This window comes from Citricoccus sp. K5, from assembly GCF_902506195.1.
Classification (GTDB): Bacteria; Actinomycetota; Actinomycetes; order Actinomycetales; family Micrococcaceae; genus Citricoccus.
On the sequence record NZ_LR732817.1, the window covers coordinates 1,464,144 to 1,579,486 of the forward strand.

A 115,343-nucleotide genomic window follows, 5' to 3' on the forward strand; every position below is an offset into this window, starting at 1 on the left:
GACCAATCCGGTCAGGGCGGTGCCGGATCCAAGGGCCAGCGAACTGTCCAGTCCCAGGTCCTCATGGCCGACGGAGACCAGCCCAAGAGTGGTGGCCGCACCGACGAGGAAGCAGGCCAGCGCCACGGTCCCGACTGCCGCAGTGGCCGGAGCAAAACGGCCGACTGGAAGGGCTCGGATCATCTCCAAACGTCCGGATTCCTCCTCCGCGCGGGTGTGGCGGACTGCCAGGAGGATGCCCATGATGGCGGCAGTGAGGAACACGTAGAGGCTGAGCTCGTTGGCCACCATGGCACCGAAGGTGTAGTCGTCCGTAGCGAAGGCCGGCCCGGTCATCATGATGGTGGCCGGGTTGGTCAGCAGGGCACCGCGCGCCTGGATGGCCTCTTCGGTGGTGAAGGCCTGGTCCAGCGAGTACACCGATCCGTAGACGCCCAGCCCCACCGCGACCGTCCAGAGGAGGATACGGACCCGGTCGAGTCGGAGGTTGAGCCTCAGCAACGCGCCGGTCCCGGTGAACGGGGAACCGGCCTTCGGCGCCGCATGGGCCGGGCCAGCCCCCAGAGGACGACGCCGGCCGAGCGCCGTCATCGCGATCCCTCCCGCTGGCCCTGCTCAGGTTGGCGGTCTCGGTCCTCGTCGCCATCGCCGTAGTGACGCAGGAAGAGATCCTCCAGGGACGGCGGCGCGATCGTCAGGTTCTGCACCCCGGTATCGGCCAGTACGCCGAGCACCCGGGTCAGGTGGTGATGGTCGACGTCGAAGCGGACGCGCCCGTGATCGACGGCCAGGTCGTGGACGCCCTCAAGCCCATCCAGCCCATGCATCCCGGACGGTCCTGCGGTAGCGGGCGGGCCGGCGTCGAGGGTGGCATTCACCGTGGACCTGGTCAGGTGACGCAGGTCGTCCAAGGTGCCGCTTTCCACAGCCTTTCCCGCACGGATGATCGTGACCGTGTCACAGAGCTTCTCCACCTCAGCCAGGATGTGGCTGGACAGCAGCACGGTCCTGCCTTCGTCCCGGAGGGCGCGAACCTCGGCCTGGAAGATGGCCTCCATCAGGGGGTCCAGACCGGACGTGGGCTCGTCGAAGACGAACAGATCTGCATCCGAGGCGAGGGCGGCCACGAGGGCCACCTTCTGACGATTGCCCTTGGAGTACGTGCGGGCCTTCTTGGTCGGATCCAACTCGAAGCGTTCGAGCAGTTGCTCGCGGCGGACGCTGTTCGCGCGCTTGCCCTCCCGGCGGTGTTCCTGACCACCCAGACGGGCCAGCACGTCGATGGCCTCACCACCGGTCAGGTTGGGCCACAAACTTGCGTCGCCGGGAACATAGGCGAGCCGACGGTGGATGGCGACCTGGTCCGCCCAGGCATCCTGACCCAGGACTCGGACCGTGCCCGAATCGGCTCGGAGCAGGCCCAGCAGAATGCGGATCGCGGTCGACTTACCGGCACCGTTCGGTCCGAGGAAACCCGTGACCTGGCCGGTGGGCACGTCCAGATCGAAGCCGTCGAGGGCACGGGTGGTGCCGAAGGTCTTGACCAGGCCCTTTGCGTCGACGGCGATCGCCGGCGTGGCTGGTTGGGAGGTCATGATGTGGTCCTTTCGGTGCTCTGGGCAGAGCCCTGTCCCTCAAGGTAGGCATCCAACAGGGTGGAATCCGTGAGGAGCGGTTCGGTGAAGATCTCCAGGGTGGGCTGGAGGATACGGTCCACGTACGCGGCAAACCAGGCCGGCAACTCGGTCAGGTTCAGGGGGTCCTTCCCTGCGGGAAGGTTCAGCAGCAGGGATCCGAGTGCGAAGTCGGTGAGGAGGCGTGCCCTGGCAGTTTCGTCCCGGCTGGGGGAGACGGTGCCCGCGCGCACGCCCTCCCTGAGGTAGTCGACCGTGTCTGCCACCATTCCTTCGACAAGCCGACTCGTGAGTTCACCACCGCTTTGCAAGCAGCGCAGGATGTAGCCGACGAGAGGGGCATAGCCCTCAATCTGGGCCAATTGGGCCAACATCGCCGCGGGTGCGCCGGCGGGCAGCATCAGTTCGGCCTTGTTGACCCGGATCGAGGCCTGAACATAATCGTCACAGGCGCTGCGCAGCCCGGCGCGGGAACCGAAGTGGTGCATGATCAGCCCCGCGCTGACGCCGGCGTCAGAGGCGATGGAGCGCAGTGGGGCTTCCAGACCGTCCTGGGCGAACCGCAGGATGGCAGCGTCCCGGATCCGGGCCTTGGTGGTCTGATCATCGGATCCTGAACGCATGTTCAATACACTAAACGTCTGTTCAAAACGGCGTCAAGGGTTGAGAGTGACCGGGGGAGAAGGAGCCCGTCGCCTGGTCAATAAATCATTCATCCACCCGAGGTAGTCACCGGAAGGGGCAGGCTGGCATCGAGCATGTAGAAGGAGTCCGGATTGAAGTCGATGACGACCTCATCGCCGACGACCGCGTCTGGGACATTGGACAAGTCCAGCGTGATCACGTTGCGATGGTTGAGCAGGACCGGAACCTCCTGGCCGCCGACACTGAAGACCACCTGGGTCTCCCTGGCCGGGACATGGGTGATCACCCCGACTTTCTTCGGGGCGCGGGTGGGCTCGGTGCAGCCGTAATCGATGCACCAGCCCGCAGGGAGGGTCTTGACCTGCTGGAGTTCCATGGTCCATGAGTAGACGCGGTTCTCGGCGCTGCCACCGAAGAACATCCCGCCGATCCGCAAGAGGTCGTAGTACAACGGATCGAGTTCGTTCAGCAGCACGTCGCTCGCGCCGGCATGGATGAGGGCATCCTGCCCCAATCCCGCGTCCCTGATCTGCGCTACGGCACCGTCAAAACGGGTCTTCTGGGCCACGGTGGTGTTGGTGGTGTCGCCAACCTGGATGGCGGCTGCATCGTGTTCCGTGACGCTGGAGAAGTGGGTGGCGATTCCGGTGAGTTCCAGGTGCTTGGCCTCCTCCACCGCACGGGCCAGCGGAAGCGCCTGGTCGGGGGTGACACCCTCCCGGCCCATCCCGGTGTCGACCCAGAGGTGGACCCGCAGCGTGCCACCCGTTCCCGCCACGATCTCTTCCGCCGCCGCGACCCAGGCCGGATCCGTGGCTGCGACCTCGATGTCGTAGTGCAGCATCAACGGGATGTCTTCGATCTGAGAGACATACAGGATGGCAATCTTCGACTCGATGCCGGCTTCCCGGAGAGCGATGGCGTCGTCCAGCTTTGGGACGAAGAAGTAGTCGGGCTGGGCGGCCTCGTTGATGACCTTGCCGAACACGTCCACCGGTTCGCCGTTCTTCAGAACGGCGCCCAGCTGGACATCCTCAGGGAAGCCGGCGCGGATCTCCTCGGCATGCTTGCGCACGGTCTGCGTTTCCACCGTCAGGATCGGCATGTCCTGCGTGCCGTTCGTCGTGTAGGTATAGGACGCCGTCTCCGCGATGCGGTTCCCGTCGGCACTGAGGGCTACATCTACCGTCCCCGGCACGTCGTGTTCCGGGGCGAGGCAGGCGTGCCGGAACGAGGCCTCGTCGAAGGCGCACTCGACGGCGGCCGCGTCGCCGAAGGCTGCCGTGACGGGTCCATCGGGGGAGACGCCGGTGTCCACGAGGACGAGGTTGCCACCCTGCACCCCGCCGTGCGAAGGGGTCAGGGCGACGGAGCCGGTCGGGCGACCCACGGCTTCCGCCTGCAGATTCGTGTTGCCGGCCTGCACACATCCGGCCAAGGCCAGCGCCGAGAGCCCCAGGACCGGGGTCACCAGCTTCCACGTCCGGCCGGACTGCGTGCCCACCTTGTTCTGTCGACCCATGAGAATCTTTTTCCCTCCGTGTTGATGCGATGGTGCGTTTCGGACCCAACGTCGAGAGAACTCTCGTGGGATGCACGATGGTGTCCACGATTGGACGCTATCCGGAGCCGTGGGCGGACTAACGAGTACCGTCCACCCGAATGCCACGTAGGCGACGACGAACCTGTCCGTAGGCCACGGCCGCCTGCCTTCACCCACCCGGATCAAACGCCGATAATCTACATTATGTCAACTTAAAGCTCCGCAACACTCTCCTGCCGTGAGGCGATGACCTCCCATCTGCTGCGCTTGACCCCGACGCAACGTCACGGTTTGGACTATCCGTATGTCTCTCGTACCCATCGCGTATCTCACGTCCTACGTCCTCTCCTTGCTGGGTAACTCGATCGCTGCGATCGCTTTGCCACTCATCGTGTTGCAGACCACCGGCAGCGCCCTCGGCGCGGGGACGGTGGCCGCGGCGACGGCAATCCCGGCGGTTCTCGCCGGCATCCTTGCCGGCGTCTTGATCGACCGCATCAACCGTCGTACGGCGTCGGTGGTCGCCGACCTCATTTCGGCCGCGTCGATCGCGGCGCTACCGCTCGTCGACATGATCAGTGGTTTGACCCTGGGCTGGTTCGTGATCCTCGGCATCGTCGGCTCGTTGGGCGACGTCCCGGGCATGACGGCACGTGAGGCGCTGATTCCCTCGATCCTGCGGCACAGCCGGGTCAGTGCCGAGCGTCTCCTCGGACTGCGCGAGAGCCTCGGTGCAGTGGCCATATTGTTGGGGCCCGCAGCAGCTGGCATGCTCATGGTGATGTTCGACGGCTCCACGGTGCTGTGGATCACGGCCGCGACATCGCTCGCGGCAGCGCTCACCACGATGCTCCTGCCGCGAGCCGTAGGCTCGTACTCCGGCGACGCGTCGCCGACATCGTCGCGCACGGCATGGTCGCAGCTGCGCGACGGTTGGAGTGTACTGTTCCGGACGCCGTTCCTCATCGCGATCACCCTGTTGAGCATGGCCTCGGCTCTGGTGATCGCGGCAATGCAGGGACTCGTGCTGCCCGTGTTCTTCACCGCTGAGGGACAGCCGGCCCTGTTGGGCTTCGTGCTCAGCGCACTTGCGGCCGGAACCCTGCTGGGCAGCGGTGCGTACGCGATCTTTGGCACGCGCGGGCGGCGGCGCGTCTGGTTCGTCACGGGACTTGTGGGCACGACGGTAGGCATCGCGACGATTGCGACACTCGGGTCGGTGTGGGTCGTGCTCGTGGGTGCGTTCATCATTGGTCTCGCGAGCGGATTGTTCAGCGCGCTCACCGGCGTGCTCCAGGTTGAGCGGATCCCGGAGGCAATGCGTGGCCGCATTATGGGGACGCAGAACGCGATGATGACCCTGGCGCCGTCGTTGGGCATCATGCTCGTGGGCGTGGTCACGGAGTTCGCGGGCCTGCAAGTGGCTGGGCTGACGCTACTCGGCGTGTGGGTCGTCGCGTTCGTGTATGCCCTCGCCACACGGTCACTCCGTAGACTCGAGCGATCAGAGATGGAAAGCGGCGGGTCCTCCCCCGTCGGTCCGAAGGCGGAGGCGGTGAACGCAGGTGCAGAGCGCTGAGTTGGCGTCGCTCGCCGGGGTGACAGTGCGCACCCTGCGGCACTACCACCAGATCGGCATCCTGCCGGAGCCGGAGAGGGCTGCGAACGGGTACCGTCGCTACGGCGTCCATGACCTCATCCGAGTGCTGCGGATCCGCCGGCTCGTCGCGGTGGGTGTGCCTCTCGAGGAGACGCCGAGGCTGCTCGATGAGCCCGTCGCCGGCGGTTCGTTGGAGGCGAATGCACTGCTGGATCGTCTCGAAGCGGAGCTGATGTCGCAGGAGGTACGCATCGCGGCGCAGCGTGCGGTGATCCGGAGGCTGCGCGGCGAGTCCGGCGCCCTCGACATACCGCCCGAACTCGGCCGGTTCCTCCGCGCAATGTCCGGCATCGCACCATCAAGAGAGGTGGAACGGATCGACCGCGACCAGACAGTGCTGCTGGCGCATCTGGTGGGAGAGTCGGGCTTGCCGCAGCTCGTTGGCTTCCTGGAGCGACTGAGTGCCCCGGAAGTCCTGCCGACTCTGACAGACGTCGCGTCCCGGTTCTATCATTTGGATCAGCACACGAGCGAGTCCCAGCTCGACGGGTTCGTCGAAGATTTCGTCACGTCACTCGATCCGGTGCTGCGTTCCCTCGCTGAGGAGGATTTCGCTCTCGATCTGACGAACGCCACCAGCCTCCTCGCCGAGTATTCTGAGACGACGCTCACGCCGATGCAGCAGCACGCGCTGGCCAGGATCGGCGAACGCCTCGATACGCCCTCGCAGATTTGAGCATCCCTTCCGCCGGTGAAGCTACGAGCGGCCATCGCTGCCTCGAGCTGGTACTTCTTCCTCGATTCGGTCGGATCGGTGTTGCGGGACACGAATGTCGTACGTCCCCTGGCGCCGTAGCGAGCAAGGCGACAATGTCGGTCGGTCGTCAACTCCGGGTCTCGTACCTGGTCAGGAGCACACCATCGGGAAACGTCCGGGTCTCCACCAGGCTCAGGTTCACCCAGTGGTCCAGGGCCGTGAAGAACGGCGTGCCGCCCCCCACCAGGACCGGGTGCGTGACGATCGCGTACTCGTCGATCAGCCCGGCCCGCATGGCCGCCGCGGCGAGGGCTGCGCCGCCGATGTCCATCGGGCCACCCTCCTCGGTCTTGAGCCGGGTGATCTCGGTGACAGCGTCGCCGGCGACCAGGCGGGCGTTCCAGTCGACCGTGCGGGTCGTCGAGGAGAACACCACCTTCGGCATGTCCCGCCAGCGGCGGGCGAACTCGATGTGCGCCGGTGTGGCCCCAGGCTGCTGGTCGGCGGTCGGCCAGTGGGAACTCATCGCCTCCCACAGCTTGCGCCCGTACAGCGCCAGTCCCGTCACACCCACCCGGTCGGACCACCACTGGAACAGCTCGTCGCTCGGCACGCTCCAACCGAGATCGTCGCCGGGCGCGGCAATGTAGCCGTCCAGACTCACGTTCATCCCCCAGGTCAGTTTCCGCATGGCGTCAGTGTCCCGTGAGTCGGTATCCGGCGTACAGTCCAGCATTGCGCGGAAAATTCATCAGGCAGACGCGCCGGGCAGGCCGGCCTGGTCCGCGGTCAGGCCCGCGGTCAGGCGAAGGGCTGAGATGCGGTGTTCAGCGCCCGAAGTTCGGCATCGGTCAGGGTCAGGGAGCCGGAGGCGACCAGTGCGGGAAGCTGTTCGGGAGTGGATGCCGAGGCGATCGGAGCGGTGACCCCCTGGGTTAGCTGCCAGGCCAGGGCCACCGTTGCGGGCTCGACGCCGCGGGATTCGGCCACCCGCACCAACTCCTCCACTACGGCGAATCCGTCCTCGTTGGCATATCCCTCGACCATGTTCTGGCGGGACCTGCCCTCGAGATCGGCGGCTGACCGGTACTTGCCCGTGAGGAAACCGGACGCCAGGGCGAAGTACGGGAAGGTCGCAGCGCCGAACTCACGCGCCACCGGAAGGTAGGCGGATTCGAAATCCTGGCGGTGCACCAGGTTGTACTGCGGCTGGATGGCCACCGGTACCGCGAGACCGTTCGCGGTGGCGTACTCGAACCACTGGCGCATGCGCTGAGGCGAGTAGTTGGACAGCGCGATGTGGCGAACCTTGCCGGAGGCGACCAGCCCGTCGTAGGTGGTGGCCTGATCTTCGATCGAGACGTTCTCGTCGTCATAGTGCGCGTAGTACACGTCGATGTAGTCGGTCTGCAGTCGATCCAGTGACGCCTCCAGGGCCGCCACGACGGAATCATGCTGTTGGTTGTCATAGGGCGCCAGGCCGCCCATCTTCGTCGCCAGGACAACCGTGTCCCGAGTGCCACGGGCGGCGAACCACTCCCCCAGGACCTTTTCCGAATCGCCGCCGGTATGGTCGCCGGCCCAGACCGCATACAGGTCTGCCGTGTCGATCAGGGTGCCGCCGGCCTCGACGAAGGCGTCCAGCACGGCGAAGGAGGCTTCCTGATCCGAGGTCCACCCGAAGGTGTTGCCGCCCAGAACGAGTGGCAGGGTCGTGTACTCGGTGTCCTGGAGAGTGATCGTGGTGGTCTGCAGCATGTTCGAGGAAGTCATCCGATCACCCTATCGGCCGCCCGGACTGCGGTGCCCAACTCTCCACCGCAACGCCTCTGTCCACTAATGTGTCCATCACCGCCTTCAAGGAGCATTGCCATGTTGCTGGAACGGATCTATGACCACGACCTGTCCCAGGCCAGTTACCTGATCGGCTGTCAGAAGACCGGGGAAGCCATCGTGGTGGACCCCCGTCGAGACATCCAGGAGTACCTAGATCTCGCTGCCCGGAACGGGATGCAGATCATCGCCGTGACAGAGACCCACATCCATGCCGACTATCTCTCAGGGTCCCGAGAACTCGCCCACGCGACCGGCGCCACGCTCTGGGTCTCGGCGGAGGGCGGTCCGGACTGGCATTACGGTTTCGAAGCCGAGCGATTGCATGACCGCGACACGGTCGCCCTGGGCAACATCGTCCTCCAGGCGCTGCACACCCCCGGGCACACCCCGGAGCACCTGTCCTTCCTCGTCACCGATGGCGCCGTCACCACCGAGCCGGGGTATCTTCTCTCGGGAGATTTCGTGTTCGCGGGAGATCTCGGTCGTCCCGATCTCCTCGACGAGGCGGCCGGTGACGTGGACACCCGTTTCGAGGGCGCCCGGCAGCTGTTCGCCTCCCTCCGGGACGTCTTCCTCACGCTTCCTGACCACGTGCAGGTCTTTCCGGGCCACGGAGCCGGATCGCCGTGTGGCAAGGCGCTCGGTGCGTTGCCGTCCACCTCCGTGGGCTATGAGCGGCTGTACTCGTGGTGGGGCAAACATCTGGCGGCCGGGGACGAGGACGGTTTCATCCACGAGCTGCTCGATGGTCAACCGGACGCCCACGCCTACTTCGCGCGCATGAAACGCCAGAACCGCCAGGGACCAGCAGTCGTGGGTCCCAGGGCGGCGCTGGTCGAACAGGACATCTCCACGGTCGCCGCCGGACTGGACAACGGAACCCTCGTGCTCGTGGACACCCGCCCGGTAGAGGCGGTCCACCGCGGGACAGTGCGGGATGCGCTGTCCCTGCCCAACCCAGGCAAGGTGGCCAGCCACGGAGCGTGGGCCTACGACCCTGAGCTGGACTCGACCCCGATCGTCCTCCTGGCCGAGGACGGCGAGCAGGCTCACCGGCTCTGGAACCACCTGGTCCGTGTTGGCATCGACCGAGTGGTGGGATACGTCAGGAGCATCGAGGGCCTACCGAGCAGCACACCCCTTCGCGTCTCCCCCGCCGACCTCGATTCCGCTGACCACGCCGTGCTGCTGGATGTACGCAGCAAGGGCGAGTATGCCGATGGGCACATCCCCGGCGCCCGGCAACTCAATGCCGGCAAGGTCCTGTGGAATCTGGATGCGCTCCCCCGCCAACGAGTCATCGTGACCTATTGCCAGACCGGCATCCGCAACTCCGTGGCGGCCTCTGCCCTGCGCCGGGCCGGCTTCACCATCGCCGAACTGGAGGGGTCATATGCCGGCTGGCAGGCCTGGAAGGCTCGGTCTCCGGAACCCTCAGGGACACCCATGCACGACGCCGGCCGCGCACCCACCGCAGAGCCCGTCGCCTGAGTCTGTTCCGACGGCCGCTTCGCTCCTAGGCTGTGGGGATGACCACCGACCTGCCGCAGGTTCCTGCGGGGCCCGCCTATGGACTCCAGCTCTGCGTTGACTGTGCACGCCCGCACGAGCTCGCGGATTGGTGGGCCGAAGCTCTCCGCTGGGAGATCGAGACCCAGGATGAGGACTTCATCCGCCGCATGGTGGCCGAGGGCCACGCCAGCGATGCCGAGACCAACACCCACCGTGGCCGGTTGGTGTGGGCCAGCGGCGCCGCCATCAATCCGCCCGTGAACGCTGAGGGAGCGGGTGATCGGCCGCGCATCCTCTTCCAGGCCGTTCCCGAATCCAAGTCCGTCAAGAACAGGGTCCACTGGGACCTGCGCGAACCCGGCGCCGATGATGAGCGCCGCGCCGGTGAACTGCTCCGCTTGGTCGACCTGGGCGCCACGCAGGTCGGCACTGGACGCCAGGGCCCGTGGACCTGGACCATTCTGCAGGACCCGGAGGGCAATGAATTCTGTCTCTAGGTGCTGAGCGCCAGGGACCGACCCAGTGCCAGTTCCCCTACCGTGCGCCCAGCGGGCTCTCAGTGCATCAAGCCAGCAGAACGGCCACGCCAACACAGGCGCACGCCCACAATTGGCTCGCGAAGGTCCCGAGGATGAACCGTTCGGCCGCGCCGGATTTGCCCAGTTCCGAATACCGGCCCAGAGCCTTGACCGCCAGAATGATCGCCAGTCCTTCGGGCCAGCCCATGATCAGCGTTGAAGCCACGGCCAATCGCTCGAGGACGCCGATCCATGCTCCGCCTCGCAAAACCGGCTGTGCGTTGATCTCCTCGTTGAAGACCTTCTCGCCCTTCGGTCCCGTCAGGATCCGTTGGTGCTCCGGGTGGGACGCGTTGAAGGACAGCCGCAGGACCGCCAGCGTGGGAGAACCGCCGCCCACCGTCGCCGCCAGTACAGCCAAAGGTCCGGAGACAGCCCACCCCGCTCCCCCGCCCGAGAGCAGCGCCACCACGGCGGCCGCGCCCAACAGGAGGATCTGGACCAGCGCGGAGCAGTACAACCAGATCTGTGGACGGCCAGGCCTTCCACGCCATCGCTCTTGGTACTGGGGCACACCGACCAGGCCGGACACCACCAGCAGGACCACTGACATCTCGGCCAAGCCTGTCATCCCTGACCTCCTGATCCACCTTCGCCATCGACCAGCCGGTCAACGCGCTCCAGCATGCCAGAGACCACGGACGCCAGACGCCTGGACTCACCCCACATTCCCGTGCGCAGCCGCGAACTCACCGCCTGCTGGGTGACACCCAACTCACGAGCAGCCTCACGTTGTGTCTTGCCGGCGTCCACCAGTCGGCCGGCATCCTGGCCTTCCTCGCTGCGCCGATGCTCAAGTTCCGCCAGCAACTGCAGGCCCGACTCGATCGCCTCCAGCAGCTCGGACACCTCATCCCCCACCGGACCGGCCACGGCCACACGGCCGGGCGAATGCTTGGCCCGCTCGACGGCGATGCGGGCGTATTCGAAGGCGGGCCCGGCACCGGCACGGGTCTCCGCAGGCAGTGGCTGGCGTACCTGACCGACCCCGATTCCCACGCTCCAATGGCCGGACCGCGCCGCCGAGAGGGCGATGCCCACCACGATCTCGGCCCGATCCACCACGCCCTGCACCTCGTCGCCCGCCGTCCGCTGGAACGGGCGGACGATGCCACGGCCGGCCTCGTTCTCCTCCTGCTCCACGAGTCCCTCGATGAGGGCGGCCACCCGATCCGGTCCCCGGCTGGAAGCACGCTGGTCCATCGTCATCACGAACATTCCACAAACCTAGTGTTTAGTAGAAGCAGACACAAGGGCAAGATCTTGTTTCAAGCGGGGCCTCTAGAGTGGAGGGATGCCCGCTTCTTCGGAGACCTCGCCCCCGGCCGATCCACGGACGACGCAGCACCCGCCCACTCGAGCCTCGCGCTGGATGTGGATTGGACTGACGCTGGACGCGGTGTTAATCGTCCTCTTTGCCGCGCAGGGGCGCACGACGCACGAGTCCGGCATGGACCTCGGCGGCCTTCTCTTCACCGCGCTCCCCTTCCTGTTGGCCTGGGCGATCGCCACCGCCGTCACACGCCCGCACCGCACCTGGGCGCAGATCTGGCCGGCCGGCGTCGTGGTGTGGCTGGTGACCGTGGCGGGCGGCCTCGCGCTGCGGGTGGCCTTCGGCGGCACGGCCGCCCTGGCGTTCCAGTGGGTGACGGCAGGCGCCCTGGCCGTGCTCCTCCTGGGCCGCCGCGCCGTCACCGCGCTTATCCTGCGATCGCGACGTCGACGCCGGTCCTAGGATGGCTTCGAGACCAGACGAACCCAACAGAAGCACCCAGGAGGAACCACGATGGTGACAGCCTTCGTCATGATCAAGACCGACCCGGACCGCATCCCGGAGTGTGCAGAGCAGTTGGCCGACCTGAACGGCGTCACGTCCGTCTACTCGGTGACGGGGAACTGGGACCTCGTGGCCATGGTCCGCCTGCGCCAGTACGACGACCTCGCTGACGTCATCGCAGACCAGATGTCCAAGGTGGAGGGCATCCGGGACACCGAGACCATGCTCGCCTTCCGCGCCTACTCACGCCATGATCTGGAAGAGGGATTCGCCCTCGGCTTCGAGAACATCGAGCAGTAGCAGCCCTCGGCCGAACGGGACGGCCCTGAAGGGCGCCCAGCGAGCCCGGCAACCCCGGTGCCTCCGCGGTGACAATGGCGACTGAGGTGACCGTGACGACCGGGATCAGGAGTGCGAGACCTGCACCCAGGAATCCAGAGCGCCCCGGGCGGCGCCGGAATCGATCGATTCCGCCGCCCGCACCATGTTCGCCTTGATCCTGTCGAAGAGATGCCCCTCCGCCGAGGTGTCGAAGGCGGTGAGGCCAGCGGCCGCGTTGAGCAGCACCGCATCGCGGACCGGGCCCACCTGGCCTGCCAAAAGGTCGCGGACGATCCCGGCGTTGTGCTGGCCATCCCCACCGGCCAAGGCCTCGACGGCCGCCAGATCGATCCCGAAGTCCTGTGGATTGAGTTCATGTTCGGTCACCACACCGTTGCGGATCTCGAAGATGGTCGACGGGCCGGACGTGGTGATCTTGTCGCGGCCATCGCTGCCGCGGAAGACGAGACCGCGCAGTCCGCGGTCAGCCAGCACACCAGCCAGCAACGGGGCCATGCGGGCACTGGCACATCCCAGCGCCTGGGCACGCACGCCCGACGGGTTGGTCAGCGGTCCGAGGTAGTTGAAGACGGTCGGCACGCCCAGCTGCTTGCGCGCCGGGGCCACGTACTTCATGGACGGATGGTACCCCTGCGCGAACAGGAAGGTGATTCCAGCCGTCGTGGCACACTCAAGCACCTTGTCCACTGACATGGACAGGTCCACCCCGAGGGCCTCGATCACGTCGGCCGCGCCGGCCGTGGAGGACGCGCCACGGTTGCCGTGCTTGACGACGGTCGCACCCGCACCCACGGCCACCAATGAGGACATGGTGGAGATGTTGACCGTTCCGAGCTTGTCCCCGCCGGTGCCGACGATGTCCAGGGTCTCCCCCGGGACCTCAAGATGCACCGCGTTGTCCAGCATGACCTGGGTCAGGCCCAGCAGTTCCCCGACAGTCTCCCCCTTGGCGGCGAGGGCCACCAGGAACCCGGCGATCTGCGCGTCCGTGGCGTTGCCGGACATGATCTCCCGCATCGCCCACATGGCCTCGTCGGTGGTGAGGTCCTGGCGGGACACCAACCGACCGAAGACGAAAGGCCAGGACAGGGATGCAGTCGACGAAGTACTCACGCGATTCATGCTATCCCCGCACCGGCAGGCCCCCGAAGCGTGAGACCGTCTGTTGCAGACGACGTGGTGCGGGTCATACTCTCAGTCTCGGGCGACCAGCATGGAGACCGAAGTCGAGTAGGTGCAGTCAATTCTCCCGTCCCTCTTCCCAGACGGGCTGCATTAGGACATACTCATGACTCGTAACCTCATGGCCAGCCCGGTCGGAAACATCGACTGACCTGCAATCCTGCGAGATTGCTGGACATTCCTGGCCAACTGGGTGGGAAATCGGTCAACACGGGAAGAACGTGAAACGCCGAAACGTTCGTCGCATTGGAGCCATTGGGTGTTTTAGGGCCATAATGGCTGGGTGACGACTGCAACCCATGCCCTCCCCCGGCCCGCAACAGGGCTCCCCAGCCGACCCAATATGGTGCAAGTGGGCACCATGGTCTGGCTTTCCAGCGAGCTGATGTTCTTCGGCGGCCTCTTCGCCATGTACTTCACTTTGAAGTCCACCTCCCCTGAATTGTGGGCCGAGAGCACCGCGACGCTGAATGTTCCCCTCGCGTTCGTGAACACCCTGATCCTCGTGGCCAGCTCCTTCACGGCCCAGGCCGGCGTGTTCGCTGCCGAGCGCCTCCAGCCGCGCCGCACCGGAGGCCTGCTCGCCCTCAAGAGCTGGGGCATGGTCGAGTGGTTCATCCTCACCTTCATCATGGGCGCGATCTTCGTCTCCGTGCAGTGCTACGAGTACGCGGTGCTCGTCTCCCACGGCATCACGATCGACGCCAATGCCTATGGTTCCGCCTTCTACATCACGACGGGCTTCCACGCCATCCACGTGACCGGCGGACTCATCGCCTTCCTCTTCATCATCGGACGCGCCTACCTGGCCAAGCGCTTCGGTCACCACGAGGCCACCTCGGCCATCGTCGTCTCCTACTACTGGCACTTCGTCGATGTCGTCTGGATCGCCCTCTTCGCCATCGTCTACTTCCTGAAATAGGCGCAGCCGTCCTCCCGGCACACCCGCACCACACCGAGGTAGACCGGATTCGGAACGTCACCCTCCTCCGGTCACAAAAGAAACGTTAGGAACCAACCGTGAAGGCACTTTCACAGAAACGGCGCCACCCCATCGCCGGGCTCGCGCTGCTGCTTCTGGGACTTCTCATCACCGGCGGCCTGTACTCCGTCGCCAGCACCATGAACCAGGCACAGGCCTCCAACACCGGTTCTAGCTACAGCGCAGAGGACATCACCGAGGGCGAGAAGCTGTTCAACGCCAACTGTGCCACCTGCCACGGCGTCGAAGCCGTCGGCACCGAGGACGGACCGACCCTGGTCGGAGTCGGCGCCGCCTCCGTCAACTTCCAGGTCGGCACCGGACGCATGCCGATGCAGATGCAGGGACCTCAGGCCCAGGCCAAGCCGAATCAGTTCAGTGAAGAACAGACCGCTCAACTGGCCGCCTACGTCGCCTCCCTCGGTGCCGGTCCGGCCATCCCGGACGAGCAGTACCTGGACACGGATCACGAAGACGTGGACCTGGGCAACGGCGGCACGCTGTTCCGCGTGAACTGCGCCATGTGCCACAACGCCGCTGCTGCCGGCGGTGCCCTCACGCGCGGCAAGTTCGCCCCCGAGTTGGCCGGCGTCTCCGAGCAGCACATCTACGAGGCCATGATCACCGGCCCGCAGAACATGCCCGTCTTCAGTGACGCCAACATCAAGCCGGAGGACAAGCGGGACATCATCGCCTTCCTCAAGCAGATCGAGAGCCAGGGCTCCCCGGGCGGCGCCTCCCTCGGCTCGCTGGGTCCGGTGTCCGAAGGCCTCCTGGTCTGGACCGGAGGACTGGCAGTCCTCATCGGCTTCATGGTCTGGCTGACCACGCGGTCCTCCTGACCTGACGGCGCCGTGGGGGCGCCGGCCACACACAACGTCACATCACTCAAGCAAAGGATTCAGATCTATGTCTGAGCAAAGCCACGGAGGCCCGGACCACACGGGCGCCGTTGAGCACGCCGGTGTGGAGGAGTCGGGCAAGTACGCCATCGACAACCCCGGCCTCCCGCCGCACCGGCCGCGACTGGCAGACGAGGACCCGAGGGCCGCCAAGCGCGCGGAGCGCCAGGTCGCCTTCCTGTTCGGCATCTCCATCGTGGGCACCCTCCTGTTCTTCGTGGGCTACTTCGTGGTCGGCCAGATCGGCCCTGACACGACGATCGCCACGGTCCGTCTCCAGAACATGCTCCTCGGACTCGGCACTGCCTTCGCCATGCTGGGCATCGGCGTCGGTATCGTTCACTGGGCCAAGACTCTGATGCCGGACCACGAGACCACCGAGCTGCGTCACGAGGTCCGCACCGAAGCCGATCGCCAGATTGCCGTCGGCATGATCGAGGACATCGTTGACGAGACCCAGGTGAAGCGCCGCCCCCTGCTGCGCAACACCCTCATCGGCGCCGGCGTCCTCGCCGTCCTGCCCGCGATCGCCATCTTCCGTGACCTCGATGACACAGACAACCGCAGCGAACTGGCTGCCGAGAACTTCGGCCCGGAGCGCCTGCGGCACACCATGTGGGCACCCGACGTCCGTCTGGTGCGCGACCCCACCGGGACCCCGATCAAGGCCTCCGACGTCACCATCGGCTCCGCCTTCCACGTGATCCCGGAAGGCCTCAACGAGCTCGACCCGCACGAGATGCTCAACCAGAAGGCCAAGGCCGTCGTGCTGCTCATGCGCATGAACCCCGAGGACATGTACGTCTCCCCCGAGCGTGAGGACTGGAATGTCGACGGCATCGTCGCGTACTCCAAGGTCTGCACGCACGTCGGCTGCCCCGTCGCGTTGTACGAACAGCACACCCATCACCTGCTGTGCCCCTGCCACCAGTCGACCTTCGACCTGGCGCGGGAGTGCAAGGTGATCTTCGGCCCGGCCGGCCACGCGCTGCCGCAGCTGCCGATCAGAGTTAATGAAGAGGGCTTCCTGGTCGCTCAGAGCGATTTCCATGAGCCCGTTGGACCGGCATATTGGGAGCGTGGCTGATACTCATGAGCACCTCAACCACCACCGAGTACCAGGCCTCGACCCCCACGGGGAAGATCGCGAACTTCATGGACACCCGTGCCGGACTGTCCCCCATGGTCAAGGAGTTCGGCCGCAAGATCTTCCCGGACCACTGGTCCTTCATGTTCGGCGAAGTCGCCCTCTACACTTTCATCATCCTGTTGATGTCGGGCACCTTCTTGACGCTCTTCTTCGACCCCTCCATGGCTCACACCACGTATGAGGGCTCCTACAAGCCGCTCTACGGCGTGGAGATGTCCGTGGCCTATGCCTCGGCACTGGACATCTCGTTCGACATCCGCGGCGGCCTCTTCATGCGCCAGGTCCACCACTGGGCGGCTCTGCTGTTCGTGGCGGCCATGTCGGTGCACATGCTCCGCGTGTTCTTCACCGGTGCCTTCCGTCGCCCACGCGAGCTGAACTGGGTCGTCGGCTGCACACTGCTCATCCTGGGCCTGGCCGCCGGCTTTACCGGCTACTCCCTTCCCGATGAGATGCTCTCCGGCAACGGCCTGCGCATCATCGACGGCGTCGTGAAGGCCATCCCCCTCATCGGCACCTACATCTCGTTCTTCCTCTTCGGCGGCGAGTTCCCCGGTGACGACATCATCGGGCGTCTGTACATCCTGCACGTGCTCGTGGTGCCGGCTCTGATCCTGCTGATGATCGTCATCCACCTGTTCATGGTTGTGGTGCACAAGCACACTCAGTACCCCGGCCCGGGCCGCACGGAGAACAACGTGGTCGGCTACCCGGTCGGCCCGGTATACGCGGCCAAGGCCGGTGGCTTCTTCTTCATCGTGTTCGGTGTGGTGGCCCTGCTCGGTGGCTTCTTCACCATCAACGCGATCTGGAACTACGGCCCCTACGATCCCTCGCCCGTCCAGGCAGGTACCCAGCCGGACTGGTACATCGGCTTCGTTGACGGCGCGCTGCGCCTGATGCCGGGCTGGCTGGGAGAGTTCTCGTTCAAGTGGGACATTCCCTTCCCGTGGGGTACCAATACCCTCGCGCTGGGCGTCTTGCTGCCGGCCCTGGTTCCTGCAGGCATCCTCTTCTCCGTCATGTTCGGTTGGCCGTGGATCGAACGGTGGATCACCAAGGACAACCGCGAGCACCACATCCTGGACCGTCCGCGCAATGCTCCGACCCGCACCGGCGTCGGTGTGGCCGGCATCATCTGGTACTGCGTCATGTGGGCTGCGGCCTCTTCTGACCTGATCGCCACGCACTTCTCCGTCTCACTGAACGACGTGACGTATTGGTTGCGCGCGCTCTTCGTATTCGGTCCGTTCATCGGCTTCATTATCACGAAGCGCGTGTGCCTGGCCCTGCAGCGCAAGGATCGTGAGATCGTGTTGCATGGTCGCGAGGCCGGTGTCATCGAGATGACGCCGGAGGGAGAATTCCGTGAGCGCCATGAGCGCCTGGACGACTTCCGCCTCTACAAGCTCGTCAGCTTCGAGAACAAGAAGCCCATTCCGGCTCAGCCTGGCCGTGACGGAAAGATCAAGGCCGCGGAGAAGCAGCGGGCCAAGTTCAACCGCTGGTTCTACGAGGAGCGCGTTGAGCCGGTGACCCGTGAGGAGCTGGCCGAGGCCAAGTCCCATGACCACTCGGACGTTCCGAGTGCCGTGGAAGGCCAGAGCGGCCAGTCGTCCATCGGTCACTAACCGAAGATCTTCACAGCAGAAGGGCCCCACTACGGTGGGGCCCTTCTGCTGTTCCAGAGTGCATCCGCGTCATCGTGACAACGTCCTTCGGTAGCACTCTCGGTACTTCTCGGTGGCCTCTGGTCACCACTGGAACGCTGTTCTGGCGAGTGGAGCTCAGCCATGATCACCAAGCACAGGGACGTGGAAATCGTCCTCGAGGTCCATGTGGGCACGGGCCAACACCACGCCCGCCCACGGAGGCCAACCTGCGCGCCCAGTACGCCTCGATCGTCGAGCTTGAGGCCGCCTGTGAGGCGTTCACGGCCAAGCCAAGGTCAACACCCGCCGGCACCGGGAGACCGCCAGGGTGCCAGCGGAGGCACTGGCTGAGGAGCGGGCTCGGTTGCACGTGCTGCCGGCCGCCCCGCACACCATGGCGCTGGGCACGACACGGATCGTGAACACCGACCAGACCATCCGCTTCGGCTCGGTGCGGTATTCCACCCCGCCAGGACTCGTGGGATCAGAAGTGTGGGTGCGGGCGGCTGGCTCCGAGCTGGTGGGCGCGGCCGATCTCGACGCCCTGCCGGTGGCCCCGGCGTGGGCCGGAGACCGACGGGGACTCACCGGGGTCGCCCGCCACCGGCTGGCGACCCCGGGCAATCCGAGGATCGATTTGTGCCACTATCCCAACCACCCGCAGGACCCCGACGGGGCACCCCGGCCGCCACGGCCGGCCGATTCGCCGAAGACGACCTCGCCGCCATCGTGGACCACCAGGCCACCGGGGCCAGCCCGCAGAGCTCGTCGCCGCAGAGACCCATTCCGCGCAGCCTGGCACCGGCGCCTGGGCCGGCTTCACCACGACCAGCAAGGAACCCACCACGTGAACTCAACCATCACAACCTCCACTGCCTCGGCGGTGAGGCCGTCCCCGCCATTGCCCGAGGAACTCACCGAGGTCCTCAAGCGGGTGCGGCTGCCCCACCTGCGGGCCGTAGCTCCGGACGTGCTGGCCACCGCCACAGCCCAGCGGTGGGACCCCACCGAGGTGCTGCGCGTGCTGTTAGCCGAGGAGATCCGCGGCCGGGACGAGGCCCCCAAGGCCGCCCGCCGTAAGGCCGCCGCGCTGCCGTCCGGCAAACGTTCGACTCGTGGCGCGAGGCTGACTCCTCGATCCCGGCACAGACCCAGTCCGCACTGGCCACCTTGGAATGGGTCCACCGCATCAACCGAGCCGAACTCGACCTCGTTGACGACATCGGCATGCTGCCCACCGGGCAGGCCGCCGCCGAAGCGTTCTACCGACTCGTCGAGGCCACCGCCGGACGAGGAGTCAAACCCCTGACCTGACTGACAGGGAGATCAACTGACCGCGGGCAGGGAGACCCAATGTCCGCCCACGGGGAAATCCCGGTGTCCCTTGACAGCCGCATAGGATTCTATGCCAGCAGCATCCTCCGAGCTCTGCAAGAGTATCCTCTGGCCGTCGCCAGCCCAGCGTCTGATCCACCGGAGATGGCGCCGGTGAGCGGCTTCTATGGCCTCGTGGACGCTGTTGAGTTGTGATGGTGCCCGTGCGCCGGCGGCTCGGGAGAGACTCGGTCACGCTCGCTCCCCCGCACTCGCACCATCAGGCCGGTCGACACGTGGAGACGGTGAAACGGCTGAGGCCGGGAAACCCACGTGGGGTTTCCCGGCCTCAGCCGTTGCTACTGCCGCGCCTGCGGAGCGGATCAGATCAGTGGGCGTGATCACCCTTCGAGTACTCGAAGACCCAGCCGACCAGGAAGTAGATGCCCACACCGACGCCGATGAAGGCGATCCAGGCATCGATGGCGAGACCGAGCACCAGTGCAGCGCAGGCCAGGCCGAGGCCCAACGGCCACCAGCTCCACGGAGCGAAGCTTCCGTAGGTGCCGGCGTACTGCGAGATCTCTCCGTGCTCGTCGTCATCCGGGCCCTGGCCGAACTTGCGCTCGGTGAGCCAGAGGAAGACGGCGACCATCAGGGAGAGGCCAGCCACGGCGTAGAGGGCGGGGATCCCGGCCCATTCGGTCCACCGGACCCAGAAGCCGTAGACCGTGGCCACAACGATCAGGAAGACACCGAGGATCGTGAACAGCTTGACATTGGTTCTCACTTGGCAGCCGCCTTTTCTCCGAAGACCTCGGGCTCATGCTGCGGGGACGTCGGCAACAGTTCGGGGTGGTGCAGGTCCAGTGCCGGACGCTCCGAACGGATCCGCGGCAAGGAGTGGAAGTTGTGGCGCGGGGGCGGGCAGGAGGTCGCCCACTCCAGGGAACCACCGAAGCCCCAGGGATCGTCCACGGTGATCTTCTTGCCCTTGCGCGCCGTGGTGTACACGTTCCAGAAGAACGGGATCAGCGAGGCGCCCAGGACGAAGGAGAAGATTGTGGAGAACTGGTTCATCAGGGTGAAACCGTCCTCGACCATGTAGTCGGCGTAGCGGCGCGGCATGCCCATGACACCCAGCCAGTGCTGGATGAGGAAGGTGCCATGGAAGCCGATGAACAGCATCCAGAACTGGATCTTGCCCAGACGTTCGTTGAGCATCTTGCCCGTGAACTTGGGCCACCAGAAGAAGAAGCCCGCGAACATGGCGAACACCACGGTGCCGAAGACCACGTAGTGGAAGTGCGCCACCACGAAGTAGGTGTCGGAGACGTGGAAGTCCAGCGGCGGCGAGGCCAGGATGACACCGGTCAGGCCACCGAAGAGGAAGGTGACCATGAAGCCGAGGCTCCAGAGCATCGGGGTCTCGAAGGTGATCGAACCACGCCACATGGTGCCGATCCAGTTGACGAACTTCACGCCCGTCGGGACGGCGATCAGCATGGTCATCAGCGAGAAGAACGGCAGCAGCACGGAGCCGGTGACATACATGTGGTGCGCCCACACGGTCACGGACAGTGCGGCAATGGCCGTGGTCGCGAAGACCAGGGTCTTGTATCCGAAGATCGGCTTGCGGCTGAAGACCGGGATGATCTCCGAGACGATGCCGAAGAACGGCAGCGCGATGATGTAGACCTCGGGGTGCCCGAAGAACCAGAAGAGGTGTTGCCACAGGATGGCGCCACCATTCTCCGGATCAAAGATGTGGCCCCCGAAACGACGGTCCATGCCCAACGCACCCAGTGCCGAAGCCAGCGGGGGGAAGGCCATGATCACGAGAATGGCGGTGATCAAGGTGTTCCAGGTGAAGATCGGCATGCGCCACATCGTCATGCCCGGGGCGCGCATCGTCAGGATGGTGGTGATGAAGTTGACGCCACCCATGATCGTGCCGAAGCCCTGCAGGAAGAGGCCGAAGACCCAGAGGTCACCGCCCACTCCCGGCGAATAGGTGGTGTTGGACAGCGGCGCATAGGCGAACCAGCCGAAGGACGCGGCACCCTGCGGGGTGAGGAAGCCGGCCACGGCGATGATGGAGCCGAACAGGAAGAACCAGAACGCCAGGGCGTTCAGACGGGGGAACGACACATCCGGTGCACCGATCTGCAACGGCATGATGACGTTGGCGAAACCGATGAACAGCGGGGTGGCGAACATCAGCAGCATGATCGTGCCGTGCATGGTGAACAGCTGGTTGTACTGCTCCTTGGTCTGCAGCAACTGCATGCCCGGCTCGAAGAGCTCGGCGCGGATCAGCAGCGCCATGACGCCGCCGATGCAGAAGAACAGGAAGGAGACGATCAGGTACATGTACCCGATGGTCTTGTGGTCGGTACTGGTGATCCAGTTGACGATGATCTTGCCCTTGGACTCGGGCACCACCCGCGGCTGAGCCGCAGCCGCGTCATCCGTGGCGTATTCGTAAGTGGTCATCAGTTCTCTCCCTCGACCGTCGAGTCTTCGCCACCGGTCGGGCCGCCGGCGTCCTCGCGGGTGGTTCCGTCACCCTGAAGGGGCACTTCCTGGTTCTGGGCGCCATCCGGATGCTCATTCGGATTGCGGTTGTACTCGTCGCCCACGTGGCCGTCTTCCATCTGGGACAGCTGCGAGGTGAACTCCTGCTCCGAGACGACCTCGACGTTGAAGAGCATCTCCGAGTGGTACTCGCCGCAGAGCTCCGCGCACTTGCCCTGGAAGGTGCCCTCCTCGGTGGGCGTCAGGTACATGAAGTTCGACTTGCCGGGGACCATGTCCAGCTTGCGCAGGAACGCGGGAACCCAGAACGAGTGGATGACATCGCGCGACTTCAGCTCGAACTCGACCGGAACATCGACCGGCAGGTACAGGGTCGGCAGGGTCTCTTCGACACCCTCGGTGCCGTCGAGCTGCGCCTGGACGCCCTGGTAGTGCTTCTCTTCGCCCTCGTAGCTGTAGTTGAAGTCCCAGGCCCACTGCTTGCCGTAGACCTCCACGGTCAGCGGAGAGTCCTCCACGGGGGTGTCGATCTCACGCTGGACACGGTCGGTGAAGCCCCACAGGGTCAGCACCATGATGACCGGCACGACGGTGAACAGCGTCTCCATCGGGACGTTGTACGCCATCTGACGCGGGTAGCCCTTGTCATGCTTCCGCCGACGGTAGGCGACCATGCACCACAGCATCATGCCCCAGGCCGCCAGGCCCACGATCAGGGCTGCGATCCAGGAGTTGACCCACAAATCAGTGATCTGGGCGGACTGGTTGGTGGTCTCCCGTGTGCCGGGCAGGAATCCTCGTTGAACCTGCTCCGAACAACCGGACAGGACCATGGCTGCCATGACGGCAAGCGCTCCCCCCTTCAGGAGACGCCTGCCACGGCTGCCGGCTTGATTCTGCGATCTCACAGACGGCCCTTCCTCTTCAATCTCGAGTGCGAATGCCTCCCGTGGCCGCGCTCTCCCCAGACAATGTCTGGGCGGGAACGAAAATGCCACAGGGGGACCCCTAGGTTTACTACCTACTGTAGAGCTTACCGCCCTGGTCGTCTGCCCTATGACACGCAAAAACGTCGGGCATCCGAACCATTTCCTGGCTCGGATGCCCGACGTCGCGTGGTACAGAAGACCTAGTGGAAGGAATCACCGCAGGCACAGGAGCCACCGGCGTTCGGGTTGTCGATGGTGAAGCCCTGCTTGGAGATGGTGTCCTCGAAATCGATCGAGGCGCCACTGAGGTACGGCACGCTCATCTTGTCCACGATGACCTCGACGCCGTCGAAGTCTCGCAAGGCGTCGCCGTCCAGCACACGCTCATCGAAGTAGAGCTGGTAGATCAGGCCGGAGCAACCGCCCGGCTGCACGGCGACGCGCAGACGGAGATCGGTGCGGCCCTCCTGCTCCAGCAGGGTGCGCACCTTGGCGGCGGCCACATCGCTCAGCTGGACCTCGTGGGCGTCCAGGCCTTCTGCCGGCTGGGCAGTCGGGATCTCGGTCTCGGTGGATTCTGCGGAAACGCTCATGCTCGCTCCTTCGTCTGCGTGCGTGCTCCCCCGGTTCGGCGACGGGCCGATCGGTGGGGCGGCCCGGAGGCCACTCTCCCCGGTCCCAACACCCGGTCCGGACGGTTCATTCCCGACGACCGGATCGAGACCTTCGGTGTCTGTCGAGTCTAGGTCAGTGACCGACGGCGGCCAACAGCAGGGCTTCTGCCAGCACGGCGTGTCGGAAGTCGCCCAGGTGCAGGGACTCATTGGCCGAATGGGCCCGGGAATCCGGATCCTCGACGCCGGTGATCAGCAGGGTTGCCTCCGGGAACAGCTCCACCAGGTCGGCCGTGAACGGAATGGACCCACCCATGCCAGCTTCGACCGGCTCGGCCCCGAAGGCCTCCCGGAGGGCCGCCATCATCGACCGGGCGGCGGGAGCGGAGGTGTCCGTGGCGAAAGGCTGGCCGGTCTCCCCCGGCTCGAAGATGACCTCCGCGCCCAACAGCGCGGTGGATCGAACCGACTCCACGTGATCACGCACGGCGGCCATCGCCGTGACCGGGTCCATGCCCGGACCCAGGCGCAGGCTGAACTTCGCGCGCGCCTCGGGCAGCAGGGTGTTGGACGCGACGTCGAGCCGGGTCACGTCCGTGCCGATGATGCTCAGGGCCGGCTTGTTCCACAGGCGGTCCGCCAACGGCCCCGTGCCGGCCAGCCGCACGGAGTCCAGCACGGAGGAGTCGGCGCGGTAGTCCGCCTCCGGGTACTCGATCGACGAGTGGTGCTGCTGCTCGAGGCCGGCGATGGCCACATTCCCCTCCTCGTCATGCAGGGTCGCTATCAGGCGCGCCAGCAAGGTCGGAGCGTCGAGCACCGGGCCTCCGAACATGCCCGAGTGGACGGCGTGGTCCAGGACCCGGACGCCGATGGTGCCATCCACGAGTCCCCGCAATGACGTGGTCAGAGCCGGGACGCCGATTCTCCAGTTGGCGGAGTCGGCCACCACGATGACGTCGGCCGCCAACTTCTCACGGTGCCGTTCGAGGAAGGTCCGGAAGGTCGGAGAGCCGGCTTCCTCTTCCCCCTCGATGAAGAAGGTGACCCCCACGCCCGAGTCGGCGCCGGCGTCGAGCATGGCTTGCAGGGCGGCGAGGTGCACCATGATCCCCGCCTTGTCGTCCGCCGCCCCACGGCCATAGAGCCGGCCGTCCTTCTCCACGGCGGTGAACGGCTCGGTCTCCCAGAGCGCCAGCTCCCCCACCGGCTGGACATCGTGGTGCGCGTAGAGCAGCACGGTCGGCTTCCCCGGCTGCGCCGGACGGCGCGCGACGACGGCCGGTCCCCCCGGGCGTTCCGTGCCGTCGGTCTCCACCAGCGTCTCCGTCAGGATCTCCACGTCCTCCAGCCCCAGCGACCGGATCAGTTCGGCGACGGCCTGGGCGGATCGTTCGAGCGGAGCGCGGTCGAAGGAGTCCCAGGCGATGCCGGGGATGGCCACGAGCTCCTTGAGCGTGGCCACCGTCTGCGGCAACCGCTCCTCCACGGCAGCGGTGACCCGCGCGATCGTCTCGGGGTCGAGGTCAAGGGCGGGCGGGGTCTGGGGCGTCTCAGGCATGAGGCCCAGCCTAGCGAGATGGCAGCCGTCACAGCATTGACTCCCGGAGGCTCCGGCTCCGCCTAGAATGGATGGGTGTTTGGACGCAAGAAGACCGAGACCCCCGCCCCTGAGTCGGCGCCCGTGATCGAGACCCCCGAGCAGACGGCCGCGCGCCATCAGGCCAAGAAGGGGCCGACGCCGACGCGCGCGGAGCGGGAGGCCGCCCGCCGCCGTCCGCTGGTGCCGGAAGATCGCAAGGCGGCCCGCAAGGCCGCTCGCGATGCGGAGATGGTCGAGCGCCAGAAGATGCGCGTGGCCATGGAGACCGGCGATGAGCGGAACATGCCGCTGCGTGACCGCGGCCCGCAGAAGCGCTACGCCCGTGACTGGGTGGACGCCCGCACCGGTGTGGGCGAATGGCTCATGGTGATCGTGCTGGTCTACGTCTTCCTGGCGTTCCTGCCCCAGTCAGACCTGCAGATCTGGCTGACCTTCTCCCTCTGGGCCATCGTGCTGCTGGTGGTGCTGGAGGGCGTCCTCATCTCCTTCCAGCTGAAGAGACGTCTGGCGGAGAAGTTCGGTGAGGTCGAGCGCGGCGTGCGCTGGTACGGCGTCATGCGGGCCATGCAGCTGCGCAAACTGCGTCTGCCCAAGCCGCAGACCAAGCGCGGTCACTTCCCCGACTGATCCACGCGAGGTGGCCGCGACTACCGCGCCAGCTCGCGGTTGATCCGGGCCGCCCAGAACGGTCCCTCGTAGAGGAACGCCGTGTAGCCCTGCACCAGATCCGCCCCCAGCTCGAGCCGCTCACGGACATCCGCACCGGTGGTGACCCCGCCCACGGAGATCAGGGCCACCGTATGCGGCAGCGCGTCGCGCAGCCTGGTCAGGACCTCCAGCGACCGTTCCTTCAGCGGTGCCCCCGACAGGCCCCCGGCCCCCATGGTCTCGATCTCGGCAGCGGGCGTGGCCAGCCCCTCCCGGGCAATCGTCGTGTTGGTGGCGATGACCCCGTCCAAGCCCAGTTCCACGGCCATCGCGGCCACGGAGTCCACATCGTCGTCAGCCAGGTCCGGGGCGATCTTCACGGCCAGCGGCACGTGACGGCCCGTGGTCCGATCCGCCTCCTCGCGCACCGCGGCCAGCAGCGGTGCCAGAGCCTCGATGTCCTGCAGTTGGCGCAGTCCCGGCGTGTTGGGTGAGGACACGTTGACCACGAGATAGTCGGCGTGGACTGCCAGGGCCGCAGTGGAGGCCAGGTAGTCCTGCGTCGCCTCCTCAAGTGCCACCGTCTTGGTCTTGCCGATGTTCACCCCGAGTACCGGTCGACGCCGGCCGAAACGCCGGGTCAGCGTCTGCCGGGTGGCCTTCAGCCGCGGAGCCACCGCGCGGGCGCCGTCGTTGTTGAAACCCATCCGGTTGATGAGCGCCCTGTCCTCGACCAGGCGGAACAGGCGCGGAGCAGGATTGCCCGGTTGTGCCTCACCGGTGATGGTGCCGACCTCGATATGGCCGAAGCCGAGGTCCGCCAGGGCCGCCGTGCCCAGGCCCTGCTTGTCGAAGCCCGCCGCGAGTCCGAACGGCGAGGGGAAGTCCAGGCCCATCACCCGCGTCGTCAGTGTCTTCGCCGGCCGCGTGGCCCGACGAAGGCCCACTGAGGCACCGGTGGACTCCGCCGCACGGATCATCGAGAAGCCCACGTGATGCGCCTTCTCGGCGTCCATGCCCTTGAAGAACGTGTTGAAGAAGGCTGGATAGAGGCGGGCCTCGCGCGGCAGAGCAGTCATGCACTTATGGAACCACGATTCCGCTGCTGGCCCGGCCCACATTTCGGCTCTAGCATGGCGTTCATATGAGCGCCACCGACCAGCCGTCCGGGGACACCCCCTTCGCCCCCACCGCGGAGCCCACGCTCCTGACGGATTCCCCGCCCGGGGTGTGGGTCCCCGATCTGCTGGAGGGCTTCGAGCGGCTGACGATCCCCCTCGAGGTGGACGAGGAGGGCCCCAACGCGGCGACCTTGGTCCGTTCGGCTCGCACACGGGCTCGCACGCCGGCACGCGGGCCGGTGGGTGACGCCCCAGGCGAAGCGAACGCGATCGGTGCCCGGCCGGCGTCGCGCATTCCGGTGTTGTACGTCCACGGCTGGTCCGACTACTTCTACAACGCACCGCTCGCGGACCACTTCGAGGAGCGCGGCTACGCCTTCTACGCGCTGGACCTGCGTAAGTACGGCCGTTCGCTGCGTCCCGGGCAGACACCGGGGTGGGCGGACAGCCTCGAGGTGTACGACGACGAGATCGGCCAGGCGCTGCGGACCATTGGACGGGAACACCACCAGGCCCCCGTGCTGATGGGCCATTCCACCGGAGGGCTCATCCTGTCCCTGTGGGCATCCCGGCATCCCGGCCGGGCGCGGGCGCTCGTGCTGAACAGCCCGTGGCTGGAGATGCAGGGCTCGGCACTGGTCCGCCACATGGCCACCGCCGTCCTGGACCCGGTGGTGCGGCTGCAGCCGAAGAACTTCCTCAAGCTGCCCCGGGTGGACCACTACTGGCGCACGGTGTCCTCCGCCGCGGACGGCGATTGGGACCTTCACCCCTTGTGGCGTCCGCAGTACGCCTTCGAGGTGCCCGGCGGTTGGCTCAAGGCGGTGATGACGGGCCATGCCGCCGTGGCCGAGGGACTCGGCCTGTCGGAGCCGGTCTATGTGATGCTCTCGGACCGCACGGTCTTCTCAGCCGGGTGGCGCCAGGACATGACGGCGGCGGACATCGTGCTCGACGTGGAGATCCTGGCGCAGCGTGCCACCCGGCTCGGCCGGCACGTCACGGTCGTCCGGCACGCCGGTGCCCTGCATGACGTGATGGCCTCGCCACAGGCCATCCGGCGTGACGCCGTTCGCGAGATGTTCCGCTGGCTGGGGGCCTACGCCGGTCCTGCCTGATCCACCGCTCCCCCATACCGGCGGTCGCGGCGGGCATAGACCTCGACGGCGTCCCACAGGGTCGTGCGGTCCACGTCCGGCCACAGCGTGTCCAGGAACACGAGTTCGGCATAGGCCGACTGCCAGAGCAGGAAGTTGGACAGCCGCTGTTCTCCGGAGGTGCGCAGGAACAGGTCCACGTCCGGAACATCCGGTTCGTCCAGGTGCCGGGCGATCGTCTCCTCGCGGATCCCGGAGGGCGTCAGCCGCCCCGTCTCCACCTCACGGGCGATGGCCTTGACGGCATCAGTGATCTCGGCGCGGGATCCGTAGTTCACGCACATGGTCAGGTTGCACCGGGTATTGCCGCGGGTCTGCTCCTCCGCGATCTCCAACTCCTTGACCACGGAGGTCCACAACCGGGGGCGGCGGCCGTTCCACCGGATCCGCACCCCCCACGAATCGAGGGTGTCCCGCTGGCGGCGCAGCACGTCCCGGGAGAAGCCCATGAGAAAGCGGACCTCGTCCGGGGACCGCTTCCAATTCTCGGTGGAGAACGCGTAGACGGAGACGTGTTCGATGCCCAGCTGCACGGCACCGGCCATGACGTCCAGCAGCGCGGCCTCCCCGGCCCGGTGACCTTCGGTGCGGGGCAGTCCGCGCTGGTTGGCCCACCGCCCGTTGCCGTCCATGACGATGGCCACGTGGCGGGGGATGAACCGCGGATCCATCTGCGGCGGCCGGGCTCCCGACGGGTGCGGATACGGTTCGGCGAGGGCAGGCCGGTGGGCAGAGGGGCGGGAGGGCATGTGCTCGGTCCTCGGGTTCAGGGGCTCTGGTCCATGACGGTCAGGGACTTCAGGTGGCGTTCCAGGTGGAATTGGAGGTACCCGGACACGATACCGGCCGCCTCCCGGCGCGCCTGTTCCGGTGCGGCATCGGCGACCTCCCAGCGGCCTGTCTGCAGGGCCGCGAGCAGTTCCACAGTGGCCGGGGCCGGCGTCGCTGAGCCGGGCGGACGGCAGTCGTCGCAGACGCTGCCGCCGAGGGTGACGTTGACGGAGCGGTGGGGTCCGGGGACCCCGCACTTGGAGCAGGTGGTGAAGCTGGCTGCCCAGCCGGCGGTGGCCAGGGACCGCAGCAGGTAGGAGTGCAGCAACAATCGGGGAGCGTGGGTGCCACGGGCCAGGGCCGCCAGTGCCCCGTGGAGGAGCCGGTACTGGCTGGGCGCCTCAACCCTCCCGTCCGGCCGGGGCGGCTCCCCGCCCTCACCCACCTCCCCGATGTCGCTCACGGTCAGCCGCTCGGCGGTCTCGACCATGGCGGAGGCGGCGGAGTAGGCATCATAGTCCTGGGCGATCCACTGCCCGTAGGGCGTGACGGACTCGGCCTGCGTGATGATGTCCAGGTTCCGTCCGCGGACGAGTTGCAGCCGGGAGAGCATGAAGGGTTCCAGGGTGGCGCCGAACTTGGATGTCGTCCGGCGGACCCCCTTGGCCACGGCCCGGATCTGGCCGTGGCCGGGGGTCAGCAACACGATGATGCGATCGGCCTCACCGAGTTTGTAGGTGCGCAGGACCAGGGCGTTCGTGCGGTAGCTGTTCGCCGCGTAGCCTGCGCCTCCCCGCCCCGTCGAGCGTCCACCCGAACCGGACACTAGGCCCTGGCATCCATCCCGGCCCCCGGGCCGGCCACGGCCTGGGCGAGCTCCTCATCGTCCCGGAGGGCACGGTTGACGGCGGAGATGACCGCCTTCAACGAGGCCATGGTGGTGTTGTAGTCCAGGCCGGCGCCCCAGAGCACCCGATCCCCCACCGCGCACTCGACGTAGGCGGCGGCCATTGCAGATCCGCCCTCGGACAGCGCGTGCTCGGAGTAGTCCAGCACCCGGATGTCCAGGCCATCGTCGGCGAAGATCTTCACGAGGGCGGCGATGGGGCCGTTGGCGGTGACGGTGCGTTCCCGCTTCTCGCCGTCCACCTCTGCCTCGGCGGTCATGGTGAACCTGCCGTCCTCCTCGGTCGTCGAGTTGACGAGGCCCAGGCGGTAGCGGCCCCAGCGGGCGCTGTCATCAGCCGGGTCATCGGCCGGCAGGTACTCGTCCTGGAAGACCTGCCAGAGCTGGTCACCGGTGACCTCCCCGCCCTGGGAGTCGGCCATGTTCTGGATGACGTGGGAGAACTCGATCTGGGCGCGGCGCGGCAGGTCGAGGTTGTGCTCGCTTTTGAGCAGGTAGGCCACTCCGCCCTTGCCGGACTGCGAGTTCACCCGGATGACGGCCTCATAGGAGCGGCCGATGTCCTGCGGATCGATCGGCAGGTAGGGGACCCCCCACGGAATCCCGTCCCGGTCGGTGCCGGCCTCGGCGGCATCCGCGTCCATGAACTCGAAGCCCTTCTTAATGGCGTCCTGGTGGGAGCCGGAGAAGGCGGTGAAGACGAGGTCTCCCCCGTAGGGCACGCGCTCAGCGACCTGGAGCTGGTTGCAGTACTCCACGGTGCGGCGGATCTCATCCATGTTGGAGAAGTCGATCATCGGGTCGATCCCCTGGCTGTACAGGTTCATGCCCAGGGTCACCAGGTCCACATTGCCCGTGCGCTCCCCGTTGCCGAACAGGCAGCCCTCGATGCGGTCCGCGCCGGCCATGTAGCCCAGTTCAGCAGCCGCCACGCCCGTGCCGCGGTCATTGTGGGGATGCAGCGAGAGGATGATGCCACTGCGGTTCTCCAGGTTGCGGTGCATCCACTCGATGGAGTCCGCGTAGACGTTCGGGGTGGCCATCTCCACGGTGGCGGGCAGGTTCAGGATCATCTGGCGGTCCGTGGAGGCCTCGAGGATCTCACCGACCGCGTTGGAGATGCGGACGGCGAACTCCAGCTCGGTGCCCGTGAAGGACTCCGGCGAGTACTCGTACACGATCTCGGTGCCTGTCATCTGCTCCTCGTACTTGCGGCACAGACGGGCGCCGGTGGTGGCGATGTCCACGATGCCGTCCATGTCCTCGCGGAACACGACGCGCCGCTGGAGCACCGAGGTGGAGTTGTACAGGTGCACGATCGCCCGGTGGCAGCCCTCGAGGGCCTGATAGGTGCGCTCGATGAGGTGTTCACGGGACTGGGTGAGGACCTGGATGGTGACATCCTCGGGGATGCGGTCCTCGGTGATCAGCTGACGCACGAAGTCGAAGTCGGTCTGCGAGGCGGAGGGAAAGCCGACCTCGATCTCCTTGTAGCCCATGGACACGAGCAGTTCGAACATCCGCATCTTGCGGTCCGGGCCCATGGGATCGATGAGTGCCTGGTTGCCGTCCCGCAGGTCCACCGCGCACCACCGGGGTGCCTGGGTGATGACCTGGTCCGGCCAGGTGCGGTCCGGCAGCTGGACCTCGATCTGGTCCTGGAAGGGGGTGTACTTCTGGAACTTCATCCCGGAGGACTTTTGGAAATTGCGCATGGGGCTGGACGCCTGCCTTTCGTGAAACCCGGTGCGTGCACCGGAGGGGTCTGGCTGGTGGAAGGGCCGTGGAGCTACCTCCGCAACGGGGTTCCGGCCCGGCCAGGGTGCGATGCCCCCAGTGCGTCAGAGCGTGGCGGGCGCCACGACCGACGGCTCAGCCCCGTTGCGGCGGCGTAGTAGCAGCCCATCAACGGTGTCCGGGGTGATCCCGGTGAGGTCCAGTCGGTCGAACATGATTTCAGCCTAGCACCGCCGGGACCGAGGGGATCAAAACCCGAGCCGCCCCAGCTGCTTGGGGTCGCGCTGCCATTCCTTGGCCACCTTCACCCGCAGGTCCAGGTACACGGCCGTTCCGAGGAGCTTCTCGATGGAACCCCGCGCCTGGGAGCCGATGGCCTTGAGGCGGGAGCCGCCCTTGCCGATGATGATGGCCTTCTGGCTGTCCCGCTCCACGAACACGTTGGCGTGGATGTCCAGCAGCGGGCGGTCGGCGGGCCGCCCCTCGCGTGGGTTCATCTCGTCGACCACCACGGCCACCGAGTGCGGCAGCTCGTCCCGCACACCCTCCAATGCCGCCTCCCGGATGAGCTCGGCCACCATGGTCAGCTCGGGCTCGTCCGTGAGCTCACCGTCCGGATAGAGCGGAGGGGACAGCGGCAGACGTTCGGCCAGGACCTTCGCCACGTCCTCCACCTGGTGGCCCTGGACGGCGGAGACGGGAACGACGGCGGCGAAACCGGCTCCCCGGTTCTCCGGCCCGAGCACCTCGTCGCCGAGGGCGGTGACGGCGAGCAGCTGGGCCGCGATCGCGTCCGGCTTCACCTTGTCCGTCTTGGTCACCAGGGCGACCACGGGCTTGCGGTTGAGCAGTGCCAGCTGACCTGCGATGTAGCGGTCGCCGGGGCCGATCTTCTCGTCTGCGGGGATGCAGAATCCGACCGCGTCCACCTCGCCGAGGGTCTGGGTGACGAGGTCGTTGAGCCGCTGGCCCAGCAGGGTCCGGGGACGGTGCAGTCCGGGAGTGTCCACGAGGACCAGCTGGAATTCCTCGCGGTGCACAATCCCGCGGATGGTGTGCCGGGTGGTCTGCGGCTTGGAGGAGGTGATGGCGACCTTCTCCCCCACCAGGGCGTTGGTCAGGGTGGACTTGCCGGCGTTGGGCCGGCCCACCAGGGAGACGAATCCGGCGCGGAAGTCCTCCGGGGCGTTGCTGGGGTCGAACAGGGTCGTCATGGGGTCTCCCGGGAGGCTGGGGCGGATGCCGAGGCGGCGTCGCGATCGGTAAGGTGGGCTGGCAGCAGGTCGGTGCCGGGCCGGCGTCGGGCGTGGCCGCCGTCCCGCGGGGACTCCCGCACCACCAGGCGCGCGACGCGGTTGCGCCGGCCCTGCAGTGACTCGGCCGTCAGCTCGATGCCCTGGACTGCCACGTGTGAGCCCTGGATGGGGACGCGGCCCAGCGTCTTGGCGAGCAGACCGCCGACGGTGTCCACGTCCTCCTCGTCGTCCAGGTCCATGCCGAACAGCTCGGCGAAGTCATCGATCCCCATGCGGGCGTCCACGCTGAACGAGCCGTCCTCGAGGGGCTCGACCTCCGGACGGTCCTGGCGGTCGTACTCATCCGAGATCTCGCCGACGATCTCCTCGATGAGGTCCTCGAGCGTCACCAGGCCGGCGGTGCCACCGTACTCGTCCACCACGATCGCGATGTGGGTGGACTCGCGTTGGAGTTCCTGCAGCAGCACGGACACCGGCTTGGACTCGGGGACGAAGCGCACATCCCGGGCCACGGCGTCCACGGGGCTGGCCGGGTCCGCCGCGCCATCCCCCAGTCCCCGGTGCAGCGCCCGGGCCACATCCTTGAGGTAGACCATGCCGAAGACCTCGTCCGCGTTGTCCCCGATGAGCGGGATGCGGGAGCAGCCGGAGCGCAGGAACAGGTTCATCGCGTCCTCCAGGGTGGTCCCGGTCTCGACGGTGACGACGTCGGTGCGCGGCACCATCACGGCACGCACCAGGGTGTCCCCCATGTCGAACACGGAGCGGATGAGCTCGGCCTCCGCATCCTCCAGGACGTCGGCGTCGTTGGCCCGGGCGACGAACTCACGGAAGTGGCGCTCCTCGATCTCGGCGGCCTCCTCCTCCTCGTCCTCCGACCTCGGGCCGGGTGCCGCCACGCGGGCCGGCAGCGAGCCGAGCAGGCCGGTGAGGAAGCGGACGAGGCCCGCGGTGCGCTGGGCGGCCGCGACATCGTGCTTGGTCCCCACCTGGCGCGGCGAGAGCACGGTCAGCAGCAGGGCGACCAGCCCCATCAGCAGGAGGGACAACAGGGCGGTGATCCAGATGGTCCCGGTGAGGGAGTGGATGAACAGGGTACCGGCCACGGCGGCGGTGGTCTCGGCGAACAGCCGCCAGAACCGCAGGGCGTGCAGGTGCTCCGGCAACCGGGCCATGACCGTGAGGATCGGGCTGCGCGGGCGGCGCATCGCGATCCCCTCGGCCTCCTTTCGGGACAGGTATCCCAACGAGGCCTCGGCGACACCGAGGATCCAGGACAGGAACAGCAATGCGGTCAGCAGGACCGCGAGTATGAGGGAAGTGAGCATCAGGCTTCGGTGGGGTCTGGGGCCGGGCGGCCGAGGAAGTCGCCGAGCAGCTGGCGCTGGAGCGCGAACATCTCGGCCTTCTCCTCGGGCTCCTCATGGTCGAAGCCGAGCAGGTGGAGCACTCCGTGGACCAGCAGCAGCAGGACCTCGTCCTCGGCGGGGTGACCACCGCGTGCGGCCTGCACGGCGGCGACCTGCGGGCAGATGACCACGTCGCCCAGCAGCCCCTCCGGGCTCGGGTCCTCGGCGGTGCCCGGGCGGAGCTCGTCCATGGGGAAGCTCATGACATCCGTGGCGTCCGGCAGGTCCATCCACTCCAGGTGGAGCTGTTCCATGGCGGCCTCGTCCACGCACACCACGGAGAGTTCCGCACCCGGATGAACGTGCAGCGTCTCCAGGACGGAACGGGACAGGGCGAGCAGCGCCTCCTCGTCGACCTCAATGCCGGACTCGTTGACGATCTCAATGGCCATCGGTGCGTCCCCCAGCGTTCTCGTAGGCATCCACGATCCGGCTCACGAGGCGGTGGCGGACCACGTCGACGGACTGCAGCCGGATGACGGCGATGTCCTCCACGCCCTCCAGAATGGAGACGGACTGCGCCAGGCCCGAGTTGGTTCCCCGCGGGAGGTCGACCTGGCTGGTGTCGCCGGTGACGACCATGTGAGAGCCGAAGCCGAGGCGGGTCAGGAACATCTTCATCTGCTCGACCGTGGTGTTCTGGGCCTCGTCGAGGATGATGAACGCGTCGTTGAGCGTGCGTCCGCGCATGTAGGCCAGGGGGGCCACCTCAATCGTCCCGTCCGCCATGAGCCGCGGGATGGACTCGGGTTCGACCATGTCATGCAAGGCATCGTAGAGGGGCCGCAGGTACGGGTCGATCTTCTCGCTGAGCGAGCCCGGCAGGTACCCCAACCGCTCCCCCGCCTCGACCGCCGGCCGGGTGAGGATGATCCGGTTGACCTCCTTGGCCTGCAACGCCTGGACCGCCTTGGCCATGGCCAGGTAGGTCTTGCCGGTGCCGGCGGGACCGAGACCGAAGGTGATGGTGTTCTGGTCGATGCTCTCCACATAGTGCTGCTGGTTCGCCGTCTTGGGCCGGATCTTCCGGCCGCGGCTGGAGAGGATCGAGGCAGAGAGCAGTCCGGAGGCCTGGGCCCCTGATCCACCCCGCACCAGACTGGTCACCTGTTCGATGACCTCGGGGGTGATCGAGGTGCCGCGCCGGGCCAGGCCGTGCAGGTCCTCGATTACCTGGCGCGCCTGCTGCACGTCCGGGACGGGGCCCTCCACGTCCAGGTCCTCACCGCGGACGGAGACGGTCAGATCCGGATAGAGGCCGTCGAGGATCCGCAGCAACAGGTCCTGCGGGCCGAAGGTCCGCACCATGGTCTCCGCCGAGGCGAAGGAGATGGTGATGTGGTCACGTTCCGTGGAAAGACTCAAGGGAGGTGCTTCAGCTCCTGGCTGGTGGGACAACTACTGGGACAAAGGGTGGGGCGGGTGGACTACGAGGTCAGTCTACGTCCGCGGCCCGAACCGTCCCAGCAGCTGCTGGAGGACAGCGACGGCGGCCGGACCGGCGGTGGAGGACCGGAGCACGTGGTGCCCCAGCAGCACGGGCCGCCCCCCGGCCTCGACCAGGGCGGCGGTCTCGGCCGGGCTGATGCCGCCCTCGGGGCCGACCACCAGCACGATCCGTTCTACCCGTTCCACGGTCCCGCGGGCCAGAATCCCCGTCTCGGCAACGGCCTCGCCCAGTGACTGCCGCGCGTCCTCGTGCAGGACGAGCACCAGGGAGCCGGGCCCGCAGACCGACGCGACCCCGACGCCGTCGAGCACCTTCTCCGTGCGGGGCACCTGGGTGCGGCGTGCCTGCTTCGCGGCCGAGAGCAGCGCCCCCTCCCACTTGGTCACGGCTTTGGCTGCTTTGTCACCCTTCCACCGCACGATGGACCGTTCGGCCTGCCAGGGGTGCACGGCATCGAGCCCCAGCTCCGTCGCCGTCTGGATGGCCAGCAGGTCCCGGTCGCCCTTGGCGAGGGCCTGGACGAGCACGAGTTCTGGGTTCGGCGCCGGCTCGTCGTGGACGGTCTCGACGGTGACCTCCAGCCGGTCGGGCGCCGCGGAGTGCACGGTGCCGCTCACGCGCCGGCCGGATCCGTCCGCCACGTCCACGCGCTCCCCCGGCGACAGGCGCATGACCTGGACCGCGTGCCGGGCCTCGGCACCCGAGACCACCACGCTGGCCCCCGCCGAGGCGGGGGCCAGCTCGCCGTCACCGACGTAGAAGAGGGGGTTGCTCACAGGTTCTTGAGGTTGTCCCGGAACTTGGAGAACAACCCGCGGTGTTCCGTGGTGCCGTGCACCAGGTCCTCACCGCGCAGACCGGCCAGCTGCTCCAGCAGGGCGCGCTGCTCGTCGTCGAGTCTGGTGGGGGTCTCCACCCGCAGGGTGACCCTGAGATCACCGCGGCCGGAGCTCCGCAACCGGCCGACGCCCAGGCCCTTGAGGGTCTGCACCTCTCCGGACTGGGTGCCGGCCTTCACCGGCACCTCCTTCTCACCGTCGAAGGTGTCCAGCGTGAGCGTGGTCCCCAGGGCGGCGGCGGCCATCGGCACGCTCATCGTGGCCAGCAGGTGATCGCCGTCGCGGACGAACACATCGTGCTGACGCACCTCGATCTCCACGTAGAGATCGGCATTCGGGCCACCGCCGGGACCGGCCTCGCCGCGGCCGGCGAGCTGAATCCGGGTCCCTGTGGCCACACCGGCGGGGATCTTGATGGTCAGTGAGGTGCGCTCACGGATGCGTCCCTGCCCGGAGCACTCGCGGCACGGATCCGGGATGACGGTCCCGAAGCCCTGGCAGGCCGAGCAAGTCTCGGCGGCCATGACGGTGCCGAGGATGGAGCGGACCGGCCGGCGGATGGCGCCCTGACCATTGCAGATGGTGCAGGTCTCCGGATGCGTGCCCGGCTGACTGCAGCTGCCGTCACAGGTGGGGCACACCACGGCGGTGTCCACCTCGAGGGTCTTCTCAGTGCCGAAGACCGCATCACTGAGGTCGAGCTTGGCCGTGATGAGGGCGTCCTGCCCCCGCCGCGCACGGCTGGCGGGACCACCGCCCCTGCCACCACCCATGCCGCCGGAGCCGCCACCGCCGAAGAACGTCTCGAAGATGTCCTGGAAACCACCGAAATCGGCACCGCCGAAGCCGCCGCCCATGCCGCCGGTGCCGTTCTCATGGCCCGTGGCGTCATAGTTGCGGCGCTTCTCCTGATCCGAGAGGACCTCGTAGGCACGCGTGACGTTCTTGAACTCCTCGGAGGCGTCGGGAGCCGGATTCACGTCGGGATGGAGCTTGCGGGCCAACTTGCGATAGGCGCGCTTGATCTCCTCGGCGGAGGCGTCCCGGCCAACGCCGAGCACCTCGTAATGGTCAGCCACGGTCTGCGGTGTTCCTTCCGGTGGTGGGGTGGTGGATGCCGGTCCTGGCCGCTACTGCGACAGGATCCGGGACAGGTATCGGGCGATTGCCCGCACGGCGGTCATGGTGCCCGGGTAGTCCATACGGGTGGGGCCCACGACGCCGAGCTTGGCGCCGGAGCCGGGGCCGTAGCCTGCGGCGACGACGGACGCCTCGGACAGGGATCCGGTGTTCTCGGAGCCGATGCGCACGCTGAGGCCACGCACATCCTGCTCCATCTCGGTCAGCAGGCGCAACAACACGACCTGTTCCTCGAGCGCTTCCAGGATGGGGCCGATCGAGAACGGGAAGTCCCCGGTCGAGCGAGCCAGGTTGGCAGTGCCGGCCATGATGATCCGGTCCTCCCGGCGTGCCGCGAACATCTGGTCCAGCTGGGTGGCGAAGGCCAGGGCAAGATCCCGATCCTCTGCCGGCACCTCGGCCAGGGCGAGCCGGAGACCCTCGGCAGCCTGCACCGGTGTCAGCCCGTCCAGGTAGCGCAGGAACTGCTGCTTCAGCACGGACAGGGACGTCTCGTTGGCCTCGACCTCGAGGCCGAAGGCGCGCTGGTCGACCTGTCCGGTGGACAGGATCACGACGACGAGAGCCCGGCGGGGCGCCAGGAAGACGAACTCGATGTGCCGGATGGTGGACGAGTCCACGTGGGGGTACTGCAGCACGGCCACCTGGTTGGTGAGCTGCGCGAGCAGCCGCACGGTGCGGGCCATCATCTCGTTGAAGTCCCCATTGGCGTCCAGCAGCGTCTGCACCGCGCGCTTCTCGGCGGCGGACAACGGCTTCACCTCGGAGATCTGGTCCACGAAGATCCGGTAGCCCTTGTCCGTGGGGATGCGTCCGGAGGAGGTGTGCGGGGCCACGATGAGCCCCTCCTCCTCGAGGGCCGCCATGTCATTCCGGACGGTGGCCGAGGACACGCCCAATTGGTGACGGTCCACAAGGGCCTTGGAGCCGACGGGCTCGCGGGAGGACACATAGTCCTCCACGATGGCCTGCAGCACCTGCATGCGGCGCGGCTGCTCGCTCATCGGTTCCTCCTGCCTGTCATCCGGCTTAGCACTCGACGCTTTGAAGTGCCAAGTCTAGACCTTGTGTCCAATCGATGTACCACCACTTCCCCGCGACCCTGCGGGTTCCGGCACGGAGCCCGCCCACCGCCGGGCTCGTGCCGACCGCGTGCCGCGCGAGCCGCTGCACGGTTACGCCGGGTCCTCTTGCTAGCGTCGATGCCCGTGGAATGGAACAACTGGGGCCCGGGCACCCTCGACGGCGGCTTCCGCCCGACCGCCCGCACCGTCGAGAAGGTCCCCGCGAACCGGGGCGCCGTCCTGGAGGACACGGAGACCGGATTCACCGGTGCCGTCCTTCGGGTCGAGAAGTCCGGCGGTGTACACCTGGTCGTCCTGGAAGACCGCCGGGGACGCACGAAGTCCTTCCCCTTGGGTTATGGCTTCCTCGTGGACGGTGAGCCCGTCGAGGTGGTGCCCCCCACACCGGGCGGCACCCCCGGTGACTCCCCCGCGAAACCGGCCCGTACGGCGTCGGGTTCCCTGCGCGTGGACAACGCCCGGGCCCGCACGGCGCGGGCCTCCCGCATCTGGGTCGAAGGGCTGCACGACGCCGAGCTCGTGGAGAAGGTCTGGGGTGAGGACCTGCGTCTGGAGGGGATCGTGGTCGAGCCACTGCACGGGGTGGACGACCTGGCAGGCGCCATCAGGGACTTCTCACCCGGTCCGCAGCGCCGGCTCGGCATCCTCGTGGACCACCTCGTGACCGGGTCCAAGGAGGAGAAGATCGCCGTCGAGGCCATGAAGGTCCCCGGGGCGCGCGGCAACGTGCTGATCGTCGGTCATCCCTACGTGGACGTCTGGCAGGTCATCAAGCCCTCCGTCCTGGGCATCGGCGCCTGGCCCGTGGTGCCGAAGGGCCAGGACTGGAAGACGGGCATCCTCGCCGGCCTCGGCTGGCCACACCGGACCAAGGAGGACATCGGCCTGGGCTGGAAGAGGCTGTTGTCCCAGGTGCGGACCTATGCCGACCTGGAGCCGACCCTGCTGGGCCGGGTGGAGGAGGTCATCGATTTCCTGACCGCCGCGGAGCACTGACCGTCCACCGACCTGCAGGGAACTCCCGGAACCCGGCGGTACACTGACGACCGAACGCCACCCATCACCTCCGAACGGAAAGGCCCAGGACGTGTCCCAGCAGGAGCCCGGCAGTCCGCACCGCCCGCGCCCCGGCGCCGCCCCCCGGCGCGATCAGCAGCTGCAGGGGTCACCGGACCAGGCCAAGCCGCTGACGCCGGCCGAGGACCGTCAGTGGGCCACCCTCGCACACTTCGGCGGCTTCCTCGGATGCATCCCCTCCCTGGTGATCTACCTGGTCTTCCGCCACCGGGGTCCGTTCACGGCCCAGGAGGCCAAGGAGGCGCTGAACTTCACGCTGCCGCCCACGGTACTGGCCATCGTGGCGAACCTGCTGGCCCTCATTCCCATCGTCGGCGGCATCTTCGGCATCGTCGCCATGCTCCTGTGGCTGTTCATGACGGTCTCCGGCGTGGCGGCGGGCATCCAGTGCAACAAGGGCCGCCCCTATCGCTACCCGCTGAACCTGCGCCTGATCCAGTAAGCCCGGTCCGGAGCCGGCGCTAGAACCCGGCCAGTCGCCGGACGATCGCGTCGTCCAGCAGCCGGCCCTGCAGGGTGGGCACCACCCGGCCGGCCAGCGCCGCCCGTCCGTCCAGCAGTCCCTCGCCGATCATCGCGGCGATCTCCTGGCGCCCCTGGGCGCCGCCGTCGGGCGCCTGCTCCAGGGCGGCCGTCGGCAGCCCGTCCGAGAGCCGGACGCCCAGCATGACGCGCTCCAGGAACCGCGCCTCGGCGTCGGGTTCCTCCCGGCCGACGGACGGGGAGATCCCGGTGGCCAGTCGCTGCGCATAGGCCGCCGGATGCTTGGCGTTCCAGAACCGGACGCCGGCCACGTGTGAGTGGGCGCCGGGGCCGGCGCCCCACCAGTCCTGGTCACGCCAGTAGGCCACATTGTGCCGGGCCCGGTGGATGCCGCGGTCCTCGGGATCGTGGGCCCAGTTCGAGATCTCGTACCAGCGGTAGCCGGCCTCGGCGAAGAGCCGCTCGGCCAGCAGGTACTTGTCTGCCTGGTCGTCCGGATCCACATCCGGCACGGTCCCCCGCTTCACGGAGGTCCCGAACTTGGTTCCCTCCTCCACGATGAGCGAATAGGCCGAGATGTGGTCCGGTGCCAGGGCCAGTGCCGCCTCGACGGTGGTGCGCCAGTCCTTCAGGGACTCCCCCGGCGTGCCGTAGATCAGGTCCAGGGACACCTCCAGGCCGGCTTCCCGGGCCCAGCCGACGGCGGCCGGGACGTTCTCCTGCCGGTGCGTGCGGTCCAGCGTGGCCAGCACGTGCGGGACGGCGGACTGCATGCCGAAGGAGACCCGGGTGAATCCACCGGCGGCCATCTCCCGCAGGGACTCGAGGGAGACCGAGTCGGGGTTGGCCTCCGAGGTGATCTCCGCGCCGGGCGTGATCCCGAAGACGTCCCGGGCCCTGCCGAGGATACGGACCAGGTCTGCGGCGGGCAGCAGGGTGGGCGTGCCGCCGCCGAAGAAGACGGTCTCCAGCGTGCGCGGGGGGATCTCCGAACCGGCCAGCGCCTGCGCCGCGAAGTCCAGCTCACCGGCCACGGTGTCCGCGTAGGACGACCGGGACGCGCCGGGGCCCAGGTCCTCGGCGGTATAGGTGTTGAAGTCGCAGTAGCCGCACCGGACGGAGCAGAACGGGACGTGCACGTAGAGGCTGAAGGTGCGCGGCTGGCCGGCCTCGGCCGCCTCACGCACCCGGTTCCCCACCGCTGCGGGGAACCGGCCGTCGTCGGGCGCGGGGTCGCCGAGGGGAAGGATCGAAGGCAAGGTGTGTTCGTCCCCGCCCTACTTCTTGGCGCCGGTCTCGGAGCCAGCGCCGTCCGACGACAGCGCGGCGATGAAGGCCTCCTGAGGGACTTCCACGCGGCCGACCATCTTCATGCGCTTCTTGCCCTCCTTCTGCTTCTCCAGCAGCTTGCGCTTACGGGAGATGTCGCCGCCGTAGCACTTGGAGAGCACGTCCTTGCGGATGGCGCGGATGTTCTCGCGGGCGATGATGCGCGAGCCGATGGCCGCCTGGATCGGCACCTCGTACTGCTGGCGCGGGATCAGCTCCTTGAGCTTTCCGGTCATCATCACGCCATAGGCGTAGGCGTTGTCCTTGTGGGTGATGGAGCTGAACGCGTCCACGGTCTCACCCTGGAGCAGGATGTCCACCTTGACCAGGTCGGCGGTCTGCTCGCCGTCGGCCTTCCAGTCCAGCGAGGCATAGCCCTTGGTGCGGGACTTGAGCAGGTCGAAGAAGTCGAAGACGATCTCCGCCAGCGGGATCCAGTAGCGGATCTCCACGCGTTCCTCGGAGAGGTAGTCCATGCCCTTCATCTGGCCGCGCTTGCCCTGGCAGAGCTCCATCACGGAGCCGATGAACTCGCTGGGGACGATGATCGTGGCCGACGCCATGGGCTCGGCGACCTCGTTGATCTTGCCCTCCGGGAACTCGGACGGGTTCGTCACCGTGACGACCGTCTTGTCCTCCTTGGTGACCTCGTAGACCACGTTCGGGGCGGTGGAGATCAGGTCCAGGTTGAACTCGCGCTCCAGGCGCTCACGGATGATCTCCAGGTGCAGCAGGCCGAGGAACCCCACGCGGAACCCGAAGCCGAGGGCCACGGAGGTCTCGGGCTCGTACACCAGGGCGGCGTCGTTGAGCTTGAGCTTGTCCAGGGCATCACGCAGCACGGGATAGTCGGAGCCGTCGATCGGGTACAGCCCGGAGAAGACCATCGGCTTGGGATCCTCATAGCCACCGATCTGTTCCTGCGCCGGATTGCCGGCACCCGTGACCGTGTCACCGACCTTGGACTGGCGGACGTCCTTGACACCGGTGATGAGGTAGCCCACCTCGCCCACGGAGAGACCCTTGGAGGGTTTGGGCTCCGGGGAGGACACGCCGATCTCGAGGAGCTCGTGGGTGGCCCCCGTGGACATCATCCTGATCTTCTCGCGCGGGGACAGCTTGCCGTCCACCACGCGGACATAGGTGACCACGCCCCGGTAGGTGTCATACACGGAGTCGAAGATCATGGCCCGGGCCGGGGCGTCCGGCTTGCCCGTGGGAGCGGGGACAGCCTCCACCACGCGATCGAGCAATTCTTCGACCCCGACGCCGGTCTTACCGGAGACCCGAAGGATGTCCTCCGGCTCGCAACCGATGAGTCCCGCGATCTCCGCGGCATACCGGTCCGGATCGGCAGAGGGCAGGTCGATCTTGTTCAGCACGGGGATGATGGCCAGCTCGTTCTCCATGGCCAGGTAGAGGTTGGCCAGGGTCTGTGCCTCGATGCCCTGGGCCGCGTCCACCAGCAGGATGGCGCCCTCGCAGGCCGCAAGGGACCGGGACACCTCGTACGTGAAGTCCACGTGCCCCGGCGTGTCGATCATGTTGAGCGTGAAGTCGGTGCCGTTGAGGCTCCAGGGCATGCGCACGGCCTGCGACTTGATGGTGATGCCACGCTCACGCTCGATGTCCATCCGGTCCAGGTACTGGGCCTTCATGTCCCGCGGCTGGACCACGCCGGTGGACTGCAGCATGCGGTCCGCCAGGGTCGACTTGCCGTGGTCGATGTGCGCGATGATGCAGAAATTCCTGATGACCGCGGGATCGGTGGCGGCGGGCGCCGGGGCGTTGCTCGCCATGGGCGACACGGGCATCTTCCTTCAACTCTGACGACAAGGGCGGGTCAGCCCCCTGGAACCAGCGGGAGCCTGATCCTCCATTCTTCCACGTTTCCGCGGCGATGGCGGCCCGGCATGACCACCGGTTGTTACCTTGTGGCCATGGCTTTGAACTTCAACCAGCTCCTGTCCATCGGCCGCAGGGTGGCACGCATCGCCCGGCAGGTGCAGCGGCAGTCCCCGCCGCGCAACCGCAGCGGCGGACACGCCAGCGGTCCGGGCGGCCTCTCCGACTACCCCGGTGATTTCCACGGCCGTGCCCAGGTGTCATACTCCCCCGTTCCCGGTCCGGAGGCCGGTCCGGGTGAGATCGTCTGGACCTGGGTGCCCTTTGAGGAGCTGGACGGCCGGGGCAAGGACCGCCCGGTCCTCGTGGTGGGCCGGAACGGTGGCCACCTGCTCGCCGCGCAGCTGACGAGCAGGGACCGCAACAACGCCGCGTCCCGGGATGCCGACTACATTGATATCGGTGCGGGCCCGTGGGATCCACAGGGCCGGAACTCCGAGGTCAAGCTGGACCGGATCCTGCAGGTCAATCCTCGCGACGTCCGCCGTGAGGGCGGCGTACTGGACCAGCGGGTGTTCGAGACCGTGTCCCAGGGGCTCCGGGACCGCAACGGGTGGTCGTGATAGACTAACCAGCTGTGTGTCCGCGCAGGTCGACGGGCACTCCCGGAACGGCTCAACAGGTATCCCCACGCCGCTCAGTCGCCGGATTCGGGATTACCCCTCACCGACCACGTCAGAAGACAACAGAAAGACCTTTCCTTGGCAAACATCAAGTCCCAGAAGAAGCGCATTCTCACCAACGAGAAGGCCCGCCTGCGTAACAACGCGGTGAAGTCCGAACTGCGCACCGCCATCCGCGCCGTGGACAAGGCCGTCGCCGCGGGCGACCAGGCCGCCACCACTTCCGCCGTCGCCCTGGCCAGCAAGAAGCTGGACAAGGCTGCCAGCAAGGGTGTCATCCACAAGAACCAGGCTGCCAACCGCAAGTCCGGTATCGCCAAGCGTGTGAGCAAGATCGAGGCCTGAGCCTCTCAGATCTGGCCCGGCCCCTGATCGGCGCCGCGGCACCGAAGCCCCCGTCCTGATGGACGGGGGCTTCGTGGTTAACGACTACCGCCGAGCGGTTCGTGATGAAGGACTACCGTCGAGCGGTCAGGGCAATCCGGGTGACGGCCCGCTCGACCGCATAGTCGGCGTCCTTGGACAGGCCCTTGGCCTCAGCGTCCGCCTGGGCCACCCACTCGATCGCGGCCGCAATGGTGGCGGGGTTCCAGAACCGGACGGTCTCGGCCACGCGCTTGGCCTGCCAGGGGGCCATGCCCAGCACACCGGCGATCTGGCCCTGGCCCACGCGAGCATCCACGATCCGGGCGATCTGGCGCGTCTTCATGGCGAGTGCGCCGGTGATGGCCGGCGCGGACACCCCCGTGGCCAAGGCATGGCGCAACAGGGCGGTGGCCTGCCCGGCCCGCCCCTCGATGGCGGCATCGGCCACCCGGAAGGCCGTGGCCTCCACCCGGCCGCCGTAGTAGCGGTCCACTACCTGACTCGTGACGGTGCCCTCCGTGTCCTCGGCCAGCTGCTGGCAGGCGGCCGCCAGATCGGTGAGCGAGCCACCGGCGGCATCGAGCAGGGAACGGACCGCTTCTGCATCGATCGAGCGGCGCCGGGACCGGAACTCGCCCTGGACGAAATCGGACTTTTCGGCATCGGACTTGATCGGTTGGCAGTCCACGAGAACACCGGCGGCGGTGACGGCATCCAGCAGCTTCTTACCCCGGTTGCCTCCCGTGTGCCGCAGGATCAGCGTGACGTCCTCCGCCGGACTCCCGACGTAGTCGAGGCAGTCCGTCAGGAACGCCTCGTTCATGTCCTGGAGTCCCTCCACCTGCAGGATCTTGGCTTCACCGAACAGGGAGGGACTGGCGAGGACGGAGAGCTGGCCGCCCTCATAGTCGGCGGCGTCCAGGCGGTGGACCTCGAGGCCCGGGTCCTTTTCCCGCAGAGCTGTGCGGGCCCGGTCGACCACCCGGGCGGCGATGAAATCCTCGGGACCCTTGAGCAGCATCATCGGGGCCGGGCTCACAGTGCGCCAGTCTGCTCCGGAACTCGTGGATCGTCGGCTTCGACTCGGTGCGGGCATGGTTGCCATCCTATCCGCCACCGCCCGCCGGCCGGGTGCCGGAGACCTCTGGCGCGCGGGCCCCGGTGAGGGTGGGCACCAGCTCCCCGTCCCGCAAGGACACCACCGTGGTCCCGTGCTGGTCGGTGCGGATCACCGGCCCGTGCCGCTCCAGCTCTCCGATGACCGAGGGGTGCGGGTGGCCATAGCCATTGTCCCGGCCGACCTGCACCACGGACAGCGCCGGGTCCACAGCCCGCACCACGTCCAGGCCCCCGTTGCGGGCACCGTGGTGGGCCACCTTGAGCACGTCCACGGCCTCCGGCAGCACGTCCTGGCCCAGCAGTGCTCGGCTGGCCTCCTCCTCCATGTCCCCCGTCAACAGCACGGTGTAGTCACCCTCAGGGGTGTGCACGGTGGCGGTCATCTGCAGCGAGGCATCGTTCTCGTTGCCCGCCTCCGGGTCCGCTTCCAGCACGGTCCAGTCCACCCAGTATCCCGACGCCGGCCGGTCGCCGGCCCGGCCCGTCTCCCCGGGGACCGGCTGCCGGGCACCGGCGGGGACGCCCGGGCCGGGCGTCGACTCCATCGTCGAGTACAAGACCTCGATGGGGCTGCAGCAACCAACGATGTCCGCTGCGGCCCCGGCATGGTCCTGGTGCAGATGGGACAGCACCAAGAGGTCCACCCGGTCCACCCCGATCAGGTCCAGGCAGGTGGTCGCCGCGGCAGGGTCCGGCCCCGTGTCCACCACCATGGCGGCCCGTTCCCCCGTCCGCAGCACGAGCATGTCCCCCTGGCCGACATCACAGGCAGCCAGGGACCAGTCGTCCGGCAGGGATCCGGAGGGCGGCGCGATGACCAGTCCGAGCTGACTGCCGGCGGCCGCGCAGACCGTGGTCCACGCCGCGGCGAGAGACCAGCGGAGCTGGCCGACCGGGGCCGGGCGTGGCCTGCCGTGCACACCGAGGCGCCGGACCCGGGCCGGACGACTGCGTTCCCACCGCATCAGCAGCCACAGGAGGGCGAGGGCGGCGGCCACGTGCATCGACACGAGGCCTGCGCCCAGGGGCCCCTCCGGCCACGCATGGAGCGCGCCCGGCCAGCCGGAGACCTCGGAGGCGATCCAACCGATCCCGGCGGCGGGCCAGCCCACCACCCAGAAGACCGCGGCGGCGAGTCCGGGCCACGGCACGGCCAGGGCGGCGGCGAAGGTGCCGGGCACGGTGACGAACGGGACGAGCGGCGCCGCCAGCAGGTTGGCCGGCACCGAGTAGGCACTGAACTCGCCGGTCATTCCGACGAGGATGGGCTGGCAGGCGACCTGCGCCGTGACGGTCACGGCGAGGGCGGCGCTCAGGATCCCAGCCACGGGACCCGGGAGCACGCGGCGGAGGACGGCGGTGAGCCACTGCTCCACCGGACGGGCCGCCAGCACGATGCCGGCCGTGGCCGCCAGAGAGAGCTGGAAGGCCGGTTCCCCGGCGAGTCCGGGTTGCCAGCACAGCAGCACGCAGGCTGCCAGGCACAACAGGGGCAAGGCCTGGCGGCCCCGGCCGAAGAACACGGCCCACGCCCCGAGGGCCCCCATCACGGCGGCTCGGATCACCGAGGGCTCGGGGCCCACGACGATCACGAAGACGACCAGCACCCCGAGGACCGCACCGAGCACGACCGGGCGGCGGACCCGCACCGACCTCAACGCCATGGTGACGGCGCCGGCGATCAGCGTACAGTTCGCCCCACTGACGGCTGAAAGGTGACTGAGGCCAGACGTCTTCATGGACTCGTCCAGCGCCGGCTCCTGCGCGGACCGATCGCCCAGGATCAACCCGGGCAGCAACTGCGGCGCCGTGCCGACAGTCCCGGCAGCGGCCTGCTGCACGGCCGCTCGGACGATATCCCGTCCCGTGGGCGCTCCGTCCAGGCCTGGCACCCCGGTGTCATCGGAGCAGGATCCGGCCTGCGGCGCGGTGGAGGCCCGGGCGAACACCGTGCCCCGCTCGGCCTCCGGCGACGCGGTGAAACAGACCGCCGCGCCAGACTCCATCCCCTCCCAGTGACTTCCACCGGACACCACCACCTCCGCACCGCCCGGAATCTCACGGGACGGGTGCCCGAACGCCTGCACGGCCACCGTGAGGTGCCAGCTGTCGCCGAACGTCCCGGTACGCAGGACCGCCGGCCCGGCGGCTTCGCCCGACAGCCGCAACGGCCGTTCGGCGGCCACCGCATCCTCCCAGCCCGAGTCGCGGACCGGTGCACGATCGCCCACGGCCTGGACGGCGGCGACGGCCGCGATCCACAGGGCAATGGCGGCCAGGGCCGTGATGGCGATGGTTCGGCCGTGGCGACGGGCCGGGTGTCGGGCCGGGGCCTCCCCCGGTCTAAGACCCTGATCCGGAATCTGAGCCTGACCCTGACCAGTGGCCTGGCCCTGGCCCTGACCCTGACCCTGACCCTGACCCTGACCAGAGGATGCCCACATCATCAGGCCGGTGGCCACGAGCGCCGAGAACGCCAGCACCCACGGCAGCACGAGGGCGGCGTCGTAGGGAATCTGCGGTATCGCCAGACAGACCGCCAGGGTCAGCACCACGGCGGGGACCAACCGGAGGTCGACGGCCGCCGGAACGCTGCCCCGGGCCTGGACCATCACCAGGTGACCAGGCCGTCCAGGCGCTCCATCATGGCCGGTCCGATCCCTGACACGGCGTCCAGATCCTCCAGGGAGCCGAACGGCCCCACCTGATCCCGGTGCTCGACGATGCGTCCGGCCAGGGCCGGGCCGATGCCGGGCAGCTGCTCGAGGGCCGTGACATCCGAAGTGTTCAGGTTGACGGCTCCCGCGGCCTCCGGACCGACGCCTGAACCACCGTTCGCCCCTTCACCGGGGAGAGGAACGCCGGCCCCGGCCGCCCCGGCCGCTCCCCCGGCCAGACCGTCCGGGCCGGGCACGAGGATCTGACTGCCGTCCACGGCGGGGGCGGCCAGGTTCAGCAGGTCCAGCGCGGCGTCGACGGTGGGACCCCCGGCGGCCTGCAGGGCATCGTCGACGCGGGCGCCGGCCGGCAGGCCCACGAGGCCGGGGTCCTGGACCTCCCCGGCCACATGGACGGTGACGGTTTCCTCGGTTCCAGCCCGTCCGGCGTCGGACCCAGATGACGACGCGCGATCCTCGGTGCCCTGGCCCGGTGGCGCAGTTGCGCCCGGACTGGCAGCACCTGCCGCCGGACCGGGAGGAGCGGGGTCAGCCGAGCCTGGCGGGGAGTCCTCCACGGAGGTCGCCACGGGAGCACCCGGACCACCCGGTCCGGCCGGTGATGTCAGCCAGCCGACCGCCCACCACGTCCCCGCGACGACAGCCAGGAGCAGCACCGCCGAACGGACCACGCGGGTTCGCCACAGGGGCGCCGGCGGCGGTGGTTCCTCCCAGTCGTCCTCATCCGGATCACTGAGCGGGTGGTTGTGGCGTCCCATGGGTTCCACCCTGACCGCCGGCGGGTGGGCCCGGCAGAGACAGGGCCGGCCGCTGGGGACGGCTCGCGGCTAGTGGTGTCGCTGTGCAGGAGCCATCGGGTTGAGCGTGACCCCCAGGACACCCAGGCCCAGATGGGCGGCCAGCACGGCCGGGAGACGGATGACCGGCACCGGCATGGCGGAGAGGCCCTGCAACCGTCCGGCGAGCTCGTGGGCGGCGGGCTCGTTGCCGAACCCGTGGACGGCGATCCGCTCGCCCCGACCCTCCGACCCGGACACGAACTCCTGTGTCAGCTCCACGAGCCGCTCGGTGGCCCGGGCGGAGGTCCTCGGGCGGTCCACGAGGGAGACGATCCCGTTGTCCAGGGTCAGCACCGGCTTGACGTGGAGCAGTGTCCCCAGCAGCCCCGCCAGGGTACCGATGCGCCCGCCGCGCCGCAGTTGGTCCAGATTGGGCACGGTGAAGAAGACCCCCGCCTCCTGGGTGGCCTCGTCCACGTCCTCCAGCAGTTGCTCCGGCGCCAGGCCGAAGCCGGCCGAGATCACCGCGTCCAGCACCGCGGTCCCGAGGGCGAACCCGCTGAGGTGGGAGTCCACCACGGTCACCGGGATCAGGGCGTCGCGCCCCGCGAGCCGTGCGGCCTCCACGGTGCCGGACAGCTGCCCCGAGATGTGGATCGAGATGATCTGCTCGAAGCCGGACTCCGCCAGTTCCTGGTACACCGCGCTGAAGGAGCCGGGCGAGGGCCGGGAGGTCTTGACAGCGGTGCCCGCCGCCAGCGCCAGGGGCAGCTCACGCATCAGCTCTGCCGTGCCCTCGGCGTGAATCTGCTCGCCCACCATGACGGGCATGGGCACCTGACGCAGTCCTTTGGCCAAGGGGTGCGCCAGCAGTTCAGCGGGGATGGAGGCCGAGGAGTCGGTGACGATCGCGGTACGGCCCTTGCGGGAGGGCGGCAGACCGAAGCGGACCCAGCCCGACTGCGTGCTGCGTACCTGCCGGATGTGCATGAGCATGGCGCTCTGCCACTCGGCCAGATCGGCCATGCCCGCTCCTTCCGCTAGGTCCCGCTCAGTCCCACTGCGTCCCGCTCAGTCCCGACGGGACCTCCCGGGTCATCCAGGCCCGGCCCGCGGTCCGCCGGCTGTCTTCAGACGACGATATTGACGAGCTTCGGCTCGCGCACGATCACCTTGCGTATCTCGGCACCGTCCAGGGATCGTTGCACGGCCTCGGAGGCCAACGCCAGCTGCTCGAGGTCGGCGGCGGAGATGTCCACCGGAACCTCGAGACGATCGCGGACCTTGCCCTTGACCTGCACGACGGCGGTAGCGGTCTCCTGCACCAGCAGCGCCTCGTCCACGGCAGGCCAGCCCGCACGCGCCACCGATGGCTCGTGGCCGAGCTTGGCCCACATGTCCTCAGCGGTGTACGGCGCGAACAGGCTCAGCAGGATGGCCACGGCTTCCACGGCCTCGCGGACAGCCGGGTCGCCGGCCCCCTGGCCGGGTGCTCCGGGCGTCCCGTCTATCGCCTTGCGGACGCCGTTGACGAGCTCCATGGTGCGGGCCACGACCACGTTGAACTTGTGGTCGTCCAGCAGCCGGGCTGCGTCTGCCACCGTGCGGTGGGTGAGCTGGCGCAGGGACCTCTCGCCGCCGTCGGGATCCGTGCCCGCGGCCGCACCGGAGGACTCCACGTCCTGGGCCAGTCGCCAGGCGCGGGCCAGGAACTTGGCCGAGCCACCGGGTGAGACGTCCGCCCAGTCCACATCGTCCTCCGGTGGGGAGGCGAAGATCATGGTCAGGCGGACGGCATCCACGCCGAAGGTGTCCAGCTGCTCGCCCAGGTCCACGCCGTTGCCGAGGGACTTGGACATCGCCTTGCCGCCGTTGAGTACCTGGCCCTGGTTGAGCAGTGCCTTGAAGGGCTCCGTGAAGGAGATCAGGTCCATGTCATACAGCGCCTTGGTGAAGAAGCGCGAGTACAGCAGGTGCAGGATGGCGTGCTCCACGCCGCCCACGTACTGCTCGACGGGCAGCCACCGGTCCGCGGCGGCACGGTCGAACACCTGGTCGTCGTCGTTCGGGGAGGCGAAGCGCATGTAGTACCAGGACGAGTCCACGAAGGTGTCCATGGTGTCGGTATCCCGCCGGGCGGCCCCGCCACAACGGGGGCAGGTGGTGTTGACCCAGGATTCGATGCCGGCCAGCGGAGACTTGCCCTTCGGGGCGAGCTGCTCGCCGGCGACGTCCTGCGGCAGCAGGATCGGCAGCTGATCCTCGGGGACCGGCACCTCGCCGCAGTCGGGGCAGTGCACGATCGGGATGGGCGCGCCCCAGAAGCGCTGGCGGGACAGCAGCCAGTCCCGCAGCCGGTAGTTGACGGTGCCTCGGCCGGTGCCGCGCTCGTCCAGGATCTCGATCGCCCGCGAGATGGCCTCGGCCTTGGCCAGTCCGTCCAGCTGGCCGGAGTTGACCAGCGTGCCGTCCCCGGTGGTGGCCGTCCCGGTCACCGCCGGATCCTCCTCACCGGTGTCCAGGACGCGGCGGACGTCCAGGCCCATGGTGCGGGCGAAGTCGAGGTCACGCTGATCGTGCGCCGGGACCGCCATGATGGCACCGGTGCCGTAGTCGGCCAGAACATAGTCCGAGGCCCACATCGGCAGCCTCTCACCGGTGAGCGGGTTGACAGCGTGACGGCCCAGGAAGACGCCGGTCTTGGAGCGGTCGGTGGCCTGGCGTTCGATCTCCGAGACGTTCTTGAGCCCCTCGCGGTACGTCTCGAGCGCCTCGCGGTGCTCGGCGTCCACGAGCTCCAGGGCGAGGTCCGCGTCCGCGGCGACCACCATGAAGGTGGCGCCGAACAGGGTGTCCGGGCGGGTGGTGAAGACGGTGATGTCCCGGCCCGGCTGGCCGTCCTGCCCCGCGGTGGCGGCGGTGGGCTCCACCCGGAAGTCCACATGGGCCCCCTCGGAGCGGCCGATCCAGTTCCGCTGCATGGCAAGCACGCGTTCGGGCCAGTGGCCCTCGAGCTGCTGCATGTCCTCCAGCAGGCGGTCCGCATAGTCGGTGATACGGAAGTACCACTGGTTCAGGGACTTCTTCGTGACCGGGGTGCCGCAGCGTTCGCAGGCGCCGTTGACGACCTGCTCGTTGGCCAGCACCGTCTGGTCCTTGGGGCACCAGTTGACCGGCGAGTCCTTGCGATAGGCCAGGCCTTTGGCGTGGAACTGCTGGAACAGCCACTGGGTCCACCGGTAGTACTCGGGGTCCGAGGTGTGCAGTTCGCGTGACCAGTCCGCCGAGATCCCATACCGCTGGAAGGAGGACTTCTGCGTGTCGATGTTCTTGTAGGTCCACTCCGCCGGGTGCGCGTTGCGCTTGATCGCGGCGTTCTCGGCCGGCAGCCCGAAGGAGTCCCAGCCGATGGGGTGCAGGACGTCATAGCCCTGCTGCATCCAGTACCGGGCCACCACGTCACCCATGGCGAACGCCTCGGCATGGCCCATGTGCAGGTCTCCCGAGGGGTACGGGAACATGTCCAGCACGTAGCGGCGCTCCCGGGAGCCGTCATCCAGCGGCGCGAAGGTGCGGTGCTGCTCCCAGTAACCGCCCCAGCGCTCCTCTAGCGCCGCGAACGAGTACTCCTCGGTCTCGTCCTGCTGGGGAGTACCTTGCGCTGGCTGGCTCACGGAGGTCCTGTCCTTAAATGTGGTGGTCGGAGAACGACGCCGGCCCGGTTCCCCGGGCGGTCGACGCGCCTATCCATCGTACTCCGGCGGGCCGTTCGACTCTGAATCCGGGACCGCTGCCTGACCGGTGCCGTTCAGCCCTGCTCGGCCCATCCGAGGGACCGTTGGACGGCCTTGTCCCATTGGCCCAGGAGGCGATCCCGTTCCGAGGAGGACAGTGCGGGCTCCCACCGCCGGTCCTCCCGCCACAGCCCGGCCACCTCGTCGAGGTCCCGCCAGAGTCCGGAGGCCAGGCCGGCCGCATGTGCGGCCCCGACCGCGGTGGTCTCCACGAGTTCCGGACGCACCACGGGCAGGCCGAGGATGTCCGCCTGGAACTGCATGAGGTGGTCATTGACGGTCATGCCGCCGTCCACCCGCAGCTCCTCAGGCCGGTGGCCGGCGTCCGCGACCACGGCCTCGAGGACGTCCCGGGACTGATAGGCGGTGGCCTCCAGGGCCGCCCGGGCCAGGTGGCCGGCCGTCGCGAATCCGGTGAGTCCGGCGATGAGTCCGCGGGCGTCCGGCCGCCAGTACGGCGCGTACAGACCGGAGAAGGCCGGCACGAAGAACACCCCGCCGTTGTCCTGGACCGTGGCGGCGAGGGATTCCACCTCGGCCGAGCTCCGGATGATCCCGAGGTTGTCCCGCAGCCACTGGACCAGCGACCCGGCGACTGCCACCGAGCCTTCCAGGGCGTAGTAGGCGGGTCCGTCCTCCAGCTGGTAGGCCACCGTGGTGACGAGACCGTGGTCCGAGATCTCCGGCGTCGTGCCGATGTTCTGGAGGAGGAAGCAGCCGGTGCCGTAGGTGTTCTTCACGTCTCCGCGGTTGAAGGCCGACTGGCCGAAGGTCGCGGCCTGCTGGTCGCCGAGGATGCCGCACACCGAGAGGCCGCTGAGAGGTTCGGCGCCGATGATGGTCCCGAATTCCCCCACGGAAGGGTGGATCCGCGGCAGCATGCCCGCCGCCAGCTCGGGATCGATCCCGAACAGTCCGGTGAGGTCGTCGTCCCAGTCCAGGGTCTCCAGATCCATCAGCAGGGTCCGTGAGGCGTTGGTGACGTCCGTGGCATGGACGCCGCCGTCAGGGCCGCCCGTGAGGTTCCACAGCAGCCAACTGTCCATGGTGCCGGCCCGCAGGCGGCCACTCCGTGCCAGCTCGCCGGCCTCCGGCACGTTCTCCAGGATCCAGCTGATCTTGCCGGCCGAGAAGTAGGACGCCAGGGGCAACCCGGTCCGGGCGCGCACGGCGTCCTCGTGCCCGTCCGCCTTGAGCCGGTCCATGAGCGCATCCGCCCGGGTGTCCTGCCAGACGAGCGCCCGGTGGACCGGACGCCCCGTGACCGCGTCCCACAGGACCGTCGTCTCGCGCTGGTTCGTGATCCCGACGGCGGCCACATCCGAAGTGCGCAGGCGGGCGCGGGTGAGGGCGAGGCCGGTGAGTTCGCGGGTGTTCTCCCAGATCTCCACCGGGTCGTGCTCGACCCATCCGGGGTGCGGAAAGAACTGGCGGTGTTCTCGTTGTGCGCTGGCCAGGACGGAGCCGTCCTCAGCCATGACGACCACCCTCGTCGAGGTGGTGCCCTGGTCGATGCTGATGACGGCACGGCGCGAGGCCATGGCCGTGGAGACGTCGCTGGTGGCTGGCTGCATGTCGGAAGCCTATCCACCCCCGCTCGTCCAATCCGGGTGCAACGGCGGAGCAGCACCGAGGACGCCGGCGAAAAGCTGGTTAACCTGAGGGGGTGAGCACTCCCCCGCCGACGGTCACCGCACGCCCCCTGCCCATCCGCCTCCGTGATCGCGTGGTGGTCCCCCCGGCACCCCGGGACACCTCGGTCATCACGGGCTTCTCCGCACGGACCCCGGAGCGGATCATGGTCGAGGTCCCGGACCCCGTGTCCGGCCGGCCCACGCCATTGGCGGTGTGGCACTACGCGGTGGAGTCACCGGCCGGCGACGCGCGTGTCGCCCAGCCCACCGCCGAGTCCGGCGGGTTCGGCGGGTTCGGCGGGTTCGGCGGGGACCGGACGCCGATCGTGGCCCTCCACGGGTTCCGGGGGGACCACCACGGACTGGCCCTGCTGGCGGACTGCCTGCCGGGCCTGGAGATCTTCCTTCCCGAGCTGCCCGGCTTCGGCCATTCGCCGGCCTTCCCGGACGCCCCGCACACCGTCGCCCACTATGTGACGGTCCTCGGCAGCGCCGTGGACGCACTCGGGCTGGTGCCGGGAACCTCCGCCGGCCGGCGGGCGGCCGTCCCGCCCTCCCATCTGCCCCGGCCGACGCTGCTGGGACACTCCTTCGGCTCCGTGATCGCCGCCCAGCTGGCGGCCGCCGACCCGGAGCGCTGGGACGGCCTGGTGCTCCTCAACCCCATCTGTGAACCCGCCCTGGCGGCGGACGATTCCACCTCCAAGGTCCTGATGTCCCGCATCGCGGAGGGCTATTACGAGGTCTCGGCGGCCCTGCCCGAACGGCTCGGGAGCGCCCTGCTGTCCTCGCCGCTCGTCGTCTGGATCACCGGGACCGTCATGGCCAAGACCGCGGACCGCCACACCTTGGCCTACCTGCACGACCAGCACCAGAACTACTTCTCCGCCTATGACCACCGCCAGGTCCTCGTCGAGGCCTACCGTGCCTCCACCACGGGGTCGGTCCTGGACGTGGCCGAGCAGTTGCGGCTCCCGGTGCTGCTCGTGGCCGGCGCTGACGACGAACTGGGCTCCGTGCGCGGACAGAAGAAGCTTGCCCGCCGCATCGGCAGGGCCTCCCCCCGCGCCCAGCTGGAGATCCTCGACGGAGTGGGTCACCTCATCCACTACGAGCGGGCGCCCGAAGCGGCCACGCTGATCTCGGCGTTCCGGGCGGAGCTCGGCCGGACCTGACCGCGGCACCGCAACTCTTCCTCCGGGCCGTCACCGTCCGGAACGGTACGTGAGCTTCCGGAGCAGGACCTCTGCGGGCCCGCGCCGGCCCGAGCGCTCCAGTGCATACGCCGCCACGACGGTGAGTGACCAGGTGGCGATGGCCACCACTGCTGCGGACCAGCTGGACAGATGCGCTCCCAGGCCGAACCCCCAGGCGGCCAGCAGGGGGATGAAGAGCACCGACTGCGCGAGGTAGCCACTCAGCGAGCGGCGTCCCAGTGCGACGACGGCCTGCACCGGGACGAGACGGTCAAGGCCTCGCTGCGCGAGTGCCTGGGCGACGAGGCCGAACAACGCGACATAGCCGATGCCCTGGCCGATGCCCGTCAGGAAGTGCAGGGGCGAGAACACGCTGCCCCCGGTGGCGGAGACGATGCCGCTGTGCTCCAGGACCAGCCCCACGCCGCCGAGCACGCCACAGGCGATGCCGAGGACCGCGAGACGACGCAGGAGAGGCAGGTGGCGTTCCGGTTCCTCCAGGATCCGATGCCGGGCGGCCAGCAGCCCGGCGAGGAAGGCGGTCGGCAGCGCCAGGGTCAGGAGGCCGGAGGCCAGACCGAGCACCCACATCCCGGTGCGATACAGCGCCGAGAGCACATAGTCGGGCTCGGCCATACTCAGCCGCTGCAGATCGGCCGGAACCACCCCGGCCGCAGCGGTGGGCGCCAGGAGCACGCCGAGGGTGGAGATGAGCGCCCCGAGGGCGGAGAGGGACAGCAATACGACGATCCAGACGCGCAGCGTGCGGTCACTGCGCCCCAGGAACAGCGGCACGAGTATCAGTCCGAGCAGGCCATAGGTGCCCAGGATGTCCCCCTGCCACAGCAACACCGCATGCAGCGCCCCGAACACGATCATCCACCGGTGTCGGCGTCCCAGCAGGCGGCGCACCTGCGGCTCACCGACCCCGCGGGCACGCTGTCTCGAGTACATCTGTCCGATCCCGTAGGCGAACAGGAACGCGAACATCGTGTGGGTGCGTGCATCGACGGCGATGATCGTCATCACCTGGGCCCAGCGATCGACGGCGCCTCCCACGATGGGATGCATGCCCGAGACGCCCGCCGGCAGGTGGTACAGGAACCACGGAACGTGGGCGAGGGCGATGAACAGCAGCATCAGGCCGCGGGCGAGATCAGGGGCCAGCGCGCGGGCACTGAGCGGGGTGGTGGTGGCTCGTTCTGGCGGTTGGGGCAGGGTGTGGGCGCTCACGGCGCCTGAAGGGTCATTCACTGCAGTCCTCCACGTTCTGGAGCGGTGGGAGCCATGCTGATCACCGCCGTCCGGTACACTGTGCTAGCTCCAGAGAACAATGTAGCACAGCGTACCGGTACGGCGTACTAGTGATGGTGGGTCCTGGCGGCCCGACCGGGGAAAGGACCTCATGAACGACACCCGCGATCGCATCGTGACAGCCGCAACGGCCATCGTGGTCGAAGGCTTGGAGACCCGTCCCAGCGTGCGCGCCGTGGCGGCTCGGGCCGGCGTGGGCGCGAGCACCTTGCGCCACCACTTCCCCACGCAGCGTGAACTCCTCGAAACCGTGTGGCAGAAGATGTTCTCGGATCAGTACCCGGACGAGCGCATCCACGACACGTCCCTCCCGGCACGGGAACGGCTCCTGGAATGCCTGATGAACCTGCTGACACCCATCGGTGAGGGAGGCCAGGCCCGGGAATTCTGGGTTCAGTTGCTCCGCAGTTTCGAGGGGATCGTCTCGAACACCCGGACCAAATCCGCTTTGGCAGACTTCAGCCGCGGCGCGGACGCCCGAGTCGAGTCCTGGCTGGACGTGCTCGACTCAGAGGGCGCCGTGGCCCCCGGTGACAGATCCCGCCAGGTTCTGTTCCTGCTCACCGTCATCGACGGTCTCGCGATCGGGCGTGCCATGCCCGCGTCCGGCGACCTGGACCGCAGGAGGGAACGGGGTGTGCTGGAGGACGCCATCGATGCGGTGGTGACGCCGTAGAGCCGAGGACCGGACTGATCCCACGGCAGGCCTACTACGGAAGGTCGAAGGGGTCGATCCGCAGCCGGACAGGTTCAGTCAGGCGCCGCGCACTCGAGGCGGATCGGGCCGCCCGCAGAGCATCGATGACACTCCGTGCCGCGCCGTAGGGGAAGAACAACAGCGCCCGGTGACGCAGCGGTTCGGCATGGCCGGCGCGTCCCGGGCCGCCGCCAGCACCGCCCGGTCCCTCACCGCCAGTCCAGTCCTCCACCGGCACGGGTCCGATCCACGGCAGGTCCGTGGAGGTGCCCGGCAGTTCCACGAGGTCCATGAACGCCGTCACCGCGTTCGCCGGCCCCGACACCTCGGCCATGCGGACGGCGGGCGGCAGGTGCAGCTCCCGCCGCTCGGCCAGCTGGCGCGAGGCGTACCCGGCGGGGTCCATGCGCACGAGGGCCCCCACCACGTCGTCCTGGGAGGCCGTGACCACCACCACTCCCCCGTCCTGGCGTGACCGCACCAGGGCCGCCGCCGCGAACCAGCGGGACAGGACCTGTGCCGGGGTGCGCAGCCCCTCGCGCTGCAGCTGCGAGTCTCCGTCCAGCAGCAGTGCCGTGGCGTAGCCCCCCGGCGCCACGGGCTCAGCGCCGATCGTGGCGACCACGAGGGCCGGAGTGTCATCCACGGTGGCGAGGATGTGGTCCCCGGAGGAGGAGAGCACCGGGGTGTTCGGAAACGCGCGTCCGAGTTCCTCGGCAGTCCGGTCCACGCCGCGGGAGCCGGCCCGCAGCCGCGAGGAGTCGCATTCCGGGCACTCGAAGTGCCGCTCGCGCCGTCCGCACCACCGGCAGGCGGCCTCATTGCGGGCTGAAGCGGTACGGTCCGGGAATCCCAACGGGCCGGTGCAATGGCGGCAGCGGGCCGGGGTCCCGCAATCCCGGCAGATCAGCGCGGGGATGAAGCCGCTCCGGCCGACCTGCACCAGGACCGGCCCGGGAGTGCCGTGCTGACCCTCCAGTCCTTCTCGCGCGGCCTTCCATGCTGCCTGTGGCAGCCGGGCACGGGCCAACAGGGGATCACGCTCGGTCTCCCAGGAGTCCGCCGTGGACACCACGCGCGGGGTCACCGCGTGGATCGTCTCGCGGCCCACCCCCAGTTCCCCGAGCCACCCTGACTCCACCAACCGCTGCACCTCAGGGGTGCGCGACGTCGAGGCCAACAGGAGCCCGGCGCCGGCCAACTCGGACCGCACGAGGGCGACGTCCCGCACGTGCTGATACGGGGACCGCTGTTCGGCGTGCAGGGAGTCGTCGTCGTTCCAGACCGCGACCAGGCCGGGGTGCTCCACGGGAGCCCAGATGGCAGAGCGGGTGCCCACTGCGATCCGGCGCAGCCCGCGCCGCAGCTGCAGGAACGCACGGTACCGGGGGGTGGGGCCGTCGTCGGCGGTCAGGCGGGCATAACCCTCCGGGCCCACCCTCCGGTCCAGGGCACGGCACAGCCGTTCGAGGTCGCGCTGGTCCGGCACCACCACGACGGCGGCCCGGCCGGCCTCCGCGGTCCGGGCGGCGGCATCCGCCAGGAGGGAGGCGGTGTCCCACGCGCCGTGGGCGCTGGGCACGGTGAAGGCCGCGCGGGGGCCGTCCCCGGCCCGGACCTGCCGGAAGAAGGCCTCGGCCCCCCTCAGCGGGGACCAGTCGAAACCCTCGGCCGCCGTTGCACCGGAGAAGCTACTGGCAACCGGCGTACCCGTGGCCTCCGGCGCCTCCGCCTCGGCATTCAGGGCCTTCTCGACCTTCGCCACGCGCGGCGGCACGGCCACCCGCAGCACGTCGGCCACGTTTCCCGCGTAGCGCGCCGCCACGGCGCGGGCGAGGTCCAAGATCTCAGGGGTCAGCACCGGTTCCGGGGAGACCACCGAGCGCAACGGCAGCAGCTTCGCCCCGCTGGAGGGTTCGGAACCGCGGGAGGTCAGCCAGCCGAGGACGTCCTGATGGCCGAAGCGCACGCGGACGCGCACGCCGGGACGGGCCACATCGTCGAGGGCGCGAGGCACCAGGTAGTCGAATTCCCGGTCCAGGTGCGGCACGCCCGAGTCCAGCAGCACACGGGCCACGGGATCGTCGGGCCAGCCGCCGGCCACCTCCGGCAGTCCCGTGACCGGTGGGGGTACGGGCAGATCGAAGAGGGGTTCCCCGGTCACCAACCGACGGCAGCGCGCACGGCGTCGACGCGGTCCAGCCGCTCCCACGTGAAGTCGGGGTCCTCGCGGCCGAAGTGACCGTTGGCGGCCGTCTTCCGGTAGATCGGGCGGAGCAGGTTGAGGTCCCGGATGATGGCCAGCGGGCGCAGGTCGAACACCTCGTTGACCGCCTCGATGATCGTGGCCTGGTCCACCTTCTCGGTCCCGAACGTGTCCACGTACAGGCCGACCGGCCGGGCCTTGCCGATCGCGTAGGCGACCTGGAACTCAGCGCGGTCGGCGAGGCCGGCGGCGACCACGTTCTTGGCGACCCAGCGCATCGCGTAGGCCGCGGAGCGGTCCACCTTGGACGGATCCTTGCCGGAGAAGGCACCGCCCCCGTGGCGGGCCATGCCCCCGTAGGTGTCGACGATGATCTTGCGCCCGGTGAGGCCGGCGTCGCCCACCGGCCCGCCGATGACGAACTTGCCGCCGGGGTTGACGATGAAGGCCGCGCCGGAGATCTCCAGCCCGGACTGGGCCAGCACGGGGCGGATGACGTGCTTGACCACGTCCTCGCGCAACTCATCCAGGGTGACCTCGTCGAGGTGCTGGGTGGAGACCACCACGGTCTCCACGGTCTTCGGCAGACCGTCCTCCCCGTAGCCCACGGTGACCTGCGTCTTGCCGTCCGGCAGCAGGTACGGCATGGGCGTCTGCTCCAGGTTCCGCACGGCGGTGAGCCGCTCCGAGAGCCGGTGCGCCAGATAGATCGGGGCCGGCATGTACACCGGGGTCTCGTTCGAGGCGTAGCCGAACATGATGCCCTGGTCCCCGGCTCCCTGGAGGTCGACGCTGTCCACGGACCCCTCACGGTTCTCCAGCGACGTCAGCACACCATCCGAGATATCGGAGGACTGTTGGCCGATCGAGATGTTGACACCACAGTTGGCACCGTCGAAGCCGTTGGACGAGGAGTCGTAGCCGATCGCCAGGATCGTGTCCCGGACGATCCGGGGGATCTCCACATAGGCCGAGGTGTTGACCTCGCCGGCGACCTGCACGAGGCCCGTGGTGGTCAGCGTCTCGACGGCCACCTTGGCGTTCGGGTCCTGGGCGAGGATCGCGTCCAGGATCGAGTCCGAGATCTGGTCGCAGATCTTGTCCGGATGGCCGCTCGTCACCGACTCGGAGGTGAACAGCCGGAGCTCGCCTCCCCCGATGCCCTGGTAGGACTCGTAGCCGGTGGTACCGGAATCTTCTGCCTTCTCTGCGTCAGTCACTGATCCATCCTATCCAGCCGGCCGAGTGGGCCCATCAGGCCCACCAATTCGGTCACAATCGCCACGCCCACTTCCGATTTGTCCCCCGCGGCGGCCACCGGCTCCCGCCCGTCGGCGAAGAGCATGGTGACCTCGGTGGTGTCCTGACCGAAGACCTTGTCCCGGCCGACCTGGTTGACCACGAGCATCTCACAGCCCTTGCGGGCGAGTTTGGCACTGCCGAACTCCAGCACGGAGGCGGTGGCGTCACCGGTCTCGGCACCGAATCCGATGATGGTGCCCGGCATCGGCTGTCCGGCGGCACGGGCCTGCACCGCCTCGGCGAGGATGTCCGGGGTGCGCTCCAGGCGGATCACCGGGTTGGAGCCGTCCTCGGACTTCTTGATCTTCGAATCCACATACTCCACGGGTCGGAAATCGGCGACGGCGGCCGCCATCACCAGCGCATCGGCATCCGGCGCGTGGGCCATGACCGCATCGTGCAGCTCCTGGGTGGACTCCACCCGGATCACCTCCGCGCCGGCGGGCGGCTCCACGCTCATGGCGCCGCCGATGAACGTGACGCGGGCACCGGCGGCCAGTGCGGCCTCGGCCACGGCCACACCCTGTTTGCCGGAGGACCGGTTGCCGAGGTAGCGCACCGGATCCAGGGCCTCCCGGGTGCCTCCGGCGGTCACGACGACGGCGCGTCCGGTCAGAGCCCCGTTCTGCTGGGCGGCGGGACGGCTGGTCCTCAGACCGTCAACCACCAGAGCCTGCGCCTGGGCCCAGATGCGGTCCGGCTCCGGGAACCGCCCCGGCCCGGTGTCCTGGCCGGTGAGCCGCCCGGAATCGGGATCGAGCACGGTGATGCCGCGGGAGCGGAGAAGGTCGACATTGGCGACGGTGGCCGGGTGGGTCCACATCTCGGTGTGCATGGCCGGGACCATCAGCACCGGACAGGTGGCGGTGAGCAGGACGTTGCCGAGCAGGTCCGGGGCCAGGCCGGCGGCAGCGCGGGCAAGGGAATCGGCGGTGGCGGGGGCCACCACCACAAGCTCGGCCTCACGGCCCAGCCTGACATGGTTGACCGTCTCGACGGCCTCGAAGGTGTCCGTCCGCACGGGGCGTCCCGAGAGCGCCTCCCAGGTGGCCTGCCCCACGAAATTCAGGGCGGCAGGCGTGGGGACCACGTCCACCTGGTGACCGGCTTCGGTCATGAGCCGCAACAGCAGTGCGGACTTGTAGGCGGCGATGCCGCCGGTGACTCCGAGAACGATCCTCATGGGTCAAACCTAGTCGGCTCGTTCCCGGAGTCGAAAACGAGGTCAGGCCTGCTGTTCGTCCTCGTCGGGGGTCTCGGTATCAGCGATCTCGGTGATCTCCACCGCAGCCTCTTCGCCCACGCCCTCAGCGGAGAACGCGTCGTCGGAGAAGGCGGCCTCAGCCGAGCTCTGCAGCTCGAAGGTGCCGAAGTCACCCTCGGCTTCTGCGGCGATCTGCTCCTCGGTCATCGGGGTGGCCTCCAGGAGGTCCTCCTCGATCTCCCGCATGGAGATGGACAGGGGCTTCTCGTTGAGCTTGGTGTCCACCAGCGGGCCGACGTACTCGAACAGGCCCTCATGGAGCTGCGAGTAGTACGCGTTGATCTGGCGGGCACGCTTGGCGGCGAAAAGCACCAGGGCGTACTTCGAGTCAACCTTCTCCAGCAGGGTGTCGATGGGCGGGTTGACGATGCCTTCGTACTGTTCGGTCACTAGTTCTCCACGGTTGGTGATTCTGTTGCTGATGCGTTGTCTGCGCCGCTGCCGACGACCGCTCACGGTCCTGGCGCTGCGGCCCGGCCGAGCGGCCTAGAGGTGGTCGTCAGGGTCCAATCCCATGATGCGGACCAACTCCTGTGCGGCGCGTTCCACGGTGTCATTGACCACCACGGCATCGAACTCCGGCTCGGCAGCGAGTTCCATTCTAGCCGTTTCCAGCCGTCGGCGCTGTTCCTCCGGAGATTCCGTGCCGCGGCCCACCAGTCGATGCACCAATTCGTCCCAATTCGGTGGGGACAGGAAGACGAACGTCGCCTCCGGCATCGCCTGCCTGACCTGCCGCGCGCCCTGCAGGTCGATCTCCAACAGGACGTGCTGGCCGTCGTCGAGCGCCCGCTGGACCGTGTCCCGGCGGGTCCCATAGCGGTTCACGCCATGGACCACAGCCCACTCCAGCATCTGGTCCTGGTAGACCAGCTCATCGAAGTGCTCGGGCTCCACGAAGAAGTAGTGCTGCCCCTCCCGTTCATTGGGCCGGGGCTTCCGCGTGGTGGCTGAGACGGAGAGCCACACCTGGGGATAGTGCTCCCGGATGAACTGGGAGACCGTGCCCTTGCCGACGGCGGTCGGTCCCGCGAGCACCGTGACGCGCGGGCGCTCCCCACCCGCAGCGGACAGGTGTTCGGGTCGGAGGCTGACCGGCCGGGCGGCGGGGACGTCGGGGGTGGTCAAGGAACCTCCTGTGGGACTGGCGCGGCCCGGAAAAGGGCTACCGGCCAATATAGGCGATCAACGCCTCCCGTTGCCGGCGGCCGAGGCCGCGGAGGCGCCGATTGGGGGAAATCCCACACGACTCCATGATCTTCGCGGCCCGCACCTCACCCACTCCCTGCAGGGTCTGCAGCAGGTCCACCGTGCGCATGCGACCGATGGCGGCGTCCTCGTCCGCCGCTGCGAAGACCGATTCGAGACTGGACTTGCCCGACCGGAAGGACTCCTTCAGATCCGCACGCGCCGTGCGTGCCTGCAGGGCCTTGCTCCGGGCCGCTTCCCGTTCTGCGGCAGACAGTTCCTTCAGGGCCATGACGTTCCACCTCGGGGACTAGGTTTCAACCGTCACGGCAATATCGCCGTGACTTGGACGTAAAGTACCCGATGTACCCCGGTCAGGTCTGCAGCCCACCATCGGGGGGCTGAAGTTTATCGAACGGTGATGCAGGTCACTCTCAGGGGCGCCGGAGCGTCCCCGCAGGTCACGCTCGGGTCACGGCGCGCCCGGATACCGGAGCGAATCTACCCGCCCAGATCCTCCAACGCCTCCCGAATGCCCTCGCGCAGTCCGCCGACGGAGGGCCCCCGGCGCAGGATGGCCCGGCTGGAGGTGGCCAGCACGGAGGGCCAGGCCGAACCGAAGCCGGTACGCATCCCGGCCCCCGAGGCACCTTGGGCGCCGAATCCCGGAGCCAACAGCGCGCCTCGGACGCCGGCCAGGTCCAAGCCCAGCCGCTGGGCCTGGCCGGCCACGGTGGCGCCGACCACGAGACCGACCGGACCCAGGGCCGGGCGGGCCACTGTGCCGCCACCGGGCCCGGACTCCTCGTGGGCAACGGTGGTGGCGGTGGTGCCGGTGACGTGACTGGAGGCCAGCGCCCGCGCATTGTCCCGGGCTGCCGAGGCGGTGATGGACCGGGCCACGGATCCCTCCAGGCCGCCGGCGTGCTGGACCGAGGCGCCCTCGGGATTCGAGGTCAGGGCCAGGACGAACACGCCCCGCCCGGTGGCCTCGGCCAGTTCCAGGGCCGGAGCCAACGAGTCATAGCCGAGATAGGGACTGAGGGTGACGGCGTCGGCGGCCAGAGGTGAATCGTCCGAGAGCCACGCCTCGGCGTAGCCGGCCATCGTGGACCCGATGTCGCCGCGCTTGGCGTCGGCGATGGTCAGCACCTCTTCGGCACGGGCCTCCCGCAGCAGCCGCTCCAGGACGGCGAAGCCGGCCGAACCATGCCGCTCGTACAGTGCGACCTGCGGCTTGATGGCGGCGACGGCGGAGGACCCGCCCTCCCCCGCCGCGGCCTCCAGGGCCGTCATCGAGAATCGCTCCAGGCCCACGGGCGTGTCCGGAAGGTCCCAGTCGTGGAGCAGCTGCGGGTGCGGGTCGATGCCCAGGCACAGCGGACCTGCCGCGTCCATCGCGGCGGCCAGCCGTGCACCCCACGGTGCCCGGCCGGCGTCGCCGGATCCGGCCGCCGGTGCCGTCATGCTCCGGAACCGGAGCGTGCCACGGCCGCGGCCAACCGCGCGTCGTGCTCCTGCAGGGACGTGACGTCCCAGGTGTACTCCCGCAGGGCCTCCATGGCCTGGATGGCGGCACCGAAGAGGGCGAGCGTGGTGATCGTGGGGATCCCCATCGAGGTCGCCGCCGCGCGGATCTCATAGCCGTCACCGCGGGCGTCACCACCGGAGGGCGTGTTGACCACTAGGGCGATCTCACCGGCCTCGATCTGCTCCAGGATGGTCCCGGCACCGGTGTTCGCCGGGTCCGTGCCGGCACCGGCGTCGGCGATCTTGTCCACCACGTCCGCGTGGATGCCGTTGCGGCGCAGGACCTCCGCGGTGCCGCCGGTCGAGACGATGGTGAAGCCGAGGTCCACCAGCCGCTTGACGGGCATCACCAGTCCGCGCTTGTCCCGATTGGCCACGGACACGAAGACCCGCCCGGAGGTCGGCAGCGGGTTGTTCGCTGCCGCCTGGCTCTTGGCGAAGGCGGTGTCGAAGTACTTGTCGATCCCCATGACCTCCCCGGTGGAGCGCATCTCGGGCCCCAGCAGGGAATCGACGACGCGCCCCTCGCTGGTGCGGAAGCGGGCGAAGGGCAGGACGGCTTCCTTGACGGCCACGGGGGCGTCGAGGGGCAGGGACGAGCCGTCATGGCCGGAGGGCAGCCGGCCCTCGGCCTTGAGGTCGGCGATGGACCGGCCGGTGCCGATCAGCGCGGCGGCCTTGGCCAGCTGGACACCGGTGGCCTTGGAGACGAACGGCACGGTCCGCGAGGCGCGGGGGTTGGCCTCGATGACATAGAGGATGTCCGAGGCCAGGGCGAACTGGATGTTGATCAGTCCGCGCACGCCGACTCCGGCGGCGATGCCGCGGGTGGCCTCGCGCACGCGGGCCAGGGTGTCCGGGCCGAGGTTGATCGGCGGGAGCACGCAGGCGGAGTCGCCAGAGTGGATGCCGGCCTCCTCGATGTGCTCCATGATGCCGCCGATGTACAGGTCGGTGCCGTCGAAGAGCGCGTCCACGTCGATCTCGATCGCGTCCTCGAGGAACCGGTCCACCAGCACGGGGTGGTCCGCCGTGATCTCCGTGGCGTTGGTGATGTACCGCAGCAGGGACGCCTCGTCATAGACGATCTCCATGCCGCGGCCGCCGAGCACGTAGGACGGACGGACCAGGACGGGGTAGCCGATCTCGTCCGCCACGCGCTTGGCATCGGCGAAGGAGACGGCGGTGCCGTTCTTCGGGGACACCAGCCCGGCCTCGTCGAGAACGCGGGCGAACTCGCCACGGTGCTCGGCGAGATCGATCGCCGCCGGAGAGGTGCCGAGGATCGGCACGCCGGCGTCCGCCAATTCCTGGGCCAGCTTCAGCGGAGTCTGGCCGCCGAGCTGGACGAACACGCCCAGGACGCCGCCGCTGCGCTCCTCGGCCGCGATGATCTCCAGCACGTCCTCCAGGGTGAGCGGCTCGAAGTACAGACGGTCGGAGATGTCATAGTCCGTGGAGACGGTCTCGGGGTTGCAGTTGACCATCACGGTCTCGTGACCGGCCTCGCGCAGGGCCATGGTGGCGTGCACGCAGGAGTAGTCGAACTCGATGCCCTGGCCGATCCGGTTCGGGCCGGAACCGAGGATGATCACGGAGGGCTTGGCATGGTCCGTGACCTCGTCCTCCAGGTCATAGCTGGAGTACCGGTACGGGGTGTAGGCCTCGAACTCGGCGGCACAGGTGTCCACGGTCTTGTACACGGGGCGGATGCCCAGGGCGTGCCGGACGCCGCGCACCACGGCCGGGTCCAGGTAACGCAGCTGGCCGATCTGGGTGTCCGAGAAGCCGTGGCGCTTGGCGTGCCGCAGGACGGTGGCGTCCAGCTCAGGGGCTGCGGCCACGTCCGTGGCGACCTCATTGATCAGCACCAGCTGGTCGAGGAACCAGGGGTCGATCTGGGTGGCCTCGAAGAGCTGCTCGAGGCTCGCGCCTCCCAGCAGGGCGCGCTGGACCTGGGCGAGGCGGTCCGTCGTCGGGATTCTGGACTGCTCGATCAGGGTGGCGACCTCGTCCGCGTCCGGGATGTCGAAGGAGAGTTCGGCGCCCTTCTGCTCCAGGGACCGCAGGGCCTTCTGCAGGGCCTCGGAGAAGTTGCGGCCGATCGCCATGGCCTCGCCCACGGATTTCATGGTGGTGGTCAGGGTGGGGTCTGCCGCCGGGAACTTCTCGAAGGCGAAGCGCGGCACCTTGACGACCACGTAGTCCAGCACCGGCTCGAAGGAGGCCGGGGTCTTCCGCGTGATGTCGTTCGGGATCTCGTCCAGGGTGTATCCGAGCGCGAGCTTGGTGGCGATCTTGGCGATGGCGAACCCGGTCGCCTTGGAGGCCAGGGCGGAGGACCGGGAGACGCGGGGGTTCATCTCGATGACGATGATGCGCCCGGTGGCCGGGTCCACGGCGAACTGGATGTTGCATCCGCCGGTGTCCACGCCGACCTCGCGGATCACGGCGATCGAGATGTCCCGCATCGCCTGGTACTCGCGGTCGGTCAGGGTCATGGCGGGCGCCACGGTGATGGAATCGCCGGTGTGGACGCCGACCGGGTCGAAGTTCTCGATGGAGCAGACCACCACGACGTTGTCGTTGCGGTCCCGCATCATCTCCAGCTCATACTCCTTCCAGCCGAGGATGGACTCCTCGAGCAGGACCTCGGAGGTGGGGCTGTACTGGATGCCGGCGCCGGCGATGCGCCGCAGGTCCTCCTCGTTGTAGGCCATACCGGAGCCCAGGCCGCCCATCGTGAAGGAGGGGCGGACCACCATGGGGTAGCCCAGCTTCTCCGCGGCGGCGAAGGCCTCGTCCATGCTGTGGACGATCTCCGACTTCGCGGACTCGGCGCCGCAACGCTCCACGACGCCCTTGAACAGCTCGCGGTTCTCGCCGAGCTCGATCGCCGCGATGTTGGCGCCGATCAGCTCGACGCCGTACTTCTCCAGCACCCCGTTCTTGTCCAGGGCGATGGCGGTGTTCAGGGCGGTCTGGCCACCGAGGGTCGGCAGCACGGCGTCCGGGCGTTCGGCGGCGATGATCTTCTCGACGACCTCGGGGGTGATCGGCTCCACATACGTGGCGTCGGCCAACTCGGGGTCGGTCATGATGGTGGCCGGGTTGGAGTTGACCAGCACCACGCGCAGGCCCTCGTCCTTGAGGACGCGGATCGCCTGGGTGCCGGAGTAGTCGAACTCGGCGGCCTGACCGATGACGATCGGGCCGGAGCCGATGACCAGGACGGACTTCAGATCGGTGCGCTTGGGCATCGGGGCTCAGGCTCCTTCGGAGGTAGAGGACTGCTCGGTCATCATCGCGATGAACCGGTCGAACAAGGGAACCGAATCGTGCGGGCCGGCGGCTGATTCGGGGTGGAACTGGACGGAGAAGGCGGGTCGGTCCAACAGGCGCAGGCCCTCGACCACCTGGTCGTTCAGGGACCAGTGCGAGACCTCCACACGGCCGTAGGCGGCCTGGGGTGCCATGACGGGCTCTCCCAACGGGGCGTCCACGGCGAAGCCGTGGTTCTGGGAGGTGATCTCCACGCGCCCGGTGGTCTTGTCCATGACGGGCTGGTTCGGGCCGCGGTGGCCGAAGGGCAGCTTGTAGGTGCCGAAGCCCAGGGCCCGGCCGAAGACCTGGTTGCCGAAGCAGATGCCGAAGAACGGCAGCCCGGCGTCCAGGACCTGCCGGAGCAGAGCGACCTGGTCGTCGGCGGTGGCGGGATCGCCCGGCCCGTTGGAGAGGAACACGCCGTCCGGGTCCAGGGCGGTGATGTCCTCGAAGGAGGAGGTGGCGGGCAGGACGTGGAGCCGGATGCCGCGGGAGGCCAGGTGCCGTGGCGTGGCGGCCTTCAGGCCGAGGTCGAGGGCCACCACGGTGTGCAGCGGCTGGCCCTCCCAGCCGTGCTCGGCGGGCTCGACGACGTAGGCGGACTCCGTGGTCACCTCATCCGCCAGTCGGGCACCGGCCATGGACGGCTGGGCCTGGACCTCGGCGACGAGGTCGGCGAGCGGACGCCGGGCGGCCGCGCCGGAGAAGATCCCGGCCTTCATGGAACCGGCGGAGCGCAGGTGCCGGGTCACCGCACGGGTGTCCACGCCCTGGATCCCGACGACGCCCTGGGCTTCCAGCTCATCTTCCAGGCTCCGCTCGGATCGCCAGTTCGACGGGACGCGGGCGGCCTCGCGGACCACGTAGCCGGCGGCGAAGATGGCGCGGGACTCGGCGTCCTCGGTGTTGACGCCGGTGTTGCCGATGTGCGGGAACGTCTGCACGATGATCTGGCGGGCGTAGGACGGATCGGTCAGCGTCTCCTGGTAGCCGGTCATGCCGGTGGTGAAGACGGCCTCGCCCAGGGTGGTGCCGGTCTGGCCATAGGCCTGGCCGTGATGGACTGTTCCATCGGCCAGGACCAGTACGGCCGGCTCGCGGTTCAAGAGGCTCACGAGTTGTTCTCCATCTGCGGGGGTGTCTGCGGGTGTGTGGGGTAGTCGTGCGTTCTGGTGTGCGGCGTGTGCTGCATCAGTCGTCTAGGCGTCCGGCGCGGCCACGGAGCTGGTCGTCGGCGTGGCCGGGGGCTCTCCGTCGATCAGGGCCTGGATGGCGGTCAGCAGCGGATCACGGTCGCTGGCGGCGCGGGTCCGGAATCCGGTGGAGACCTCGCGATCGCCCAGCGTCCACGAGATCACCAGCAATCCGCCCTTCTCCACGAACTTGCCACTCATGCCGGAATCGAGACGGGCCTCGCGGAGGTCGGACTGCTGGATGAACAGGTTGGTCCCGCCCTCCCGCAGCAGTGCAACGCCGGTGCGGTGCACCTCCAACCGGGCATTGGTGCGCAGACCGAGGTCGTGGACGGCGATCCGGTCCAGGTAGTCCCGCCCGCGCACCGTGGCAACGTACATGCCCTCGGCTCCGGCGAGGGGCTCGGACTCCAGGACCTCGGCCGGCACGGGTGCCGGGGCCGCGATGTCCTGCTGGCGTCGCTTACGGTTGCGCCATCCCCACCACATGAGCAGAAGAACCACGGCCAGTCCGATGACGGTGAGGATTCCGATGAGGGTGTACTCGGCGCTGTAGTCGTTCACTGCGGGGTGTTTCCTGTCTGGTGGTGCTGGTCCTGATGATGCTGCATCCGGGGCGTGGCCAGGGCGCGGTCCCGGACGACCGGGTGCCCGTGATTGAAGACGTCGGTGACCTGGCCGGGCAACTCCATCCCGCGGAAGGGGCTGTTGCGGGACTTGGTGGCCTGCGAATCCGGGTCCACGGTCCGGGTTACCGAAGGGTCGTAGACGGTCAGGTTGGCGGGGGCACCGATCTCGAAGACTCCCTCCGAGGAGATCCGGCCCTGGTCCGCCACGCGGGCGATGCGGGCCGGCGTCGAGCTGAGGATACGGGAGATGCCCGCCCAGTCCATCAGCCCGGTGTCCACGAGCGCCTGCTGGACCACCGGCAGGGCGGTCTCCAGGCCGGTCATGCCCATGGCCGCGACCGTCCACTCGCATTCCTTGGTCTCCGCGGTGTGCGGTGCGTGGTCGGTGCCGATCGTGTCGATCGTGCCGTCCGCCAGGCCCTCACGCAACGCCATCACGTCCTGCTCGCGGCGCAGGGGCGGGTTGACCTTGTAGACCGGGTTGTAGGTGCGGACGAGTTCCTCGGTCAGCAGCAGGTGGTGCGGGGTCGCCTCGGCGGTGACCTCGATCCCGCGCTCCTTGGCCCAGCGGATGATCTCGACGGAACCGGCGGTGGAGACGTGACAGACGTGCAGTCGGGAGCCCACGTGCTGAGCCAGCAGCACGTCCCGGGCGATGATCGCCTCCTCCGCCACGGCGGGCCAGCCGGCCAGACCCAGGACCGAGGACAGGGCCCCCTCGTTCATCTGGGCGCCGTCGGTGAGCTTCGGCTCCTGGGCGTGCTGGGCGATCACGCCGTCGAAGGCCTTGACGTACTCCAGCGCCCGGCGCATCAGCACCGGGTCCCAGACGCACATGCCGTCATCGGAGAACACCCGGACCTCCGCCCGCGACTGCGCCATGGCACCGAGCTCCGCAAGGCGTTCGCCGCCCAGACCCACGGTGACGGCGCCCACGGGGTGGACGTCGCACCAGCCGGCCTCACGGCCCAGCTGCCAGACCTGTTCGACGACGCCCGCCGAGTCCGCGACCGGCGTGGAGTTCGCCATGGCATGCACCGAGGTGAAGCCACCGAGGGCCGCGGCGCGGGTGCCCGTCTCCACGGTCTCCGAGTCCTCACGGCCGGGCTGGCGCAGATGGGTGTGCAGGTCCACGAGCCCCGAGAGGACGATGCGGCCGGTGGCATCGATCACCTCGGCCGCCTCAGCCGTCTCGTCCGAGGCCGTCGCGCCGCCGCGCGTCCGGGCGTCCTGCCCGACGGCGGCCAGCAGGCCGTCCTCGATGAGGACATCCGCGGTGGTGCCGTCCGGCAGGGTGCCGCCGGTGATGAGGTACCGGTTGCGGTGGTCAAACGTGGCGCTCATGCGGTGGCCTTCCGGTCGGACGGTGCAGTCGGGGTGGACGGTTCAGGACTGTCGGAGGCGGAAAGCAGCAGATAGAGCACGGCCATCCGGACCGAGACGCCGTTAGCGACCTGTTCCAGGGCCGTGTTGCGCGCGGAGTCTGCGGCGGCAGCGGAGATCTCCAGGCCACGGTTCATGGGGCCGGGGTGCATGATGACCGCGTCCTCCACACCGTTGGCCTCCAGCATCCCGAGCCGCTCATCCGTCAGTCCCCAGGACCGGGTGTACTCGGCGGCCGAGGGGAAGAACGCGTCATGCATGCGCTCGGACTGGACGCGCAGCATCATCACGGCATCCGGTGCGCCCTTCAGAGCCTCATCGAGCGAGTACGTCACGGTGCAGGGCCAGCCCTCCACACCCACGGGTACCAAGGTCGGCGGGGCGGCCAGGGTCACCTCGGCCCCGAGCGTGGTCAGCAGCCACAGGTTGGAGCGGGCCACCCGGGAGTGCAGGATGTCCCCGACGATGACGACCCTCATCCCGGCCAGGTCCGTGCCGTGCGGCGCGGTGCCGCTCCGCAGCGCCAGCCGGCGGCGCAACGTGAAGGCATCCAAGAGGGCCTGCGTGGGGTGCTCGTGTGTCCCGTCCCCGGCGTTGACCACAGCGGACCGGATCCAGCCGGAGTCAGCGAGCTGGGCTGCCGCCCCGGAGGCCCAGTGGCGCATCACGATCGCGTCGGCGCCGATGGCCTCGAGAGTCTGGACGGTGTCCTTCAGGGACTCGCCCTTGGAGACGGAGGTGCCCTTGCCGGAGAAGTTGATGACGTCCGCACTCAGGCGCTTCGCCGCGGCCTCGAAGGAGATCCGGGTCCGGGTGGAGTCCTCGAGGAAGAGGTTGACGACGGTGCGGCCGCGGAGGGCGGGAAGCTTCTTGACCTCGCGGCCGGAGACCGTGGCCATCTCCTCGGCGGTGTCGAGGATGCGCAGTGCGTCGGTGAGGGAGAGGTCCTGGGTGGACAGCAGGTGCTTCACCGAGCCTCACCCCGGGCGCTGGCCTCCGGGTGGTCGGTGATCGAGACGGCGTCCACGGTGACCTCGGCGGTGGCATCCGGCCCGTCGATCTCCACGAGGCGGACCTGGACGCGCTCGGCGGTGGACGTGGGCAGGTTCTTGCCCACGAAGTCGGCCCGGATCGGCAGTTCGCGGTGACCACGGTCCACGAGGACGGCGAGGCGGACGGCGGCCGGGCGGCCGAAGTCGTTGAGGGCGTCCAGGGCGGCACGGATGGTCCGCCCGGAATAGAGCACATCATCCACGAGCACCACGGTGGCGCCGTCGATTCCGGCGTCCGGCAGGCGGGTCGGCGCGGGGGTGCGGGAGGTGGAGCGGCGCAGGTCGTCCCGGTAGAGGGTGACGTCCAGTTCACCGGTCGAGGTCCCAGCGTCGAAGCCCGGTTCGATCCGGGCGAGCTTGCGGGCCAGACGCTCGGCCAAGGGGACACCGCGGCGGGGAATGCCCAGGATGACCAGGCCGGCCGGGCCACGGTTCGATTCGAGGATCTCGTGGGCGATCCGGGTCAGCGCCCGGTCGATATCCGCCGCGGAAAGGACATTCCGGACGGTGCGCACAGCGCGGCTCTCAGCCTGCACACATGCCTCCTTCCCCGCCTCACAGGACGGAACTTAAAGGAAACGCAACCCTGGGTGGGGTGTGTTTGGTCCGGCGTCAACACTATCACCGCGGCAGGGTGACCTAGTGTCAGGATGGTTCCATGACGCAGCCGGTGAACCTCCCCGCACCAGACCCATCGTATTGGTCGCTCGGGTCCGGACCGGTGCCCCGTGCGGGCAACCCTGTGGACCATCCTGAGTCCACCGTCCCGTCGTCGGCGGCCTATCCCCCGGCGCACCTGATCGCACGGCGCAATCGCCGCTCCAACGCCTGGGGCATCGCCCTGCTCGTGACAGCCGCGGCCGTCGGCGCCCTGGTGGTCCTGTTCCTGGTCGGCGCCCTGGGCACCGAGACGCTCTTCGTGGTCGGGCTGCTGGCGCTGATCCCCCTCGGCATCGTGGTGGCCGCCCTCCTCTGGGTCGACCGGTGGGATCCCGAGCCCCGCGGCTGGCTGGTCTTCGCCTTCCTGTGGGGCGCGGGGGTCTCCGTGTTCGGCACCCTCACGTTGGGCGAGGTGTTCATGGAGACCTTCAGCGGGCTGTCCTCACTGGACTCGGACACCTTCGGGGCGGTGGTGCAGGCCCCGGTGATCGAGGAGACCATGAAGGGCGCCGGCCTCGTGGTGATCTTCCTGGCGGCCCGCCGGCACTTCGACGGTCCCGTGGACGGGGTGGTCTACGCCGGCATGGTGGCGGCCGGCTTCGCGTTCACGGAGAACATCCTGTATTTCGGCACGGCCTACACCGAGGCCGGGTGGGGCACCGAGCTGGCGTTCACCTTCGTGCTGCGGGGGCTGTTCTCGCCCTTCGCCCACGTGCTGTTCACCGTGTGGATCGGGTTCTTCCTGGGGGTGGCCGCGCACCGGCGGTTCACCAGGGGCCGGCTCGGCCGGGTCGGCTGGATCGGGTGGTTCCTGCTGGGGCTGGTCCCGGCCATGGCCGGGCACTTCCTGTGGAACGGCGGACTCGCCTTGATCTTCGACGACTTCTTCACGTTCTACCTGCTGTTGCAGGTCCCGCTGTTCATCGCGGCGGTCGCCGCGGTCGTGCTGTTGTTGCGGGCCGAGCGACGGCTGACCCAGCGCATGCTGGGTCGCTACGGAGAGGCGGGGTGGCTCTGGCCGGAGGAGATCGCCCTCTTCGGCACAGCCCCGGGACGGCGGCAGGGCCACCGGTGGGCCGGCGGACTCGGGGTCCGGAGCCAGCACCGTGCCTTCGAGCGGACCGCCTTGCGCCTGGCCGCCCTGCGGCACCGGATCGAGCGGGGTCACGATGTGCAGGCCAACAGCGCCGAAGAGCTCCGGCTGCTGCAGGACACGGTCCGTCAGCGGCAGGAGCTCTTCGGCGCGATTAGGCCCAGCGGCCCGGTCAGTCCAGCAGCGTCGGCTTGAGTTGCTGGATCCGGCCCAGCAGGCCGTTGACATAGTCCGGGGAATCGTCCGTGGACAGTTCCTTGGCGATCGTGACCGCCTCGGCCACCGCCACACGGTCCGGCACCTCGTCGTTGAACAGCAGTTCCCAGGCACCGATCCGCAGGATGGCGCGGTCCACTGCCGGCATGCGGTCCAGGGTCCAGCCCTGGGCGTAGGAGGACAGGATCTCGTCGATCCGCTCCTGTTCGGCCACCACGCCCTGGATGATCTCCACGGTGTACGGGTTGATCACCTGTGCCGTGGATGCCCTGCGGGAGGTGATGCCCTCATCCGGAGTGGTCCCGCGCTGTTCGGCCTCGAAGAGGACCTCCAGCGCGCGCCTCCGGGCTTTGCCTCGTGCGCTCACAGTTCGTCAGTCGTCCCGTCAGTCGTTCACGCGGCCGAGGTAGTCACCCGAACGGGTGTCCACCTTGACCTTGGTGCCCTGGTCCACGAACAACGGGACCTGGATCTCGTAGCCGGTCTCGAGGGTCGCGGGCTTGGTGCCGGCGGAGGACCGGTCGCCCTGCAGGCCGGGCTCGGTGTAGGTGATCTCCAGGACTACCGACGGCGGCATGTCCAGGTACAGCGGGGTGCCCTCGTTCATGGCGATGGTGACCTTCTGGTTCTCCAGCATGAAGTTCGCGGCATCGCCCACGACAGCCGGGTTCACCGGGATCTGGTCGTAGGTGTCCGTGTCCATGAAGATGTAGTCCTCGCCGTCCTGGTACAGGTACTCGTAGTCCGAGCGGTCCACGGTGGCGGTCTCGATCTTGGCGCCGGCGTTGAAGGTCTTGTCCACCAGCTTGCCGGTGGTGATGTTCCGGATCTTGGTGCGGACGAACGCCCCGCCCTTGCCCGGCTTCACGTGCTGGAACTCGATGACGTTCCACAGGTGGCCGTCCATTTTCAGCACGGTGCCGTTCTTGATGTCGTTGCTGGTTGCCACTGTCAATCTCCGTCTGTCGGTAAGGGGCCAGTCGATGGCGTCGGCGGGTCTCGCTGGAAGTCCAGTCGACCATTCTAGGTGATGAGGGTGGTACCCCGGATCAAGTCAGGGTTCGCCCGGAGATCACCTGGCGGTCACTCCGCTATCTCCTGGTAGGTCGCGAACAGCAGCGAGGCATCCGGGACGTCATAGGTCGTCGGCTTGCCCAGGCCGTCCAGGAGGACGAACCGCAGCTGGTCCCCGCGGTTCTTCTTGTCCCGGCGGATGCCGTCCAACAGGGTCTCCCAGCGGCCGGAGGAGTACGACGTCGGCAGACCGAGCGACTCGAGGATCGTGCGGTGGCGATCGGCGGTGGCATCGTCGAGGCGTCCGACGGAGCGCGCCAGTTCGGCCGCGAACACCAGGCCGACGGACACGGCGGCGCCGTGGCGCCACTGGTAGCGCTCGGCCAGTTCGATGGCGTGCGCCAGGGTGTGGCCGTAGTTCAGCATCTCGCGTGCGCCGGCCTCCCGCAGGTCACTGGAGACCACCTGCGCCTTGACGGCGATCGAGCGCTCGATCAGTTCGCGCAGCTGGGCCGAGTGCGGGTTCTGGGCCTGTTCCGGGGAGGACTCGATGATGGTGAGGATCTCCGGGTCCGCGATGAAGCCGCACTTGACGACCTCCGCGAGTCCGGACACCAGCTCGTTCGGGGGCAGGGTCAGCAGTGTGTCCAGGTCCGCGAGCACTCCCGCGGGCGGGTGGAACGCACCCACCAGGTTCTTGCCCTCGGAGGTGTTGATGCCGGCCTTGCCGCCCACGGCGGCGTCCACCATGCCCAGGAGGGTGGTGGGGAAGTGCACCACGCGGACCCCGCGGAGCCAGGTGGCCGCCACGAAACCGGCGACGTCGGAGACGGAGCCGCCGCCCACGGACACCACGGCGTCCGAGCGGGTGAAGTCGTTCTGGCCCAGGACCTGCCAGCAGAACGCGGCCACCTGGATGTGCTTGCCCTCCTCGGCATCCGGGATCTCCGCGGTGAGGGCCTGGTAGCCGGCTGTCTCCAGATCGGCCTTGACCACGTCACCGGTGGCACGCAACGCCCGGGGGTGGATGACCAGGACGCGGCGGACCGTGGGCCCGAGCATGTCCGGCAGGCGTCCCAGCAGGCCCTTGCCCACCACGACGTCGTAGCCGCCGGTGCCCGCTGACCCCGATCCGCCGGCCACGGGGATGACGGTGGCATCGTCCGGGACGGTTTCGGTGGACGGGGTGTTCGGCTCAGTCATGGATGGACAGCTCCTGTGGTCGGGGTGGTGGTCTCGGCCTGACGGACGAGGCGGATGATGTGGGTGGCCAGGTCTTCGGTGGAGCGGCCGGTGGTGTCCACCGTCCACTGCGATACCTCACGGTACAAGGCGTGGCGTTCGGCGAGGATGCGGCGCCAGGTGCGGCCGGGGTCCCCCGCGAGGACGGGCCGGCCGAGGCCGCCGTTGAGCCGGGCCAGAGCCGCATCCTCCGCCACCGTGAGGTAGACGACATGGGATCCATGCCGCAGCCGGTCGCGGGTCTGGGCGCTGAGCACCGCTCCCCCGCCCAGGGACAGCACGCAGGGTTCGGCGCGGGAGAGGACCTCGCCGATGACCTCCTCCTCGGCCTGGCGGAAGGCCGGTTCACCGTTGCGGGAGAAGTAGTCCGAGATGGCACCGTGCTGGGTCACGAAGAGGTCATCGGCGTCCAGGCGCTGCAGACCGAGCCTGCGGCCCAGGACGAGTCCGACGGTCGACTTGCCGGACCCCATGGGCCCCACGAGCACGATCCGCCGGCCAGGTGACCAACCAGGGCCGCCGCCGGTTGTGGAACTCACTGCAGCGGGTCACCCATGGGCGCCTCGGCCAGCTCGACCGGCGCGTCCTCATGCGAGACCGGCAGCGGTTCGAGCGAGGCCACGAAGGAGTCCAGGTTCCGCTTCGTCTCCGCCACGGAGTCTCCCCCGAACTTCTGCAGGACGGCCTGGGCGAGGACGAGGCAGACCATGGCCTCGGCCACGACGCCGGCCGCCGGCACGGCGCACACGTCCGAGCGCTGGTGGTGGGCCTTCGTGTCCTGGCCGGTGGCCGTGTCCACGGTGCGCAGGGCCTTGGGGACGGTGGCGATCGGCTTCATGCCCGCACGCACGCGGACCACTCCCCCGGTGCTCATGCCGCCCTCGATGCCGCCGGCCCGGTTGGACGTGCGGACCGGATACCCGTCGGGGCCGCGGACGATCTCGTCATGGGCGGCGGTGCCGCGGCGGGCGGCGGTGGTGAAGCCGTCACCGACCTCGACGCCCTTGATGGCCTGGATGCCCATGAGGGCGCCGGAGAGCAGCGAGTCCAGACGGCGGTCCCAGTGGACATGGCTGCCCAGCCCCACCGGCACGCCGTAGGCCAGGACCTCGACGACGCCGCCGAGGGTCTCGCCCTCCTTGTGGGCGGCATCGACCTCGGCGACCATGGCGTCCGAGGTGGACTTATCGAAGCACCGCAGCGGATCCGCGTCCAGCGCGGTCACGTCATCCGGTGCGGGCAACTCAGCACCCTCCGGCACGGACACCGTGCCGACAGCCGTGGTGTGGGAGACGGTGCGGATGCCCAGTTCCGCCAGGAAGGAGGAGGCCACGGTGCCCAGGGCCACGCGCGCCGCGGTCTCGCGGGCGGAGGCGCGCTCCAGCAGGGGGCGGGCCTCATCGAAGCCGTACTTCTGCATGCCGGCCAGGTCGGCGTGGCCGGGACGGGGACGGGTGAGGGCGGCGTTGCGAGCCAGGCCGTCGAGTTCGTCCGCGTCCACGGGATCGGCCGACATGACCTTCTCCCACTTCGGCCATTCGGTGTTGGCGATCTCGATGGCGACCGGGGAGCCCAGGGTGGAACCGTGGCGGACCCCGCCGACGAGGGTGACCTGGTCCTGCTCGAACTTCATGCGGGCACCACGGCCATAGCCCAGGCGCCGGCGCGCCAGGGCGTCCTGCACCATAGAGGTGGTCAGGGGGATGCCCGCGGGCATCCCTTCAATGATTCCAACGAGTGCGGGCCCATGTGATTCGCCCGCTGTCAACCAGCGCACCATGGATTCGATTCTCTCATGGTCCGCACGGGGTTCCGGACCGTATGACCGGGTTCAGCGCTCCGGAAGGTCGATGGCGGCGGCCATCGCGGCGATGACGGCGGGCCAGTCGGGTTCCGTCCCGGCCGGGCGGATGCGCTCCGTGAACAGGCGGACCTGCTCGACGGCCTGATACAGCAACATCTCCAGGCCGCTGACCACCTGGCCGCCCTGCTGCTGCCAGGCCATCGCCAGTTCGGACGGCCACGGGTCGTAGGCGGCGTCCAGCAGGGGGGGCAACGGTGCGGGCTCTGAGCTCCCCGCCGTGTCCGAGTTCTGCTCCCCTTTCTGCGCCCCCGCCAACGCGCCGGCCAGGGACCCGGCGGTCGGGTCCGCGGCGCGCGGGGGCAGCGTGGCGACGACGGCACGGAAACCGCCGGCCGCCGTCGGGAAGTCCTCCAGGAGGCGGACGCGGGGTGCCAGGCCGAAGCCGCGCGCGAGTTCGGCGTGCTCGGCGGCCTTGGCCGGGGTACGGACGAACAGGTCGACGCCGGCCAGCCCCAGCTTCTCCGCGGCGGCGATGGCTGCCGCGGCGGTCCCGCCACCACCGAGGATGCCCATCCGGCCGCCGGTCACCTCACGCTGGTAGCCCGCGAACACGAGCGACTCGACGATGCCCTCCACGTCCGTGTTGTAGGCCGTGGAGATCCCGTCCCCGTCCCAGACGACGGTGTTGAGGAACCCGAGCCGCTCGGCCCGCGGCGAGTAATGGTCCACCAGCGGCATCATCGCGGACTTCAGCGGCATGGTGACCGAGAATCCGAGCCAGTCGAAGCCCGCCCCTGGACTCCGGTCCAGGCCGGCCATGAAGGCGGGCAGCGCCTCCGGTGTCACGTCATGGGCGTCGTAGGCGACATCCAGGCCCAGGGCACGGTAGGCGGCCCGGTGCAGGGCCGGTGACTTCGAGTGCGAGATGGGATGGCCGAGGACTCCGGCGGACGGCCTAACCACAGATCTCCGCGTTGTCGGCGCAGTAGTCGCGGTATTCCTGCTGGTAGATGCGGTGTTGGGCATAGTCCTCTGCGAACTTCGTCTCGCCGGTCTCGATGTTGGTGGTCACCCAGTAGTAGTAGTCGTTGTCCTCCGGGTGCGCCGCCGCATCGAGTGCCTGGGTGGACGGGGCGCCGATGGGTCCGGGCGGCAGGCCGCGGTGGGCATAGGTGTTGTACTCATTCGAGGCATCCTGCTTGTCCTCCTCCGAGAACTGCAGCTGGCGCTGGCCGAGCCCATAGATCACCGTGGCATCGATCTGCAGGTAGCCGCCGGTTTCCTCGTTGGACGGATCGAGGCGGTTCTCGATGATGCCGGCAACGATCGGGTAGTCATCCGTCAACGCCTCGGCCTCCAGGATGGAGGCGATCGTCACGGCGCGGAACTGCTCGGACTCGTCCGTGATCCCCTGCTCCTCGAGCTCGGCCATGGTCGGCTCGATCATCATGGCGAAGATCTCGGCCGGCTCGGCGTCCACCGGGAAGCGGTACTCCCCCGGAGCCAGGTAGCCTTCCAGGCTGGGGGCCTCGGCGGGAAGCCCGAAGTCAGTGGGGTCCGCCGCAGCCGCCTCCAGGTCCTGGACGGAGATGCCCGTTGACTCACTGACGGCGCTCAAGGCCTCACCCAGGCGCATGCCGCGGTTCACAGCGACGTAGTGGACCTGGCCCTCACCGTCACGCTGGAGGATGGCCGCGGCGTCCGCGGCCTTCATCTGCTTCCTCAGCGGATACTCGCCCGGCTGGATGGAGTTCTCCGACCGCGACTGGTTGACGGCCTCGATGAAGGCGGCGCTGCTGGCCACGATGTCCTCGTCCACAAGGCGGTTCCCGATGGCGATGGCACCCTCACCCTCGTTGACGGAGAAGACCACCTCCGCACCGCCGGGGCCCGGGTAGTCCTCGGCGACCGGATCCGGCAGGATGGCCTTCAGTGCGAAGGACAAGCCCGCCACCAGCAGCACGAACACGGCGAAGGCCGAGGTCAGAGCGATGTTGCGGCGGCGGCGCCGCTTCCGGCGCGCCACTTTCTTCGCCTGCTGTTCGGCGTCCGGGGAGCGGTCCCGGTTGATGGTGACGGTCTGGTACCCCTTGCGGCCGGCTGGGCGGACGATGACGGGGGTGCCGTCCGTGGTGATCCGCTCAGCAGGACCCTCAGCAGGCCCCTCGGCGGACTCGGCCTGCGGATACTCGCGGCGGTCCTCGTCCAGGCTGGCCTCGTGCTCTGAGCGGCGCGCCTCCTCGCGGCGGCGCAATTCTCGCCGGGTCAACGGGGACTGCGGGTTCCGGGAATCGTCAGGAGTCGGATCGTCAGGAGTCAGGTCAGCCACGTGTCCCGTCCTCTCCCTCTGGTCCTTCTGGCGCAGGAACTAGCACGGGGCGCCCGGCGTCCCGCTGGAGTGATTGTTGCATATTCAAGGCCTGCTCGAGTATCTGCACGGCCGCCACCTGGTCCACGACCTCGCGGTGGGTCCGGCTCCCCCGGCCGGCCTCATGCAGTTGCCGGTGGGCCGTGACGGTGCTGAGGCGTTCGTCCACGAGGTGCACCCGTGCCGGGCTTCCGGCGGCGAGCAGCTCCGCTGCCAGGTCCTGGGCATAGCGGTGGGCGTCCTCGGTGGATTCCGTGGACCGGCCCTGCATGTTCACCGGATACCCGACGTAGACCACCACGGCCGCGCGTTCCAGGGCCTCCCGGACGATCAGCCGCCGGTCGAAACCCTTCTTGAGGTCCCGCCGGAGCGTCTTCACCGGGGTGGCCAGGATGCCGTCCGGGTCCGAGGCGGCGAGGCCGACGCGGGCCTTGCCGACGTCGACTCCGAGCCGGACCCCGCGCTGCAGTGCGCCGCTCACGCGCCTGCGGCCCCGACCGTCGACTCGATCGCCGTCCGCACGGCCACCAGGGCGTCATCGATCCGGGTCGCGTCCTGGCCGCCGCCCTGCGCCACGTCATCCTTGCCGCCACCGCCTCCGCCGAGCACCCCGCAGGCGGTCTTGACGAGGGCGCCGGCCTTCAGGCCGGACTGGCGGGCGGCCTGGTTGGTGCCGACCACCACGAGCGGACGCCCCTTGGCGGTGCCGGCCATGGCCACCACCACGGGGGTGCCCGCGGCGTTGCCGGACTGGTTTTCCAACCGGGAACGCAGATCCAGTACGAGGGTCCGCAGCTCGTCGCCCGAGCCGACCGGGCCGGCGTCGTGCGCCAGGACCGTGACGGTGGCGCCGGGACCGGATACCGCCACGGCGTTCTCGACGAGCCGGCCGGCCTCGGCCTGCAGCTGGGCCGAGCGCAGGCCGGCGAGTTCCTTCTCGACCTCCTTGAGCCGGGCCAGGGTGCCGGCAACCCGGTCCTTGACCTGGTCCGCCGGGACCTTGAGGAGGCCGGTGAGCTCGTTGACGAGCGTGCGCTCGGTGGCCAGGTGGCGGAAGGCGTCCAGCCCCACGAGGGCCTCCACGCGGCGGTTGCCGGAGCCCACGGACTGCTCGCCGAGCAGGGCCAGGGAACCGATCTCCGCTGTGGCGCCCACATGGGTTCCACCGCACAGCTCGCGGGACCAGGCGCCGTTGACCTCGACCACACGCACGCGGTCTCCATACTTCTCGCCGAACAGGCTCATCGCCCCGAGGCCGCGTGCCTCCTCCAGGGACATCTCCCGGGTCAGCACGGGGTGGTTGTCCCGGATGGCCAGGTTGGAGACCTCCTCGACCTCGGACCGGGCCATCTCGCTCATGGCCTCGCCCCAGCGGAAGTCGAAGCGCAGGTAGCCCTCCTTGTTGAAGGAGCCGGACTGCGTGGCCTCCGGGCCGAGGATCTGGTGGAGGGCGGCGTGCACCAGGTGCGTGCCGGTGTGGGCCTTCTGGGCGTCCAGGCGCCGCTGCAGATCGATGGCACCGACGGCGGTGGCCCCGGCGGGCACCTCGCCCTCGACGACCTTGACCTGGTGCACGCTCAGGCCGCGGATCGGGGACTGGACGTCGAGGACCTCGAGGACGAAGCCGTCACCGGTGATGAGACCGGTGTCAGCAGCCTGGCCTCCAGACTCGGCGTAGAAGGGCGTGGCGTCCAGCACCAGTTCGAGTTCCTGCCCGGCGGTGGCCGAGGTGACCTGCTGGCCGCCGCTCAGCAGGCCGCGGATGCGGGCCTCGGTGGTGTGCTCGGTGTAGCCGGTGAAGACGGTGTTCCCCTCGGCCTGCAGCTGGCGGTAGGCCGAGGAGTCCACGTGACCGGACTTCTTGGACTTGGCGTCCTGGCGGGCACGGTCGCGCTGCTCGGTCATGAGCTCGCGGAAACCGGCCTCGTCCACGGCCACCCCGGCCTCCTCGGCCATCTCGAGGGTGAGGTCGATGGGGAACCCGTAGGTGTCATGCAGTTCGAACGCGTCGGCACCGGAGATGCCTGCCGTGGCACCTTCGCCTGCGGTGGCGTGCGCGGCGGACTTCGCGGCCGTGACGGCCGAGTCCATCCGGGCCGTGCCGGCGGCGATGGTCCGCAGGAAGGCCTTCTCCTCGTTGTAGGCGATCCGGGCGATGCGGTCGAAGTCCCGCTCGACCTCCGGGTAGGTGCCCTTCATGGCGTCGCGGGAGACCGGCAGCAGCTCGGGCAGCACCGGGTCGGTCACGCCCATCAGGCGCATGGCCCGCACGGCGCGGCGGATCAGGCGGCGCAGCACGTAGCCGCCGCCCTCGTTGCCGGGCACCACGCCGTCGGTGATGAGCATCAACGCAGAGCGGATGTGGTCGGCGATCATCCGCAGGCGAACGTCATCCGTGTAGCGCGGATCCGTGGCGTCCTCGGTGGAGGAGTACTCCTTGCCGGCCAGGGTGGCGGCGCGGTCCAGGACGGGGCGGACCTGGTCCGTCTCGTACATGTTCTCCACGCCCTGCAGGATCATGGCGAGTCGTTCGAGGCCCAGTCCGGTGTCGATGTTCTTGTGGTCCAGCTCTCCGGCCACGGTGAAGTCGGTCTGCGAGTTGACCTCGGAGAGCTGGTACTGCATGAAGACCAGGTTCCAGATCTCCATGTAGCGGTTCTCGTCCGCGGACGGGCCGCCCTCGCGGCCGTACTCAGGTCCCCGGTCATAGAAGATCTCGGAGTCCGGGCCACCGGGGCCGGGCTGGCCGGTGTGCCAGTAGTTGTCCTCCTTGCCCAGGCGCTGGATGCGTTCGGCCGGGAAACCGACCTCCTCGCGCCAGATGCGCTCGGCCTCGTCATCCTCCTCGTACACCGTGACCCACAGGCGCTCGGGGTCCAGGCCGAAGCCGCCCTGGTCCTGGGGCGTCGTCAGCAGCTCCCAGGCGTAGGGGATGGCCTTCTCCTTGAAGTAGTCCCCGAAGGAGAAATTGCCGCACATCTGGAAGAAGGTGCCGTGGCGGACCGTCTTGCCGACCTCTTCGATGTCCGCGGTGCGGATGCACTTCTGCACGGTGGTGGCCCGCTGGTAGGGCGGGGTCTCCTGGCCCAGGAAGTACGGGATGAAGGGAACCATGCCGGCGATCGTGAACAGCAACGACGGGTCCGGGGAGACCAACGATGCCGAGGGAACGACGGAGTGGTCCTTCTTGGCGAAGAAATCCAGCCAGCGGCTGGCGATGTCCTGGGACTTCATGACTGCTCTACGACTGCTTTCGGGGGTCGGTGGGTCGGGGTGTGGACCTGTCCGCGGGGCCTTCCGTGGCGGTACCCGTGATGGTGGTGTGCGCGGCGTCCGGGACATCCTGGGCGGCTGCAGCGGCCGTGGTCCGGGACCGTTCCTGCTGCGGCGCGGGGTCGGCCAGGGAGGACGACATGGTCTTCCAGGCCGGCACTTCCTCGCGCAGCTGATACGCGAAGGAACGGGCGCTGGCGGCCAGGGCGGTGGCCGCGGCCTGCCCGGCATTGCGCCCGATGTTCTCCGGGTTCAGCGTGTGGCGGATCGTCTCCTCGGCCCGCAGGGCTGCGGCGTCACGTCCCTTGCTGAAGACGGTGTGTCCGAGCCAGCCGACGGCTGCCCCCACTCCCACCAGCATTACGCGCTTGATCACGGGATTTCCTTTCGCTTCAGTGCCTGGTCCACCCTACCGGGGCCGCGGCCCCGGCGTGGAACTTCAGCGCCCGACGCCGGCCCTGGCATCCCGGGCTCGGCGCCAGGCCCGCTGTCTGTCCTTAAAGCCGAAACCCGGCGTCCCCTCGAGGGGACGCCGGGTTCTCAGGCAGTTTCCGCCGCAGCAGATCCGGAAGGGATCAGCGTGCGTAGTACTCGACGACGAGCTGCTCTTCGCAGGTCACGGGGACCTCGGAGCGCTTCGGGCGGCGGGACAGCTTGGACTGCAGCTTGTCGATCTCGACGTCCAGGTAACCCGGGACGGCCGGCAGGACGTCCTGGTGGGCGCCGGTGGCGGAGATCTGGAAGGGGACCATCTTCTCCGAACGCTCGTGCACGTGGATCAGCTGGCCCTCCTTCACGCGGAAGGACGGGCGGTCCACGCGGGCGCCGTCCACCATGATGTGGCGGTGCACGACCATCTGGCGGGCCTGCTGGATGGTGCGGGCGAAGCCGGAGCGCAGCACGAGGGCGTCAAGACGCATCTCGAGCAGCTCGACCAGGTTCTCACCGGTCAGGCCCGAGGTGCGCTTGGCCTCTTCGAAGTAGCGGCGCATCTGCGCCTCGCGGATGTTGTACTGGGCGCGCAGACGCTGCTTTTCCTTCAGGCGCACCGAGTAGTCGGAGTCGGCCTTGCGACGGGCACGGCCATGCTGGCCGGGACCGTACGGACGGCGCTCCATGTACTTCTCGGCCTTGGGGGTCAGGGCAATGCCGAGTGCGCGCGAGTGGCGCACGGTGCGGCGGGTACGGAGGTTGGAAGCCACGAGGGACCTTTCTTGTCAGGCGGCACGATTCTGGTTTGTCTCCGGTCCTGACACGAGGCGGGGGCTCCCGCGGTGTGACAAGGGTGGACCGGAACCTGGCCTCCCGTGCGTCCTTCGGGAGAACTGAGGGGCATGCCGCTGCCCGTCATTGCTACAGCGCCGCAGGACCCGGACGGGGCCTCCCCACACCACCGGCTCAGGCCGGAACGGGGCAGGGAGAACTGGCGGCGCTTGCCAGACAGCAGAAGAGTCTACCAGTTCTGCACCGCTCCCCCGACCGACTGGTCCATTGGCCAGCTGGCCCTACGGTACGGAGGCAACGGCTCGGGACTAGACCTCTGGGTCCTGTTCCGGCATGGGCTGCCCATTGGCGACCTGTGCGGCCTGGTTGATGTGGGAGGCCTCCACGAGCACGTCGTAGGACTCGGCCTCCATGACCTGGACGGAGGAGAAGTCCCGGCGGCCTCGGGTGGCCGCGTGGCCGAGCGCTCCGAAGATCGCGCCCCACACGGCACCGAAGCCCAGCGCCAGAAGCAGGATCAGGAAGAAGTTGCCGGGCGCCAGGATCAGGAACAGGATGCCGATCATCAGGCCGAACCACATGCCGCCGAGGGCTCCCTGCCCAGCCGCCTTGCCGGTGGTCATCCGGCCGGTGACCTGCTCGACCGACCGGAGGCCCGTGCCGACGATCCTGGTCTTCTCCACGGGGAAGCCGCCATCGGAGAGGCGGTCCACCAGTTCCTGGGCCTGCTCGTAGGCGGCCACCGACTTGAGGATCCGGTAGTCGACCTGGGCGGTGTTCTGCACAAGACGGCTGGCCGGATTGTTCGCGGGAGTGGACATGGCAGTTGCTCCGATCTCCGCGGCCGGTGGACCCCCGAAGGTGGTCCCGAGGCCGAACCACGGTCATAGCGGGTACGGACACCTTCAGCTTAGGGGCCTACTCGCTGGATTCGTCCCGTTCGGCTGCCGGTGGTGCCGGTGGTGTCGGTGGGGCCGGATGTGGGGTGCCCCGGATGATCGACCGCAGGTGCTGCACCCGGTCCCCCAGGTTTCTTTCGACGCCGTTCTGCTTGGGACGGTAGTAGTCCTTCCCACGGAGCGAATCCGGCAGGTACTGCTGCCGGGCCACCGAATGCGGGGCGTCATGGGAGTAGATGTACCCCTTGCCGTGGCCCAGGCCGGCAGCTCCCGGGTAGTGGGCGTCCCGCAGGTGGGGCGGCACCTCCCCGGACAGCCCGGCACGGACGTCCGCCACGGCCTCGTTGATGGCGGCGTAGGAGGCGTTGGACTTGGGGGCGGTGGCGAGGTGCACGGTGGCTTCGGCCAGGACCAGCCGCCCCTCCGGCATGCCGATGAGCTGCACGGCCTGTGCTGCCGCCACGGCGGTCTGCAGTGCTGTCGGATCAGCCATCCCGATGTCCTCGGAGGCGGAGATGATCAGGCGCCGGGAGATGAACCTCGGGTCCTCGCCCGCCTCCAGCATCCGTGCCAGGTAGTGGAGGGAGGCGTCCACGTCCGAACCGCGGATCGACTTGATGAACGCGCTGATGACGTCATAGTGCTGGTCACCGGCCTTGTCATAGCGCAGCACCGCGCGATCCATGGCCTGGGCCGCGTCCTGGAGGGTGATCGAGGGCAGTTCCGGGCGGTCCCCAGGCTCGTCATACTCGTCGGGCTCGCCTGATTCGTCGAAGCCGGCGGCCTCCCACCGGTCCAGGGCCACGCCGGCACTGGCCTCCAGGGTGGTCAGCCCCCGGCGGGCGTCTCCCTGGGCCATGCGCACCAGGTACTCGCGGGCCTCGTCCTCGAGCACGACCGCGCCGTTGAGTCCCCGCTCATCGGCGACCGCACGGTCCAGCACACCGCCGATGTCCGCGTCCGTGAGCGGCTTGAGCGTGAGCATGATGGACCGGGACAGCAGCGGTGCCACCACGGAGAAGGACGGGTTCTCGGTGGTCGCGGCCACCAGCACCACCCATCGGTTCTCCACCCCGGGCAGCAGGGCGTCCTGCTGGGCCTTGTTGAACCGGTGGATCTCGTCCAGGAACAGCACCGTGGTCCGGCCGTAGAGGTCCCGGTCGTTCAGCGCCTGGTCCATGACCGCCCGCACGTCTTTGACGCCGGCGTTGATGGCGGACAGCTCCACGAACTTGCGGCCCGGTCCCCGGGCGATCACGGTCGCCAGGGTCGTCTTGCCGGTGCCGGGAGGCCCATACAGAATGAGCGACGACGGCCCGGCACCGCGGCCGCCCTTGCCGCCGGCCGCGCCCTCGGCCAGCTTGCGCAGTGGGGAACCGACGTGGAGCAGGTGCTGCTGGCCGACCACCTCGTCTACGGTGCGCGGGCGCATGCGCACAGCCAAGGGGGCACTGGGGCGATCGCGACCGCCCGAGGAGGCGCCGTCGTCGTGCGGGGTGCCCGATGCGCCGTCATCGTCATGGTCCCCGCCGCCGAGCACACTGAACAAATCACTCACCGGCCCAGCCTAGCCGCCGCCCCGGACGGGCTGGGCGCCCGGGGCGGGGCGCATGCGGGGAGAATGGAGCCATGAGAGCTGTGCTGCAGAGGGCAACGTCCGCGTCCGTGACCGTTGAGGGCCGGGTGACCGGTCGCCTCGACTCCCCCGGGCTCGTGGTGCTGCTGGGGGTCTCGGTCCAGGACACCGAGGCGGAGGCGGTCCAGCTGGCCGAGAAGGTGGCGCACCTGCGCATCCTCGAGGGCGAGGAATCCCTCGTCGGGGCCGGTGCCGCCGCCCTCGTGGTCAGCCAGTTCACCCTGTACGGGGACGTCCGGAAGGGACGCCGCCCCTCGTGGACGCGGTCCGCGAAGGGCGATCAGGCTGAGCCGCTGTACGAGCGGTTCATCACCGCGCTGGAGGCGCTGGGCGTGCCCGTGGAACGCGGGGTCTTCGGAGCCATGATGGACGTCGCCCTGGTCAACTCGGGCCCCTTCACCGTGTGGGTGGACACGGAGGACCTGGCGGGGCCGCGGCGGGGTTGATCCGCCGCGGTCACCCAGTGGCCGTCACCGGGTAGAGGTCACCGCTGGCGCGAGGCCCAGAGGCGCACCACGATGAACTGTGCCGCGATGCCGCCGGCCAGGGCAATTCCCCAGCGCAGCAGCATCGGCCATTCCGTGGACTGGTCGATCAGCACGTTCAGTGCAAAGGTGACGATCAGGACCGGCAGCAGCCGCACCGCCGTCGGTGGGATGCTGTCCCGGCGCTGATCCTGCCCGCCTTCGGGCGCCACGTCAGGCTCCCGTGGTGTCGGGCGAGTCCTGGGCGGCCGTGGTCTCCTGCCCTGGAGTGGCCTCCTTCGGCTCCGGCTTGGCGTCCACGCCGGCTTCCTTGCGCTGCTGGTCCGTGATGGGAGCCGGCGCGGCGGTCAGGGGGTCATAACCGTTGCCGGTCTTCGGGAAGGCGATGACGTCCCGGATGGACTCGGTGCCGGCCAGCAAGGCGACGATGCGGTCCCAGCCGAAGGCGATGCCGCCGTGCGGCGGGGCGCCGTACTTGAAGCCCTCCAGGAGGAAGCCGAACTTGGACTGCGCTGACTCCTCGTCCAGGCCCATGAGCTTGAACACGCGCTCCTGGACGTCGCCCTGGTGGATACGGATGGAGCCGCCACCCACCTCGTTGCCGTTGACCACGATGTCGTAGGCGTAGGACAGGGCGCTGGCCGGATCCGTGTCAAAGGTGTCCATGAACTCGGGCTTAGGCGAGGTGAAGGCGTGGTGCACCGCGGTCCAGGCACCGGAGCCCACGGCGACGTCACCGGAGGCCACTGCCTCCGAGGCGGGCTCGAACATGGGGGCGTCCACGACCCACACGAACGCCCAGTCTGCCTCGGCGGCGGGCACGCCCGGGCCGGCGTCCTTGATCAGGCCGACGCGGTGGCCGATCTCCACGCGCGCGGCGCCGAGGATGGCGCGGGAGGGAGTGGTCTCGCCGGCGGCGAAGAAGATGCAGTCCCCCGGGTTGGCACCGGTGGCGGCGGCCAGGCCGGCCTTCTCCTCCTCGGAGATGTTCTTGGAGACCGGACCGGTGAGCGAGCCGTCCTCCTGGATGAGCACGTACGCCAGGCCGCGGGCCCCGCGCTGCTTGGCCCATTCCTGCCAGGCGTCCAGGGTGCGGCGCGGCTGGGAGGCACCGCCGGGCATGACCACGGCACCCACATAGGGAGCCTTGAACACGCGGAACGGGGTGTCCGCGAAGTACTCGGTCAGGTCCGTCAGCTCGAGACCGAAGCGCAGGTCCGGCTTGTCCGAACCGTACTTCTCCATCGCCTCGCGGTAGGTCATGCGGCGGATCGGGGTCGGCACGTCCACGCCGACCAGCGACCAGACCGACTTCACAATCTTCTCGCCGAGGGCGATCACGTCGTCCTGCTCCACGAAGGACGCCTCGATGTCCAGCTGTGTGAACTCCGGCTGTCGGTCGGCGCGGAAGTCCTCGTCCCGGTAGCAGCGGGCGATCTGGAAGTACTTCTCGATGCCGCCGACCTGCAGCAGCTGCTTGAACAGCTGCGGGGACTGCGGCAGGGCATACCAGGAGCCGGGCGCGAGGCGAGCCGGGACCAGGAAGTCGCGGGCGCCCTCCGGGGTGGAGCGGGTCAGAGTGGGGGTCTCGACCTCGATGAACCCCTCCTCGTGCAGCAGGTTCCGGGCGGTGCGGTTGACCTCGGAGCGCAGGCGCATGATGCGGGCCGGCTCCGGGCGGCGCAGGTCCAGGTAGCGGTGGCGCAGCCGGGCCTCCTCGCCGACCTCCACGTGCTCGTCGATCTGGAACGGCAGCGGGGCTGCGGCGTTGAGCACGGTCACGGTGTCCGCGATGAGCTCGATCTCGCCGGAGGGCAGGGCCGGGTTCTCGTTGCCCTCGGGGCGGCGTTCCACCGTGCCGGTGACCTGCAGGACGAACTCGTTGCGCAGCGGATCGAAGTCCTTCTCGTCCCGCACCACGATCTGGGCGAAGCCGGACGCATCACGCAGGTCCACGAAGGCCACCCCACCGTGGTCACGGCGGCGTGCCACCCATCCGGTCACGGTGACGGTCTGTCCGATGAGCGAGGCGTTGAGTTCGCCCAGCTGGTGGGTGCGCAGCACTGAAGGTCCTTCCGGTCCCGGTTCACCGGGAGGTTTTCTTGGCGTGGTAATGACATACACGTCCGGCATTGCCATGACATTTCCCGGTTGATTCTAGTAGGTGGAGCGCATGGGCGATCACGCAGTTCTGCAACGACGCCTGGGGCTGCCCGGGGCCGTGGTCATCGGTGTCGGTTCCATGGTCGGGGCCGGGGTGTTCTCCGCCCTCGGCCTGGCCGCGGCGCAGGCCAGCGGCCTGCTGATGGCAGCCCTGCTGGTGGCCGGGGTGACGGCCTGTCTCAATGCCATCTCCACGGCCCAATTAGCAGCGGTGCACCCGACCTCGGGCGGGGCCTACACCTTCGGCCGCCGGCAGCTCGGTGAGTGGGCCGGCTTCCTGGCCGGGTGGGGTTTCGTTACCGGGAAGTCCGCGTCCATCGCCGCCATGGCCTACACCGTCGGCCTCTATGTGGTGCCCGGTACCGACTGGACCGCACGCTGGGTGGCGATCGCCGCCGTCGTGCTCCTGACCGGTGTGAACCTTCTCGGCATCACCCGGACGGTCCAGGCCACCGTGGCCATCCTGGTCCCGGTGGCGCTGATCCTCGCCCTGGTCATCGTGGCGGGCCTGGCCTCCGGGCCCGACGCCGGCTCCCCCGCTCCCCCGGCCGGTTCGGCTGCACCGGTGGAGCCTTCGGCCCTCGGGGTGCTGCAGGCCTCGGGACTGCTGTTCTTCGCCTTCGCGGGCTACGCCCGGATCGCGACGATGGGTGAGGAGGTCCGCGATCCCCGCCGGACGATCCCCCGTGCGGTGCTGGGTGCCCTGGCGTTCACGCTGGTGCTCTACGGGCTGTTGGCCTGGAGCCTGACGCGCGCGCTGGGTACGGACGGGCTGGCGGCTTCGGAGGCGCCGATCCGGGACGCCGTGGGCGTGCTCTTCGGCACGGACTGGCTCTGGCTTGCCGTGGCCGGAGCGGCCCTGGCCAGCCTGGGTTCCCTGCTCAACCTCGTGGCCGGGATCGCCCGCACGGGGCTGGCCATGGCCCGCGAGGGTGACCTGCCGCGGCCCCTGGCCCGGGTGTCCACCCGCACCTCGGTGCCGTGGGTCGCACAGCTGACGGCTGCGGCGGTGGTGATCGTCCTGCTGCTGACGGCAGATGTGCTCACGGTGGTGGGCTTCTCCTCCTTCGGCGTGCTGGTGTATTACGCCGTCTCCAACCTGGCGGCCTTCACCCTGACCGAGCGCGTGGTGCGTTCACCCCGCTGGCTGAATCTCACGGGTGCCGTGCTCTGTCTGGTCCTGGCGTTCACCCTGCCGGCGATGTCCGTGGTCATCATGCTGGTGGTGTTCGCCGTGGGACTGCTCGGCCGCCTGATTGTCTTGCGTGCTCGGGCCTGACGATCTGGACGGGTGAGTCGATGCTGGTGGGACGCTCCAGTGCACCCCAGCCAACGCGCGCGATGCGATGACAGTCATTCAGCCCGCAGCATCCGCGCGCTTTCAGCGCTACCAAGCGGTCGTCATGGTGATGCGGTCAGCGAGAAAACGTAGCGTCAGAACTGGCCTACCTTACGTATGGTAGGTATACTGCTGGCATGGCGACGAAACCAGAGATTCTTGATGATGCGATCGAGGTGCTGCGCCGTGGGGAGCCGTTCACGATCGATGCTGTGGCGCGCGAGGCCGGCCTGACGAAGCCAGGGGTGGTGCACCACTTTGCGACCAAGGAGGCCTTGGTGTTGGCGGTGGTGGACCGGATCGTCGAGCGGTGGCTGACAGAGCTGCGGGAGCGGGCGGGAGAGGACAGCAGCCCTGCCGAAAGGTTGCGGGCCTACGTGGAGTACGCAGTCACGGGAGAGTTCGACCAGAGCGATGTCGCACTGCTGGTCGATGTCCGGCTGAGGGACATGCTGGCCGCGCAGTGGACGCAACGCATGGACCCGTGGTTCGGCACCGAGATCACAGGGACACCTCGGCAGCGGGGTGCGCTGCGAGCCGCCAGGCTTCTGGCTGACGGGGCGTGGTTCAACAAGGGATTAGGCATCCCGACGGTCCGCGGGGATGAGGAAGACGCCGTGCATTCGGTTGCGATGAGATTGCTGGAAGAAGGTGGGGCGAAGTGAGCCAGAAGGCCAAGGGTTGGCTGTTTCTGGTCGGTGCGATCCTTTTGGAGGTCTCGGGATCGTTGTCATTGAAGGCCGCGCTTAATGCGCCCGCCTTCTATGCGGTCGTCGTGATCGGCTATGTGGGGGCGTTCGTGTTCCTGGCTCTGGTGCTGCGCACAGGGATGGCCCTCGGTGTCGCCTACGGCATATGGGGCGCGTCCGGAGTGGCGTTGACGGCGTTGTTGTCGCTGGTGTTTTTCGACGAGCCGCTGACGGTGCTGATGAGTATCGGCATCGTCGTCGTGATCGGTGGAGTGCTGTGTGTGGAACTCGGTGCACAGGTGGGAAACAAGAGCAAGAAGGATGAGGTGGCCCGATGACCTGGATCTTTCTGATCGGTGCCATCGTGTTCGAGGTGTTCGGCACGATCTCGTTGCGTGTGGCTGTGGACAAGAAGCCCTGGTACGCGGGCGCGGCCGTCGGGTATCTGCTGGCGTTCACGATGCTGTCGCTGGCGTTGGCCGGCGGCATGGCTCTCGGTGTGGCCTACGGCATCTGGGCCGCCTCTGGGGTGGCGTTGACGGCGATCATCAGCCGTTTCCTGTTCAAGGAGCCCTTCACCTGGTTGATGGGACTCGGCATCGTCCTCATCGTCGGCGGCGTGCTCCTTATTGAGCTCGGCGCCGCTCACTGAGCATCCGGGCGCACAGGGCAGTTGCAGTCACCTACGGCGGCCCTCATCGTTGATAGTCAGACTGAACATCACTCTCGAACAATCATCATTTCGCCCGAATTGTGAGGGCTACGGTACAAGGAGGTAATGATGGACGTCTATGACGCGATCGTGATCGGATCAGGAGTGAACGGGCTTGTCGCGGCTGCGGAACTCGCCACCGAAGGGTGGCATGTCGCCATCGTGGAACAGAACGATCGTCTGGGTGGGTTCATCGACTCCGGGGAGGTGACCCTGCCCGGTTATACCCACGACACATATTCGTCGTGGCATCCGCTGTTCGTCTCTGGTGGCGCGTACTCGACGCTGGGGAAGGCGTTGGAAGCGCGCGGATTGGAGTACGCCAATACCGACGGCGCGCTCACCGGCAGCATCTCCACTGGGCGCGCCGCCCTGGCCTACCGGGACCCGTTGAAGACGGCGGAGGGGTTCGAACATCCCAAGGACCGGGACGCGTATCTGGCGATGATGGCGCAGATGGACGATCGGGCGAACCTCGTGTTTGGCCTGCTGGGTTCAGAAGTACGTTCCGGGACCGCGGTGAAGCTGGCATTGGGGTCACTGCGCACCGAAAAGGTTAAGGGAATGCTGGATTTGGCTCGGGATGCGGTGATGAGCGGACGGGCTTTCGGCCGTGACCGGTTCGTCGGCTCCGAAGCTGACCAGATGTGGGCCCCGTGGTTGCTGCACGCTGGCATCTCTCCCGACAGCGCCACTGGCGGGATGATGATCCCCGTGCTCGCCCTGACGATGCACGGGTTCGGCCTCCCGATCGTGAAGGGCGGATCGCGAAACTTCGTGGGTGCCTTCGAGAGGCTTCTCACAGAGCATGGGGCCACGTTCCTGACCGGGCGTCAGGCCGAGCGGATCATCGTCGAAGACGGCCATGCGACGGGCGTCGTCACCGACAAGGGGACGATCCGTGCCCGGAAAGCGGTCATCGCGAGCGTCACCCCGCAGGCGCTCTACGGGACGCTGCTGAAGGATGCGAACGTACCGGCCCCGATTCGGGACCAGGCGCGCCGATTCCGTCCCGGGCGGGCCGCAATGCAGATCCACATCGCCCTGGATCGACCGTTGACGTGGACAGACGAACGGTTCCAAGATGTGCCGCTACTGCACATCAGCGACGGATCCGGGAGCACCGGCATCGCCTGCGCGCAGGCCGACGCCGGGGTAATCCCGGACACTCCCACCATCGTGGTCGGCCGCCAACACGTCCTCGACCCGTCTCGGGTCCCGGAAGGGAAGGGGTCACTGTGGCTGCAACTCCAGGAAGTGCCCTGGCAGCCCACCGCGGATGGCGGTGGGACGATCGCCGTCGACGGCACCTGGACCAACGATGCGGTGAAGCAGTACCTGGACCGGGTCCTTGCCCGCGTCGAGGAGCATGCCCCCGGACTGACCGCCAGCATCCTCGACACGAAGGTCATTACCCCTGCCGATCTGGTCGCGGTGAACCCGAACGCCGTCAACGGCGACCCGTACGGGGGGTCGATGGAACTGGATCAGAACCTACTCTGGCGTCCGTTGCCGGACTCAGGAAAGCACACCACCGTGATCAAGTCGCTCCTGCACGTCGGCGCATCTACTCACCCCGGCGGCGGGCTGAGCGGCGGTGCTGGCCACCTCGCCGCGCAGCATGTCCTCACCAGCGCAAAACGCCGCACGTTCCTCCGGAAGTGACTCAGCGGCGAGTGTGTCCGGCAGAGGTTCCCTGCAGACACCTGGATGTACCAACCGGACACGTTGATCAAAGGGCTTCCGAACAGAGCTGCGGGGATCAGAAGCGAGTTCTAGACAGTTTGTTCTAGAACGATTAGTATGAATCGCATGGGAAGGCCACGAGGGTTCGACGAGGACGAAGTACTCCGTAGCGCGACAACACTGTTCGGACGCCGCGGCTTCGACGCCGTGTCGGTGGACACCATGCTCGCGGCACTCGGATTGAGTCGCGCGAGCTTCTACAAGCTCCACGGGTCCAAGCACGGCCTGATGCGAGCTGCACTCGAGCAGGTCTGCCAGCGCGCACAGGATGGGGACGTCGACGACGACTCCAGGGATCTCGTCGTGGTGGCCCTCCTCGAGTTGGCACATGTCAGCGAGGGCATGAAGCGCCTGACGTCACGCGCGGTCGAACTGTGCTTCGCCAACGACCCCCACATGATCGGCCAGCACCTGCTGGCACGTGCCAATCGACCAACAGCATAAGGAGAATAGCGTGAGCAATGTCATCACCCTGGCTGAGAACGACCTGGTCATCGAACCTCAGGGGCTGGACAAGGTGTGGTCCTTCACCGGCAGCCTTACCATCCCTTGGAGCCATGTTTGGGGCGCGACCCATGACCCGGGCATGAAGAGTGAACCGAAGGGTTGGCGCGGGCCGGGCCTGCACATAGGCAGCAAGCTCAGCGGCACCTTCCATGCCGACGGTGAGCGCCAGTTCTGGAACGTCAACGGCTACGAGCACACCGTGGTCATCGAGCTGGTCGACGAGCACTTCACCCGCATCGCCATCTCCCTGGACGACCCGGCAGCACAGGCGGCTCAGATCAACGCAAGGGCAGCTGCACGCTGACTCTTCCGCAAAGAAATACACCGAATTCAATCCAACGAGGGGCCGGCTCATCGCCGGCCCCTCGTTCCATGCCTGAGGAGAGTCCTATGACTCAACCCAACGCTGCACTGACGCCGCGTCACCGTCTCAAAGTCGCCCAGCTCGTTATCGACAAGGGTTGGCCGATCAGCGAGGTCGCCGCTCGCTTCCAAGTGTCCTGGCCCACCGTCAAGCGTTGGGCCGACCGCTACCGAGCCGGAGAGTCCATGGAGGACCACTCATCCCGTCCGTATCATTCCCCGAACGAGACCAGTCCGAAGACCATGAGGCGTTGCATCAGATTGCGTCTGCGCCTACGAGAAGGGCCGGTGCAGTTGGCCTGCCGACTGGGCATCGCGCCGTCGACGGTCCACCGAATCCTGCCGGCGGTCCGCCTCAACCGGCTCTCGCACGTCGACCGAGCCACCGGCGAGCCGGTCCGCCGTTACGAGCACGACTATCCAGGGGCCATGTTGCACGTCGATGTGAAGAAGCGAGGCAACATTCCCGACGGCGGCGGCTGGCGCTACGTCGGTCGTCAGCAAGGTGACAAGAACCGTGCCGCGACGCCGGGCAAGCCTAGGAACAAGTGGCGGGATCCCTTGATGGGCAAGGCGTTCGTCCACACGGTGATCGATGACCACTCATGCGTCGCCTACGCCGAGATCCACGACGACGAAACAGCCCTTACCGCCACCGCGGTCTTGATCCGGGCTGTCGAGTGGTTCAACGAGCGCGGCATCGCTGTCGAGCGAGTGCTGTCGGACAATGGCGGCGCCTATTGCTCACACCTGTGGCGCGACACCTGCGCTGAGCTCGGCATCCGGCACAAGCGCACCCGTCCGTATCGTCCTCAGACCAACGGCAAGATCGAGAGGTTCCACCGCACGATGGCTGACGGCTGGGCCTATGCCCGCTGCCACACATCCGAAGCCGAGCGTCGCGGCGAGCTGAACGGTTGGCTGCACTATTTAACCACCACCGTCCGCACACGGCCTGCGGCAACCAGCCACCGTTCTCACGATCGATCAACGTCCGCGAGCAGTACAGCTAGCGGAATTGTAATCATGACGGCGATGAGCCAACCGGGGAGCTCAATCCATATTCCGAACAGCAGCAGGATGAGGGCTGCGACGGCGTAGAGCAAGACCGGCCAGCGGCTCTTCATGTTGCGCCTTCCCCTCACGGGTCATCTCAGTCTGGCGGGAAACCAAGGAGGCATCCGGAGAAAAATCCCCAAGCGGGATGGCCGGCGAGCGGAGACGTAAGAGCGCCCCGATCCGGGGCCAGCGGCAGGTGGCAGCTCTCATGCACCGGGACCAGGAGCATGGTGCACACGAACGCCGTGACGACCATCCACGGCAGGTGGTCTGCCAACAGCAGGCCAACCCCGAGGCCGACGGCCACCGTCAGGATGGTGATTCCGGCACTGAACAACAACACCGTGCGAAGCTTCATCGGTTTGGTGCCTCCGATCGATGGATGCACTGAACACCCTTTGCGGGATGCAGCGCGTGGAGGTAGGAGAGGCTGGATCGCAGGCGGAAGCCGGCACGGGCACCTCTGCGCCCCTCAGGGCATGCCTGGGGTGTCCCATCAACCCAAGCTAGCGCCCCGAGCCCCTGGGTGTCTGCAATCCTCCGCAGGGGAACACTCTGTAAGGATTCCCCTTGTGGCGCGCAACCACTTGAGTCGACCGACCGGCGCCAGCGCACATGCGGATCACTCCTAGGACACCAGACTCGACCATCAGGCGTCCCGCTTCGCTGAGGCATCCATGCCTTAGCCTCGAAGGCCGTCAGCTTCGTTGCGGATCAACTGTCGTGTCTCCTCGGACATCGTCCGGAACTGCAAGTTCATGGCAGCCCTTGCTTGCACCTGCGACAATCCGAATTGGTCCTCCAGTGCCGCCTCGGCCGCCGTGCTATCGGCAGCAGACAACACGATGTCGAGGAACCGATGCGGATCATCTATCGCTTGAATGAGCCCCTCCATGATGTGGAGCCGTTCGGCACGCCTCCATTGTTCTTCACTCTGTAAGCGGCGATGGTCTCTACGCTTTGACGATGCACGCTTCGCAAGGAGGATCACCGCGGCAATGATCAGGGCGACCGCCATTGATGCTGCGACTACTGTGATTTGCCATCCCTGAAGCACTCCCATGTCGCGAGTCTACGAGTGCACATCAGAGCACTCATTGAGTCATGCCAGCTTGGCGATGGCAGAGGTGGGGCGACACCCGGCTCGACCAGTAAGACGCTCCCCCACCTCCGACTGCAAGCGGAAGCTCGGTCCGAAACAGGGTCCTTCCGCGCCTTCCATGACGGTGACCGCGCGAGGATACTGAGCTCATGCAAGACAGAGCGTTTCCCATCCTCAGCGTCCAGGATCTGACGGCGACGCGTGCCTTCTATGAGCAGCTCGGGTTCACGCAGACGTATCAGTTCCCGCCCGAAGGTGAGCCCGGATTCGTGACGATGAAGCGCGGCAGTTCGAGTATCGGCATCGGCGTAGGCGGTGATGGCGGAGATGACGCTTTCAGCCTGTGGGTCTACGTCGATGACGTCGACGAGACTCTCGCAGCTCTGGGCACGTCGGGGGCGCCGGTGATCTCCGAGCCTGAAGACCAGCCGTGGGGTGAGCGCGTGGCCCGGACCAGAGATCCCCAGGGGAATTTGGTCATCCTCGGAGCTGCCCTCTGACGGCCGGTAGGCAGATGCTCCTAGCGCTTCCCCGCCATGGCGGAGAGACCCCCGCCAAGACACAGACCCGCTGCCAGCACAGCCAGGGACCCCGGGCTCAACAGTTCGCGACCAGCACCGAAGCCGACGGACCCCAGCGCCTGGCCAGTGGCCAGGGCTATAAAGAGCACAGAGGTACCAGAGCCAACATTCTCCGTCCATGCCTGGCGGGCCCAGAGGATGAGAACCGTGGTCAGACCCATATAGCCAGCTCCGAACGCGGCCATGCTGGCGTAGGCGAACCACAGTTCACCAGTGGACACGGACAGTGCGATTCCCGAGCTCGCCAGCGCCAGCCCGCCGGTACAGACACACCATCCCCCTCGCCGCCCGATGCGTTGCACCACGGCTCCGGTCATGGTGCCGAGGTGTCCACCCAAACCCAACGCGATCCACAACCATCCGACCTGCTCCGGCACCACAGGGCCAGACTCGGTCAGAATCATGGGCCCGAACGTCCAGAGCAGCGACTGACGCGATCACTCCGACGGCAGTGCCCGTATTGACCTCGGATTGCGCCGTCGAGGAGAACGCAGGCGCCACCACCACGTCGATGATCGGGACGAGCGCAGGAGAGGCAAAGCCTCCGCCCATGCCACCGATGAAGACCGCGATGATGAACAGTGGTGGTGCGGTGGCAACCGCCACGCCCAGACATCCCAGGGTGGCCGTCACCCCGGCGAGGATCAGACCCCCTCGAGGGGCATGGGCCACCAGGCGGGCAGCCACCGTTGCTGCCACAGCGTAGGACGTGAACTGGGCGCCGGCCGCCCACCCCAGCACCGGCACTAATTCCGGACGATCCGCCGCCAGGTACGGGGCGAAGAGTCCTACTCCGAAACGGGCCATCCCATAGGTGGCGGCGATCAACAGCATCCCCGCCAACGCCGCCACAGGCGTGGACCGGGTCGCCTCAGAGGCCGAAGTCGCGATCGTGACGCTCTACAAGCACTTCGGTTCGAAGGACAACCTGTTGCGTGAAGTCCTGTCCCGCCGGCTCACGGCCTGGACCCAACACTGGGATCAGGCCATCAGTGCCGCCGAGATTCCTCGGATCCGATCACCCATGCACGGCACACGGCGCGGGTGCTCCTCGACTCGGGTACCGACTCGGCCTCATAGGCATGGCGTCGAGCTCAAGCCTCCGGTCACACCTTTACCGAGTCTGCTCACGGGTGGGATCATGACGATTCCGGGCCGGATCGCCCGGATCACCACCCATTGGTACCGACCGCCAGGACCCTGTTCATGCCCATCAAATTCGAGAACGTCGGCATCGCCGTGCGGGACCTGGAGGCCACGGTCGCCTTCTTCACCGACCTGGGACTGACCGTCCTGGGGCGGGACACGGTCAGTGGTCCGTGGGCGGATACCGCGGTCGGCCTCGACGGCAACCACGCCAACATCGCCATGCTCCAGACGCCGGACGGCAGCGGCCGCATCGAACTCTTCGAGTACCTCCACCCCGACGCCATCGAGACGGAACCCACCCAGCCGCACGAGATCGGGATGCACCGCGTCGCCTTCTCCGTCGACGACCTCGACGAGGCCCTTGAGATCGCCGCGCGCCACGGCTGCCACCCGCTGCGCGGCGTGGCGATCTACGAGGACGTGTACAAGCTCACCTATGTCCGAGGCCCCAGCGGGATCATCGTGATGCTTGCCCAGGAGCTGAAGACCCGTGAGGCAGGATCGGGTGCATGAGTACCCGACGCACCGACATGACCGAGACCCTTCAGGCCGTCCTGATCGGGGCCGCCATCCTGTTCGCCGGGATTGCCCTGCTGGCCGGGGACATCACCATCCCCCGCAGCTTCGTCGGCGGAGCCCTGCTGGCCTTGGCGGGCATCTGCTATCTGGCCAGCGCGCTGTTAAAGATCCGGCACCGTCCCCGCAACAACGATCGGTGATGGGCGGGAGCGGGCGGGAACTACTCTCCTTCGACCCGTCTCATGCCACCGGAGTTCGATCGAGCCTCGTGGCGCTCAACGGACCAGTCGTGCACGCCAGGCCCAGGCAGCGATCTCGACGCGGTTGCGCACTCCAAGTTTCACGCTGATGCTTCGCGCGTGTGTCTTCACCGTCGACAGGGAGACGAACAGGTCGGCGGCGATCTCCACATTGGTCCGGCCACGGGCGATGGCGACGACGATCTCGAGTTCGCGGTCGGACAGGTTGTGTCTGGTCCCGCCCGCCGACGGTCCGCCGGCGAGCTCTCCCAACAGACGTACGGTGATCGATGGTGATACCAGAGCGTCACCATCTGCTGCAGCGCGGACTGCTTCGACGAGGAGGCGTGGGCCCGCATCTTTGAGAAGGAAGCCGGAGGCGCCGGCCTGGAGGGCGGAGCGCAGGTACTCGTCGGTGTCGAACGTCGTGACGACGACGACGCGCGGTGCGTCCGGCGTCGCCGTGATGAGGCGGGTGGCTTCCAGACCATTCATCCCTGGCATACGGATATCCATGAGCACCACGGCTGGGTTCAGCCGCTTCGCGGCGTTGACCGCGTCCTCGCCGTTGCCGGCGATCCCGATGACCGAGATATCCCCTTCGGCCTCGAGGACCATCCGGAATCCGGCGCGCACCATCTCGTGGTCGTCGGCGATGACGACGCCGATCATCGGGGCCCCAGGGGCAAGGTGACGCGGACATTCCAGCTGTCTGCGCCGGCGGCCCCCGCTCGCATTTCCCCACCGAGAGCGGTGACCCGCTCCTCCATCCCCATGAGCCCGAATCCCCTCGAGCCCGGGGCGGCTGGCCGCGCGCGAACGCCGTCATTGCTGATGTCCAGCACGAGCGCCACGTCGACCACACTCACGGACACCTGGGTATTGCCTTCGGGTGCATGGCGTCGCACATTGGTGAGTGCCTCCCGGACCACGCGATACCCCGTCTCACCGACCCCCGGTGGCATGGGCGAGTGGCCATTCTCGAGCCGCAGTGTCGTGCGTTCGCGTCCCGGATCGAACCGGTCCACGAGGGTGGGGATGTCCGCGAGTCCGTAAGGAACAGTGAGCGGTTCACCTCGATCCGCCTCCTCACGAATCGCGCCGACCATCCGTCGCATTCCGGTGAGCGCCTCGATCCCGGCTGATTCGATGGAGGATAACGACTCGCTGACCTGGTCCGGGTCGTTGCGGGCCACGATGATCGCTGCCTGGGCCTGCACCACGATGCCGCTGACCTGGTGTGCCACGACGTCGTGGAGCTCGCGAGCCAGCTCCATCCGTTCCGCGCGCCGATGATCATCCATCGCGCGCTCCCGCCTCTTCTGGACGTACCGTGCTGCGACACCACCGGTGATCGCGCAACCCCAGACGAGCAATCCGAGGAGAATGACCGTGATGTCCGCACCGATACGCAGCAGCACCGCGGCGAGGGTGACGACTAGCGCCGACGCACCCACGATGACCGCGCCGCGCGCGGAGGATTCGCCGCGCACTCCGATCACCGTGAGAACGATGAGCGCCGCGGTCTCCGTCAGGGACAGCGTGAGGCTTCCGATCGATAGTGAGACCACGGACGCCGTCAGGGACAATGCGAACGCGCCCGCCACGCTCACGCGAACGGGTATCTGTCGACGCATGAGGGTCAGGACTGCCGCGACGAGTGCCACGAGCGCCGTCGCCATCGCACCGGCGATGTCGTCAGTACTGGGCGCGGTGGGCATCAGGCCGGTACCGAGCTCGAAGTCGACCATCAACAACAGTGCCAGGACGAGGAACTCGGCGGTCCTCAACGCGGCCCCCGTCAAGACGGAGTGAGAGCGGCGCCGCCGATGCCCGCCCTCGTCTCCACTGGTCACATCCGTAGTCTACGTATCGCCGGAGACCACGATCCCCCTCGAGCGGGCATTTTGTCCGAAGGAACGAGGGATCGCGGCGGAGATCGTTCGTAGGGTCGATGTGGGAACCACAGGCCGACCGCGAATCTTGACATATGACTCCTGTAGACGGCGCCCCTCGTCATCACCCGACCGGCACCTCCACACGACTAGCCGCCCGCGCCCTGGACATCGTCCGTGACTTCGGCTCGGGCGACAACCGAGTTCGTGCGCTGGACGGCCTGAGCATCGACCTGTTCGCCAGTCGGTTCACCGCCATCATGGGTGCCTCTGGGTCGGGCAAGTCGACGTTCCTGCACTGTCTGGCCGGTCTCGACCAGGCGACCTCCGGTCGGATCCTGCTCGGGGAGACCGATCTGGGGCGTCTTGGGGACAAGTCGTTGACCACGACTCGGCGAGACAGGATCGGGTTCGTGTTCCAGGACGGGAATCTGCTCCCGCACCTCACGGCGGCGGAGAACATCGACCTGGGTGCATCGCTTGCCGGGCGTCGGCCGGACCGAGCGTGGCGATCCGAGCTGGTCGACCGTCTCGGGATCTCGGACCGGCTGCGGCATCTGCCGGCCCAACTCTCGGGTGGACAGCGTCAGCGCGTGGCCGTCGCCCGGGCCTTGCTCGGACGCCCCGAACTCATCGTCGCCGACGAGCCGACGGGCGCGCTCGACAGCGTCTCGAGCCAATCCCTTCTGGAGATACTCCGCGCGTGCGTCGACGAGTATGGGCAGACCGTGGTGATGGTGACCCACGACCCGTCCGCAGCGGCCGTCACCGACGAAGTGATCCTGCTCAAGGACGGTCGGGCGGCGGGCGTCTTTCGCACGCCGACTCAAGAGAAGGTGCTCGAACGCGTCGGTGAACTCGCAGCACAGTCGGAGGAGACCTCGTGATCGTGTTGCGGACCGCAATGCGCAGCGTTACACGTCGCCCGGGCCAAGCGCTGCTCATCGGCATCGCGGTCGTCGCCGCGGCAGCCTTTGCAGTTGCCGCGCTGCTCATCGCCCTCAACGCGCGGGCCGCACTTGTCGCGTTCGGGATGACTACGCCCGTGGCCGCCGAGGCCGTCGCCATCCCGGGTGGTGATCTCGATTCGGCCGCCGCCACCGGCATCGCGGAGAGGATCCGGGCGCTGCCCGGCACTGGCGAGGTCGCCGTCGAGTACCTCGGCGATGTCGAAGTGGAGATCGGTGGCACGACCTCCACCTGGAAGCTGAGCAGCGATCCTGGGTCCGGTCCGCTCAGCGCGGTCCCCGAACTGACATCCGGACGCCCCCCGGAGATCGGCGAGGTCGTCCTCGGCGCCGGGACGGCCGATCGAGTGGGCGCCACCGTCGGGGACACCTTGACCGCCGAAGGGCATGAGCTCACCGTTGCCGCAATCGGCTCGGTGCACGAGTTCGGGCAGGACACGGCCCTGATCCGTGAAGAGGATGCCGTAACACTGGCCGAGACGATGACGCCCGTACAGATCTTCGTCACCGGTGATGTGGACCTCGACTCCATCGAGTCCGTGGCGGGTGACAGCGTCGTCCTCAGCGGCGAGGATCGACGGTCGGAAGAAGCACGCACGGTCACCGACACCAGCACCGGCGTGTTCGGTGCCCTGGCGGTGTTCGTCGGTCTCGCCCTCGTCTCAGCTGTGGTGATCGTCAGCTCCACCTTTCGTATTCTGCTCTCCCGTCGGGCCACCGAGCTCGCCCTCCTTCGATGCGTCGGGGCCTCCCGGAAGCAAATCAGCCGCATGGTGATGCTCGAGGCAGCGTGCATCGGACTCTTCGGCGGCGTCGCAGGGACGGCCATCGGCCTGATGGTCTCGGCAGCACTGGTCTCGGCAGCCAGAGCCGCTGGGTTGGTGACCTCCCCGTTCATCTCCTCTCCCCTCGGCCTCGTCGCGTGTATCGGGATGGCCGTTCTCAGCACTCTCGTCGCCGCCCTGCCCGCCGCACGCGCCGCCAGTCGAGCCACCCCCGTCGAGGCACTCGGGGCATCACGCTCCTCGGAGGCGCGGCCCCTACGCCTCCGTGCACGGCTGGTCCTCGCCAGCTCGCTCGTCGCCATCGCCGTTGCCACCGGTGCAGCCGGACTGGCCGCCTCTAACACCGACGCCTTCCTCGGTCTCGCGTTAGCGGCGTTCAGCGGCACGCTGGTCTTCGGTGCACTCGTCGTCATCGGCCCCTTTCTCATCCGATGGTCCGCGACCGTGATGCGCCCCCTGGCCTCGGGTTCGGTGTCGATACGACTCGCGCTGTCCAACGCGCGCAGGGCATCCCGCCGGACCGCAGCGATGACCACTGTGCTCACCTTGGGCGTCGGCCTCACCGCCGCCCTCATCGTGGGGGTGGCAGGAGCCATCGAGGACGCGCGTGACGGTGTCGCACGGAACTTTCCCTCCACGGCGATCATCCCGGTCGATCTCGTTTCCGACTCTGAGGCCGTCGTCTCCGAGCTCGCGGCGCACCCGCAGGTCGAAGCACGCGTCGAGGGTCTCGACATCCTCATCGATCCGGCCTCCGGGTCGAGCGACGCCGATCTACGCTCCGCGGTGCTCGAGAGCACAGATCCAGGAACGCCCATCTTCTGGGCAGCAGACGTTCAGACGGGCATCGAACAGATGATCCTCATCGGGCAGACAGTCGGCGCAACGATGATCGGTGTCACCATGCTCGTCGCGCTGATCGGCGTGATGGTCACCTTGGCGCTCTCGGTCACCGAACGCCGGCAGGAGATCGCCCTCCTGCGCGCCCTGGGCGTCAGCCGATCCGGCGCCCGACGCTCGATCGCCGCCGAAGCAACGCTCGCCTGCCTGGTGGGAGCGACGGCCGGCGTCGCTCTCGGGAGCGTGTACGGGGTTCTCGCCCTGCACATTCTCGGCTTGTCCGTGGGGCCACCGCCGCTTGTCTCGCTGATCGCACTTGTCCTGGGCGTCACCGCTGCCGCGCTCGTCGCTTCCGCAGTGCCCATGTGGAACGCCGGTCGCGTGCAACCCGCCATCGGCCTGGCCGCGGGATGAGCCGCCGGATGAAGTCCGTCAGCACCCGGCGCCCGTACATCCCGGGTCACGAATCCATCAATCCGTCCCCCGCACCCCTCACGAGAAATTGGTACAAGACCATGACATCTCAACACCGCCCCCTCATCGCAGCCGCTGTAGGTCTCGCCGCGACCGTCACCCTGGTCGGTTGCACCGCCGTGCAAGACACGTTGCAGGTGGGACAGCGCGAGTTCACCTACGCTGATTCGACCGAAGCGGAGGAGTCCGGCGAATCCTTCCGTTTCCAAGGCTTTCTGCCCGATGACGCGACCGACGTGCGACTGATCGCGCAGCTCGACGGTCGCGCCTCCGTGATGCGGTGGACCAGCCCGACGATCTTCACCTCGGAACACTGCACCAATGCATCCATCACGTCGCAGCCGGAGATCGAGGCCGAGTGGTTGCCAGATCCGGTGCCGACCTCCGGCGTCGTCTGCAGCGACTGGAGCATCGTCCGCAGCGGAGACACCCAAGTCGCCTGGAGGAATTCGCCGGACGACTGACCCACCGGTCCTGTCACGGGCCTACCTCCGAGTCCCGAGCTCAGCTCTCCAAGATCTGCGGCCGCAGGTCCTGCGCCGGAGGCACCCAGGTGGCGGGGTCGGCGTCGACCTGTTCGCCGGAGCGGATGTCCTTGACCTGATGCGCGGCCGTCCCGTCCTCCCCCACGGAGGTGAACCAGACGAACGGGATGCCGCGCTTGTCCGCGTACTTGATCTGCTTGCCGAACTTCTCGGCGGACACGGCCACCTCGGCGGGGATCCCCCGGGCACGCAGGGACTGCGCGGTGTCCTGCGCGGCCGACCAGTCGTCGTCGTGCGTCAGGGCGATGTAGACGGCCGTCGGCACCGAGCGGGAGGCGCGCGCCATGTCCTGGGAGAAGATGCGCATCATCAGCCGGGTCACGCCGATCGAGAGCCCCACCCCCGGGAACGTGCGGTTTCCCTTGGACGCCAGGGCGTCATATCGGCCCCCGGAGCAGATGGACCCGAGCTGCTCATGGCCCACCAGCACCGTCTCGTAGACCGTCCCGGTGTAGTAGTCGAGGCCGCGGGCAATGGACAGGTCCGCCACGGCGCGCCCGGGGGCCCGGCGGTGCAATTCCCCGACGACGCCGGCCAGCTCCTCGAGCCCTTCCTCCAGCAGCTCGTGGGTCACCCCCAAGGCGCGGACCCGCTCCACGAAGGACGTGTCCTCGGTGCGGATGGCGGCCAGGGCCAAGGCCTGCGCGGCCTGATCCTCGGTGGCACCGAGCTCGGACTGGAGCAGGCGGGAGACCTCGTCCGCGCCGATCTTCTCCAGCTTGTCGATGTTGCGCAGCACGCCGGCGGTGTCCTCAAGGCCGAGCCCGCGGTAGAAGCCCTCGGCGAGCTTGCGGTTGTTGATGCGGATGGTGAAGTCGCCGATCGGCAGGGCCCCCAGGGCCTCGGCCATCACCAGGGCAACGTCCACGTCCGAGCGGAACGGCAGTGTGCCATCCCCCACCACGTCGATGTCCGCCTGGGTGAACTCGCGGGCGCGGCCCTCCTGCGGACGCTCACCACGCCAGACCTTCTGGATCTGGTATCGGCGGAACGGGAAGGACAGGTGTCCGGCGTTCTCCACCACGTAGCGGGCAAAGGGCACCGTCAGGTCGAAGTGCAGGGCCAGACGGTTCGGGTCCTGGGCATCCTGGGACTGCTGAGCTTTCGCCGCCCCCTGCTCCGTGTCAGCCTGCAGGCGCGAGACGGCGTAGACCTCCTTGTCGATCTCGCCCTTGCGCAGCAGCTGCCCGAGGGTCTCCACGGCGCGGGTCTCGATGGAGGAGAAGCCATGCAGCTCGAAGGTGTTCCGCAGGGTGTCCAGCACGTGCTGTTCCACGATCCGTTCGGCAGGAAGCCACTCGTGGAAACCGGACAGGGATGCCTTGCGGGACATGGGCCACCTTCTGTTGGAACTGCTGGGGGGACATTCGGCTCCCCATTCTAGGTCCAGCCGGTACGCTGGACGTGACCGTATCCACTATTCCCTGCGGCCGCGCGCCGGTGCAGGGCACCAGCAGAGAGTTCTAGCGGTGACCACCAGTCAAGAATCCGACGATCAGCAGTCCACCCAGCAGACCTCCGGCGAGGCCCCCGTGGCGGCGTCCGAGCAGTCCGCCCCAGAGGTTCCGGAGCAGGAAGCCGAGCACGTAGCCGAGCAGGCGACCGAACCCGCCGCCGAGCCCGCTGAGTCCGCCGTGCCAACGGAGGCCCCGGCCGAGGAACAGGCGTCCGCCGCGGAGGAGGAGACCGAGGCCGTTCTGGCCTCCGTCGAGGCGACCGAAGCGCCTTCGGTTGACCCCGCACCCAGTGAACAGGTGACCTCGGAAGCCCCCGCCCCGGCGCCGGCGTCGTCCATCGAAGCGGCCCCGGCCAGCGAGGCTCCCTCGGCTCAGCCCGCCGCACCGAAGCCCGGCATACCCAAGCCCGGAAACGCCCCGAAGCCCTCCAACCTGCCTCGGCCCGCCTCCCCGGCCGGCCAGGGGAAGGCGCCCTCGGCCACCGCCCCCGCATCGCCGATGCCGGCCCCGAGCTTCACCACCCCGCTCGAGGACGCCGCGAAGTTCGCCAAGGTCAGCGACGACGGCCACGTCATCCTGGTCGACGGCGCCGAGGAGCACCCAGTCGGCCAGTTCCCGGACGGGACCAAGGACGAGGCCCTCGCCTACTTCAGCCGTAAGTACGACGAGGTCGTCTCCCAGCTCATGCTCCTCGAGCAGCGCGTGGCCACGGGTGCACCGGCCGGCGAGATCCAGAAGACCCTGGGCCACCTGCGCCAGACCATCGGAGAACGCGGCATGGTGGGCGACATGCCCGCCCTGCGCGCCCGCGTCGAGGCCCTGCAGACCCGGTTGGACGATCTCAAGCTGGCCGAGAAGCTGGCCCTGGAGAAGGCCCAGGCCGAGCAGCTGGCCACCCGCGAGGCGATCGTGGCCGAAGCCGAGGAACTGGCCGCGAAGGACCCGCAGCAGGTGCAGTGGAAGCAGGCCAGTGCCCGCATGGCCGAGCTGTTCGAGAACTGGAAGGCCGCGCAGAAGGCCGGTCCCCGCCTCGGCAAGTCGGTCGAGGATGGCCTGTGGAAGCGATTCCGCACGGCCCGCACCACGCATGACAAGCACCGCCGTGCCTTCTTCTCCCAGCTGGACGCCACCAACTCCAAGGCCAAGTCCGCCAAGGAGAAGCTGATCGCCCGCGCCGAGGCCCTCTCCACGTCCACCGACTGGGGACCCACGGCCGGTGCGTACCGCGACCTCATGGACGAGTGGAAGGCCGCACCGCGCGCCTCACGCAAGGAGGACGACGCCCTCTGGGCCCGCTTCCGCGCCGCGCAGGACGTCTTCTTCAACGCCCGCAAGGCGACCAACGACGAGATCGACAAGGAATACGGCGAGAACCTCAAGGTCAAGGAGCAGATCCTGGCCGAGGGCCAGAAGCTGTTGCCTGTGAAGGACGTCAAGGCCGCTCGCAAGGTCCTCAACGATCTCCGCGGCCGCTGGGAGGACGCCGGGCGGGTGCCCCGCAAGGACGTCACCCGCATGGAGTCCGCGTTCCGCAAGCTGGAGGAAGGCCTGAAGTCCGCCGAGGACGATCACTGGCGCAAGACCAACCCCGAGACCAAGGCCCGGACGAACTCCGCCCTGACCCAGCTCGAGGACAAGGTCGCCGAACTCGAGGACGACCTGGCCAAGGCCCAGTCCAAGGGGGACGCCAAGGCCATCGCCAAGGCGCAGGAAGCACTCGACGCCCGCAAGATGTGGCTCGAGACCCTGCAGAAGTCGGCCCAGGGACTGCGCTGACCCGCTGAGCTTCCGTGGGCCCCGCGTGGATTCCTGTGTGAATCCCACGTTGAGTCCTGCGTTGTCCACAGTTGTGGCCCGGCCCCGTGCCGGGCCACAGCTGTTTCTGCCACGCTGGGACGGTGACCCTGACCGCCGCACCCGGTGCTGAATCCCCTCCTGAATCCCCCGCTGCTTCCACAGCTCAGCCCACCGGCGGACCGTCCGTGGCGCACCCGGGTCTCGCGCCGCTGGACTTCCTGGTGCCCGGGCTGCCCTACGCCGGTCCGGAGCTCCGGGGCATGGAGCTCTCCGGACTGGTGGTCCACGTCATCGGGGACCTCTACGTGGAGTCCGACCAGGTCGGTTCGGGGGCATCGGGACTGAGGGTCCGTGCTGCGGCGGCGCTCCGGCTCGCCGCACCCGTCATCTCGGGACGGTGGGCGGCCATGGGCCTGACGGCGGCCTGGGTGCTCTCGGGCGGGCCGCCACCGGCGGTGCTGGAAGCCTCCGTGGAACGTTTCCACCGGATTCCGTCGCAGCCGCTGTCCGTCGGACTGCGGTTGGAGCAGTCTGACGCCGCCGGCCAGCCCTCCGACGTCGTGGAGGTCTTCGGGCTGCCGTGCACCAGTGTGGAGCGGACCATCGAGGATCTGCTGCGCCGAACCGGCGACTCTCGCTGGGCCGCGGCGGCGATGCCCGCGGCGACACGGCTGCTGCCGCTGACCGAGACGGGCATGCTCCGGGACCGGTTCGAGTCCCGCCGGAAGCGTCCCGGCATGGCACCGGCCCGGCGGGCGCTGGAGCGCCTGCTGCTGGCTTGAGGTCCAGTCGGCCCGAGGTCCAGTCGGCCCGAATCCTCAGTCAGCCTGGGGACTCGGTCCGCCTCAGTCCTCTGCTGCGGGGCGGCTCTGGCCGGCGGTGCGGTAGACGTCGTAGACGCCGTCGATGCGCCGAACGGAGGACAGTACGTGGCTCAGGTACTTCGGATCGCCCATCTCGAAGACGAACTTGCTGATGGCCACGCGGCTCCGGGAGGTGTTCACCGATGCCGAGAGGATGTTGACGTGATGTTCTGCGAGCATCCGGGTGACATCCGAGAGCAGGGACTTGCGGTCCAGCGCCTCGACCTGGATCTCCACCAGGAACACGGAGGACTGCGTGGGTGCCCAGGAGACCTCCACGATCCGGTCCGGCTCCTCCTTGAGGTGGTCGATGTTCTTGCAATCGGCGCGGTGCACGGACACGCCGGAACCGCGGGTGACGAAACCGATGATCTCGTCCGGCGGTACCGGCGTGCAGCAGCGGGCCAGCTTGGCCATCACGTCGCCGGATCCCTGGACCATGACCCCGGAGTCCGACTGCCGGGTCGGGGCCGCGATGCGGGTTATCGGGATCGCCGAGGTGTCCAGGGACTCGTCGGTCTCCTCCACCACGGCATGCAGCTTCTGCAGGTGCTCGATCACGTTCTGCACGGAGACGTTGGCGTCCCCGATCGCCGCGTAGAGGGTGGCGATGTCCGGCAGGTTCAGCTGCCCCGCCACCTCGGTGAGCGAATCCGAACTCATCATCTGGTGCAGCGGCAGGTTCATCTTGCGCAGCTGGCGGGTGAGCTGCTCCTTGCCCTTCTCGATGGACTCCTCGCGGCGTTCCTTCGAGAACCAGTGGCGGATCTTGTTGCGGGCCCGCGGGCTGCGGACGAATCCGAGCCAGTCCTGGCTGGGCCCCGCACCCTCGGTCTTGGAGGTGAAGATCTCCACCCAGTCGCCGTGGTGCAGTTCGCTGTTCAGGGGCACCAGTTTGCCGTTGACGCGGGCGCCGATGGTGCGGTGACCGACCTCGGTGTGAACCGCGTAGGCGAAGTCCACGGGGGTCGAGCCGGCCGGCAGGGCCATCACCTCGCCCTTGGGCGTGAACACGAAGACCTCCGCTGCGTCGATCTCCGCGCGCAACGATTCCAGGAACTCGTTCGGGTCCGTGGTGTCCTTCTGCCAGTCCATGACGGAGCGCAGCCACCCGGGGGTCTGATCACCACTGGACGGGGCACCCTGGGACGCCTGGTCCTTGTACTTCCAGTGCGCCGCCACTCCGTACTCCGCCCGGCGGTGCATCTCGTGCGTGCGCAGCTGGATCTCCACGGGCTTGCCGCCCGGACCGATCACCGTGGTGTGCAGTGACTGGTACATGTTCAGCTTGGGCATGGCGATGTAGTCCTTGAAGCGGCCCGGCAGCGGGCTCCACTTCGCATGCAGGACACCGAGTGCGCCGTAGCAGTCCCGGACCGAGTCGACCAGCACGCGAACGCCCGTGAGGTCGTGGATCTCGTCGAAGTCCTTCCCGCGGACGATCATCTTCTGGTAGATCGAGTAGAAATGCTTCGGCCGTCCCGTGACGGTCGCCCGCACCCGGGCCTCCTTGAGGTCCTTCTCGATCTGCCCGCGCAGCACGGCCAGGTTCTTCTCCCGCTCGGGGGTCCGCTCCCCCACCAGCCTCACGATCTCCGCGTACACCTTGGGGTAGAGGGCCGCGAAGGACAGGTCCTCCAGTTCCCACTTGATCGTGTTCATGCCGAGCCGGTGAGCCAGCGGGGCGTAGATCTCCAGGGTCTCCTTGGCCTTGCGCGCGCTCGAGGCCGGGGCCACGTAACGCCACGTGCGGGCGTTGTGCAGCCGGTCGGCGAGCTTGATGACCAGGACCCGGACGTCCTCCGCCATGGCCAGCACCATCTTGCGGACGGTCTCGGCCTGAGCGGCGTCCCCGAACTTGACCTTGTCCAGCTTGGTGACCCCGTCCACCAGGACGGCCACCTCGTCACCGAAGTCCCGGCGCAGCTGCTCGAGGGAGTAGCTGGTGTCCTCCACCGTGTCATGCAGCAGTGCCCCGGCCAGAGTGGTGCCGGTCATGCCCAGCTCGGCGAGGATCGTGGCCACGGCCACGGGGTGGGTGATGTACGGGTCGCCGCTCTTGCGCTTCTGGCCCGCGTGGGCCTTCTCGGCCACCTCGAACGCCCGGATGATCAGGTCAAGATCTTCCTTGCCCTCCTTCGGCTGGCGGACCTTGAGGGTGCGGACCAGGGGCTCCAGGATCGGCGAATAGTCGTTGGCGACGCGGCCGGTCAGCCGTGCCAGCCGGCTGCGGGGCCGCCGCGAGACGATCGCGCCGACCGCCGGGCTACCAGCCGTCGACGCATCGGACGGTCCGCCGGGCCGGGTATCGGGCGAGGTGCCGGGACCCGGGCCCACCACCGGGGCGGCGGGGGCACGCTCCGGTGCCGCGGACGCCTCAGGCCTGGTGGCCGACGTCGGCCCCTCCGTTTCCGCTTCCTGCTCCGGCCCGCTGGGCACGGCCGAGGAATAGGACTGGTTGGGCGTGGGGTGCGGGACGGCACCAAGGCCGGCCGAGCGCGGCCGTTCTGACTCTGAACCCATGGCTACCGTCCTTCCCGCAGTCAGCGCAGATCTTCCGCGCTACCGCTGTGCCCAACCCTCAATCGGGTAGTGATCCATTCTAGGGCCACCACCAGAAGTGACCGGTACCCTGCAGTCAGAGTACCGGCCACCGGAGATGATCAGCGCAGGTCAGGCTGCAGCCGACGTCTCCGCTTCGCGCCGTTCGAGGACCTTGGCGTCATTGGCCTGGATCTTCGGCTCGCCCTTGCGCATCAACGCGTACAGCGGCGCCTGGATGAAGATCGTGGCCAGCGTGCCCACCATGATGCCGACGAAGATGGCCAGCGAGATATCACGCAGCGTGCCCGCTCCGAGCAGGAATGCGCCGATGAACAGGATCGAGGCCACCGGGAGGATGGCCACCACGGAGGTGTTGATCGAGCGGACCAGCGTCTGGTTGATCGCCAGGTTGACATTCTCCCGGAAGGTCCGGGTGGTCTCCTCGAGGTTGTGCTCCGTGTTCTCCCGGATCTTGTCGAAGACCACCACCGTGTCATAGAGCGCGTAGCTCAGGATCGTCAGGAAGCCGATGATGGCACTCGGGGTGACCTCGAAGCCGGTGGCACCATAGATGCCCGCCGTCACCGCCACCACGTACAGCAGCCCGATCACCGCGGCCAGTGACATCTTCCAGGTGCGGAAGTAGACGGCCATCAGCAGCGCCACGAGGACGATGAAGACGACCAGGCCGAGCAGCGCCTGCTGCGTCACCCCCTGGCCCCAGGTGGGACCCACGAAGTTGGAGGTCACCTGGTCCTGCTCGACCCCGTAGGCCGCCTGCAGGTTCGCAGCGACCTCCAGCGTCTGATCGTCGTCCAGCAGGTCCGTCTGGATCCGCATGGTGCCCGGCGCGATGTTGGTGACGGTGGCCTCGGCCTCCGGCACGGCATCCTGCACGGCGTCCTCACCGGGGGCCACGTCCGTGTTGGACACCGCGGACACCGTGAACTCCGAGCCGCCGCGGAAGTCGATTCCGAGGTTGAAGCCGCCGCGGGCCAGGGTCAGGCCCACCACCGCCACGAGGATGATCAGGGCGACGGAGAACCAGGTCTTCCACTTCGTGGTGAAGGGATAGGAACGCTTGCCGGTGTAGAGCTGGTTGCCCCAGGTGGCCAGTGCACTCACTTTTGCTCCTCCGTCCGATCGGTCGAGGTGGTACTGCCGTCGGCGGAGTCGGCTGCCGATTCGACTGCAGGGCCGGCGGCGCTGGAACCGCCGAGCGACGCGAGCTGCTCGGCCCGCCGGCGTTCGGCGATCGTCTGCCGCTTGGCCGCCTCCTTGGAGGACTTCTGACTCCGCTTCGGCGCCTTACCGGTCGCGGCCGGGACCGGCCTGAACTCGCGGACCTTCCCGGCACCCTGATACAGGGGTTCGCGGCCGAGCAGCGACGGGTCGAGTCCGGAGAACTTGTGCCCGCCCCCGAAGAACCTGGTGTTCGCCAGCATCTGCAGCACCGGGTGGGTGAACATGAAGACCACCACGAGGTCCGCGATGGCAGTCAGGCCGAGTGTGAAGGCAAACCCGCGCACGTTGCCCACGGCCACGAAGTACAGCACGACGGCGGCCAGGAGGTTGACGGCCTTGGATGCGACCACGGTGCGCTTGGCCCGGAGCCAGCCGTATTCCACGGCCTCCGCCAGGCTGCGTCCGTTCCGCAACTCGTCCTTGATGCGTTCGAAGTAGACGATGAACGAGTCCGCCGTCAGGCCGATCGCCACGATCAGACCAGCTATGCCGGCCAGGGACAACCGATAGTTGTCCGACCAGCCCAAGAGGACGATCGCCAGATAGGTCAACACCCCCGCCACCACGAGGGAGGCCATGGTGACCAGCCCCAGCAGGCGGTACTGGAAGAAGGAGTACACCGCCACTAGTGCCAGGCCGATGAGCCCGGCGATGAGGCCGAGGCGCAGCTGGTCGGCACCGAGGGTGGCCGAGATCTGCTGTTCAGACTCGATGGTGAAGCTGATCGGCAGCGCGCCGTACTTCAGCTGCTCCGCCAGGGCCGCGGCGGACTCCTCGGTGAAGTTACCGGAGATCTGGGCCCGGCCGTCGGTGATGACGGCCTGGGACTGTGGCGCGGAGACGACCATGCCGTCCAGGACGATGGCGAACTGCTTGCGCGGATCGCCCTCCTGGAAGGGGGTCAGGCGCTGGGTGACCTCGCGGAAGGCATCCGCGCCGGCGTTGTTGAAGGTCAGGTTCACGGCCCACTGGTTGGTGGACACGCCGGTGGCCGTATTGACCAGGCCGTAGTCGGCGTCGGCGATGTCGGTGCCCGGGACCTCCACCGGTCCGACGATGTACTTCACGCCCTGATTCGGATCGCAGACAATCGCAGCCTCGTCCGTGGGCAGGGGCTCCCGGTTCGGGTCCTCGAGCACGGCGGGACAGTCATAGGTCTCGAACTCGGCGGCC

At 68.2% G+C, this 115,343-nt stretch carries 108 protein-coding genes and 2 pseudogenes (2 of these 110 cut by a window edge); 39 read left to right on the top strand and 71 right to left on the bottom strand.

Going from position 1 to position 115,343, the window contains the following annotated elements; genetic code table 11:
• The 4 genes from BOSE125_RS06550 to BOSE125_RS06565 all read right to left on the bottom strand — a co-directional run.
• Positions 1-591, bottom strand: partial view of an ABC transporter permease gene (locus tag BOSE125_RS06550; protein ID WP_236557851.1) — the start only. The gene continues 1,080 nt to the left of window position 1, outside the view; 591 of the gene's 1,671 nt are visible here — the first part of the coding sequence; the start codon lies at positions 589-591; its stop codon lies beyond the left edge, outside the window.
• Positions 588-1,595 (bottom strand): ABC transporter ATP-binding protein, encoded by a 1,008-nt coding sequence (locus tag BOSE125_RS06555; protein WP_159551070.1) that lies wholly within the window; start codon positions 1,593-1,595, stop codon positions 588-590. Before BOSE125_RS06555 ends, BOSE125_RS06550 begins: the two co-directional genes overlap by 4 nt.
• Complete coding sequence (locus BOSE125_RS06560) at positions 1,592-2,257, bottom strand: TetR/AcrR family transcriptional regulator (RefSeq protein ID WP_159551072.1); 666 nt, start codon at positions 2,255-2,257, stop codon at positions 1,592-1,594. The genes BOSE125_RS06555 and BOSE125_RS06560 overlap by 4 nt, the downstream gene beginning before the upstream one ends.
• Positions 2,258-2,346: 89 nt before the next feature.
• The gene (locus tag BOSE125_RS06565; RefSeq protein WP_159551074.1) at positions 2,347-3,801 is read right to left on the bottom strand and encodes an alanine racemase; all 1,455 of its coding nucleotides are present in this window, start codon (positions 3,799-3,801) and stop codon (positions 2,347-2,349) included.
• Between the two features lie 325 nt (positions 3,802-4,126).
• On the opposite strand from BOSE125_RS06565, the gene BOSE125_RS06570 reads away from it, so the two are divergent.
• Both BOSE125_RS06570 and BOSE125_RS06575 read left to right on the top strand, forming a co-directional pair.
• A complete protein-coding gene (locus BOSE125_RS06570) occupies positions 4,127-5,401 on the top strand; it encodes an MFS transporter (protein WP_159551076.1) in 1,275 nt (424 codons plus the stop codon).
• Entirely contained in the window at positions 5,388-6,158 is a 771-nt protein-coding gene (locus BOSE125_RS06575) for a MerR family transcriptional regulator (protein WP_159551078.1), read from the top strand. The genes BOSE125_RS06570 and BOSE125_RS06575 overlap by 14 nt, the downstream gene beginning before the upstream one ends.
• Positions 6,159-6,306: 148 nt before the next feature.
• Here the strand turns inward: BOSE125_RS06575 and BOSE125_RS06580 are convergent, their stop codons facing one another.
• Entirely contained in the window at positions 6,307-6,870 is a 564-nt protein-coding gene (locus tag BOSE125_RS06580; protein WP_159551080.1) for a dihydrofolate reductase family protein, read from the bottom strand.
• Between the two features lie 110 nt (positions 6,871-6,980).
• Positions 6,981-7,952 (bottom strand): aldo/keto reductase, encoded by a 972-nt coding sequence (locus tag BOSE125_RS06585; protein WP_236557852.1) that lies wholly within the window; start codon positions 7,950-7,952, stop codon positions 6,981-6,983.
• 99 nt (positions 7,953-8,051) lie between these two features.
• Between BOSE125_RS06585 and BOSE125_RS06590 the strand changes: the two genes are divergently transcribed.
• Both BOSE125_RS06590 and BOSE125_RS06595 read left to right on the top strand, forming a co-directional pair.
• On the top strand, positions 8,052-9,506 hold the full coding sequence (locus BOSE125_RS06590; RefSeq protein ID WP_159551082.1) for a rhodanese-like domain-containing protein: 1,455 nt from the start codon (positions 8,052-8,054) through the stop codon (positions 9,504-9,506).
• A gap of 38 nt (positions 9,507-9,544) precedes the next feature.
• Positions 9,545-10,024 (top strand): VOC family protein, encoded by a 480-nt coding sequence (locus BOSE125_RS06595; RefSeq protein WP_159551084.1) that lies wholly within the window; start codon positions 9,545-9,547, stop codon positions 10,022-10,024.
• Positions 10,025-10,091: 67 nt separating this feature from the next.
• Here the strand turns inward: BOSE125_RS06595 and BOSE125_RS06600 are convergent, their stop codons facing one another.
• Together BOSE125_RS06600 and BOSE125_RS06605 are read right to left on the bottom strand one after the other, a co-directional pair.
• Positions 10,092-10,676: a hypothetical protein gene (locus tag BOSE125_RS06600; protein ID WP_159551086.1), complete on the bottom strand. Its 585-nt coding sequence runs from the start codon at positions 10,674-10,676 to the stop codon at positions 10,092-10,094.
• On the bottom strand, positions 10,673-11,314 hold the full coding sequence (locus BOSE125_RS06605; RefSeq protein ID WP_201301151.1) for a hypothetical protein: 642 nt from the start codon (positions 11,312-11,314) through the stop codon (positions 10,673-10,675). Before BOSE125_RS06605 ends, BOSE125_RS06600 begins: the two co-directional genes overlap by 4 nt.
• 85 nt (positions 11,315-11,399) lie before the next feature.
• Between BOSE125_RS06605 and BOSE125_RS06610 the strand changes: the two genes are divergently transcribed.
• Both BOSE125_RS06610 and BOSE125_RS06615 read left to right on the top strand, forming a co-directional pair.
• Positions 11,400-11,840, top strand: a complete 441-nt coding sequence (locus BOSE125_RS06610) for a DUF3054 domain-containing protein (RefSeq protein ID WP_159551088.1) — start codon at positions 11,400-11,402, stop codon at positions 11,838-11,840.
• Positions 11,841-11,891: 51 nt separating this feature from the next.
• A complete protein-coding gene (locus BOSE125_RS06615; RefSeq protein WP_159551090.1) occupies positions 11,892-12,182 on the top strand; it encodes an Lrp/AsnC family transcriptional regulator in 291 nt (96 codons plus the stop codon).
• A gap of 105 nt (positions 12,183-12,287) precedes the next feature.
• On the opposite strand, the gene trpD is transcribed toward BOSE125_RS06615, so the two are convergent.
• On the bottom strand, positions 12,288-13,346 hold the full coding sequence (gene trpD / locus BOSE125_RS06620; protein WP_159551092.1) for an anthranilate phosphoribosyltransferase: 1,059 nt from the start codon (positions 13,344-13,346) through the stop codon (positions 12,288-12,290).
• Between the two features lie 403 nt (positions 13,347-13,749).
• Between trpD and BOSE125_RS06625 the strand changes: the two genes are divergently transcribed.
• The 6 genes and pseudogenes from BOSE125_RS06625 to BOSE125_RS17945 all read left to right on the top strand — a co-directional run bounded on the left by BOSE125_RS06625 (position 13,750) and on the right by BOSE125_RS17945 (position 19,406).
• Positions 13,750-14,328 carry a heme-copper oxidase subunit III gene (locus BOSE125_RS06625; RefSeq protein WP_201301273.1) on the top strand — a complete coding sequence of 193 codons (579 nt, stop codon included), beginning with the start codon at positions 13,750-13,752 and terminating at the stop codon, positions 14,326-14,328.
• A 98-nt stretch (positions 14,329-14,426) separates the two neighbouring features.
• The gene (locus BOSE125_RS06630; protein WP_159551094.1) at positions 14,427-15,230 is read left to right on the top strand and encodes a cytochrome c; all 804 of its coding nucleotides are present in this window, start codon (positions 14,427-14,429) and stop codon (positions 15,228-15,230) included.
• A 67-nt stretch (positions 15,231-15,297) separates the two neighbouring features.
• Positions 15,298-16,377, top strand: coding sequence for a ubiquinol-cytochrome c reductase iron-sulfur subunit (locus tag BOSE125_RS06635; RefSeq protein ID WP_159551096.1), 1,080 nt, complete (start codon positions 15,298-15,300; stop codon positions 16,375-16,377).
• 5 nt (positions 16,378-16,382) lie between these two features.
• Positions 16,383-18,071 (top strand): ubiquinol-cytochrome c reductase cytochrome b subunit, encoded by a 1,689-nt coding sequence (locus BOSE125_RS06640; RefSeq protein WP_159551098.1) that lies wholly within the window; start codon positions 16,383-16,385, stop codon positions 18,069-18,071.
• 415 nt (positions 18,072-18,486) lie between these two features.
• Positions 18,487-18,552: pseudogene (locus tag BOSE125_RS18245) on the top strand (hypothetical protein); the annotation flags it as partial.
• A gap of 710 nt (positions 18,553-19,262) precedes the next feature.
• Positions 19,263-19,406: a hypothetical protein gene (locus BOSE125_RS17945; RefSeq protein WP_236557853.1), complete on the top strand. Its 144-nt coding sequence runs from the start codon at positions 19,263-19,265 to the stop codon at positions 19,404-19,406.
• Positions 19,407-19,794: 388 nt separating this feature from the next.
• On the opposite strand, the gene BOSE125_RS06650 is transcribed toward BOSE125_RS17945, so the two are convergent.
• The 5 genes from BOSE125_RS06650 to BOSE125_RS06670 form a co-directional block, all read right to left on the bottom strand.
• Positions 19,795-20,196, bottom strand: coding sequence for a cytochrome c oxidase subunit 4 (locus BOSE125_RS06650; protein WP_159551100.1), 402 nt, complete (start codon positions 20,194-20,196; stop codon positions 19,795-19,797).
• On the bottom strand, positions 20,193-21,902 hold the full coding sequence (gene ctaD / locus BOSE125_RS06655) for a cytochrome c oxidase subunit I (protein WP_159551102.1): 1,710 nt from the start codon (positions 21,900-21,902) through the stop codon (positions 20,193-20,195). The genes BOSE125_RS06650 and ctaD overlap by 4 nt, the downstream gene beginning before the upstream one ends.
• A complete protein-coding gene (gene coxB / locus BOSE125_RS06660) occupies positions 21,902-22,777 on the bottom strand; it encodes a cytochrome c oxidase subunit II (RefSeq protein WP_159554832.1) in 876 nt (291 codons plus the stop codon). Before coxB ends, ctaD begins: the two co-directional genes overlap by 1 nt.
• Positions 22,778-23,073: 296 nt before the next feature.
• Positions 23,074-23,466, bottom strand: a complete 393-nt coding sequence (locus BOSE125_RS06665) for an iron-sulfur cluster assembly accessory protein (protein WP_201301153.1) — start codon at positions 23,464-23,466, stop codon at positions 23,074-23,076.
• A 154-nt stretch (positions 23,467-23,620) separates the two neighbouring features.
• Entirely contained in the window at positions 23,621-25,048 is a 1,428-nt protein-coding gene (locus tag BOSE125_RS06670) for a dipeptidase (RefSeq protein WP_159551104.1), read from the bottom strand.
• Positions 25,049-25,123: 75 nt separating this feature from the next.
• On the opposite strand from BOSE125_RS06670, the gene BOSE125_RS06675 reads away from it, so the two are divergent.
• Positions 25,124-25,717, top strand: coding sequence for a DUF3043 domain-containing protein (locus tag BOSE125_RS06675; RefSeq protein ID WP_159551106.1), 594 nt, complete (start codon positions 25,124-25,126; stop codon positions 25,715-25,717).
• 20 nt (positions 25,718-25,737) lie between these two features.
• Here BOSE125_RS06675 and BOSE125_RS06680 read toward each other — a convergent pair whose 3' ends face one another.
• A complete protein-coding gene (locus BOSE125_RS06680; protein WP_159551108.1) occupies positions 25,738-26,817 on the bottom strand; it encodes a quinone-dependent dihydroorotate dehydrogenase in 1,080 nt (359 codons plus the stop codon).
• 65 nt (positions 26,818-26,882) lie between these two features.
• On the opposite strand from BOSE125_RS06680, the gene BOSE125_RS06685 reads away from it, so the two are divergent.
• Positions 26,883-27,977 carry an alpha/beta hydrolase gene (locus tag BOSE125_RS06685; protein WP_159551110.1) on the top strand — a complete coding sequence of 365 codons (1,095 nt, stop codon included), beginning with the start codon at positions 26,883-26,885 and terminating at the stop codon, positions 27,975-27,977.
• Here the strand turns inward: BOSE125_RS06685 and BOSE125_RS06690 are convergent.
• The 10 genes from BOSE125_RS06690 to hrcA all read right to left on the bottom strand — a co-directional run bounded on the left by BOSE125_RS06690 (position 27,959) and on the right by hrcA (position 38,529).
• The gene (locus BOSE125_RS06690; RefSeq protein ID WP_159551112.1) at positions 27,959-28,765 is read right to left on the bottom strand and encodes an isoprenyl transferase; all 807 of its coding nucleotides are present in this window, start codon (positions 28,763-28,765) and stop codon (positions 27,959-27,961) included. The two genes, BOSE125_RS06685 and BOSE125_RS06690, sit on opposite strands and share 19 nt — an antisense overlap.
• A gap of 17 nt (positions 28,766-28,782) precedes the next feature.
• Positions 28,783-29,613 (bottom strand): DNA repair protein RecO, encoded by an 831-nt coding sequence (gene recO / locus BOSE125_RS06695; protein ID WP_159551114.1) that lies wholly within the window; start codon positions 29,611-29,613, stop codon positions 28,783-28,785.
• Positions 29,613-31,409, bottom strand: coding sequence for a 2-isopropylmalate synthase (leuA, locus tag BOSE125_RS06700; RefSeq protein WP_159551116.1), 1,797 nt, complete (start codon positions 31,407-31,409; stop codon positions 29,613-29,615). The genes recO and leuA overlap by 1 nt, the downstream gene beginning before the upstream one ends.
• A gap of 270 nt (positions 31,410-31,679) precedes the next feature.
• Positions 31,680-32,645: a GTPase Era gene (era, locus tag BOSE125_RS06705; RefSeq protein ID WP_159551118.1), complete on the bottom strand. Its 966-nt coding sequence runs from the start codon at positions 32,643-32,645 to the stop codon at positions 31,680-31,682.
• Positions 32,642-34,015 carry a hemolysin family protein gene (locus BOSE125_RS06710; RefSeq protein WP_159551120.1) on the bottom strand — a complete coding sequence of 458 codons (1,374 nt, stop codon included), beginning with the start codon at positions 34,013-34,015 and terminating at the stop codon, positions 32,642-32,644. The genes era and BOSE125_RS06710 overlap by 4 nt, the downstream gene beginning before the upstream one ends.
• Entirely contained in the window at positions 34,015-34,488 is a 474-nt protein-coding gene (gene ybeY, locus BOSE125_RS06715; protein ID WP_159551122.1) for an rRNA maturation RNase YbeY, read from the bottom strand. The genes BOSE125_RS06710 and ybeY overlap by 1 nt, the downstream gene beginning before the upstream one ends.
• On the bottom strand, positions 34,478-35,461 hold the full coding sequence (locus BOSE125_RS06720) for a PhoH family protein (protein ID WP_371300574.1): 984 nt from the start codon (positions 35,459-35,461) through the stop codon (positions 34,478-34,480). Before BOSE125_RS06720 ends, ybeY begins: the two co-directional genes overlap by 11 nt.
• A 75-nt stretch (positions 35,462-35,536) precedes the next feature.
• Positions 35,537-36,322 carry a 16S rRNA (uracil(1498)-N(3))-methyltransferase gene (locus BOSE125_RS06725; protein WP_159551124.1) on the bottom strand — a complete coding sequence of 262 codons (786 nt, stop codon included), beginning with the start codon at positions 36,320-36,322 and terminating at the stop codon, positions 35,537-35,539.
• Positions 36,319-37,464, bottom strand: coding sequence for a molecular chaperone DnaJ (dnaJ, locus tag BOSE125_RS06730; RefSeq protein WP_159551126.1), 1,146 nt, complete (start codon positions 37,462-37,464; stop codon positions 36,319-36,321). The genes BOSE125_RS06725 and dnaJ overlap by 4 nt, the downstream gene beginning before the upstream one ends.
• Before the next feature lie 51 nt (positions 37,465-37,515).
• Complete coding sequence (gene hrcA / locus BOSE125_RS06735) at positions 37,516-38,529, bottom strand: heat-inducible transcriptional repressor HrcA (RefSeq protein WP_159551128.1); 1,014 nt, start codon at positions 38,527-38,529, stop codon at positions 37,516-37,518.
• A 204-nt stretch (positions 38,530-38,733) separates the two neighbouring features.
• Between hrcA and BOSE125_RS06740 the strand changes: the two genes are divergently transcribed.
• On the top strand, positions 38,734-39,606 hold the full coding sequence (locus tag BOSE125_RS06740) for a DUF3097 family protein (RefSeq protein WP_236557854.1): 873 nt from the start codon (positions 38,734-38,736) through the stop codon (positions 39,604-39,606).
• A gap of 91 nt (positions 39,607-39,697) precedes the next feature.
• Entirely contained in the window at positions 39,698-40,129 is a 432-nt protein-coding gene (locus BOSE125_RS06745) for a DUF4870 domain-containing protein (RefSeq protein WP_159551132.1), read from the top strand.
• Between the two features lie 19 nt (positions 40,130-40,148).
• On the opposite strand, the gene hemW is transcribed toward BOSE125_RS06745, so the two are convergent.
• Complete coding sequence (gene hemW / locus BOSE125_RS06750) at positions 40,149-41,429, bottom strand: radical SAM family heme chaperone HemW (RefSeq protein WP_159551134.1); 1,281 nt, start codon at positions 41,427-41,429, stop codon at positions 40,149-40,151.
• 18 nt (positions 41,430-41,447) lie between these two features.
• Positions 41,448-43,307 carry a translation elongation factor 4 gene (lepA, locus tag BOSE125_RS06755; RefSeq protein WP_159551136.1) on the bottom strand — a complete coding sequence of 620 codons (1,860 nt, stop codon included), beginning with the start codon at positions 43,305-43,307 and terminating at the stop codon, positions 41,448-41,450.
• Between the two features lie 132 nt (positions 43,308-43,439).
• Here lepA and BOSE125_RS06760 point away from each other — a divergent pair, with 132 nt between their 5' ends.
• Positions 43,440-43,967: a type II toxin-antitoxin system PemK/MazF family toxin gene (locus tag BOSE125_RS06760; RefSeq protein WP_159551138.1), complete on the top strand. Its 528-nt coding sequence runs from the start codon at positions 43,440-43,442 to the stop codon at positions 43,965-43,967.
• A 138-nt stretch (positions 43,968-44,105) separates the two neighbouring features.
• Positions 44,106-44,372, top strand: coding sequence for a 30S ribosomal protein S20 (gene rpsT / locus BOSE125_RS06765; protein WP_159551140.1), 267 nt, complete (start codon positions 44,106-44,108; stop codon positions 44,370-44,372).
• A 112-nt stretch (positions 44,373-44,484) separates the two neighbouring features.
• Here the strand turns inward: rpsT and holA are convergent, their stop codons facing one another.
• The 6 genes from holA to glpK all read right to left on the bottom strand — a co-directional run bounded on the left by holA (position 44,485) and on the right by glpK (position 54,337).
• Positions 44,485-45,498 (bottom strand): DNA polymerase III subunit delta, encoded by a 1,014-nt coding sequence (gene holA, locus BOSE125_RS06770; protein ID WP_371300575.1) that lies wholly within the window; start codon positions 45,496-45,498, stop codon positions 44,485-44,487.
• 1 nt (position 45,499) lies between these two features.
• Entirely contained in the window at positions 45,500-48,124 is a 2,625-nt protein-coding gene (locus BOSE125_RS06775; protein WP_236558152.1) for a ComEC/Rec2 family competence protein, read from the bottom strand.
• Positions 48,124-48,948 carry a ComEA family DNA-binding protein gene (locus BOSE125_RS06780; protein WP_159551146.1) on the bottom strand — a complete coding sequence of 275 codons (825 nt, stop codon included), beginning with the start codon at positions 48,946-48,948 and terminating at the stop codon, positions 48,124-48,126. The genes BOSE125_RS06775 and BOSE125_RS06780 overlap by 1 nt, the downstream gene beginning before the upstream one ends.
• Positions 48,949-49,017: 69 nt before the next feature.
• Positions 49,018-49,995 (bottom strand): DegV family protein, encoded by a 978-nt coding sequence (locus BOSE125_RS06785; protein ID WP_159551148.1) that lies wholly within the window; start codon positions 49,993-49,995, stop codon positions 49,018-49,020.
• A 104-nt stretch (positions 49,996-50,099) separates the two neighbouring features.
• Entirely contained in the window at positions 50,100-52,643 is a 2,544-nt protein-coding gene (gene leuS / locus BOSE125_RS06790; protein ID WP_159551150.1) for a leucine--tRNA ligase, read from the bottom strand.
• A 134-nt stretch (positions 52,644-52,777) separates the two neighbouring features.
• A complete protein-coding gene (gene glpK, locus BOSE125_RS06795; RefSeq protein WP_236557855.1) occupies positions 52,778-54,337 on the bottom strand; it encodes a glycerol kinase GlpK in 1,560 nt (519 codons plus the stop codon).
• 92 nt (positions 54,338-54,429) lie between these two features.
• Here glpK and BOSE125_RS06800 point away from each other — a divergent pair, with 92 nt between their 5' ends.
• Positions 54,430-55,572, top strand: coding sequence for an alpha/beta fold hydrolase (locus BOSE125_RS06800; protein WP_236557856.1), 1,143 nt, complete (start codon positions 54,430-54,432; stop codon positions 55,570-55,572).
• A gap of 30 nt (positions 55,573-55,602) precedes the next feature.
• Here the strand turns inward: BOSE125_RS06800 and BOSE125_RS06805 are convergent, their stop codons facing one another.
• Entirely contained in the window at positions 55,603-56,826 is a 1,224-nt protein-coding gene (locus tag BOSE125_RS06805; RefSeq protein ID WP_201301154.1) for a DUF418 domain-containing protein, read from the bottom strand.
• Positions 56,827-56,998: 172 nt separating this feature from the next.
• On the opposite strand from BOSE125_RS06805, the gene BOSE125_RS06810 reads away from it, so the two are divergent.
• A complete protein-coding gene (locus BOSE125_RS06810; protein ID WP_159551152.1) occupies positions 56,999-57,583 on the top strand; it encodes a TetR family transcriptional regulator in 585 nt (194 codons plus the stop codon).
• 34 nt (positions 57,584-57,617) lie between these two features.
• Here BOSE125_RS06810 and BOSE125_RS06815 read toward each other — a convergent pair whose 3' ends face one another.
• The 13 genes from BOSE125_RS06815 to pyrR all read right to left on the bottom strand — a co-directional run bounded on the left by BOSE125_RS06815 (position 57,618) and on the right by pyrR (position 73,211).
• On the bottom strand, positions 57,618-59,768 hold the full coding sequence (locus BOSE125_RS06815; RefSeq protein ID WP_159551154.1) for a primosomal protein N': 2,151 nt from the start codon (positions 59,766-59,768) through the stop codon (positions 57,618-57,620).
• Positions 59,765-60,970, bottom strand: coding sequence for a methionine adenosyltransferase (gene metK, locus BOSE125_RS06820; protein WP_159554844.1), 1,206 nt, complete (start codon positions 60,968-60,970; stop codon positions 59,765-59,767). Before metK ends, BOSE125_RS06815 begins: the two co-directional genes overlap by 4 nt.
• A gap of 56 nt (positions 60,971-61,026) precedes the next feature.
• Positions 61,027-62,295 carry a bifunctional phosphopantothenoylcysteine decarboxylase/phosphopantothenate--cysteine ligase CoaBC gene (coaBC, locus tag BOSE125_RS06825; RefSeq protein WP_159551156.1) on the bottom strand — a complete coding sequence of 423 codons (1,269 nt, stop codon included), beginning with the start codon at positions 62,293-62,295 and terminating at the stop codon, positions 61,027-61,029.
• A gap of 42 nt (positions 62,296-62,337) precedes the next feature.
• Positions 62,338-62,766: a DNA-directed RNA polymerase subunit omega gene (gene rpoZ, locus BOSE125_RS18180; protein WP_159551158.1), complete on the bottom strand. Its 429-nt coding sequence runs from the start codon at positions 62,764-62,766 to the stop codon at positions 62,338-62,340.
• Positions 62,767-62,862: 96 nt separating this feature from the next.
• The gene (gene gmk / locus BOSE125_RS06835) at positions 62,863-63,450 is read right to left on the bottom strand and encodes a guanylate kinase (RefSeq protein WP_159554846.1); all 588 of its coding nucleotides are present in this window, start codon (positions 63,448-63,450) and stop codon (positions 62,863-62,865) included.
• A 91-nt stretch (positions 63,451-63,541) separates the two neighbouring features.
• Positions 63,542-63,856, bottom strand: coding sequence for an integration host factor, actinobacterial type (gene mihF / locus BOSE125_RS06840; RefSeq protein WP_115931342.1), 315 nt, complete (start codon positions 63,854-63,856; stop codon positions 63,542-63,544).
• A gap of 209 nt (positions 63,857-64,065) precedes the next feature.
• A complete protein-coding gene (gene pyrF, locus BOSE125_RS06845) occupies positions 64,066-65,031 on the bottom strand; it encodes an orotidine-5'-phosphate decarboxylase (protein ID WP_159551160.1) in 966 nt (321 codons plus the stop codon).
• Positions 65,028-68,354 carry a carbamoyl-phosphate synthase large subunit gene (gene carB / locus BOSE125_RS06850; RefSeq protein ID WP_159551162.1) on the bottom strand — a complete coding sequence of 1,109 codons (3,327 nt, stop codon included), beginning with the start codon at positions 68,352-68,354 and terminating at the stop codon, positions 65,028-65,030. Before carB ends, pyrF begins: the two co-directional genes overlap by 4 nt.
• A 6-nt stretch (positions 68,355-68,360) precedes the next feature.
• The gene (gene carA / locus BOSE125_RS06855; RefSeq protein WP_159551164.1) at positions 68,361-69,533 is read right to left on the bottom strand and encodes a glutamine-hydrolyzing carbamoyl-phosphate synthase small subunit; all 1,173 of its coding nucleotides are present in this window, start codon (positions 69,531-69,533) and stop codon (positions 68,361-68,363) included.
• A gap of 84 nt (positions 69,534-69,617) precedes the next feature.
• Entirely contained in the window at positions 69,618-70,175 is a 558-nt protein-coding gene (locus BOSE125_RS06860; protein WP_236557857.1) for a hypothetical protein, read from the bottom strand.
• Positions 70,172-71,584: a dihydroorotase gene (locus BOSE125_RS06865; protein ID WP_159551166.1), complete on the bottom strand. Its 1,413-nt coding sequence runs from the start codon at positions 71,582-71,584 to the stop codon at positions 70,172-70,174. The genes BOSE125_RS06860 and BOSE125_RS06865 overlap by 4 nt, the downstream gene beginning before the upstream one ends.
• Positions 71,581-72,594: an aspartate carbamoyltransferase catalytic subunit gene (locus tag BOSE125_RS06870; protein ID WP_159551168.1), complete on the bottom strand. Its 1,014-nt coding sequence runs from the start codon at positions 72,592-72,594 to the stop codon at positions 71,581-71,583. The genes BOSE125_RS06865 and BOSE125_RS06870 overlap by 4 nt, the downstream gene beginning before the upstream one ends.
• Entirely contained in the window at positions 72,591-73,211 is a 621-nt protein-coding gene (gene pyrR, locus BOSE125_RS06875; RefSeq protein WP_159551170.1) for a bifunctional pyr operon transcriptional regulator/uracil phosphoribosyltransferase PyrR, read from the bottom strand. The genes BOSE125_RS06870 and pyrR overlap by 4 nt, the downstream gene beginning before the upstream one ends.
• Positions 73,212-73,333: 122 nt before the next feature.
• On the opposite strand from pyrR, the gene BOSE125_RS06880 reads away from it, so the two are divergent.
• On the top strand, positions 73,334-74,623 hold the full coding sequence (locus BOSE125_RS06880) for a PrsW family intramembrane metalloprotease (RefSeq protein WP_159551172.1): 1,290 nt from the start codon (positions 73,334-73,336) through the stop codon (positions 74,621-74,623).
• Here the strand turns inward: BOSE125_RS06880 and nusB are convergent.
• The 13 genes from nusB to BOSE125_RS06945 form a co-directional block, all read right to left on the bottom strand.
• Positions 74,601-75,011, bottom strand: coding sequence for a transcription antitermination factor NusB (gene nusB, locus BOSE125_RS06885; protein WP_159551174.1), 411 nt, complete (start codon positions 75,009-75,011; stop codon positions 74,601-74,603). The two genes, BOSE125_RS06880 and nusB, sit on opposite strands and share 23 nt — an antisense overlap.
• An 18-nt stretch (positions 75,012-75,029) precedes the next feature.
• On the bottom strand, positions 75,030-75,593 hold the full coding sequence (gene efp, locus BOSE125_RS06890; RefSeq protein WP_159551176.1) for an elongation factor P: 564 nt from the start codon (positions 75,591-75,593) through the stop codon (positions 75,030-75,032).
• A gap of 134 nt (positions 75,594-75,727) precedes the next feature.
• The gene (aroB, locus tag BOSE125_RS06895) at positions 75,728-76,861 is read right to left on the bottom strand and encodes a 3-dehydroquinate synthase (protein WP_159551178.1); all 1,134 of its coding nucleotides are present in this window, start codon (positions 76,859-76,861) and stop codon (positions 75,728-75,730) included.
• Positions 76,858-77,439: a shikimate kinase gene (locus tag BOSE125_RS06900; protein ID WP_236557858.1), complete on the bottom strand. Its 582-nt coding sequence runs from the start codon at positions 77,437-77,439 to the stop codon at positions 76,858-76,860. The genes aroB and BOSE125_RS06900 overlap by 4 nt, the downstream gene beginning before the upstream one ends.
• Entirely contained in the window at positions 77,436-78,680 is a 1,245-nt protein-coding gene (aroC, locus tag BOSE125_RS06905) for a chorismate synthase (protein WP_159551180.1), read from the bottom strand. Before aroC ends, BOSE125_RS06900 begins: the two co-directional genes overlap by 4 nt.
• Before the next feature lie 51 nt (positions 78,681-78,731).
• A complete protein-coding gene (locus BOSE125_RS06910) occupies positions 78,732-79,667 on the bottom strand; it encodes a shikimate dehydrogenase (protein ID WP_236557859.1) in 936 nt (311 codons plus the stop codon).
• On the bottom strand, positions 79,660-81,033 hold the full coding sequence (mltG, locus tag BOSE125_RS06915; RefSeq protein ID WP_159551184.1) for an endolytic transglycosylase MltG: 1,374 nt from the start codon (positions 81,031-81,033) through the stop codon (positions 79,660-79,662). The genes BOSE125_RS06910 and mltG overlap by 8 nt, the downstream gene beginning before the upstream one ends.
• Positions 81,026-81,553, bottom strand: coding sequence for a Holliday junction resolvase RuvX (gene ruvX, locus BOSE125_RS06920; protein WP_159551186.1), 528 nt, complete (start codon positions 81,551-81,553; stop codon positions 81,026-81,028). Before ruvX ends, mltG begins: the two co-directional genes overlap by 8 nt.
• Complete coding sequence (gene alaS, locus BOSE125_RS06925; RefSeq protein ID WP_159551188.1) at positions 81,550-84,306, bottom strand: alanine--tRNA ligase; 2,757 nt, start codon at positions 84,304-84,306, stop codon at positions 81,550-81,552. The genes ruvX and alaS overlap by 4 nt, the downstream gene beginning before the upstream one ends.
• A 7-nt stretch (positions 84,307-84,313) precedes the next feature.
• On the bottom strand, positions 84,314-84,721 hold the full coding sequence (locus BOSE125_RS06930; RefSeq protein WP_159551190.1) for a hypothetical protein: 408 nt from the start codon (positions 84,719-84,721) through the stop codon (positions 84,314-84,316).
• A 199-nt stretch (positions 84,722-84,920) separates the two neighbouring features.
• A complete protein-coding gene (rpsD, locus tag BOSE125_RS06935; RefSeq protein ID WP_159551192.1) occupies positions 84,921-85,547 on the bottom strand; it encodes a 30S ribosomal protein S4 in 627 nt (208 codons plus the stop codon).
• Positions 85,548-85,877: 330 nt separating this feature from the next.
• Entirely contained in the window at positions 85,878-86,390 is a 513-nt protein-coding gene (locus BOSE125_RS06940) for a general stress protein (RefSeq protein ID WP_159551194.1), read from the bottom strand.
• Between the two features lie 97 nt (positions 86,391-86,487).
• The gene (locus BOSE125_RS06945; RefSeq protein ID WP_236557860.1) at positions 86,488-88,026 is read right to left on the bottom strand and encodes a replication-associated recombination protein A; all 1,539 of its coding nucleotides are present in this window, start codon (positions 88,024-88,026) and stop codon (positions 86,488-86,490) included.
• A 71-nt stretch (positions 88,027-88,097) separates the two neighbouring features.
• Here BOSE125_RS06945 and dtd point away from each other — a divergent pair, with 71 nt between their 5' ends.
• A complete protein-coding gene (dtd, locus tag BOSE125_RS06950) occupies positions 88,098-88,550 on the top strand; it encodes a D-aminoacyl-tRNA deacylase (RefSeq protein WP_159551196.1) in 453 nt (150 codons plus the stop codon).
• 38 nt (positions 88,551-88,588) lie between these two features.
• On the opposite strand, the gene BOSE125_RS06955 is transcribed toward dtd, so the two are convergent.
• Positions 88,589-88,801 (bottom strand): hypothetical protein, encoded by a 213-nt coding sequence (locus BOSE125_RS06955; RefSeq protein WP_159551198.1) that lies wholly within the window; start codon positions 88,799-88,801, stop codon positions 88,589-88,591.
• 1 nt (position 88,802) lies between these two features.
• Positions 88,803-90,653, bottom strand: coding sequence for an aspartate--tRNA ligase (aspS, locus tag BOSE125_RS06960; protein ID WP_159551200.1), 1,851 nt, complete (start codon positions 90,651-90,653; stop codon positions 88,803-88,805).
• Between the two features lie 109 nt (positions 90,654-90,762).
• Here aspS and BOSE125_RS06965 point away from each other — a divergent pair, with 109 nt between their 5' ends.
• The 8 genes and pseudogenes from BOSE125_RS06965 to BOSE125_RS07000 all read left to right on the top strand — a co-directional run bounded on the left by BOSE125_RS06965 (position 90,763) and on the right by BOSE125_RS07000 (position 97,121).
• The gene (locus BOSE125_RS06965) at positions 90,763-92,031 is read left to right on the top strand and encodes an APC family permease (protein WP_159551202.1); all 1,269 of its coding nucleotides are present in this window, start codon (positions 90,763-90,765) and stop codon (positions 92,029-92,031) included.
• Between the two features lie 197 nt (positions 92,032-92,228).
• Positions 92,229-92,756 carry a TetR/AcrR family transcriptional regulator gene (locus BOSE125_RS06970; RefSeq protein ID WP_159551204.1) on the top strand — a complete coding sequence of 176 codons (528 nt, stop codon included), beginning with the start codon at positions 92,229-92,231 and terminating at the stop codon, positions 92,754-92,756.
• Complete coding sequence (locus tag BOSE125_RS06975) at positions 92,753-93,118, top strand: multidrug efflux SMR transporter (RefSeq protein ID WP_159551206.1); 366 nt, start codon at positions 92,753-92,755, stop codon at positions 93,116-93,118. The genes BOSE125_RS06970 and BOSE125_RS06975 overlap by 4 nt, the downstream gene beginning before the upstream one ends.
• Positions 93,115-93,432, top strand: coding sequence for a multidrug efflux SMR transporter (locus tag BOSE125_RS06980; RefSeq protein WP_159551208.1), 318 nt, complete (start codon positions 93,115-93,117; stop codon positions 93,430-93,432). Before BOSE125_RS06975 ends, BOSE125_RS06980 begins: the two co-directional genes overlap by 4 nt.
• Positions 93,433-93,558: 126 nt before the next feature.
• On the top strand, positions 93,559-95,157 hold the full coding sequence (locus BOSE125_RS06985) for an NAD(P)/FAD-dependent oxidoreductase (RefSeq protein WP_159551210.1): 1,599 nt from the start codon (positions 93,559-93,561) through the stop codon (positions 95,155-95,157).
• A gap of 147 nt (positions 95,158-95,304) precedes the next feature.
• Positions 95,305-95,682, top strand: coding sequence for a TetR/AcrR family transcriptional regulator (locus BOSE125_RS06990; RefSeq protein WP_159551212.1), 378 nt, complete (start codon positions 95,305-95,307; stop codon positions 95,680-95,682).
• A 10-nt stretch (positions 95,683-95,692) separates the two neighbouring features.
• Entirely contained in the window at positions 95,693-96,049 is a 357-nt protein-coding gene (locus BOSE125_RS06995; protein WP_159551214.1) for a hypothetical protein, read from the top strand.
• An 86-nt stretch (positions 96,050-96,135) separates the two neighbouring features.
• A pseudogene (locus BOSE125_RS07000) lies at positions 96,136-97,121 on the top strand (IS481 family transposase).
• Positions 97,122-97,261: 140 nt separating this feature from the next.
• On the opposite strand, the gene BOSE125_RS07005 reads toward BOSE125_RS07000, so the two are convergent.
• The gene (locus BOSE125_RS07005) at positions 97,262-97,525 is read right to left on the bottom strand and encodes a hypothetical protein (protein ID WP_159551216.1); all 264 of its coding nucleotides are present in this window, start codon (positions 97,523-97,525) and stop codon (positions 97,262-97,264) included.
• A 324-nt stretch (positions 97,526-97,849) separates the two neighbouring features.
• Positions 97,850-98,230: a hypothetical protein gene (locus tag BOSE125_RS07010; RefSeq protein WP_159551218.1), complete on the bottom strand. Its 381-nt coding sequence runs from the start codon at positions 98,228-98,230 to the stop codon at positions 97,850-97,852.
• Between the two features lie 188 nt (positions 98,231-98,418).
• Here BOSE125_RS07010 and BOSE125_RS07015 point away from each other — a divergent pair, with 188 nt between their 5' ends.
• Entirely contained in the window at positions 98,419-98,769 is a 351-nt protein-coding gene (locus tag BOSE125_RS07015) for a glyoxalase/bleomycin resistance/extradiol dioxygenase family protein (RefSeq protein WP_159551220.1), read from the top strand.
• A 20-nt stretch (positions 98,770-98,789) separates the two neighbouring features.
• Here BOSE125_RS07015 and BOSE125_RS07020 read toward each other — a convergent pair whose 3' ends face one another.
• The gene (locus BOSE125_RS07020; RefSeq protein ID WP_159551222.1) at positions 98,790-99,254 is read right to left on the bottom strand and encodes a hypothetical protein; all 465 of its coding nucleotides are present in this window, start codon (positions 99,252-99,254) and stop codon (positions 98,790-98,792) included.
• A 452-nt stretch (positions 99,255-99,706) separates the two neighbouring features.
• On the opposite strand from BOSE125_RS07020, the gene BOSE125_RS18250 reads away from it, so the two are divergent.
• The 3 genes from BOSE125_RS18250 to BOSE125_RS07035 are packed head-to-tail and all read left to right on the top strand — an operon-like array spanning position 99,707 to position 100,718.
• Positions 99,707-100,138 (top strand): TetR/AcrR family transcriptional regulator, encoded by a 432-nt coding sequence (locus tag BOSE125_RS18250; RefSeq protein WP_201301155.1) that lies wholly within the window; start codon positions 99,707-99,709, stop codon positions 100,136-100,138.
• Complete coding sequence (locus tag BOSE125_RS07030; RefSeq protein WP_159551225.1) at positions 100,057-100,512, top strand: VOC family protein; 456 nt, start codon at positions 100,057-100,059, stop codon at positions 100,510-100,512. The genes BOSE125_RS18250 and BOSE125_RS07030 overlap by 82 nt, the downstream gene beginning before the upstream one ends.
• Positions 100,509-100,718 (top strand): hypothetical protein, encoded by a 210-nt coding sequence (locus BOSE125_RS07035; RefSeq protein ID WP_159551227.1) that lies wholly within the window; start codon positions 100,509-100,511, stop codon positions 100,716-100,718. The genes BOSE125_RS07030 and BOSE125_RS07035 overlap by 4 nt, the downstream gene beginning before the upstream one ends.
• A 75-nt stretch (positions 100,719-100,793) precedes the next feature.
• On the opposite strand, the gene BOSE125_RS07040 is transcribed toward BOSE125_RS07035, so the two are convergent.
• Positions 100,794-101,429, bottom strand: a complete 636-nt coding sequence (locus BOSE125_RS07040; RefSeq protein WP_159551229.1) for a response regulator transcription factor — start codon at positions 101,427-101,429, stop codon at positions 100,794-100,796.
• On the bottom strand, positions 101,426-102,613 hold the full coding sequence (locus BOSE125_RS07045) for a sensor histidine kinase (protein ID WP_159551231.1): 1,188 nt from the start codon (positions 102,611-102,613) through the stop codon (positions 101,426-101,428). Before BOSE125_RS07045 ends, BOSE125_RS07040 begins: the two co-directional genes overlap by 4 nt.
• Positions 102,614-102,747: 134 nt before the next feature.
• On the opposite strand from BOSE125_RS07045, the gene BOSE125_RS07050 reads away from it, so the two are divergent.
• From BOSE125_RS07050 to BOSE125_RS07060, 3 genes are all read left to right on the top strand, one after another.
• Positions 102,748-103,539 carry an ABC transporter ATP-binding protein gene (locus BOSE125_RS07050; protein ID WP_159551233.1) on the top strand — a complete coding sequence of 264 codons (792 nt, stop codon included), beginning with the start codon at positions 102,748-102,750 and terminating at the stop codon, positions 103,537-103,539.
• Between the two features lie 2 nt (positions 103,540-103,541).
• On the top strand, positions 103,542-105,659 hold the full coding sequence (locus BOSE125_RS07055; RefSeq protein ID WP_159551235.1) for an FtsX-like permease family protein: 2,118 nt from the start codon (positions 103,542-103,544) through the stop codon (positions 105,657-105,659).
• A 197-nt stretch (positions 105,660-105,856) separates the two neighbouring features.
• Complete coding sequence (locus BOSE125_RS07060; RefSeq protein ID WP_159551237.1) at positions 105,857-106,183, top strand: hypothetical protein; 327 nt, start codon at positions 105,857-105,859, stop codon at positions 106,181-106,183.
• 40 nt (positions 106,184-106,223) lie between these two features.
• Here the strand turns inward: BOSE125_RS07060 and hisS are convergent, their stop codons facing one another.
• On the bottom strand, positions 106,224-107,597 hold the full coding sequence (gene hisS / locus BOSE125_RS07065) for a histidine--tRNA ligase (protein WP_159551239.1): 1,374 nt from the start codon (positions 107,595-107,597) through the stop codon (positions 106,224-106,226).
• A gap of 136 nt (positions 107,598-107,733) precedes the next feature.
• On the opposite strand from hisS, the gene BOSE125_RS07070 reads away from it, so the two are divergent.
• Both BOSE125_RS07070 and BOSE125_RS07075 read left to right on the top strand, forming a co-directional pair.
• Positions 107,734-109,497, top strand: coding sequence for a DUF349 domain-containing protein (locus BOSE125_RS07070; protein WP_236557861.1), 1,764 nt, complete (start codon positions 107,734-107,736; stop codon positions 109,495-109,497).
• A 122-nt stretch (positions 109,498-109,619) separates the two neighbouring features.
• Positions 109,620-110,300: a hypothetical protein gene (locus BOSE125_RS07075; protein WP_159551241.1), complete on the top strand. Its 681-nt coding sequence runs from the start codon at positions 109,620-109,622 to the stop codon at positions 110,298-110,300.
• A 63-nt stretch (positions 110,301-110,363) separates the two neighbouring features.
• Here the strand turns inward: BOSE125_RS07075 and BOSE125_RS07080 are convergent, their stop codons facing one another.
• From BOSE125_RS07080 to secD, 3 genes are all read right to left on the bottom strand, one after another.
• The gene (locus BOSE125_RS07080) at positions 110,364-112,904 is read right to left on the bottom strand and encodes a bifunctional (p)ppGpp synthetase/guanosine-3',5'-bis(diphosphate) 3'-pyrophosphohydrolase (RefSeq protein ID WP_236557862.1); all 2,541 of its coding nucleotides are present in this window, start codon (positions 112,902-112,904) and stop codon (positions 110,364-110,366) included.
• A gap of 150 nt (positions 112,905-113,054) precedes the next feature.
• Positions 113,055-114,050 carry a protein translocase subunit SecF gene (gene secF, locus BOSE125_RS07085; RefSeq protein ID WP_159551243.1) on the bottom strand — a complete coding sequence of 332 codons (996 nt, stop codon included), beginning with the start codon at positions 114,048-114,050 and terminating at the stop codon, positions 113,055-113,057.
• Positions 114,047-115,343, bottom strand: partial view of a protein translocase subunit SecD gene (gene secD / locus BOSE125_RS07090; protein WP_159551245.1) — the 3' portion only. It continues 497 nt past the right edge of the window; only the last 1,297 of its 1,794 coding nucleotides appear in the window; the start codon falls outside the window, past its right edge; it ends in the stop codon at positions 114,047-114,049. The genes secF and secD overlap by 4 nt, the downstream gene beginning before the upstream one ends.

Coding starts and splice junctions, on each gene's coding strand:
- BOSE125_RS06585 (WP_236557852.1), bottom strand. CDS start 7,952: ATGACTTCCTCGAACATGCTGCAGACCACCACGATCACTCTCCAGGAC.
- BOSE125_RS06985 (WP_159551210.1), top strand. CDS start 93,559: ATGATGGACGTCTATGACGCGATCGTGATCGGATCAGGAGTGAACGGG.
- BOSE125_RS06665 (WP_201301153.1), bottom strand. CDS start 23,466: ATGAGCGTTTCCGCAGAATCCACCGAGACCGAGATCCCGACTGCCCAG.
- BOSE125_RS06625 (WP_201301273.1), top strand. CDS start 13,750: ATGGTGCAAGTGGGCACCATGGTCTGGCTTTCCAGCGAGCTGATGTTC.
- mihF (WP_115931342.1), bottom strand. CDS start 63,856: ATGGCCCTGAAGGAACTGTCTGCCGCAGAACGGGAAGCGGCCCGGAGC.
- BOSE125_RS06760 (WP_159551138.1), top strand. CDS start 43,440: ATGGCTTTGAACTTCAACCAGCTCCTGTCCATCGGCCGCAGGGTGGCA.
- ctaD (WP_159551102.1), bottom strand. CDS start 21,902: ATGACCACTTACGAATACGCCACGGATGACGCGGCTGCGGCTCAGCCG.
- BOSE125_RS06615 (WP_159551090.1), top strand. CDS start 11,892: ATGGTGACAGCCTTCGTCATGATCAAGACCGACCCGGACCGCATCCCG.
- era (WP_159551118.1), bottom strand. CDS start 32,645: ATGACGACCCTGTTCGACCCCAGCAACGCCCCGGAGGACTTCCGCGCC.
- holA (WP_371300575.1), bottom strand. CDS start 45,498: ATGGCAACCATGCCCGCACCGAGTCGAAGCCGACGATCCACGAGTTCC.
- BOSE125_RS07030 (WP_159551225.1), top strand. CDS start 100,057: ATGCCCATCAAATTCGAGAACGTCGGCATCGCCGTGCGGGACCTGGAG.
- aroC (WP_159551180.1), bottom strand. CDS start 78,680: ATGGTGCGCTGGTTGACAGCGGGCGAATCACATGGGCCCGCACTCGTT.
- BOSE125_RS06555 (WP_159551070.1), bottom strand. CDS start 1,595: ATGACCTCCCAACCAGCCACGCCGGCGATCGCCGTCGACGCAAAGGGC.
- glpK (WP_236557855.1), bottom strand. CDS start 54,337: ATGCAGCCAGCCACCAGCGACGTCTCCACGGCCATGGCCTCGCGCCGT.
- BOSE125_RS07005 (WP_159551216.1), bottom strand. CDS start 97,525: ATGAAGCTTCGCACGGTGTTGTTGTTCAGTGCCGGAATCACCATCCTG.
- BOSE125_RS06990 (WP_159551212.1), top strand. CDS start 95,305: ATGGGAAGGCCACGAGGGTTCGACGAGGACGAAGTACTCCGTAGCGCG.
- BOSE125_RS06565 (WP_159551074.1), bottom strand. CDS start 3,801: ATGGGTCGACAGAACAAGGTGGGCACGCAGTCCGGCCGGACGTGGAAG.
- BOSE125_RS06570 (WP_159551076.1), top strand. CDS start 4,127: ATGTCTCTCGTACCCATCGCGTATCTCACGTCCTACGTCCTCTCCTTG.
- BOSE125_RS06560 (WP_159551072.1), bottom strand. CDS start 2,257: ATGCGTTCAGGATCCGATGATCAGACCACCAAGGCCCGGATCCGGGAC.
- BOSE125_RS06685 (WP_159551110.1), top strand. CDS start 26,883: ATGAGCGCCACCGACCAGCCGTCCGGGGACACCCCCTTCGCCCCCACC.
- trpD (WP_159551092.1), bottom strand. CDS start 13,346: ATGAATCGCGTGAGTACTTCGTCGACTGCATCCCTGTCCTGGCCTTTC.
- BOSE125_RS06940 (WP_159551194.1), bottom strand. CDS start 86,390: ATGTCCACTCCCGCGAACAATCCGGCCAGCCGTCTTGTGCAGAACACC.
- BOSE125_RS06600 (WP_159551086.1), bottom strand. CDS start 10,676: ATGACAGGCTTGGCCGAGATGTCAGTGGTCCTGCTGGTGGTGTCCGGC.
- BOSE125_RS06635 (WP_159551096.1), top strand. CDS start 15,298: ATGTCTGAGCAAAGCCACGGAGGCCCGGACCACACGGGCGCCGTTGAG.
- coaBC (WP_159551156.1), bottom strand. CDS start 62,295: ATGAGGATCGTTCTCGGAGTCACCGGCGGCATCGCCGCCTACAAGTCC.
- hisS (WP_159551239.1), bottom strand. CDS start 107,597: ATGTCCCGCAAGGCATCCCTGTCCGGTTTCCACGAGTGGCTTCCTGCC.
- alaS (WP_159551188.1), bottom strand. CDS start 84,306: ATGAAGTCCCAGGACATCGCCAGCCGCTGGCTGGATTTCTTCGCCAAG.
- carB (WP_159551162.1), bottom strand. CDS start 68,354: ATGCCCAAGCGCACCGATCTGAAGTCCGTCCTGGTCATCGGCTCCGGC.
- coxB (WP_159554832.1), bottom strand. CDS start 22,777: ATGGTCCTGTCCGGTTGTTCGGAGCAGGTTCAACGAGGATTCCTGCCC.
- BOSE125_RS06670 (WP_159551104.1), bottom strand. CDS start 25,048: ATGCCTGAGACGCCCCAGACCCCGCCCGCCCTTGACCTCGACCCCGAG.
- BOSE125_RS06880 (WP_159551172.1), top strand. CDS start 73,334: ATGACGCAGCCGGTGAACCTCCCCGCACCAGACCCATCGTATTGGTCG.
- hrcA (WP_159551128.1), bottom strand. CDS start 38,529: ATGAGCGAGCAGCCGCGCCGCATGCAGGTGCTGCAGGCCATCGTGGAG.
- BOSE125_RS06785 (WP_159551148.1), bottom strand. CDS start 49,995: ATGGCCGATCTGGCCGAGTGGCAGAGCGCCATGCTCATGCACATCCGG.
- ybeY (WP_159551122.1), bottom strand. CDS start 34,488: ATGGCCATTGAGATCGTCAACGAGTCCGGCATTGAGGTCGACGAGGAG.
- BOSE125_RS06590 (WP_159551082.1), top strand. CDS start 8,052: ATGTTGCTGGAACGGATCTATGACCACGACCTGTCCCAGGCCAGTTAC.
- BOSE125_RS06605 (WP_201301151.1), bottom strand. CDS start 11,314: ATGACGATGGACCAGCGTGCTTCCAGCCGGGGACCGGATCGGGTGGCC.
- BOSE125_RS06640 (WP_159551098.1), top strand. CDS start 16,383: ATGAGCACCTCAACCACCACCGAGTACCAGGCCTCGACCCCCACGGGG.
- BOSE125_RS07050 (WP_159551233.1), top strand. CDS start 102,748: ATGACTCCTGTAGACGGCGCCCCTCGTCATCACCCGACCGGCACCTCC.
- BOSE125_RS06970 (WP_159551204.1), top strand. CDS start 92,229: ATGGCGACGAAACCAGAGATTCTTGATGATGCGATCGAGGTGCTGCGC.
- BOSE125_RS07080 (WP_236557862.1), bottom strand. CDS start 112,904: ATGGGTTCAGAGTCAGAACGGCCGCGCTCGGCCGGCCTTGGTGCCGTC.
- dtd (WP_159551196.1), top strand. CDS start 88,098: ATGAGAGCTGTGCTGCAGAGGGCAACGTCCGCGTCCGTGACCGTTGAG.
- BOSE125_RS06610 (WP_159551088.1), top strand. CDS start 11,400: ATGCCCGCTTCTTCGGAGACCTCGCCCCCGGCCGATCCACGGACGACG.
- BOSE125_RS06775 (WP_236558152.1), bottom strand. CDS start 48,124: ATGGTCCAGGCCCGGGGCAGCGTTCCGGCGGCCGTCGACCTCCGGTTG.
- BOSE125_RS06690 (WP_159551112.1), bottom strand. CDS start 28,765: ATGCCCTCCCGCCCCTCTGCCCACCGGCCTGCCCTCGCCGAACCGTAT.
- pyrF (WP_159551160.1), bottom strand. CDS start 65,031: ATGACGGCACCGGCGGCCGGATCCGGCGACGCCGGCCGGGCACCGTGG.
- BOSE125_RS06965 (WP_159551202.1), top strand. CDS start 90,763: ATGGGCGATCACGCAGTTCTGCAACGACGCCTGGGGCTGCCCGGGGCC.
- BOSE125_RS06810 (WP_159551152.1), top strand. CDS start 56,999: ATGAACGACACCCGCGATCGCATCGTGACAGCCGCAACGGCCATCGTG.
- leuA (WP_159551116.1), bottom strand. CDS start 31,409: ATGCGCAATTTCCAAAAGTCCTCCGGGATGAAGTTCCAGAAGTACACC.
- BOSE125_RS07015 (WP_159551220.1), top strand. CDS start 98,419: ATGCAAGACAGAGCGTTTCCCATCCTCAGCGTCCAGGATCTGACGGCG.
- BOSE125_RS06710 (WP_159551120.1), bottom strand. CDS start 34,015: ATGCTCACTTCCCTCATACTCGCGGTCCTGCTGACCGCATTGCTGTTC.
- BOSE125_RS07040 (WP_159551229.1), bottom strand. CDS start 101,429: ATGATCGGCGTCGTCATCGCCGACGACCACGAGATGGTGCGCGCCGGA.
- BOSE125_RS06580 (WP_159551080.1), bottom strand. CDS start 6,870: ATGCGGAAACTGACCTGGGGGATGAACGTGAGTCTGGACGGCTACATT.
- BOSE125_RS06865 (WP_159551166.1), bottom strand. CDS start 71,584: ATGAGCGCCACGTTTGACCACCGCAACCGGTACCTCATCACCGGCGGC.
- BOSE125_RS06780 (WP_159551146.1), bottom strand. CDS start 48,948: ATGGGACGCCACAACCACCCGCTCAGTGATCCGGATGAGGACGACTGG.
- aroB (WP_159551178.1), bottom strand. CDS start 76,861: ATGACTGAGCCGAACACCCCGTCCACCGAAACCGTCCCGGACGATGCC.
- BOSE125_RS07020 (WP_159551222.1), bottom strand. CDS start 99,254: ATGATTCTGACCGAGTCTGGCCCTGTGGTGCCGGAGCAGGTCGGATGG.
- BOSE125_RS07035 (WP_159551227.1), top strand. CDS start 100,509: ATGAGTACCCGACGCACCGACATGACCGAGACCCTTCAGGCCGTCCTG.
- BOSE125_RS06680 (WP_159551108.1), bottom strand. CDS start 26,817: ATGACTGCTCTGCCGCGCGAGGCCCGCCTCTATCCAGCCTTCTTCAAC.
- BOSE125_RS06595 (WP_159551084.1), top strand. CDS start 9,545: ATGACCACCGACCTGCCGCAGGTTCCTGCGGGGCCCGCCTATGGACTC.
- BOSE125_RS06980 (WP_159551208.1), top strand. CDS start 93,115: ATGACCTGGATCTTTCTGATCGGTGCCATCGTGTTCGAGGTGTTCGGC.
- BOSE125_RS07010 (WP_159551218.1), bottom strand. CDS start 98,230: ATGGGAGTGCTTCAGGGATGGCAAATCACAGTAGTCGCAGCATCAATG.